Genomic DNA, 111,744 nt, shown 5'->3' with positions numbered 1-111,744 from the left:
ATGGGTCAGGAAGCTGTGATTGACCAACCACGCATTACTGTCCTGATCCTGCGGCGAGAGCCAGCGCTCATCGACCAGGCCTACTTCGACCCGAGACCAATCCAGCGGACGGTGCGCCAGCGATTCGTAGACCGGCGCCGGCGTGGTGCCGCCGGAGAGCAGCATGCGTGCCTGCCCGCGGCGCGAAATCTCCTGTTCCAGCAGATCGGCCATTTCGCCGGCCACTGCTTCGGTCCACTCGGCCGGGTCTTCGTAGCGCATCAGGACGATGCGCGGGTTGTCCTGCAGGTTCATCGCTGCTCTCCCGGATGCTGACGCTGCGCATCCACCGCATACGCGGCGGCGCCCAGCAGGCCGGCATGCGGATGCATGACCGCCAGGGAAGGCACGCGCGACATGATCGCGGAGAACCGGCCCTTGTGCTCGAAGCGCTGGCGAAACCCCGAATGCTGCAGCGAATCCAGCACCTTGGGCACCAGCCCGCCAGTGAGGAACACGCCATCCCACGCGCCCTGCATCAACACCATGTCGCCGGCGATCGCACCGAAGATGGCGCAGAACAGGTCGATGGTGCGTGCCGAGCGCGGGTCGCCGGCCGCAGCGCGTGCGGTGATGTCTTTGGGTTCCAGCGGGCCCGGATCGACGCCGGCAATCTCACTCAATGCGCGATGGATGTTGACCAGGCCGGGGCCACAGATCAGCCGCTCGTTGGACACACGGCCGAACTGCTCGGAGAGGATTTCCAGCACGCGGATTTCTTCCGGCGTGCCGGGCGGAAAGCTGACGTGGCCACCTTCGGTTTCCAATGGAAAACAGCGCCCGTTACGGATGATCAGCCCACCCACGCCCAGCCCGGTGCCCGGGCCGATCACGCCGTAGTTGCGCGGCTGATCGATCGGCGCCGGGCGCCAGCTGGCCCCGCCGACCTGCACGACGTCCTGCGGACGCAGCAAGCTGATCGCCATGGCCTGCGCGGCAAAATCGTTGATCAGATGCAGGGTGCTGAAGCCGAGCATGCTGGCGGTGCGCGTGCGCGAGATCACCCATGGATGATTGGTGATGCGCGCTTCGTCGCCGTCAACCCGGCCGGCCACTGCGAACACGCCCTGAGTGGCCTGCACACCGATCTGGTCGAGGTAATACCGCGCGGCTTCGCCGAGCGAAGCGAACTCCACCACCGCGAACTCGCGCGAGGTGTCATCCAGCAGCGGCACCGAGGCGTCGACATCGGCCAGCGCGAATCGCGCGTTGGTTCCGCCGATATCGGCAACCAGCACCGGCTTGGAAGGAGCGGTCATGCGTTGTTTCCCTGTGCGTCGGTGGCAGGAGGCAGGAACGGTGCGGCGCTGTCCGGACCCCAACTCCCGGCGGGGTAGGGTTGCAACGGCAATTGCGACGCGGCCCAGGCATCGCTGACGCTGTCGATCCAGGACCAGGCTGCCTTGACCTCGTCGTCGCGTACGAACAGCGCCGGGTTGCCGTTGAAGGCATCCACGAACAGTCGCTCATAAGCGATGCGACGGTGCAGGCCGGTCGGCACCGACAATTCCAGTTCCAGCGGCTGCAGCTCGATCGCGCCCCATTCCGGGCCGGCCAGGCTGCTCATCAGGCCGAGTTCGATGTTTTCCTGCGGCTGCAGCTGGAAGGTCAGGCGGTTGGGCACCGCGTTCTGGCGATCAGGGCGCTCGAACAACCAATGCGTTACCGGCTTGAGCGTCACCACGATGCGGGTGGAGCGCTCGGCCAGGCGCTTGCCGGTGCATAGATGGAACGGCACGCCGGCCCAGCGCCAGTTGTCGATATGCGCGGTCACCGCGACGAAGGTTTCCACGTCGCTGCCTTCCGGCGGGTGGTAGGCCTGCGCCGGCTGGCCGTTGATGGTGCCGGCGGTATAGCGGCCGCGCACGCTGTCATGCGCGGCATGTTCGGCGGTCATCGGACGCAGCGCACGCAGCACCTTGACCTTCTCATCGCGGATGCGGTCGGCTTCCAGCGACGCCGGCGGCTCCATCGCCACCAGGCACAGCAGCTGCAGGATATGGCTCTGCACCATGTCGCGCAGCGCGCCGGAGCGGGCGTAGTAGGCATCGCGCCCATCCACGCCTTCGCTTTCGGCGACCAGGATCTGCACCGACTCGATGTAGGTACGGTTCCAGACCGCCTCGAGCAGGGTGTTGCCGAAGCGCAACGCGATCAGGTTCTGCACCGCTGCCTTGCCAAGGTAATGGTCCAGGCGGAACACGCGGTCTTCGTCGATCAGCGCGCCGATTGACTGCAGGATCTCGCGAGCACTGTCCGAGTCGTGGCCGATCGGCTTTTCCAGCATCAGCCGGTGTGGCGCGGCCAGGGCGCCGCCCAGGGCCAGACCCTGGCAGGTGCTGATGTACAGCCCCGGCGGAATCGCCAAGTAGCTGACAATCTGGCGGCTCGCAAGCTCGCGGACCGCATCGGCCACCGACTCGGCATTGCGCAGGTCCACCGAGCGGTAGTCCACGCGCTGCAGCAGCGTCTGGATCTGCTCCGGGGTGGCAATCGGCAGTGCTTCGGTCAGACGCGGTCGCAGCACTTCACGGAAGGCCTCGGTATCGTGCGGTGACAGGGCCAACGCACGGATACGGAAGTCCTCCGGCAGCAGGCCGTCGACGAACAGGCGCAACAAGGAGGGAAACAGATAGCGCTGGGCGAGGTCGCCGGTGGCGCCGAACAGGATCAGGGTGTTGTGCATGGACCGAGTTTCAGATTCAGGGGACATCGTTATCAGCGGCTTCGCGGAAAGGCGCCGGACACCCGGCGGTCGGTACGGCTGTTCCTGAGCGACACTTGCGTGCGCGCAGCGGTGCATGGACGCTGACGCCCAATCCCCGATTGTTGCAGCAACTGGTGGCCAGCGGTTAGCGCCTGGGCGGCATACCTGCACATGCGTGGCGGCATGGCCACCGGCGCGATACAGGTAACGTTGCCGGAAACAGCGGCGTGGGTTGGTAGCGGCATGGTCCCTCCCGAGATCGATGTTGCCATGTGAAAACGATTACATGTCAGAATAAACCAATGCATTCGTTTGCAGGGAATTTCCTCGCAAACGGGTCGGTCGTCATTGCCGTCGGGAGGGCCGAAGGCAGGGCGCATACAAAATGTTGAGGCCGAACGATGGCGAAAGTGCAGTTGGAAGGTGTCCGCAAGGTCTATGAAAATGGCCAGGTGGCGGTGCAGGGCGCAAGTTTCGAGGTGGCCGATGGCGAACTGATGGTGCTGGTCGGGCCGTCTGGTTGCGGCAAGTCGACCTTGCTACGCATGATCGCCGGTCTCGAAGACATCAGCGCCGGCACGCTCAAGATCGGCGAGCGCGTGGTCAACGACGTGGCGCCGAAGGATCGCGACATCGCCATGGTGTTCCAGAGCTACGCGCTGTACCCGCATATGACCGTGGCAGAAAATCTGGCGTTTGGGCTCAAGTTGCGCGGTCACCCGAAGCAGGTCATCGCCGAGCGCGTCAACAACGCCGCCGAGTTGCTGGGCCTGACCCCGATGCTCGACAAGTTGCCCAAGGCGATGTCCGGCGGCCAGCGTCAGCGTGTGGCGCTCGGGCGGGCGATGGTGCGCGAATCGTCGGTGTTCCTGCTCGACGAACCACTGTCTAACCTGGATGCCAAGTTGCGCCACAGCGTGCGTACCGAGATCGCACAGCTGCATCGCAAGCTCGGTACCACCATGATCTATGTCACCCACGATCAGGTCGAGGCGATGACCCTCGGTCAGCGCATCGTGGTGCTCAAGGATGGCGTGATCCAGCAGATCGACAGCCCGATGGCGCTATACGACCGTCCGGCCAATCTGTTCGTGGCTGGCTTCCTGGGCAGCCCGGCGATGAATGTGTTGCAGGGGCGGCTGGACGAGCAGGACGGCCTGCATCTGGTGATGGCCGATGGGTGGCGGGTACCGTTGGGCGCCGCACGGGTCGATCGCCGCTGGTTCGGCCAGGACGTGATCGTCGGCGTGCGCCCGGAGCATCTGCAGCCGTCCGGCGATGCGCGGCTGGGCTTCGATGCGCAGGTGGAGGTCATCGAGCCGGTCGGCAACGAGATCTTCCTCAACCTTGATCGCGGTGACCAGCCGCTGGTGATCCGCGTGGCCCCGCAGGCACTGCCGGCGGTGGGCCAGCCGTTACGCCTGGCATTGCGCAGCGATGCCTTGCATTTCTTCGACCCGGCAACCGGGCAGCGCCTGGAACCGGCTTAACGCTCCAACCCGGGAGCGATGGCAAGCCGGCGTGCGGCGTGCGTGCCGGCTTGCAGTTTGCTGGCGTCCACCGTCAGTTCCAATGGCAACACCGCTAGCGCCAGATCGCCGGCAACGCTGACCACCGTGCCGATGGCGGCGCCATCCAGTTCGACGCTATCGCCAGCCTGGACCGCAGCTTCGGTCTCCAGCAGCTGCAATGCGCGCTTGGCCTTGCCCAGGAAGTGCGTGCGCGCCACGATTTCCTGGCCCGGGTAGCAGCCCTTTTTGACGCTGAAAGCTTGCAAGCGGTCCAGCGCTAGTTGCTGCGGGGTCCACTGCTCGCGCTGCGCATCCGGCAGGCGGACCAGGCCGAGGTGCAGATCCGCACGGCGCCATTGCGCGTCCATGTTGGGCAATTCGATAGGCGCTGCCAATGCGTCTGCGCTGAAGATTAAGAGAGTGCGCGGTACAGCAGCACTTCCCATATCCAGCGCAATACGCTGCGTTCCGATATCGGCATGCGCCCCCTTCGCAAGATCAGGCGCCTGGAAGCCGCCATACGCGGAAAGCCTGGTAGCGTTGATTTTCAGCTTGCGCCGGAACACAAACCGGCCGAGCTGTGCGGCGATCTCATCAGCCTTGCCATCCGGCAACAGCATCAGCACCTGGGTGTCGTCCTCACGCAGGAGTGCGAAGATGGCGATCACGCGCCCCTTCGCCGTCAGCCACGCATTCCACTGCCACTGCCCGATCTCCAGCGCCTGAACGTCGTTGGCAAATTGTGCATGCGCGAACGCCACTGCATCCGTGCCGACCAATCGGACGTACTGCATGTCGTGCAGGGATCCAAAACCCTGTGGAATAAGATTCAGGTTGTCAGCCATGGAAGGGGAGGACTAAAATCGCAATGTTGTGAGACCACTATGATAGGCCATCCAACCCCCACGCCATCGCAGGATTCCGAGACGCAGTCTTCCCCTCAGGAGCACATTCCCGAGAAGAAGCCACTGCCCAAAGAGATCGGTGGGCGCGACGGCCCTGAGCCAACGCGCTACGGCGACTGGGAAAAAAATGGACGCTGCATCGATTTTTGAGCAGCTTTTAGCCACAGCGGCCTAGTGCCGCCCAGCCGAGATAACGAGCCCAGCGAATGGCGATCCGCGAACGTCCTCTTTCCCCGCATCTGCAGGTCTACCGCTGGCAGATCCAGATGGTGACCTCGATTCTCAATCGAGCCACCGGCATTGTTTTGTCGTTCGGCGCCCTGGCAATTGCTGCCGCCTTGCTGACCTTGATGCTTGGCCCCGAGCATTGGGACTGCCTCCGCCAACATGCCGCCGCCTGGTACGGACAGGTGTTTCTGTTCGGCTGGACCTGGTGTTTTGCCTTCCACCTGTTCGGCGGTTTGCGCCACATCATGCAGGACTTCGGCCAAGGATACGCCGTGCGCTCGTTCGTCAGTCTGGGCTGGCTGTCGGTCGTGCTGAGCCTGGTATTGACGGCTGCCATCTGGGCCTACGTCTTGTTGTCTGGAGGTGCCGTATGAGCCGCTACCGTACCCCTCTGAAAAATGTGCGTGGTTTGGGTGCCGCTAAAACCGGCACGGAACATTTCGTGGTTCAGCGCCTGACCGCCACCGCATTGGTGCCCCTGTCGATCTGGTTCCTGATCTTCGTGCTGAGCTTGATCGGTGCAGATCACGCTGCCGCAAGCGCGGCAGTGGCCAAACCATGGAACGCGATTCTGCTGGTCGGCTTCCTCATCGCATCTTTCTGGCATGCGCAGCTCGGCATGCAGGTGGTGCTAGAAGATTACGTGCACAACTCGCTGCTCGCACTTGCGGCGCAGACCATCGTGCGCTTTGTCGCCGTACTGGGCGCCATCGTCAGCGTCTTTGCCGTGGCGCGTATCGCGCTGGGCATGAGCTGAGCCGTCAGCGACCAAACAGGAATCCATAATTCGATGTCCGCTTACAAAATTACAGAACACAAGTACGACATGGTCGTGGTGGGTGCCGGCGGCGCCGGCCTGCGTGCCACGTTCGGCTTGGCCCAGAAAGGCCTGCAGACGGTGTGCCTGACCAAGGTCTTCCCGACCCGGTCGCACACCGTGGCGGCGCAGGGCGGCATTTCCGCCGCGCTCGGCAACATGGGCGAAGACGATTGGCGTTATCACTTCTACGACACCATCAAGGGCTCGGATTGGCTGGGCGACCAGGACGCGATCGAGTACATGTGTCGCGAAGCGATTCCGGCCATCATCGAGCTGGAACACTACGGCGTGCCGTTCTCGCGTACCGAAGAGGGCAAGATCTATCAGCGCCCGTTCGGTGGCATGACCACCAAGTACGGCGAAGGCCCGTCGGCGCAGCGCACCTGCGCGGCAGCCGACCGTACCGGCCACGCCATGCTGCATACGCTGTATCAGCAGTCGCTGGCGCATAACGCGCGCTTCATGATCGAGTACTTCGCGCTGGACCTGATCTTCGACGAAGAAGGTGTCTGCCGTGGCGTGCTTGCGCTGGACATGGCTGAAGGCTCGTTGCATCTGTTCCGCGCCCACGGCGTAGTGCTGGCCACCGGCGGCTACGGCCGCGCCTACTTCAGTGCTACCTCCGCTCATACATGTACCGGTGACGGCGGCGGCCTGGTGATGCGTGCCGGCTTGCCGGTGCAGGACATGGAGTTCGTGCAGTTCCACCCGACCGGTATCTACGGTGCGGGCTGCCTGATCACCGAAGGCGTGCGCGGCGAAGGTGGCATTCTGCGCAACAGCAACGGCGAGCGCTTCATGGAGCGCTATGCACCGCATTACAAGGATCTGGCCTCGCGCGACGTTGTCTCGCGTTCGATGACCGTGGAAATTCGCGAAGGCCGCGGCGTCGGCGAGCACAAGGATCACATCCTGCTCGACCTGACCCACCTCGGCCCGGAAGTCATCAATGAAAAGCTTCCCGGCATCGCCGAAAGCGCCCACATCTTTGCCGGTGTGGACGTGACCAAGCAGCCGATTCCGGTACTGCCGACCGTGCACTACAACATGGGCGGCATTCCGACCAATTTCTACGGCGAAGTCGTGCGCAAGCAGGGCGACGACCCGGATGCGGTTGTTCCCGGTCTGTACGCGATCGGCGAAGCCGCCTGCGTGTCGGTGCATGGTGCCAACCGTCTGGGTTCCAACTCGTTGCTGGATCTGGTGGTGTTCGGCCGTGCGGTGGCAAACCGCTGCGCCGAAACGGTCAAGCCGAACCAGCCGCACAAGACGTTGCCGTCGGATGCCTGCGACAAGGCGCTCGGTCTGCTGGACAAGTTACGCTACGCCAACAGCTCTACGCCGACCTCGGTGATTCGCGACAACATGCAGCGCACCATGCAGTCCGACGCTGCGGTGTTCCGTACCAGCAAGACGCTCAAGGAAGGCGTGGACAAGATGGCCGAGATCTTCGCTACTTTCGAAGACGTCAAGGTGTCCGACCGCTCGCTGGTCTGGAACTCGGATCTGATCGAGACGTACGAATTGAACAACCTGCTGCTCAACGCGGTGGCGACGATCAATTCGGCCGAGCAGCGAAAGGAAAGCCGTGGCGCGCATTCGCACGAAGACTTCCCGGACCGCGACGACGTCAATTGGCAGAAACACACGCTAGTCACCGTCGACGACAAGGGCAAGTGCGAGTTCGAATATCGTCCGGTGCACATGTACACGCTGAGCAAGGACGTGGACGTCGTCCCGCCGAAGCCGCGCGTTTACTGATCGATGCGGATGCAACGCGCCCTCGCTGCATTGAGCCCGGTCGCCGGGTTGTCCCGGCACAGCGGCAATCGCTTGCAGCGGTTGGGGCGTTTCATCACGCAGGGGCAGCACCGGCACCACGCCGGTCGCCGCACCGCCGCTTCGGTGGCGGGATCCATCGTCTTTACCTTCATGCGCACGGTGCGGCTGTCGTTCGCACCGCGCATCGCCTGAGCCAACGAGAGCAGCTATGGCAGAGTTCACCCTCCCCAAGAATTCAAAGATCGGCAAGGGTAAGCATTACCCTGCGCAGGGCGCCAAGAACACGCGCACCTTCAAGGTCTACCGCTGGGATCCGGATGGCGACGCCAACCCGCGCACCGACAGCTATGAGATCGATCTCGACAAGTGCGGCCCGATGGTCTTGGACGCGCTGATCAAGATCAAGAACGAGATCGACCCGACGTTGGCGTTCCGTCGTTCGTGCCGTGAGGGCATCTGCGGCTCGTGCGCGATGAATATCGACGGCACCAATACCCTGGCCTGCACCAAAGCGATCGATGCCTGCGGCAAGTCCGAGGTGCCGATCTATCCGTTGCCGCACATGGATGTGATCAAGGATCTGGTCCCCGATCTGACCCACTTCTATGCGCAGTACGCGTCGATCAAGCCGTGGATCCGCACCCAGACGCCGCCGCCGCCGGATCGCGAACGCCTGCAGTCGCCGGAAGACCGCCGCAAGCTCGATGGGTTGTACGAATGCATCCTGTGCGCGTGCTGCTCGACCAGCTGCCCGAGCTACTGGTGGAATGGCGAGCGTTATCTGGGTCCGGCCATCCTGCTGCAGGCGTACCGCTGGATCATCGACTCGCGCGATGAGGACACCGGTGCGCGCCTGGACGATCTGGAAGACCCGTTCAAGTTGTATCGCTGCCACACCATCATGAACTGCGCACGGACCTGCCCGAAGGGCCTGAATCCGGCGCTGGCGATCGCCGAGATCAAGAAGTTGATGATGGCGCGTCGCGCCTGATCGCAAGGCACTGAGGTCTCGCCTTGGCGGGATGTGGTTCGCAGCGGCACCGGCCTGATGGTCAGGTGCCGCTGTCGTTTTCGCTCCCGCCGCAGGGCGGGGTGGAGAAAGGGATGGACGAAGAAACCTTGTTGAAAAAGCTGCGCTGGCGTTGCCGGCGCGGCATGCGCGAACTGGATCAGCTGTTCGGGCGCTTCCTGGACCAACGCTGGGCGCACGCTTCCGAGGGAGAGCGCGCGGTTTTCCTACAGCTGCTGGATTGCGAAGACGATAAGTTGTGGCGCTGGTTTATGGGTTACGAGGCTTGCCCGGATGTCGCCAACGCTGCACTCATCGCCGATATCCGCGCCTTGCCGGCTTGAGTGGCGACCTTCGCGCTGGCTTGTTTGCGCACTGAGCGTTCTCGCGGTGCTGGCGCTGTGTGCCATCTGGGGCAGCGGCGTACCGGCTTGGTTGGCGGTCATGCTGTCTGTCGTTGTGCCGGCCTCGCTCGGGAGAGCGCTCTGGCTGTTGTTGCGTTCGCCGCCGCGACAACTGGTTGTGTCCTGGGGCGATAGCCCCGCCAGCATTGACGGCGCGCAGGTGCAAAATCTGCAGGTTGTCTGGCGCGGGCCGATTGCGGTGGTGTCGTGGACGAGGCTGGATGCACGTCGCGAACGCCTGCATTTCTGGCCGGATACCCTGCCTGCAATGCAACGACGTGAACTGCGTCTGGCCGCTCAGGCACACGCGATTTCGTCCGGGCGCCCGCAAGTGGCACCATAGCGTCCCTTTCCTGGTTGAACCGCATGTTCAAACCTATCCCGGTTGCCATCGGCTTGCGCTACCTGCGTGCCAAGCGGCGCAATGGCTTCATCTCCTTTATCTCGATGGCATCGATCCTCGGCATCGCCCTGGGCGTCACCGTGTTGATCACCACGCTGGCGGTCATGAGCGGTTTTCAGAAGGAAATCCGCGACCGTCTATTGCAGATGGCCGCGCACGCCACCGTCAGCGCCGAAGGTGCGCCGATGCGCGACTGGCAGCATGCGGTCGAGGTCGCCATGGCGGACCCGCGTGTTGCCGGCGCTGCACCCTATATCGAAACCGAATCGCTGCTGCAGGGCCCGCGCAAGCAGCCGGCCATCGTGCGTGGCATCGTTCCGGCCGAAGAGAACAAGGTGTCGGTACTGGCCAAAAAGATGCAGCAGGGCTCGGTCGACAGCCTGACGCCGGGCTCCTACAACATCGTCATCGGCAAGGAGCTGGCGCTCTGGCTGGGCGTGGATGTAGGCGACAGCGTCGTCGTGTTGCTCAGCGATACCCAGGCCACGCCGTTGGGCGCGATGCCGCGGCTCAAGCGCTTCACCGTCAGCGGGATTTTCGAAGCCGGCTACAACGAGATCGATCGCGGCCTGGCTGTGGTCAACATGCAGGACCTTGCGCGGGTCTTGCGGATGGATGGCGTGACCGGCGTGCGTCTGCGGCTGCACGACATGGATCAAGCCTGGAACGTCGCGCGCGATCTGGCGCTGAAGTTGCACGGCCCGTATCGGGTGAGCGACTGGACCCAGGAGAACGCCAATCTCTATCACTCGCTGAAGATGGAAAAGACCGTGATGGGCATCCTGCTATCGCTGATCGTGGCGATGGGCGCGTTCAATCTGGTGTCTTCGCAGGTGATGCTGGTCACCGACAAGCAGGCCGACATCGCGATCCTGCGCACGCTGGGCTTGTCGCCTGGCGGAGTGATGCAGGTCTTCATGGTGCAGGGCTCGCTGATCGGCTTCATGGGCACGATCATGGGGGTGATCGGCGGCATCGTGCTGACGCTCAACCTGGAGCGCATCCTCGGCCTGATTGAGACGATTTTCAGCGTCAAACTGCTTCCGGAAGACGTGTACTACATCACCGGCCTGCCCACCGACATGCAGACCCAGGATGTGGTGGTGATCACCGTGGTGGCATTGGTGATGAGTTTTCTGGCGACCTTGTACCCGGCGTGGCGCGCCTCGCGTACCCAGCCGGCGGAGGCGCTGCGTTATGAATGAGACCCTGAAATCGGGACACGGGCATCGGGAATCGGTCGTGCAAAAGCCAAACCAAGCAGAGACAGTGATTCGGGCCGAGGGTCTGGGCAAGACCTATGCCGAAGGCAAGATGCGCACGCCGGTATTCGATGGTCTGGACCTGTCGGTGGCAACCGGCGAAACCGTGGCGATCGTCGGCGCATCGGGCGCAGGCAAAAGCACGTTGTTGCATCTGCTGGGCGGCCTGGATATTCCGACCGCGGGTGAGGTGTATGTAGCCGGTGAGCGGATGTCGGCGCTTTCCGATGGTCAGCGCGGCAAGTTGCGCAACCAGGCGCTCGGCTTCGTTTATCAGTTTCATCACCTGCTGCCGGAGTTCACCGCGCTTGAGAACGTGATGATGCCTGTGTTGTTGTCGGGCAAAGATGTCTCGGTAGCGCGCGGGCAGGCGTTGCAGCTGCTGGAATCGGTTGGCCTTGGACACCGCATCGAGCACAAGCCCAGCGAGTTGTCGGGCGGCGAGCGTCAGCGCTGTGCGGTGGCGCGTGCGTTGGTGAACAAGCCGGGATGCGTGCTGGGCGATGAGCCCACCGGTAATCTCGACGACAAGACCGCTGGCACCGTGTTCGAGCTGATGCTGGAACTCAACCGCGCGCAGCGCACCAGCCTGGTGTTGGTCACCCATGACCGTAGCCTGGCGCGTCGCCTGGATCGCGTACTGGAGCTGCATCAAGGCAAGCTGCGCGAACTGGCACCTTCGGCAGTGTAAGTGCTGGCGACGCGATCGGGTTTCGGTCGCGTCGCAGACTACAGGCGGACGCGTCTTTCACGACAGATCGCTACGTGCGGGTTCCGCAGCACGGCCGTCTGGGTGCGTCAGAGCGTAGCTCCAGGAGCGGCTAGCAACCCGTAGCGAGCAATTTTCAGCTGGTGTAGACGGCGCGCGCTTTGAACCGGGGTGCGCGAGTAGTACATGCCGCACCGAGAGGGTGCGCCCACTTGGTGGTGAGATCGGCGGGTTATTCGCTGACCTAAAGTCCTGGGTTCCATGATATTCACACCGCTGCAGGCCATTGCGACCTGCAGCGATGCCGTGGCATCGATCAGGGGATGATGCGTAGTGCCCGCAAGCGGGTAAACAGCTCGAAGAACGAGGCGCGGCTGTCGTAGAAGTCCAAAAAGCCCAACTCACGGCTCTTGGTCATGTCGTTCACGCACTCGATCTCGCGGCCCAGGTCGGCATCGGTGTGCCACCACGAGGCCAGACGATTGACGTCCGATTCGACCAGATTGTGCTGCGCAGCCAGCTCGGCCCACAGCGCCGGTGCGGTCTCGGTCAAGCGCGCTTCCAATGGCTGCGGCGTGTCGGGGCAGGGCGCTGGATCGAGTTCGAAGAACTTCGCGATCTCGCCCCACATCCAGCGCCAGCGAAATACATCGCCATTGACGGTGTTGAAGGCCTGGTTGCGCGCTGCCGGGCTGAGACCTGCCCAGGCCAGCTGGCGGCCAAGCAGGCCGGCGTCGGTCAGGTCGGTAAGGCTGTTCCACTGCGCCTGCGAGCCCGGGAACACGAAAGGCTGCCCGGTGTGTTTGCACAGCGAGGCGTAGATGGCCAGCGTCACGCCCATGTTCATTGCATTGCTGCCATTGGCCATGCCGATCATGGTGTGCGAGCGATGCACGCTCCACCCGAAGCCATGCCGCTCGGCGTGTGCGAACAGCAGGTCTTCGAGCGTGTAGTAAAAGTTTTCGCCCGGCTGGCGCGGTTCGCTTTCGCGGAACGGCGTTTCGGCCTTGCCGCTACCGTAGTTTTCGAACGCGCCCAGATAATGCTTGGTGCCGGTCACCAATGCCATGTGCTGCAGCGGTGCGTCGCTCAACGCATCGCACAGGTGCCGCATCATTGCGCCATTGGCCTCGACGTTCTCGCGTTCGGTGTCGCGACGCGTCCAGGTGCAGAAAAATACGTGGGTGATCGGCAGACCGCGCAGCGCGTTGTCGGTGCTGGCGGCGTCCAGCAGATCGGCGGCGACAGGAATGACGCCGTCGTGTTGCAGCGGGCGGCGCGCCAGGCCGTAAACGGTCCAGCCGTCGGCCACCAGCACGTTGGCCAGGTTGTAGCCGGAGATGCCGGTCACGCCGACAATCAGTGCAATGCCTTTACGCATGTGGGGGAACTCCTAAAAAACAGCTTCGAACATAGCCCGTTGCTAATGAAATCGAGGCGAATGCAAGGTCATATGACCTGCCGGGCGCCTTAGGAGCTTCGCGTCGACCATGCTCACGGAGCTACGCGCTCTTACTTTGCTCGCTCAGCTGAACGTATGCGCGGCGTCGGTCGGTCAGACCGTGAAATTCATCCCTGCCGGTCTCTGCCGTGTACACGCCTCACCGTTTTTTTACCTGCGCACGAATAGCGCCATGTCGGCAGCGCGCTACAGCAGATCCGGTCTCTTCTGACTGTCTGGCGCGCAGATCGCCGCTGTTGCCAACGCACCTGTTGGCTTAGCGTTGCTTCTGGATCAGGATGATCAGAAGTGAGCTGCACCATGGAAGTGTCAGACCACGCAACGCCATTGCCGCGCCTTTCGTCGGCAGTGCCGGTCGCCGTCGCGTTGCTGCTGGGCGTGGTCGTGTGTGCATGGTCGCCGGTACTCCTGCCGCCAGCGCTGTATGCCGCCTGCCTGTTCGCGGGCGTGATGGGCATCGCGCTTACCCTGTGGCTGCGTCCGTGGCGCGCCGTGTGGATGCTGGGGCTTGCAACCACCGCGGTGGGCTTTGGGATGACTGGCTGGCAGGTGGCGGGCACATTGCAGTCGCAATTGCTGCCGCGTGACGAAGCGGGCGAGATCAGCGTGCGTGGCCGCATTGTCGGGCTGCCAGTGTCCGAGCAACGACGTACGCGTTTTCAGTTACGCGTCGATCTAGACCGGACGCAGCCGGCAGCTCTGCGCGGCAAACTGCTGCAATTGGCGTGGTACGACCCGTTTGGCGCCGAGCAGATCGGGCCGCGTGCCACGCTGCGGGCCGGGGCACATTGGCAATTGCCGCTCAAGCTGCGCGCACCGCGGGGTCTCCGTAACCCGGGTGGGTTCGATGCAGAACGTCAGGCGCTGGCGCAGCGTATTGCGGCAACCGGCTATGTGCGTGACCTTGGTGCTACCCGCGAGGTTGCTGCGCCGCGTGGCGTAGATGCCTGGCGCGACCGGATGTCGCTGCGGATTGCCGAACAGGTCACCGGCGCTTCGGCACCTTACCTGCGCGCGCTTGCATTGGGCGACACGCGCGGGCCGGACGATGCGGCTTGGGCGACCCTGCGCGCGACCGGGCTGAGCCATCTGATTGCCATCTCCGGATTTCATGTCGGTCTGGTTGCCGCGTTCTTTGCGTTGGCGGTGGCCGGCGTGTGGCGATGGCAGCCGGGTCTGGGCCTGGTGATGCCGCGCCTACACGCCGCGGCCATTGCCGCGCTGCTTGGTGCAGCTGCGTACGCGGTGTTGGCAGGATTAGCGCTTCCCACGGTACGCACCGTGCTGATGATTGCCGTCGTCGCGCTGGCACGGGTCGCGCGGCGACGTGCCACAACCGCGCAAGTGCTCGCGCTGGCATTGCTTGCAGTGCTGGCGTGGGATCCGTTGAGCGTGCTGGTGGCAGGCTTCTGGCTCAGTTTTGCCGGCGTCGCCTGGCTGGTGTGGTGCCTGCCCACGGATGACCGGAGCATTCTGCGTGGGTTCCTGTCCGCACAGATGGTTGCCACCGTGGGCTTGCTGCCGCTGACCGTCAGTTTGTTCGGGCAGGCATCGCTGGTGGGGCCGCTGGCCAATCTTGTTGCCATTCCCTGGTGGACTTTCGTCGTCGTGCCGCTCTGTCTGCTAGGGACGGCGCTTGAAGCGCTGCATGCCGGGGCAGGCGTCTGGGCATGGCAACTGGCCGGCTGGTGCTTCGAGCTGACCTGGCCAGTGTTCGTCTGGCTTGGGCAGACCACGGTGGCCTTGTGGTGGGTTCCCGAATCCGACGGGATTGCACTGATTGCAGCATTGCTGGGCGCGTTCTGGCTACTGCTACCGCGAGGCACCCCAGGCAAGGCCGTGGCGATGCTGCTCTGGCTGCCGCTTTTGTGGCCGGATCGCACCTTGCCCGGCGCTGGCGAAGCCGACCTGCAGGTACTGGATGTGGGCCAGGGTCTGGCCGTGCTGGTGCGCACGCAACGGCACGCGCTGCTGTTCGATACCGGCCCCGCAGTGCGCGATGGCTTCGATGCCGGTGAACGCGTGGTGCTGCCCGCTCTGCGCGCGCTCGGAGTACGTCATCTAGATGCACTGGTGCTCAGTCATGCCGATGCCGACCATGCCGGCGGCTACGCGGCAGTGCGTGAAGGACTGCCGGTCGCTATGACGGCTGCCCCACCGGGCGCGCCCCTGGACGTGAGCACGCGGTGCCAGGCCGGGCAACAATGGGAGTGGGACGGCGTACGCTTCCGCTTTCTGCATCCAGGTGCGGATTTTCCATACCTGCGCAATCAATCCAGTTGTGTGCTGCGGGTCGAGACACGGCATGCCAGCGCGTTATTGCCAGGCGATATCGACGAACTCATCGAGCATCGCTTGATGCGCGAGCAGTTGGCAGGGCTGCGCGCCGAGGTCGTCGTGGTGCCCCACCACGGCAGCGCAGATGGCTCGCACGTGGGCTTCATTGCCGCGACGGGCGCGCGGCTGGCACTGGTGTCTTCCGGGCATGGCAACCGATTTGGCCATCCCCGCGCGCAGGTGGTCCAGCGCTGGCAGGGCAGTGGCGCCGAACTGCTCGACACTGCACGATCCGGTGCGATCAGGGTATGGCTGGGCGCGGATGGCCTGCAGGTCCGCGAGCGACGACGTTGGCAGCCGCGTCTGTGGGATGCTGCGGAACGACGGCGGTCGACTGCTATCCTATCGGCCAGCGAATAGGCGGCCGCGTTGCCGGAGGAATCGAATCGTGTTGGAGCTGGTCAAGGCGGGCGGTTGGCCGATGGTGCCGTTGCTGTTGCTGGGTGTGATCGCCCTGGCGATCGTGCTGGAACGTCTGTGGACCCTGCGCCGCAACGAGGTGACGCCCCCGGGGCTGGGCGAGGAAGTCCGTAACTGGGCTGCACGCGGCAAGCTGGATCCCACTCATATCGAGTCGCTGCGGCGTAATTCGCCACTGGGTGCGCTGCTGGCGGCGGCACTGGATGTGCGCGGCCGTCCGCGCGATCTGATCCGCGAACGCATCGAGGACACCGGTCGCCACGTGGTGCATCGCATGGAGCGCTATCTGAACGCGCTGGGCACCATTGCGTCGGCCGGCCCGCTGTTGGGGCTGCTCGGTACGGTCGTCGGCATGATTCAGATGTTCCTGGGCATCCTCGATCACGGCGTGGGCGATGTGAACCAGCTGGCCGGTGGCATCGGCAAGGCGCTAGTGTGTACCGCTACCGGCATGATCATCGCCGTGCCTGCGCTGATGGCGCATCGCTTCTTCAAGGGGCGCATCGCCGGCTACATCATCGAGATGGAGCAGGAAGCCACGCTGTTGCTGGACACCATGGATGGCCGCGGAACTCCTGTGGCCGCAGCGCCTGCGGTGGCGGGCAGCAAGCCTGTCATGGCAAAGGGCTGACGGATGCGCATCGGCAGCGACCGAAGCCAGGACGAGCCGCATATCGACCTGGTGCCATTGATTGACGTCATTCTCGTCCTCATCATCTTCTTCGTGGTGACCACGACCTTCGACGCACGCTCCACGTTGCAGCTGCAATTGCCGACCGCCAGCGACCAGAACACCAGCGCGCCGCCGCGCTCGCTCAGCGTCCTGGTCAATGCCGATGGGCATTACTTCATCAACGACCAGGAAGTGCTGCGCGCGGACGTGGAGTCGCTGAAGCAGACCATCGCCCAGATCGCCGGCGGCGACCGCGAGCAGACGGTACTGATGCGCGCAGATGCGCGCACGCCGTATCAGGCCGTTGTCACCGCGCAGGATGCGCTGGGCCAACTCGGCTTCCGGCGCATCGCCATCGCGACGGCGCCCCAGACCGGCACTGCCGGCAAGACAAGCAAGAACGGAACCCGCCAGTGACCACCACCAACGACCGCCCGGCGCCAGTGTCGTCCTGGCGCACGTACCGTCGCCTGCTGGCCTTCGCCAAGCCCTATCGGCTGTTGTTGATCGCCGCGCTGATTGCCGCGTTGGTCGAAGCGGCAGGCACTACCGGTTTTCTGGCATTGATGAAGCCGATCACCGACGAAACCTTCATCTACAAGAACCCGGAGGTCAGCCGCTGGCTGCCGGTGCAGATCATCCTGCTGTTCGTGGTGCGCGGCGTTGCCGGCTATATCACCGACATGGCGATGGGCAAATCCGCACGCAGCATTGCGCGCGATTTGCGCGTCAAGGTGATGTCCAAGTATCTGCGTCTGCCGGGTTCGCGCTTCGATTCCGAGCCGGTGCCGTCAATGCTGATCCGCCTGGGCTCGGACTCCGACCAGGTCGCACAGGCGGCGGTGGATGCGGTCAAGGTGATGATCCAGCAGTCGCTGCAGGTCATCGGCGCCCTGGCGCTGATGCTGTGGCATAGCTGGCAGGTCACGCTCACCATCGTGGTGCTGGCGCCGGTGCTGGCCTGGGTGATGGACAAGGTGGCGCGGCGGTATCGGCGCATCAGTCACAGCATCCAGGAGAGCGGCGCGCATCTGTTGCAGGCCGCCGACCAGACCTTGTCCAGCCACCAGGAGGTCAAGATCTACGGTGCCCAACAGACCGAGATGGAGCGCTATGGCGCGCTGGCCGATCGCAATCTGCGGCTGGCGATGAAGGTGGAATCCACCCGCGGCATTTCCACAGCCACCGTGCAGATGATCGGTGCGATCGGGCTGTCGGCACTGCTGTTCGTGGCAGGTGCGCAGGCCTTGGCCGGGCGCCTGACTGCTGGCGACTTCGTGGTGTTGATGACCTCGATGCTGACGATCATCCCGGGCCTCAAGCAGCTCACCAATGTGCAGAACATGGTGCAGCGCGGCCTGGCGTCGGCCGAGCGCCTGTTCTCGGTGCTCGATAGCCCGGACGAGCCGGATCAGGGCGCATTGCCGTTGACGCGTGCGAAGGGTTTGATCGAGTTCCGCGATGTCACCGCGCGCTACCCGGGGCAGATGAATCCGGCGCTGGCCGATGTCAGCTTTGTCGCGCAGCCCGGTACGGTGACAGCGATCGTTGGCCGCTCCGGTAGCGGTAAATCCAGCCTGATCAAGCTGATTCCGCGTTTTTACGAAGCCGAGGCCGGCGAGATCCTGCTGGACGGGCACCCGGTGCAGGCGTACTCGTTGGCCGACCTGCGTCGTCAGATCGCGCTGGTCGGCCAGCAGGTGATGCTGTTCGACGGCAGCATCGCCGACAACGTGGCCTACGGCGAAATGCGCACTGCAGATGCTGGGCAACTGGAGCGTGCGATCCTTGGCGCCAACGCCATGGAGTTCGTGGCGCAGCTGCCGGAAGGCCTGCAATCGCATGTCGGTACCAAGGGCGGGCGGTTGTCCGGCGGGCAGCGGCAGCGCCTGGCGATTGCACGTGCAATGCTCAAGGATGCGCCGATCCTGATCCTGGACGAAGCCACCGCAGCGCTGGACAACGAGTCGGAGCGACTGGTGCAGGACGCCCTGCACAAACTGATGCCTGACCGCACCACGCTGGTGATCGCACACCGGCTGTCCACCATCGAGCATGCCGATCAGGTGCTGGTGATGGATCAGGGCCGCATCGTCGAGCGCGGCACACATCGCGAGTTGCTGGAGCAGGGCGGGCTGTATTCGCATCTGCACGGCATGCAATTTCGCGAACGGCAGGCATGAGCAAGCGCGGCACCCGCACCCCGGGCTACTGGTACGACAATGCGCCGATCCCGCTACCGGCGCGCCTGCTGGCACCCATCTACGGCGCTGCAATCGCGCTGCGGCGCGATCTCTACCGCCGCGGCTGGCGTAAGCGGCATGGCGTGCCGGTGCCGGTGATCGTGGTCGGCAACGTCACGGCCGGTGGCACCGGTAAGACACCGCTGACCATTGCGTTGGTCTCCAAGCTGCAGGAAGCCGGCTGGACCCCTGGCGTCGCCAGCCGCGGCTATGGCCGCGATGACTCCGGCACCGCGCGGTGGGTCGATGCAGACACGGCGGTGGCACTCGGCGGCGACGAGCCGGTGTTAATCGCCTGGAAGACTGGTGCTCGCGTGCGCGTTGATCGCGATCGCGTCGCGGCTGCGCGAGCACTGGTCGAGGCGGGTTGCGACATCATCGTCTGCGATGACGGGTTGCAGCATTACCGGCTGGCACGCGATGTGGAAATCGAAGTGGTCGACGGACAGCGCCGCTATGGCAATGGCCGCCTGCTGCCTGCCGGACCGCTACGCGAACCGGCCGCGCGCGCGCGCGATTGCGATTTCCGTGTGGTCAACCTCGGGCAGGCCAGCGCTACTGCCGCTCCGCCGCAGGCAACGGACGATGCCGGCTTCGGCGAATGGCAGATGCGCCTGAGCATCGACAGTGTGCAGCCGATGGACGGAAAGCGGGCGCAACCGCTAAGCATGCTTGCCGGGCAGCGCGTGCATGCGGTGGCAGGTATCGCGCACCCGGAGCGTTTTTTTGCCATGTTGCGCGCGCGTGGCATCGGCGTCGTGCCGCATGCCTTCCCCGATCATCACGTGTATCGCGCCGCCGATTTCAGTTTCGGCAGCCGCCTGCCGGTGCTGATGACCGAAAAGGACGCGGTGAAGTGCCGGCCGTTCGCCGATGAGTGGCTGTACAGCGTGCCGCTCAAGGCGGAGTTGCCGGCTGCATTCTGGGTGAGCCTGCTGGATCGGCTGGATAAATTGGCCAGCCGGCAGGGCGTTTGATCGTGGCGGTTTGTCGCGAATGCATGCGCTGATCATGCATGCGCGGGTTGCACGTCGTGTTTGAGGCTAGCTCAATGCCGGTCGGGGCTGGGGCCGCGATCAGCTTGCTGAGACACTCCGCAGGCCCGCTTCGCGCGGATGCCTCCACGACCGCAGCGTCCTCTTGCAACCGCGCCAGCGACAGCCGCTACACGACACAGGCGCCATGCTGTGCCGCTGCAGCCGTAGCGATCCGTCGCAGTGTCGCGATCGGCACGCGACGCCGCCGATGCAGGAGCGCGATACACGCTCGACCATCCCGCCGCTCCAATACCCTTGCTGCAGAGAACGCGACTACATGACCAACACACAGTCTGCCGATTTCGTCGTCGCCATTCCGGCGCGTTACGCATCCACCCGCCTGCCGGGCAAGCCGCTGCAATTGATCGGCGACCGTCCGATGATTCAGCACGTGGCCGAGCGGGCATTGTCGGCCGGCGCGCGCGAGGTGTGGGTGGCAACCGATGACGTGCGGATTGCCGACGCAATCGATGGCTTGCCTGGCGTGCACGTGGCGATGACCGGCAGCGAACACGTCTCCGGCACCGATCGGCTGGCCGAATGTGCGCGTATCGCCGGTTGGGACACCGACACCTGCGTGGTAAATCTGCAAGGCGACGAACCGTTTGCGCCGGCGGCCGGTATTCGCGCGGTCGCCGAGTTACTGCTGCACTCCGGCGCGGAAATGGCCACGCTGGCCGCGCTGGTGGAAAGCGCACATGACCTGTTCGATCCCAATGTGGTCAAGCTGGTGCGCAGCGCAGGCGGGCAGGCGCTGTATTTCAGCCGCGCGCCGATTCCCTGGCACCGCGACAGCTTCGCCAGCCAGCGCGACCGTTTACCCGAGGATGGCCAATGGCTGCGCCATATCGGCATCTATGCCTATCGCGCCGGGTTTCTGCAGCAATTCGCGGCGATGCCGCCCGGCTTGCTGGAGCGCATCGAATCGCTGGAGCAGCTGCGCGCGATGGAAGCCGGTCATCGCATAGCCGTTGCGCTGACGCCCGAACAGTTTCCGCCGGGAATCGATACGCCGGACGATCTGGCGCGTGCGCAAGCGCGCGTGGCAGCGGCATGAAGGTCTTGATCGTGTGCCTGGGCAATATCTGCCGCTCACCGATGGGCGAAGGCGCCCTGCGGGCACGGCTGGACGAGGCACGCTTGTCGCGCCGCATCGAGGTCGATTCGGCCGGTACCGGCGACTGGCACGCAGGCGATCCGCCCGACCCGCGTGCCATCCGTTGCGCGCGCGGCCACGGCGTGGATATCTCCGGCCTGCGCGCGCGGCAGGTGCACGACGAGGATTTCGAACACTTCGACTGGTTGCTGTGCGCCGACGGCAACAACCTGCGCGATCTGCAGCGCCTGGCGCCGGCAGCGGCACGCGACAAGCTCGCGCTGTGGCTGCCCTGGGCCGGTGTGGATGCGCGCGACGACATCCCGGATCCGTACACCGGCGGCAGCAAGGATTTCGAGGACGTCTGGCAACTGGTCGATACCGCGGCGCGACAGACGGTCGCCAGACTCACCCGCGGCGAATCACGCTTGGGCATAATTACCCGATGACCGCCCAGCTCACCCAGGAATTGCCGGAATTTCCCACCTGGCTCAATGCCAGGCCATCCACCTTGCAGGAGCATCGCGGCCGCGCGTTGGTGCTGGCATTCGTCAATGCCAGCTCGGTGTGGTGCGCTGAGCGTCTTGCCGAGCTTGCGCAGTGGCAGGCACGCAGCCCCGGGCGGCTGCAGGTGATCGTGGTGCAGGTGCCGCGGTTCGATAGCGAGCGCCTGCCACAACGCTCGCTCAAGCAGCTGCGCGGGCACGGCGTCAGCGCGCCGATCCTGCTCGACAAGGACTGGGAAACCTGGCGGCGCTTCGGTATCGAATCCTGGCCCACGCTGGTCTTGCTAGATGCCTATGGCCGCGAGCGCCAGCGCCTGGTGGGCGTCACCGGTGACCTGGACAAGGCCCTGGCCGCGTTGTGCGAAGGCCAGCAGCCGCCCTCCGATGCCGACCTGCAAGGCATCGCAGAACGCGAACCCGAGCCGCGCCTGGCGCTGCGCTTTCCGACCGGTCTGGCCGCGACCGAAGACCGTCTGTACATCGCCGATACCGGGCACCACCGAGTGCTCGAATGCACGCATGGCGGTCGGGTACTGCGGCAATTCGGCCACGGCAACGCCGACCTCATTGATGGCGGTACCGGCGAGGCGGCCTTCCGTCGCCCGCAGGGTTTGGCGCTGGAGCGCGATCAGCTGTACGTCGCCGACACCGGCAATCACGCATTGCGTCGCATCAACCTGCGCAACGGGCAGGTGGACACCTTGTGCGGCACCGGTCGCTCCGGCGAGCCAGTCGAGGGGCCGCTGGCGTTCGCTGGTGCGTCTGCCTTGAACTATCCGCAAGGTCTGGCCATTGCCGACAACCAGGTGTTGATCGCCATGGCCGGCGACAACCGTATCTGGAGTTACGACCTGGGCCGCGCCGCACTGAGCGCACGTGCCGGTACCGGCTCCCTCGAACTCCGCGACGGCAGCGGCCACCTCGCGGCATTCGCCCAGCCCGCTGGGTTGGCAGCCGTGCAGCAGGTCGCCTATGTCTGCGATGGGTTGGGTTCCTCGATCCGTACCATGCAGCTACGCGGCGATCTGGTGCAGACCTTGGTAGGCGGGCAGGGCATCTGGCAGTTCGGTGAGGAAGACGGGCCACGCGGCACCGCACGCCTGCAGTTCCCGCAGGCCATCGCGCTGGCCGCCGATTCGCCGATGCTGTGGATTGCCGATACCGGCAATGGTCGGCTGCGTTGCCTGCGTCTGGGTGGCGGCGAACTCACCACGGTCGAGCTGCCGCGCCGGTTGCACGGCCCGGCCGGGTTGGCGGTGGCTGCCGGCGCAGTCTGGATTGCCGAAACCGATGCCCACGCCGTCTTGCGTTACGACCTTGCAAGCGGCGCACTGAGCGATGTTGCGATAGACGAATGAGCGCAAGGCCCCAAGCCGACTTCGATGGAAAAGCGTTTGCTGCGCAACTGAGCACCGCACCCGGCGTTTACCGCATGTATGCGGCCGACGACACGTTGCTCTACGTCGGCAAGGCCGGCGCATTGCGCAAGCGCGTGGGCAGCTATTTCAACGGCACGCCGAAGAATGCGCGGCTGACCTCGATGCTGTCGCAGGTCGCGCGGATGGACGTCACAGTGACCCGCAGCGAGGCCGAGGCGTTGCTGCTGGAAAACCAGCTGATCAAATCCCTGTCGCCCCGCTACAACGTGTCGCTGCGCGACGACAAGAGTTACCCGTATGTACTGCTCACGCGCGAAGACTGGCCGCGCATCGCGTTGCACCGCGGCCCGCGCGCGGTGCAGGGGCGCTATTTCGGCCCGTACACCGGCGTGACCGGCGTGCGCGAAACGCTGAGCCTGATGCACAAGCTGTTCAAGCTGCGCAGTTGCGAAGACAGCGTGTTCCGCAACCGCTCGCGGCCGTGCCTGCAATACCAGATCGGCCGATGCAGCGGCCCGTGCGTGGATCTGGTGGCCGCCCCCGATTACGCCGAATCGGTACGCCGCGCGACCATGTTTCTGGAAGGCAAGAGCGATCAGCTCGGCGAAGAGATCATGCAGTCGATGCAGCAGGCCAGCGAAGCACTCGAATTCGAGCGTGCCGCGCGTCTGCGCGATCTGCTGTCGTCGCTGCGCGGTATGCAGAACCGCCAGTACGTCGATGGCCGTGCCGCCGACCTGGATGTGCTGGCCTGCGCCACGCAGGCCACCCAGGCCTGCGTGTTGCTGCTCAGTTTCCGAGACGGCCGCAATCTGGGCACGCGCTCGTTCTTTCCCAAGACCAACGGCGAAGACAGTGCCGACGAAATCCTGGCGGCTTTTGTGTCGCAGTATTACGCCGAACATGCGCCGCCGCGCGAGATCTTGCTGGATCGCGAAATCCCCGAGGCGGAACTGATCGAAGCCGCGCTCAGCGCTGCCGCCGAGCACAAGGTGGCGTTGAAGTGGAACGTACGCGGCGAACGCGCAGGCTACCTGCTGCTGGCCACCCGCAATGCGCAGCTGACCCTGGTCACCGAACTGACCAGCCAGAGCGCGCAGCACGCACGCAGCGAAGCCTTGCGCGAAATGCTGGGCCTGGCCGAGCAGGTCAAGCGCGTGGAGTGCTTCGATATCAGTCACACCATGGGCGAAGCCACTGTGGCGTCATGCGTCGTGTTCGACGCCAGCGGCCCGGTGCGTGGCCAGTATCGCCGCTTCAATATTTCCGGCATCACCCCGGGCGACGATTACGCAGCGATGCGCCAGGCGATCGAACGGCGCTTCCGGCGTGCAGTGGAAGAGAACGGCGTCCTCCCCGACGTGCTGCTGATCGACGGCGGTGCCGGCCAGCTGGCGCAGGCGCAGGCCGCGCTAGCCGACCTGGGTGTGGAGAACGTCGTGCTGGTCGGCGTGGCCAAGGGCGAGGAGCGCAGGGCAGGTCACGAGGCGCTAATCATGGCCGACGGCCGCGAACTGCGGCCAGGCGCGGCATCGCCGGCACTGCAATTCATCCAGCAAGTACGTGACGAAGCGCACCGCTTTGCAATCACCGGCCATCGTGGGCGCCGCCAAAAAGCGCGCATGACCAGCAAGCTTGAGGACATCCCCGGTATCGGCCCGCGGCGCCGCGCGAGCCTGCTCAAGCATTTCGGCGGCTTGGTCGGTCTCAAGGCCGCCGGCGAAGCCGAGATTGCGCGGGTGGAGGGGGTCAATGCCGCACTTGCCGCGCGAATCTACGCTAACCTGCACGGGCTGGCGCTTCCCGATGCGGCAGGCGAGTCGAGTCCGTAATGAAGTTGACCATCCCCACGTGGCTGACACTGCTGAGGATCCTGATGATCCCGGTGTTGGTCGTGGTGTTCTACCTGCCATACACCTGGACAAACTTCGCCTCGGCCGGTGTGTTCGCGCTGGCCGCCATCACCGACTGGCTGGATGGCTGGGTCGCGCGGCGGTATCACCAGTATTCCGCGTTCGGCGCGTTCCTCGATCCGGTCGCCGACAAGTTGATGGTCGCCGTGGCGTTGTTCCTCATCGTGCAGGGCCACCCCACGCCGTGGATGGCATTCTGGGCGGCCGTCATCGTGGGCCGCGAGATCGCGGTGTCCGCATTGCGTGAATGGATGGCAGAGATCGGCCAGCGCGCCAAGGTGCGCGTTGCAGCGATCGGCAAGATCAAGACCACTGCGCAGATGATCGCGCTGCTTTGTCTGCTGTACTCGGTCACCCCCGGCCAGATGCCTACGCATGAAATCTGGCTGGGCAATGCGATCTTCCGTGCCGGCTATTGGACATTGGCGATCGCTGCACTGCTGACGTTGTGGTCCGGTTTTCAGTATCTGCAGGCGGCGTGGCCAAGCCTGCGCGCGGACGAAAAAGCGGCGATCAGCAACAAGCCGAAAAAAATCGAAAGCAACAGTTGACAGCTATCCTGTTCGCTGTAGAATTTCGCCTCCCAAGCGGGAATAGCTCAGTTGGTAGAGCGCAACCTTGCCAAGGTTGAGGTCGCGAGTTCGAGTCTCGTTTCCCGCTCCAGATGTAGACAAGGCCCCCTGTCCGAGGTCTCGTTGTTTCAAGGCAGGATGCCTTGGGTTTGATGTTTCGGCCTGGTGGTAGAGTGGTTATGCAGCGGACTGCAAATCCGCGTACGCCGGTTCAATTCCGGCCCAGGCCTCCATATGCAGGCGCTTTTCTCGCATCGGAAACGATAGCGGGGCTAGCGCAACGAAGTGACAAGCTGTACAATTAGTTTCACGCGGGAATAGCTCAGTTGGTAGAGCGCAACCTTGCCAAGGTTGAGGTCGCGAGTTCGAGTCTCGTTTCCCGCTCCAAATACGAACCCCGGATATCTCGCGATATCCGGGGTTTTTGTTCTTCTCATAAAAAGCTTTCTCCAGCGAGCATGCTGGAGTCGAATGTGGGCTGCGTCAGAGCCGATTGTGTCCCTGCGGTTTCCCAAAGCTTGGTCGCCTCGCTGCGGTGTCTGCCACGCAATCGATTAGACGCGCGCCGTAGCCCGGCGCTACGTTGATGCACGTGCAATAGCGATCGGGCAAGCGGGGCCGCGCATCGAAATCCTGAGACCCACAGAGTCCTCATTTGGCCGCAACTGGTCATGAAGCAGCGGAGCTAATCGCTCCGCAGCCAATCCCATGGGCTAGAACGCAGTCGGCTTTTTCCTTCCTGTCCAGGATCGAAGTCCCATGTGTCGACTGGAGTGTCATAAGACGCCTGCAAGAGAACGCCGCAGGCAAGCACCGTGGTGGGAAGACGCGGAGACGTTTCAGCCCCTAAAGCATGCGCCACCGTTTGCCCGCGCATTGCACGATGCATGCGTGCAGGTGGTGGTGTTTCCGGAGCTGACCCGCGCGGCAGGCAAGCCTCATCAAAAACGCAGTGTCGTCGCATCTGGCAGCAGATTTTCTTGCTAATGCGTGCCCGGGGCGGGGGTCGAACCCGCATAGCCTTTCAGCTGAGGGATTTTAAGTCCCTTGCGTCTACCAATTTCGCCACCCGGGCATTGCGATAGGGTGCCTGATTACGCGGCGATTGTGAATCTCCAAGCGACGATTCTTCCCACGGCCGGGACCGGCCGCTTGCGCTATGCTGCCGCCGCACGGCTGCGTGGTCACTGCCGCGCACGATCCCAAGGAACCGCATGTCCGGCAACACGCTTCTCCCATCGCTGCAGGCACGCATTGCCATCATCGGGCTCGGCTACGTGGGCCTGCCGTTGGCGGTGGCGTTTGGCGAGCGCCGCGACACCCTGGGCTTCGACATCGATGCGCAGCGGGTCGCGCAACTGCGCGAGGGTCACGATGCCACGTTGGAGCTGGACGACGCCGAGTTGGCCGCAGCAACGCAATTGCGCTACAGCGCAACCGCCACTGATTTGGCGAGCTGCAGCATCTTCATCGTGACCGTGCCGACACCCATCGACAGTTTCGAGCAGCCTGATCTGGAGCCATTGCGCAGCGCCACGACCTTGATTGCCGCGGCGCTCAAGCCGGGCGATCTGGTCATTTACGAATCCACTGTGTATCCGGGCACCACCGAAGAAGTCTGCGTGCCGCTGCTCGAAGCCGCCTCCGGTTTGCGTTTCAACGAAGACTTTTTCTGCGGCTATAGCCCCGAGCGCGTCAATCCGGGCGACCGCCAGCGGCGCTTGCGCGACATTCGCAAGATCACCTCCGGCTCGACGCCGCAGGCTGCCGAAACAGTCGATGCGCTGTACACCAGCATCATCACCGCTGGCACGTGGCGGGCATCCTCAATGCGCGTGGCCGAAGCAGCCAAGGTGGTGGAAAACATTCAGCGCGACGTCAATATCGCGCTGGTCAACGAGTTGGCGCTGATCTTCGACAAGCTCGGAATCGATACGCTCGATGTGCTCGAAGCGGCCGGGACCAAGTGGAATTTCCTGCCGTTTCGTCCCGGCCTGGTTGGCGGCCACTGCATCGGGGTGGACCCGTATTACCTGATGCACAAATCCGAGAGCGTGGGCTACCACCCGGACCTGATCCACACCGCGCGCCAGGTCAATAACCGCGTCGGTCGGCATGTCGCCGAGCGCGTGTGCGGCATGTTGGCGCTGCGCGGTGTGACGCTGGCGCAGGCGCGTGTGCTGGTGCTGGGTGCCACCTTCAAGGAAAACTGCCCGGACCTGCGCAATAGCCGTGCGCTGGAATTGGTGCAGCTGCTGCAGGCGGCCGGCGTGCATGTCGATACCTGCGACCCATGGGCCGACCCGGCAGAAGCCTTGCAGCACGGCGGCGTGCAACTCTGCGAGGTGCCGGACGAGGGCAGCTACGATGCGGTCGTATTGGCAGTGGCGCATGCGCAGTATCGCGACTACGACGTGGAGCGCATCGCCGCGCTCGGCAAGCCGGGCGCGGTGGTATATGACGTCAAGTCGGTGTGGCCGCGCGCGGCTGTCAGCGATCGGCTGTAACGCGATCGTGGCGGTGTTGCAGCCAATCGAGGGCGCCGAGCGCGGCACGTCGGCCGCTGGCAAAACATGCGGTTAGTAGATAGCCGCCGGTTGGCGCTTCCCAGTCGAGCATTTCGCCGGCACAGAACACGCCAGGTTGCGCGAGCGCCATCAGCTGCGCGTCGAGCGCTTCCAGACGCACGCCACCGGCTGAACTGATGGCCTCGGCCAACGGGCGAGGCCTCAGCAAGCGCAGCGGCAGGTGCTTGAGCGTCCGTGCAACCAGCGCAAGATCGTCGCCGGCCTGTTTGCCCAGGTGTTCGTAAAGCAGCGCGGCCTTGACGCCTTCGATGCCGACCTGGCGACGCAAGTGCTCGCTGAGAGTGCGCCCCTTGCGCGGCAGGGCCAACTCGGCGCTCACCCGTTCCAACGTGCGTCCCGGCAAGAGGTCCAGGCCGAGCTCCGCGTGGCCGTATACATCGATCTGGTTGCGCAACTCTGCAGCGATCGCATAGATCAAGCTGCCTTCGATTCCGGTTTCGGTCGCGACGCATTCGCCTTGCAATGCGTGTTGCACGCCGGCGTCATCGCGCCAGTGTGCGACGACCGGCTTGAGCGGCGCACCTGCATGCCGTTGCACAAAATGTGCGCTCCAGTCGATATCGAAACCGCAGTTGGCGGGCACCAGTGGCGCAACTGCGATGCCGCGCTGCTGTAGCGGCGCCTGCCATCGCCCATCCGAGCCAAGTTGCGGCCAGCTGCCGCCACCCAGCGCCAGCACCACTGCATCGGCATGGCATGCGATATCGCCGGCAGCCGTTGCGAACTGCAGCGCGCCGTCGTCGCTCCAGCCGAGCCAGCGATGCTGTACATGGAAGGTGACACCCTGATCCTTGAGGCGGCGTACCCAGCCGCGCAGCAGCGGCGCTGCCTTGCGATCGATCGGGAACACGCGCCCCGAACTGCCGACATAGGTGTCTACACCCAGATCGCGTGCCCATGTGCGCAAGGCGTCCGCATCGAAGTCCTGCAGCCACGATGCGACTGCCGAGGTGCGCTCGCGGTAGCGTTGCGCAAACAGCGGCATCGGGTCGGAGTGGGTGAGATTCAGCCCGCCCTTGCCGGCAATCAAAAACTTGCGCCCCACCGAGCCCTTGGCCTCGTACAGATCGACCGCCATTCCGGCGGCGCACGCCACTTCAGCGGCCATCAACCCCGCAGGCCCGCCGCCAATGACCGCTAGGCGCGGCCTGTTCGCCTCCATCATTGCTCAGGCGCTCAACGTGGCTGCACGCCGAGCAGCTCCACATCGAACACCAGCGATGCGCCCGGCGGAATCACGCCACCCGCACCGTTGTCGCCATAGCCGTAGTCCGGCGGAATCATCAAGGTACGCTTGCCGCCCACGCGCATGCCGTCAACGCCATCGTCCCAACCGCGGATCACCTGATGACCGCCCAGCACGAACTGGAAGGGTTCTGCGCGATCGAGCGAGCTGTCGAATTTCTTGCCGTGCTTGTCGGCGGCTTTTTCGTCGTACAGCCAGCCGGTGTAGTGCACGGTGACCATCGCGCCCGGGGTGGCTTCCGCGCCGGTACCGACCGTGCGGTCGATCCGCTCGAAGCTGGCGATGGTGCCGCCGGACGGCGGCAGGGCAGGTGCGCAGCTGGCAAGCAGCAGCGCGGCACAGAGCGTCAACAGAAGGCGCATGGGGTGATCCACGAAGGAAGGCCGCCATTATCGCACCTGGCTCCCGTTATCATCGCGCCATGGCCAAGCTGCTGCTCAATCTGCGTAACGTTCCCGACGACGAGGCCGACGAGGTGCGGGCACTGCTGCGCGAGCACCTGGTGCAGATCTACGAAACCAGGCCCAGCAATTGGGGCATTTCTGCTGGCGGCATCTGGCTCAGCGACGATGCCGACTACCCGCGCGCCAAGGCGGTGCTGGATACGTATCAAGCCGAGCGTGGCGCGTTGGCGCGGGCGCAACGGCAGGAAGCGATTGCTGCGGGCACTGCAGAAACGTTCGGGGCATTGCTGCGCAAGCGACCGGTGTTCGTGATCGTCACGCTGCTGGGGATGCTCATCGTTGCGTCCTTGGTGTTGCTGCCGTTTCTGTTGCTGCGCGCCTGATGGGTGCATCGCCGTGGCCGGCGCTGATGGCGGCCGAATACCTCCGCCGCGCGCAAGTAGGTTGAATCGGCTTGGTGTGCTCCCACTGCCTGTTAGGCGATGGATTCTCCGGCCGGCGCTCGCTACCCGGGATCGGGCACCTTAAAATGCCCGCATGATCACCAATACCGCGGCTTATCAATTCGTCACCATCCAGGACCCGCAGCAGCTGGCGGACAGCGTGCTGCTGCACGCAGAACAGCACCTGCTGAAGGGCTCTGTGCTGGTGGCCGAAGAGGGCATCAACCTCTTTCTGGCGGGTAACGCCGAGCAGATCGGCGCGTTTTACCGCTGGCTGCAGGCCGACCCGCGCTTTGCGCAGATGCGCATCAAATACAGCCAGAGCACGCAGCAGCCGTTTGCGCGGCTCAAGGTCAAGGTCAAGCCGGAGATCATCAGCTTCCGTCGCGACGATGCATCGCCGCTGCAAGGCCGCGCGCCGACGGTGACGCCTGGGGTATTGCGCGAGTGGATACGCAATGGGCGAGATGACCAAGGGCGCCCGCTGGTGCTGCTGGATACGCGCAACGCGCAGGAAGTGACCTATGGCACGTTCCAAGGCGCGCTGACCTTGCCGATCGACAAGTTCACCGAGCTGCCCGCAGCACTTGAATCGCATCGTGCAGCATTGGCCGACGCCACGGTGGTGAGCTTTTGCACCGGCGGTATCCGTTGCGAGAAGGCGGCGCTGTGGATGCAGGCCGAGGACATGGACAACGTACTGCAGCTGGAGGGCGGCATCCTGGGCTATTTCGAAGAAGTCGGTGGCGAAGGCTATGACGGCCGCTGTTTCGTGTTCGATGAGCGCGTAGCGCTCGATCCCGCATTGCGCCCTCTGGTAGATGGTGCGCGGACCGATGAACCGGGAAAAGTCTGACCGGGCGCGACTGCATTGCCCGATGCTGCAGGCCTTGCAGGCGCTTGCATCATGCGAACACACTGCAGCGACACATCACGCAGTGACATCAAATGCAAAAGAGCGCACGCGCTCTAACTTGCACGTAATACGTCGCATCGAGCTTGCCCTGAATTATTCACGGAGCTAGGCTGCACCAGCCAGCCGCACAGCGAGGACAACAAGGATGACCATCAGAGTTTTTCTGATCGACGATCATGCACTCGTGCGTACCGGCATGAAGATGATCCTGTCCAAGGAAGTGGACGTTGATGTCGTGGGTGAGGCAGAGAGTGGCGAAGCCGCATTGCCGCAGATTCGTCAGCTCAAGCCGGAGATCGTCTTGTGCGATCTGCATTTGCCCGGCGTCAGTGGTTTGGAAATCACCGAGCGTATCGTCAAGGGCGACTACGGAACGCGCGTGATCATCGTGTCGGTGTTAGAGGATGGCCCGCTGCCGAAACGTCTGCTCGAAGCGGGCGCATCCGGGTATGTCGGCAAGGGGGGCGACGCGCATGAGCTACTACGCGCGGTACGCGAAGTCGCATTGGGGCGGCGCTACCTGGGCAATACGATTGCGCAGAATCTTGCGCTTTCCAACCTGGAAGGCGGTAGCTCGCCATTCGATGCATTGTCGCCACGCGAACTTGAAGTCGCTTTGTTGCTGACGCAAGGCCTGCGACAGGAAGACATCGCCAAGCGCCTGAATCTCAGCGCCAAGACGATCAACACGCACAAGGCGCGCTTGTTCGAAAAGGTCGGTATCCAGGACAACATCGCACTGGCGCGCCTGGCCAACCAATACGGCCTGACCGACCCTGCTCGCACGATGTAGCGTGTTTCACTCGCTGCTTGTGCGCTTGCGTGTCGCTTGAGCGTCGTTGAGCGAGTCGCTGGGACTCACTCCCTACGACTTCCATGTTCATGCATGGCGTGCGGCTAACGAGCCATGGCGAGCAGTCATCACCCCGCTGAGATACACGGGACGGGGTTGGTGGGCGAATGGTGTGCGCGGCCTCACCGGAGCCAGCGTGCCGCGCCTGTGGCCCGGATAAGCGCTTGAAACGCGCTGGACCGAACGCTCTATCGCAGCCGCCTGCCCAAATGCGCGCTTGCAGCGTCTCCTGATCGACATGCAGCACGCCGACCCTTTCGCCGCGCTGCATGTCAATCCTGCGCGTGTCTGGCTGCTGCGCAGTGTTTACTAAAGCGCCATCTGCAGTCATCACTAGCGTTGACGATCGGCGACATTTCTTGATCGCCTGTATGCGGTGCCGCTTTTGCAGCCGCAGGATTAAGCCAAGGCTCCCGCCTTTGAACTGGTCTATTCACAAGGGCAGGGGATCAAGCTGTTCCGACCTCTAGAATGGCAAGGCATCTCGGCTGTTGTCAGCACCAGTCGATTGATCGATGCCGATATCTAAATGCGAACGACATACTCTAAGCGACTCGGCGTAGCGCCTGAACGCTGTCGTAGCGAATCGCGCACAAAAACAAAGCGGCCCGAAGGCCGCCGTGTTTGACGCGGATCTGGCCCGAACAATCCGGGCTAGATCGAACATGCGTTGCAGAGATCAGTGATCGCTGCGCGGCTTGTCGGCGTCATCTTCCTGTACTGATGCACCATCGATGTCAACGGACGGCGCTGCAGGCTTGGCCGCTTCGGAGACGACCACAGTCGGCTTAGGCTTGTCGGCTGCCTGTTCCTGCACAGGGGCAGGTGCCTGCGGTACTGCTGGCGGCGACTGCTCCGGCGATACAGGCGTGGCAGCCGCTGACGGAGCAGCTGCGTCGGCATTGGGAGCCAGCGCATCCAGCATGGTCGTCTGCACCGGTGCATACGGCTTGCGAACCGGAGCGGCCGGCGCATCCTCGGACGCTGCGGCGGCACTCTGCGGCACCGTTGCGGTGGATGTCACAGCAACGTCTACCGAAGGCTTGACCGCATTGGCCGGTTCGCTATGTGGCGCATTGGCGGTGACCACGGCGGCCCGTGCTGCCGGCTGTGCCGTTGCTACAGGCGTTTGCGACCCAGCGGGCGCCGCTGCTGCCGGCTTCACGGGCTCCGATTGCACTGCAGGTGTTGCACTGGCAGCCGGAACCGCACGCGCTTGCGCATCGGCCGACGGTGCTGCAGTCGTAGTGTCGGTCGGTGCTTTCGGTACCGGCTTGGGCTGTGCGTCGGCGGTTGCTTCGGCCGTCGATGCATTCGGTGCAGAAGGCTCGACAGGCTTGCTGACCGCAACCGGTGCAGTTGATGCCGCATCTGCAACCGGGGTTGCAGCAGGTGGCGCAGCAGCAACCGTGTGGTCAGCAGGAGTCGAGGCAGTCGCAGTCTGTGTGACGCTTCGCGTTGCGTCAGCGACCGGAGCTTGCGTGGCGGCCCGCGCAGCTGCCGAAGTTGCAGTGTCGGCTACCGACGCAGCTTGGGGCGAGGCCACTGCCGGGGCAGAAACGGTCGGCTTGGCTGCCGAGGTAGCTGCCACGCTGGCATCACCGCGTTTCTGATCGGCTGCTCCGGCAACAGGTGCAGAGACCTGCTGCTCGAACGACGGAGTGGCGTTGGAGACCGGCGCCGTCGTTGACGTCGTGTCGCTGTCCGATTGCGTTTCCGCACGTTCCTTGGGAACCGGACGCGGCTTCAGCGCTGCCGCTGCATTGGCTTCGGGCTTGGTACGAACGGACGGGGCCGGGGCATCGTCGTCAAAATCGAACTCCGGCTGACCTGCACGCGGAGCGGCGGATGCCGCGTTCTGCGTACCGGCATCGTCGCCCTCGTTGTCGGCATCGAGATCGCTGTCGGAATCACCATCGAGATCATCTGTATCCAGACCATCGACGCTGCTGCCGCCTTCACCATTTGCACCGGCGCCACGACGACGACGACGACCGCCACGACGACCGCGGCGACGACGGCTTCCACCTTCGCCATTGGCCGCATCGTCGCCCGACGCGTCCTGGGTCTGGCCATCCGCACTCGCGTCGGTGCCGCGATCGGCAGTCGACTCGCTCACGACGACCTCGACCGGGTGGGCCTGGTTGGCTTCGTTCGCGGTGGTTGGCTTATTGGTCTCTGCAGCGGTCTCGGCAATGGCGGCGACCACAGTCGACGTGGTTGCAGTTGCGGCGGTCGTGGTCAGGGTCTGCGCCGAAGCGGTGCCCTCATCCTGACGGGCCGGACGCGGCTGACGCTCGGACGGCACACCGTCCTGCTGCGCAGGCGCACGTGGCGGACGCGGCGTCTGGTTCTGCTGCTTGGGCTTCTGCTGCTGTTGTTGTTGCTGTTGCTTCGGCGCCTGCGCTTCGTTACGCGGCGGCTTGGGTACCTGCACCTGCTGCTGGGCCTGGGCACCGGCTTGGGCAGCCTGGCCGTTTTGGCCGTTCGCCGGCTGGCGGCGCTCGTCACGACGCTCCTTGTTGGCACCGTTGCCACTGCCGCGCTGCTGATTGCCACCGTTGCCGTTGCGGGCATCGCGGCCGTCGCGACGTTGACCGCCACGCTCGTTACGATTGTTGCGGCCTGCATCGTTCTGACGCGGACGCGGGAGCGACTCGGCTGCAGGAGCGACCGGCTCGACACCACCGAAGATGCGCTTCAACCATCCAACCACGCCGGTTACCGGTGCCGGAATCGGCACGGTGACAACCGGGGCTGGCGCCGGTGTCGGCGCGACCGGGGCAGGGGCCTCTTCACGCACCGGGGCCGGCTGGCTCGGTTTGATCGAGGTCACCGCAGGCGCTGCCGGAATGTTCAACTGCGCCTTGGTCAGCGCATGCACCGGCAACTTGCGCGGGGTGCCGCGCTGATAGCTCGGCTTGCCGCTGTCTTCGCCCAACTCGTTCTCGCGCAGGCGCGTGACTTCGTAATGCGGCGTGTGCAGTTGCTCGTCGGCGACGATGATGATCGGCGAGGCGTGGCGATTTTCGATCTCGCGCAGCGCGCTGCGCTTTTCGTTGAGCAGGTAGTTGGCGATCTCCACCGGGGCCTGGACCAGCACCTGTCCGGTGTTTTCCTTCATCGCGTGTTCTTCGGCCACGCGGATGATCGACAGCGACAGCGATTCGACACTGCGCATGCGGCCATGGCCATCGCAACGCGGGCATACGATCTGGCTGGATTCACCCAGGCTCGGACGCAGACGCTGGCGGCTCATTTCCATCAGGCCGAAGCGCGAGATGCGACCCAGCTGCACGCGCGCACGGTCGTACTTGAGCGCATTCTGCAGCTTGTTTTCGACTTCGCGCTGGTGCTTGGACGAAGCCATATCAATGAAGTCGATGACCACCAGGCCGCCGAGGTCGCGCAGGCGCAGCTGGCGCGCGACTTCTTCGGCCGCTTCCAGGTTGGTCTGGAACGCGGTTTCTTCGATGTCGCTGCCCTTGGTGGCGCGCGAGGAGTTCACGTCGACCGCCGTCAACGCTTCGGTCTGATCGACCACGATCGAGCCGCCCGACGGCAGGCGCACGTTGCGCTCGTAGGCGCCTTCGATCTGCGATTCGATCTGGAAGCGGTTGAACAGCGGAATGTCGTCGGTGTAGTGCTTGAGCTTGCGCAGGCTCTGCGGCATCACCTGCTTCATGAATTCCTGGGCGTCGGCATACAGCTCCGGCGTATCGACCAGGATTTCGCCGACGTCGGCGCGCAGGTAGTCACGCAGTGCGCGAATGATCAGGCGCGATTCCTGATAGATCAGGAACGCAGCCGGCTTGCTCAGCGCAGCCTCGGCGATCGCCTTCCAGGTCTGCAGCAGGTAATCCAGATCCCACTGCAGTTCTTCGGCGTCACGACCGACACCGGCGGTGCGGATGATCACGCCCATGTCGTCGGGGATATCAAGCTTGTCCAGCGCTTCCTTCAACGCGGCGCGGTCTTCGCCTTCGATCCGGCGCGAAACGCCACCGGCGCTCGGCGAATTGGGCATCAGCACCATGTAGCGGCCGGCAAGCGAAATAAACGTGGTCAGGGCAGCGCCCTTGTTGCCGCGTTCTTCCTTGTCGACCTGCACCACGATTTCCTGGCCTTCGCGTAGCAGCTCGCGAATGGTCGACTTGTTATGGTCGACGCCGGCCTGGAAGTAATCGCGGGAAATTTCCTTCAACGGCAGGAAGCCATGGCGCTCGGCACCATAGTCCACGAACGCCGCTTCCAGAGAGGGCTCGAGCCGGGTAATACGGCCCTTGTAGATGTTGGACTTCTTTTGTTCCTTGGACGGCTGTTCGATGTCGATGTCGTACAGGGTCTGGCCGTCCACAATCGCCACGCGCAGTTCTTCTGCCTGCGTTGCGTTGATCAGCATTCGCTTCATTGTTGCGTTCCTCACGCGCTCTACCGCGCGGAACGCCGTGACGTTTCGCCTCTGGAACAGCTTGTCGGCCCTTCGCGCAACGCGCGGACAGGCCTGACCAGGGTTTCCAGCGCTGCAACACCACGGCAGGCCGCGGGAGCGCTTGTCTTTAAGTTTTATAGGTGTTTCAGGGCCGGCAGCCGCGTCCGGACGGACCGGGGCAGCGCACGGGACATGTTCAGCGCAACGGTCAAAAACCGCCGGCGATGGCCGGGTAGGCCGGTGAGCCGCTAACATGGCCGCCCCTGGGGCGGTGGTCGCGCACTGTGCCGGAATCATCGGAAGTCAGGCTTCTGGCCTATCAACTTCCAACGAAATCAAACCCTTATCTCGCTCGCCGAGTGTAACAGAATAAAGAGCCGGATGACCGACCCCCAGCCCCCCAAGCCGCCTGCCGACCGTGTGGGCGCGCGCATTCTCAAAGTTCCGGAAGACCGCGCTGGGCAGCGGCTGGACAATTTTCTACTGGGCCAGCTCAAAGGTGCACCGCGCAGCCTGATCTACAAGCTGGTGCGCAGCGGCCAGGTGCGGGTGAATGGCGGGCGGGCCAAGGCCGAGCGCAAGCTCGAAGGTGGCGAGGAGGTACGTATTCCACCAGTACGCGTCACCGAAGAAGGCGACAAGGCAGCGCCGCCGTCCTCGTTCCTGGCGCGGCTGGAAGCAGCGATCGTGTTCGAGGACGCGCGTTTGCTGGCGCTCAACAAACCGTCTGGTGTGGCCAGTCATGGCGGTAGCGGGATCAGCTTTGGTGCGATCGAGACCTTGCGCGCGCTCCGCCCGAACCAGACCCTGGAACTGGTGCATCGGCTCGATCGCGATACATCGGGCCTATTGATCGTGGCCAAGAAGCGCTCGGCGTTGACCGAATTACAGGCGCTGATGCGGGAGGACGACCGCGTTGAAGGGCGCGGCATCACCAAGCGCTACCTGACCTTACTGGTGGGGCGGATGCCGGACGGCGTGATGACCGTCGACGCGCCACTGCATATCGGCCTGCGCCAGGGTGGCGAGCGGCACGTGCAGGTGAATGCGATCGGCAAGCCGTCGCTGAGCCACTTCAAATTGCTGGAACGGCGCGGCGGCCACTCGTATTGCGAAGTTCGCATCGAAACTGGCCGCACCCACCAGATTCGCGTGCACGCCCAGCACTTGGGGCACCCGGTGGCCGGCGACGATAAATATGGCGAGGCCGAGGTCAACAAGCGGCTGCGCGACCAGCTTGGCTTGAAGCGGCTATTCCTGCATGCGGCCTCGCTGGAATTCGCTTTGGACGCCGGCAAAACGCCGTATGTGCTGAGTGCGCCGCTGGCCCCCGAGCTGGCCGAGGCGCTGGATCGGCTGGGGCGCTGACGCAGTCGGCTCAGGCTGCGCGCTTCTCGCTTCTCAAGTACCTGGTACCTGATGCCTGGCGATCACGGGGCTTAGGCGGTGCTACTGCCCTACCATGGTTAGCCCCCAAGGGCAGCGGCCGTCATCGCCAGCCACTGCACCGCAGGTCTGAGCAGTGAAGCTTAGCTGTCGCGATGGTGGTCACGATGCTGCGGTGCCTGCGCATGCGTGGGCGGTCGCTGCGCATGCATGTCTGTCGGATGGGCGGGAGCCGGGCGCGGGGCTGCGAAGGACACCATGCGCTGCGGATGCTGTGCCGGCTGGGTCTGCGTGATTGGCCGAGGCTCCTGGCGCGGCGGCAGTGGCTGCGCACGTTCCATCCGTTGCGGTGGCGCCAAGGCGGCTTGTTGACGTGCTGCATCCCGTTGCTGGTCGTGGATCTGTAGTGGCTGGAATTGCGTTGCTGCCGGCACATGACGCGTACCATCGTATGGGTCACGGCTGGCAAACGCATCTTGTGCAGTGGGTGCTGGACGTGCTTGAGGGGTTGCATTGAGTGCAGGCCCGCGGGCCGCAGCGTCGGCCTGATGCAGTTGCTGCACGTGCGCGATGCGCTGTTGCGCAACCGGTGGCGCAGAGGTGCGCATGGCCGGACGCGCGTGCGGGGCGAGCATCGGGGCGGAGATGGTCGGTGCGCGTAACGTTGCCTGCGCCTGCGACCCCAGATTTGCCGACATCGGCGCTGCAACACGCGTTGGCACAGGACGACCTGGCTGCAGCATCTGCCGGTCAAAATGCGGTGCAGACAGATGTGCATAATCGGGCCGACGCGCAGCGTTGGCGGGCGAGGGCGCTATGCCATTAGGGCGTTGCAGGTTGTTGAGCAACTGCGCACCTGCTGCCGGGGCGATCGGCAAGGCCGCAGGGTTGACAGTCGGCCCTGTCGGCACCAGTCCGGGAACCGACGCAGATGCCGCAGTGCCATCGCGCCTATCTCGCTGATCCTGCCGCACATATGAGCGGGCGTCGATATAGGTGCTGCGGTTGTTGTTGATGATAGTCGTGCGCGGTGCATAGACGTGGTTCTGGTACATCACGTAATGCGGTGCCGCCGGCGGCGCGTTCCAATCGACGTTCCAGCTGTTCCAACCCCAGTGGTGCCACGCCGGGGCAGGTGCGGCCCAGCCGAACCAGCCGCGGTGGTGTTCGAGCGCGCTGCCAACCAGCACACCGACGCCAAACGACACCACGCCGGTAGTCACCACATCGCCCTGGTCGTACCACCGCACCGGGCGATAGCGATAGTCGCGATAGACATCGACCGGCGTGCCGTAGACCACGCCCGGGTCGTAGCGCGGCACATACACCACCTCTGGGTGTGCCGGTTCGATGGTGATGATTTGCGACGGCGGCGGAACACGTTCGCCATCCAGAACCGGTGTCACCACCACATGTCGCGCCACCTGGACCTGCTGCTGCGGCGTACTGCGCAGATGACCGCTGGTTTGAGCACGCTGACGCATGATCTGCACCGCGTTGAGGACATCGTTGGGGTCATGCGCGTACGCATCACCCAGGGCGCGGGTCCAATCGAGATTGCCGGCCAGTTGGTCCACCACATCGGGGAAGGCGGTCAATGCCTTGATGCTGGGATCCCACGGTTGCGACACGGTGGCCTGCGCGCGGTCGGTGGCCGTCAAGTTGCGATTGCCGTGCAGCCAATCCTGCGCAGTAAGGAGCTGATCCGGGTAGACCGACGCCGCCAGGGTCTGGGCTAACAGCTTGTCGGGAAACAGGGCAATCGGTGCGACCAGTCGATACAGCTGATCGGCCGTCGGCGGTGTGTAGGCCGGTGCGATGGAGGCGGGTGATTCGACAGGAGGAACGGCGGTTGCCTGCGGTGCGGTGCGTTGGCAGCCGACAAGCGCCAGCGCGCCGCCGGATGCGATTGCCAGCGCCCATCCAAGGCGCCCCTGTGACCATGTGCGTTGCATACGGCACCTCGTCGTGTGCACGTGGATGACGCGCGTACGATGCGCCGCATTTGATGTCTGGGAGCTTGCTGAGATGGTGCCGGTCATGGCCTGGCACCGCAGCGTTCAGGGTGACTGCGCGCTGACGAATCACAGGGCTGCAGCGCGTGCGGAAAGCCGCTTTGCGTCAAAACGTCAGGGCAGTATTTGATGGCATGCGCACACGTTGCCTGGCAGCAGCGTCAGCTTGAAAGATGCTTGAATTCGGAAAGCCTCAGCCCTCACACAAAACAACACCGGGCGTGGCACGCCATGAGCGCGCCACGCGTCAAGGCGCTGCAAAGCGGAACAACACCAGGCTGATCGCCAGCGTGCCCATGCCCGAGACCAGCCCATAAACCGTCTCATGGCCTTGTGCATAGCGTTTTGCCGCCGGCAACAGTTCATCCAACGCCAGGAACACCATCACGCCAGAGATCAGCCCGAACACTGTGCCGAATACCGCTTCGGACAAGACGTTGGACAGCGCCAGGTAGCCGATGCCGGCGCCGATTGGTTCGGCCAAACCGCTCAGCAGGCTGGCACCGAAGGCATAGAACTTGTTGCGCGTGGCGAAGTACACCGGCACCGCTATCGCGATGCCTTCGGGAATGTTGTGGATGGCGATGGCGAACGCTAGGGGCATACCCACTGCCGGGCTCTCCAGCGTGGCGAAGAATGTCGCCAGCCCTTCGGGAAAGTTATGCGCGGTGATTGCGATGGCGGTCATCAGTCCGACACGTCGGATATAGGCGCGGTTGTCATCGTGGAACTGCGGGTCGTCGATAGACAGGCTCTGGTGCGGGTTAGGCACCAAGCGGTCAATCACCATGATCAACAGCATGCCGCCTAGAAAAGTCAGCGTGCCGAAGGTGAAGCCCAGCTTGTCGTTGTAGGCGTTGGAAAACGCAGCGATCGACTTGTTGAGGATCTCCGACAACGACACGTACACCATCGCACCACCAGCAAATGCCAGCCCGAATGCCAACAGGCGCGGATTGGGCTTCTTGGCGAACACCACCATGAGGCTGCCCAGGCCGGTAGCAAGTCCCGCGGCCAGGGTGACCGCCAGCGCGGTCCAGACATTGTGTGATGACACCTCAAGCATGCGACGCGACGACCTCGTGGGGTGGGAAGCAATCCTGCAGTCGTTGGATCAATCTGCGACCACTGGCGGCGGCAGGATGACTATGCGTGGATGACGAGGGCGTGGTGCCAAAGGCGACCGCATGTTCATGCGCAGACACCGGCCAATACCACCGGTGTCGATGAGCGATGCAGCGCCGCTGCGAACATTTTATCCGCAGCCGCTCAGGGCGGCTGCAGCACGCTAAGGGCAGCGCTCAATTGCCGCGGCGCGCGCGTTCTTCAATGGCGAAGCATTCGTCCGGACGTGGCACCGGCGGTTTGAAAGCGACCGGCACCTGGATGGTTTGCGGGACAGCCTGACCATTGCGGGTGGCCGCCTTGAACTTCCATTCGCGCACGCGCTTCTGCGCGGCCTCGTCCAGCACTGGCTGACCGCTGCTCTGGGTCACCGCGACATCGGTCGGTGTGCCCTCGGTGCCGACGACGACCTTGAGCACAGTGGTGCCACCGACCCCGGCGCAAGCCAGCTCCGGTGCGTATTCCGGCGGCGGTGTCTTCAACGCGGCAAGTTCGGTGGGGGCGACCGCCGGCGCAGGTGCCTGTTGCGGCGACTTGCCGCAGCCGCTGAGGCCGGCCGCCAGACACAGGCCGGCGAGGGCGGCGCGAGAAATTGTCATGCAGTGACTCCCTGATCGTAGAGTTGCGCGGTCTTGGCCGCGCAGATGAAGTCGTTTTCGCTCAGCCCGCCTACGTCGTGGGTGGAATAACGCACCACCACCCGATCGTAGTGCACGCCCAGATCGGGGTGGTGGTCCTCACGATGTGCGATCCAGGCCAGCGCGTTGACGAAGGCGAGGGTGCGGTAATAGTCCGCAAAGCGGAACGTGCGCGTGATGGCGGTACCGGCCTCGGCCAGCTCCCAGCCAGGTACCTGCGGTAGCAGTTCGGCCAGGCGGGCCTCGCCAAGCTTGTGGTCGCTGCCCTTACGCGGAAGGCAATGGGCCTGCTCCAGGGGTATCAGATCGGTCATGACGGTCTCGCAGGGGTGGCGGACGGCGCCCCTACCAAGATCACGCTGTTCCATGAGCGAGGGCGCTTTGAGCGGTAGAATAACCCGCATGATCCAGATATCCGACAAAGCCCAGACCTATTTCCGCAAGCTCATCGAACGCGAAGGCGTGCCCGGCATGGGCGTGCGCCTGAGCGCGGTGGACCCGGGCACCCCCCGCGCAGATGCCAGGCTTGAGTTCGCAGAGCCTGCGGACCTGAGCGGCGACGAGTGGGCCATCGACTGCGACGGCTTCACGTTATATGTGTCTGCCGCCAGCGTACCGTGGGTAGATGGTGCCGAGATCGACTACGTCACCCAGTCCACCGGCAACCAGCAGCTGACCATCAAGGCGCCCAAGATCAAGGGCGAAGCGCCGGCCGACTCGGCGTCCATGGTGGAGCGCGTGCGCTGGGTGGTGGAAAACGAGATCAACCCGCAGCTGGCATCGCACGGTGGACGTGTGGCCGTGCAGGAAGTCTCGGCCGATGGCGTGGTGCTGCTGCGCTTTGGCGGTGGTTGTCACGGCTGCGGCATGGCCGATGTCACGCTGAAGCAGGGCATTGAAAAGACCTTGATGGGACGGGTGCCCGGCGTGATCGCAGTGCGCGACGCCACCGACCACGCCACCGGCGACGCACCGTACATTCCGCGCGACAGCGCGGCCTGATTCCGCACCACCGGTGACAACGGCTGCCGATCTGCTGCTGGCATTGCGCGCGCGCATGCCGGCCAAGCTCATTCTGGATCGGCGCACCGGGCTGCCGTACGGCTGGGCGATCTGGATGCGCAGCCTTGGCGATGCAGCGGCGCCATTCAGCGACGACCAGGTGATGGATGTGCTGCTGGCGCGTCCATCGACTGCGGATGGCACTGGCGCTGCGCGGCTGCTGACGCCGTTCCAGGCGTTCCGCAGCCTGTGGTGGCAACACTGGGATCCACGCCCGCGCGATCAGCGCACGCAGCACTGGTTCGCCTTGCTCGGCAGCTTGCTGATCCACATCGGCTTTGTCGCCTTGCTGATCTGGGTCGTCACCGTGCGCTGGGCGCAGGAGGAGACCACCCAAGGCGCGGAGTCGCGGGTGCGGATGACCCTCATCGGCGATGGCGCGGCCGAGCAGGGGGGCGGGCAGGGGGGCGGGCAGGGGGAACCGTCCGCTGCTGCCTCGCCTGCGACCGGCGAGGCGGTCACGGCGAAGAACGCCAGCGCAGCAAGCGGGAATCCGGCCGGCGCGACTACGCAACCCACGATTCCGCCGCAAGCAACCGATCCCACGGAGTCAGCCAGCACGGCGCAAGCAATGGATACCGCACCCGAACCGGTTGTCGCTGCTACCAGCGAACCGGTGGCGCCTGATGTGCCGCAAGTGACGGTGCAGGTGCCGCCGGTCACGATCGAATCGCCACTCCAGGTAACCGAAACACCGATCGCCACGACCGATTTCGTGGTGCCGCCACGGCCAAGCATCACCGTGGCGCCACGTCCCGTGGCGCCGTCGGCACCGCAGATCGAGGTGCGTCAGCGCGACATTCAGACCGTGACCGAGCGGCCGGCTCTGCGCGAGCTGCAAGGCCCCGCGCCTGAAGTGGCGGTGCGCGCAGCAACGGCACCGGAGGTGCGCGAGCGCGAGATCGTCGTGCCCGACCGACCCCAGCTGACCGCGCCGTCGATCCGGCCGCGCGAGATTGCGCCCAGCGTGCGCATGCCTGAGGTTGCGGTGCGTGCCACCGAGCTGCCCAGCGTCCCCGAACCAGCGCTGGTACCGCCCGCGCCGCCAGCTCAACCGGCACCGGCCAAGCCGGCAACCTCGTCGGCGACGGCCAGCCCACCTGCTGCGCAGGCTTCGCCAGCCAGCTCGGCACCACAAACCACGCAGGCCAAATCGGCCACACCGGCGCAAGCCGACAAGGCGGCAGCCTCTTCCGCTGCCACGCTTGCCGCCAGCAGCAAGGCCGGCCCGCAAGCGGCCGACCGTAGCGGCGGCTGGGATGTCGCGGCCAATGCCGACGACTGGAGTAAGTCCGACCGCAACCGGCGCGGCGACAGCAGCGGTGCGAACGGCCAACGCGATGGTGTCTTCAACAGCGACGGCAGTGTGCGGGTGGCCGGCAGCGGCGATACCGGCAGCGGCGCGGGCGATCGTGGGCCGCCGGGCAGCGAAACCGACACCTGGACCCGCGATCAGATCGCCCAGGGCGGCACCTGGCTCAAGCGGCCGCCGTATGGCTACACGCCGACCTCGCTGGACAAGTACTGGATGCCGAACCAGTCGCTATTGCAGGAATGGGTGCGCCGCGGATTGAAGAAGATCGAGATTCCGATTCCCGGCACTACCACCAAGATAAGCTGCGTGGTGTCGCTGCTGCAATTTGGTGGCGGCTGCGGTCTCAGCGACCCCAACCTCAACGATCAGCCGGCCACTGCCAGACCGCCGCCGGATGTGCCGTTCAAGCGCGAGTTGCAGGAAGACAACGGAGCGGTGCGGTGATGGCGAATGATCCTGCGGCTCAGTGACCAATGCCAGCGACGCCACGGGCGAAATTGGCGCCTGCGTCCTAGAACGACCGGCAGAAAACAGCCGGAACCCGAGCCACAAAGCGAGATGCATCGGTGACCAGCGGTGGACGCGAATTCCTGAAGTGGTTAGCTGCCGCCTGCATGACAGGCGATCACGCCTTGAAAATTCTTGCGATCGGATACGTGCCAGTCGTAACAGAATTAGGGCGGGTGGCATTTCCGCTGTTTGCGCTGGTGCTCGCCTATAACCTTGCCCAACCCAAAGCGGATGTCGAGAAGTCAGTAAAGCGGCTGTTTCTCTGGGGTCTTATCGCCACGCCGGTTGCAGCCATCGCGTTTCAGCGCGTGTTTCCGCTCAACGTTCTGCTGTCTTTTGCATTGGCGGCAGTGTGCATTCTGGCGATCGAGCGCAGCCGCTGGGTGTTCTTTGCTTTATGCGCGCTATTGGCGCCAGCGGCGGTTGACTATCGATGGAGTGGACTGGCGATCGTACTGTGCGCTTGGGTGTTCTGGCGTAACCCATGGCAATGGCGCCTGTCCAGAGGCGTCCTGGCGCTGGTCCTGATAGTGCTGCCGGTGGGGCTGCTGTGCTTGGTCAACGACACCCCCTGGGGATTGCTGGCGCTGCCGTTGCTGTTACTTGCCAAAGTGCGAATACCGGTTCCGCGCTCGCGCCGGGCGTTCTATTTTTACTACATGGGGCATCTATTGGTATTGAGCCTGCTGTCATACGCCTTACTCTGACACCTGGCGGCCCTTGCTCCGTGTAGCCTAGTCAGCCAACGTAGGCCGATGATGTCGAGACAGGCATTCCAACCGTGTGCTCGTAGATCCGTAGCGAGCGGCCTAGGATGGCTTCCAGGGTCTGCGTGGCGCCGTCATCCGCCGGCATGCCGATGGTCTGGATGCCGGCCAGCATCAGGCGCAGGTCGCAGGCTGAGAGCGATCCAGCCAATGGGAAGTACACACTGGCGGCCGATGCATTGGAAGACGGCGAGCAGTGGCTGCAGGCGTCACGCGCGATCAATGTCTGCAACTGTTGCAGCCCACCGACGTGGGCTTATGTCGAGCAGTTGGTGGGTGAGGTGTCCTAGCTAACTCTGGATGAGCTTCTGACATAATATACATTATGCGAAATCGGTTATTGGCGCGGCATCGGCTCGGCTACGCTGGATCTGGCTTTGGATCAAAACTTGCCTGCCGAACCGTTCCCCTCGCGAAACGGAACTCGCCGCATGACTGATACCTACGACCTAGACCAACGCCCGCCGTGCTGGCCTGTCGGGACGCAATGCCCAAACAGTTGCGCAGAGGATCTGCACCGCCGCGTCGTCCGGAACCACGTGGAACTCACAGGCCCTTGGGCTGGATGGAGATTGGCGGGTCGAGATCTTGTTGCGCCTACTGGTGAACGCATCCCAGAACTTCGCCTGCGCGGCTTGCTCTGGCATGCCAATGCCTGCGACATCCGAGATTCGGCACGCAATAGGAACGCAAAACGCAAGGCGGTTCAGCAGTCCATGATCAAGGTGGTCGTAGTGGACCTAGCGGACTGGCGGGAACGCCACTTCGGTCGCGCTGGCTGAGACAAGCGTCACCGTAGGGGGCTGATGCCCCCTACACCCCCGGGGCTACAATGCGCCCACAAACAGGGGGAAGCATGGAACGCCAAGAACCGACACTGGGAAAGCCCGCAGGACTCGAAGAAGTCGAATTCCGCCCTCGCACCTATCGTGGCCCGACACGCCCCGCGACCAATGAATCGGATTTCTGGCTCAAGGCAACCGTATGTCTTGTTGCGCTGGTTGTCGTGGCCGTTGGTCTCATCGAATGGAACGCTCGCAGACAAGCCGCAGCCATGACAGCCGAGCTGATGCGCCCAATGACACCAGCAGAGAAGCGGGAACTTGATCGCCAGGTGGCTCAGATCGATGCAGAGGACGCTAGGGATCTGGCCAACTTACGGAGGCAGATCTGGCAGGAAGCGCCGCAAACCGAGCCCTACGTTCCCTCACCACTGAAGGCCGGGGAGCGCTGCATCGAAGGACGCAGGCTGAAACGCGTGTCTAATGGCTGGACCCAGGTTAGAGAGCCGTGCTAGCTACTACATTTCGAGCGTCGTGGCTGGCGTATACGTGCTTGGATGACTCCCCGGCGATTCGGGGAACGTGCCCTGCACCCGCACGCCTTTGCTGACCACCGTTCCAGCTGGCGCTTCCTGCTGCTTTGCAGGCTTCTCGGGCTGCTCATCCTTACCCTGCTCCGTCCTGGCGTACTCGCGACGCTCCTGCGGGGGTTTATACGGGTTGTAAGGCTCGCCCCAACGCGCCACATCGCGGCAGACATCATCGCGGACCACCACGCGTGTGTTCTGCTCGGTGACGCAACGGCAGCTGTTGTCACTGCTCATGCAGAACATGTGCGGATCTGCACGGAACTCGCGTCCCGCAAAGCCTGGCGCTGACCACGGCACGTCCTGCACCAACGGTGTGATTTCGCGCATGTAGTCCTCACCGCTTGCGATGGCTCGCCTGGCGGTGCTACCCGATGGCGCTCCGGCGGACGCCTGGCCCGGCTGCGCCGAAGGCGCAGTCTTGGCCAGCTCGTCCGCCTCCGCTTTTCCATGGATGCCCTTCCAGAACAGCCACCCGAAAACGCTGAGGCCTAAAATGATGGCAATCGGCCCGGTGATGAGGACCTTCTTCAGCAGAGACGGCATGCGGTACTTGACCGTGTGCAACTCCGCACTCTTGTAGTACTTGAAATATTTCTCCGGCAGCTTCCACAGCTGATAGTCGTACAAGCCTTTGATGCGCTTAAGGCCCAGCCGCACCTCATCCATCACCTGATGATTGCGAAAGATGAAGGTCTGATCCTTACCCGACTGCCGCAACAGATGTTCGTGGAAGCCCACCAGGCCCCGCAGGTGCGTGTCGAGGTAGTTAGGCTGCTGCGTTGCCAGCACCAGGCGCACACCCAAATGACGGATCGTCTCCATCGCGCTGATGTACTCAGGCGGCTCACCGCCACGCCGCGCGCGGAAATACTGCTGCGCCTCATCAACGAAGAGCACTGCGCCGGCAGGCAGATCGCGCCACTTCGTTGGATCTTCCCACGGCGTGACGCCGGGCACGCTGATCCCATTGATGTTGCACGTGTAGACGTGCGCACCCTGCTCCACCAACTCCACAATGCGCTGGGTCATCCGTAGCGACTTGCCAGACCCAGGCAAACCGGTCAACAGGGAAATAGAGGCGGTATCACCGATCATTCGTCGCGAGCCTGATTTGCACGGGTGAGGAACACGCGCTGCACGCCCTGGATGCCGTAAGCGCTGAGGATGATTGAAATAGCAGTGTCGAGGCCGAGCGCATGCACCCAATTGGCGGCCAGAGGGGGCACCAGCTGCCAGGCACTGACGGCCTGGTCAATCAGCGGGTCGTACACGAACGCTTTGCCTGCAAAGCCTAAACCGAGCGCGCCTAGCGCCTTGGCGGTCCACAGCGCCAGCTTGAGCTTCATCAGCTTGTTGAGCAGTCCGCCGAGCGCGCCGAGCCACGGAACATCGAACGAGAACCAAGACATTAGGACCTCCAAAGAATCACGAACGCGGCCACCATCGCGGACGCAATGACAATTTTCTTGATGATCGAGAGAGCGTCGTAGAACTGCGCGTTCAGCGTGAACGGCGTGCCCATGATGTCGATGTTGCCACCGAGCAAATCACCGCCGCCGATGCTCAAGCGCGTTTGGTCGAAATGGGGACCAGGCTTGCCGTCTGATGCCCACAGCTTTGCCACCTCGCCCTTTTCGTCATCGCCAGCTGCATCTGCTGATCCACGATCGGAATCGGCCTTCGCTGCGTCACGCTCTTTTTCGAGACCGCACCGCGTGCGCCAGGCCTGCAACACCTGGGAATACTCCGCAGATTTGCAACTCTTGCCAGCACACACGGGCACGTCGCCATCGCTGCAAGTGACACCAGCCGTCACTTCGCCGCGATCGGTATTGCATTGAATCTTCCACGTGAATTTCAGCTGCAAGCACTTCAAGGTGTCACCGACGCAGATAGGCGACGCGTTGCAGTTACCACTATCGGTCGCGCTGTCCTTGCTGTCCTTGTCGCCCTGTTTATCGTTGCCCGGCTTCGTCCCGTTGCCAGAGGTATTGCCGCTGCCATCAACAGTGTTATCGCCGGTACCGTTGTTAGAACTACCGCTAGGGACCTTGACGTAGTTCGTCACGTTATACGTGGTGCACGTGTTGTTGACGCATGTGGTCTGTTGGTGCCCATCCGTGCGTTGCCACTCACCATCGGGCGGCGGGATCGGTGGAGGCGTCACAGGATCACCCTTAGGCGTTTTACCCTGGCTGTCATCGCCGTCTGTTTTCTTCCCGGTCTCGCTGGGCTTCCAGCAGAACGTCTTGCCAGTGGATGCCGTAGCGCAGTAGTCGCCGTTTTGCTTCATGCACCCGGTTTGCCCGCTGCCGAGGCCAACACACTCAGGCGGCTTCTCTTTAGTCTGTTCCTGCACTTCCTGCTTCGCGTCAATCGGCGCGTTGCTGTTGTTCTGGGTAGAGCACACGTCGCCCGTGTAGTACCGGTTGACCATGCCATAGGTCGTAACACCACCGGCTTGCCCAGATATGGGCGTGCCTGCAACCTTGCAGCCCCCGTAGCACGTGCTAGGAGCTTGCGCGAGGTTGGCACCACTGTCACCTAGCGGAGCGGATGCATTGAGGCTCTCGCACGTCTGACCCTCATCCCAGACCCATTGTCCGTAGGTTGTTTCTGCCCATCCGTCAGAAAAGTTGCGCTCAATGTGCCCCTCAAAGACACGTCTGCCGCTAAGCGGAACGCATCGAGGATTGCGCCACTGATTGGGCGAGCCGGCGACCATTTTTGCGCCGTCGGCGTTGCACAAGTAATTTGCTTCACCCTGATTAACAGCGGCATGCGCGCTGCCACTGCACAATTGCAGCAGCAGCCCAAAACATGCAGCCACGACGACATAGGCAACTCGCCTCACCACCGCGCGTGCGAAATACTGGCCGAGTCCGCGCATCACCGCAGGCCGTCCGCGATGACCTTGGCGGCCATCATGTACCAGATGAGTAGAACTGTTCCGGTCATATAAAAAAGGGCGGGTTTCCCCGCCCTGCCCTGTTCAAAAGAGGCTTACTTGCCGCCGATCAGGCCGAAGGCCTTCAAGGTCCACTTGCCCACTGCGTAGGCGGTGTAAAGCAGCACCGCTGATGCAACCATCGCGGCGACAGCTGCAATGGCGGTTGTGGGATCGAAGGCGCCAGCAGACTGCGCGAACGCAGCCGGCGCGGTCAGAGCAGCAGCACCACCGAAGGCAAACGCCTTGGCCTTGTTGCCGAGCGTGGACAGGTGTGCGCGCAGGGCGCGGATATTCTTGTGGTTCATTCTTCTTCTCCTTTGCTTGGGATGATTAGCCGTAAGGCTGCGATTATTGCGAGGCCAAAAACCATTGCTGGCCCCACGGTATTGGCCTGTTCTACCGTGGGCAGCATGTCCACCCAGCTGGGTTGATCCAGCCAAGCAGTTTGGGAACACGTGCCGTCCTGCGCGGGCACTGCATCGATACAGGTGAGGACACGTGTCATGAGGCTATTTCCGGGTTGCGCCATACCACGCTGCCGCTACCGTCAACGCGCCCAGCACGAAGCCGGTGCCGAGAACGATGTAGGGGTGCGTGGTGTAGATCAGAACGGCCATGGATTACGCCGCAGCACGTGCATGTTTGGCTGCGCGCAACACATGGAACTTGCTGTAATTGATGGCACCCTTGTTGACGGTCACCATGGCTTCCAGATCAAGCTCATATTCCCCGGGCTGATAGGCGGCTTGGCCCTTCTCCAAACGTACGTCCAGCGGGTACGCGAAGCCGCCAGCTTCGAGCTTGGCTTTCTGCTTGCGGGTGGTGTATTCCCGGTCCTTGCCCTCGTCGTCCTTGAACGTGCCGCCACGCTCATCGACTTCGGCACTCAACACGGTGACTTTGATTGCGCTCATGGTGTTACCCCTTCTAAGGTTTGATTGATGCCCGCGATTTCGGGCCATTGATTGGCTACGTCTGCTGTTGCCCACGCCGGTAGCCGATGCGACGTGCAGGTGCTGATGACGGCATGCAACGCGTCAGGCGTTGGGCAGTGCCGCACGATGAAATTGAGGGTTGCGCCGTACTGACGTTTGATGTGGCGGCGTGCGCTCTTCCACGTGGCATCCACCGCAGCCTTGGTGATGTCCATGCGGAGCGCCACGCAGTTGAGGAAGTTCAGCACCGGATAGGCGCCGAGCAGATAGCCGGCCGGGTCACGCAAGATGTCTAGCGACAGGTCTTTGCGGTTGGACGCCTTAAATTGAGCCTCGTAGCGCACCCACGGCGATTCCTTGTCTCCCTGTTCCCTGCCCTTCTCATACACGCGCAGCTGCTTTTCTGATTTCTTGGTGCCGACATACAGCGTCTTGCCGTCGCCGCTGTCGTAGTCATCAATCAGCTGTGCCTTGGGACGCTGACCACGGTTGTCAAACTCACCATCGGAATACCAGGTCTGCGCGAGCTTCAACGGGTACTTGCCCAGCAGATCGTCGGCCGCAGTGTCCACACGGGTTAACCGTCCAGCGCAGCTTTCGAGCTTCGCTCGAAGCTCCAGCCACCGCTTCGCATGGCCGCAGCGCGCTGCGCTCACCATTGCGCACCCGGCACCGGTCAACTCGATACGCGCCGTGTAGGTGCCATCCTTGCGGCGACACTCTTCACCGCCGAACTCGATGATGCCCACGTGCTTGCCGTCGCGGTCGAGGACACGGACGCGCCAGGTGTAGAAGCTGCCGGGGCCTGCCTGCTTGTCCAATTCCATGCCGAGGCCGGCGAAAAAGAACGTAAACAGATTGATCGCAATGACCATGGCGTTTTCGGCGCATGCGTCCGACCACTGGCGGACCTCTTCGGCGTCGTCGCGGTCGAGGTAGCCGACCTGGCGCAGAACAGCGAACAAATCTACAGAGGCAGAAAACCAATCGATGATCACCGTCAGGGTGCCATCACTGTTCCTGAATTCACTGACTCCCCTGTTAGACGAGGGGAGTCCCGACACCGCGACCTCGCCGGCCATCAGCGGCCACCCTTGCGAGCAGCAGAAACGAACAGCGGCGCAACCAGCACACACACCGCGAAAACGATGAAGGCCACACGCCCGAAAAGCGCAAAAAGGCAGACGGCAGCACCGACCAACACAACGAGATAGAAGGCAGCGCGGAATAGATCAACCACGGCGTACCTGCCGTTTGGCATTGGCGACCAGAGCGGCAGCGCGATAGCTAGAATCGAGGGCTTGGAACACGCGGAGGCGCGCGTAGCGCACATAGCCCAGGGCGGCGCGCAGAAACAGGCACACGACCAGAACAACCAGAATGGCGAAGTTAACGTGATGCGTCACGGATGTTGCCCCCTCCCCTGCCCCTTGACGCGGACCCCGGAGGGGAGCCGGGGGCGCGGTGTATCGAGTCTCGAGACACGGGACGAAGTAAAGTGGGTCGAGACAATAATGTCAAGAGGGTCGATACATGCAAAGCGTGGCGGAACTGCTGGACGCGATCAAAGAGCGGAGAAATCTGACGACTGACAGCGCGTTGGCAGCGGCGTTAGGAGTGAGCCGGCAGACCGTGAACAATTGGCGTCAGGGCAGAAATACGCCCGATCCAGTTGCATGCGCGACGATTGCCGGGCTGACAGGAGAGCCACTGGCACTGGTGATGGGTATCGCTGGAGAGCAACGCGCCATAAGCCGCGAGGAGAAGGCCGTATGGCGCAAGTTGGCCGCTACTGCCATGACCCTGGCGATAGGGGTCTCACTCGCCCTGCCCGTGCGCGCGGAGGCCGTCAGACACGGGTTCGAAGCGTCACCCACTATACATTATGCGAAGTCGGCCGTGTCCCCGAACGGGGGCGCGGCCGGCCATCTGTCCACCAGCTCCGTGACCAGGCCGAGCGCTTCCGCACCGCCAGGCTGATGCTGCAGCTCACGGTCCAGGCATGCGCCGACCTGCTGCGTGTCAGCGTCCGGACTGTCTCCAACTGGGAAGCTGCCAGGTCACAGATCCCGTACACCGCCTACAAGCTCATGCGGGTCCTGCGTGGCACCAAACTGCTTGGACCGACCTGGTCGGGTTTCCAGATCCGCGGCGGCGTTCTGATCACGCCTGAGGGCCGTGAGCTGCGATCGACGGACCTGGCCTGGTGGTCGCTCCTGGTCCTTCAGGCGCAGGAGTTCCAGAACGAGCGTGCTAGGCTCCGCGACGCTAAGCCCGTGCACCTGGCCACAGCGATGGCCTCTCACTGCCGCGCACCCAAGTGGTTGCTTAAGCCCTCTGTGTCTACCAAGTGTCGTCAGAGTGTCGACACATCCGGGACCTTTTCACCGGCTGGACCGGTCAATAAGACCTCCGTTGTCCTCGATCGCCGCCACACCTTCGCAGCTGCAGCCGGCCGATCGTCGGTTGGCCCGAGCAGTAACACGTGCCAAAAGTCAGAGCGGAGGCACGCATGAAGGTCGAGATCCTCACCGGTGCCCGCAAGACGGCCCCTAATGTCCGCTTGGTCGAGCCGCTCAAGAGCGAAGCCTCCACCAAAGCCAAGACCCTTGGCATCTCGCTCAACGCCCTTGTTTCGATAGCTGTTAGGCAGTACCTCGATGGCCAAATGCCTCAGCAGGCTGCCAAGCAGCATGATCCAGTCCCTCAGCTGGTTGTGTCGTCGCCAGGTATGCGCAAGGCACTCGATAACAGCCGGCCAGCTGTGGCGTCGCGACCGGCCCCTGGAGGTACGATCGGGTCCGGGCGCGACGCCCCCCTGCCCCGACGCACCACCAGCAAGCCTCACGCCGGTGAGCGTGCGAAGTTCTCCTTTACTCCTCACGGATCTGAGCTGAAATCTACCGGGCTGCCTAGTGAGGCCCTTGCTTTGTTCCTGTTCTGCCCGCACCGAACCGTCCCTGCTGGGATCCTCGGTGCCAGCTATCACCACGAATACGTCATGGCAGGTAAGCACTCCGAGACGCTATGGCAGCGCACTCGCTCACAAGGCGAGTTCTAGTTTCGTAACGCGTCACCAAATACAGGGGGAACTATGCATCCGCGCACCCGATTTCGCGCTCGTTGTCATCGCCGCTTACGCAACTATCGCTATGGTGTTTTGGGCTTCTACGGCTCAGTCACGTTCCCTATCAGGAAGCCCTACTGCTGGGCCATGTTCAAGTTCATTGAGATCTTCATTTTCTTCTACAAGACCATTGACCGACCAGATCTTGCCCTCTGCTTCGGTCGTATCTGGCCAGCCAAGCTAGAGATGTGCATCAACTCGCTCAACGAGTCTGGCGATCGACGTGTAGTATTTTTCTGACGCGTCACGAAATTATCTGGTCTGGGGTGCGGGGTTCCCCCGCGCAAAACAGGTTTAAATCTCAATGTCCGCCTCGGCAACGACGCGGGCATTTTCTTGGGCGAAGCAGTGGCAAAAAGCCGCACCCTGCAAACGTATTTTAATTACGTGACGCGTCACGATAATGGGCATTAAGTGACGCGTCACGAAATTATTTAGTCGGAAGATTTTGCATGTGTCGACACTTTGATTCACTCTCAGGCCCGCCAAGGGGATTAACCAATGCGACCTATAACGTCTCGATATACATTATGCGCAATGGCGTGTTGACGCTCCTGTGCGCCCTGGCGGTCTATCAATGGTTGTCCCTCCACAGGAAGCGGACCGGACAATGCAGCTAGACACCTGGACAACGCACTCTCGCATGCTCCTGCGCAACACTCCCAATGCTTTTCCTACGCACTCATAAGTGATCGTCATCTGCAGCCGCACCATCGAGTGCCAAATTTTCCTGGTCCCGCATTCTCGAGTGCCCACTTTTACTGTTAACGCGGAGAGTTCGTCCGCATGGCCTGCGTGCCTCCTAGGTGGAAAGCGCACTCTTGGATGCTCTTACGCAGCACTCCTGGTGCTTTTCCCACTCACTCAATGGTGATCTTCATCAGCGGGCTTCACGGCGGCTTCGATCGCTGCGTGCGTGCGTGCCATCACTTGGCAGTGCGAACCTGCCGCTTCTCTCTTCCCACGGTTCTACTTGCGATGGTTAGCTAAGGTGTGCGCTCACTCGTTTAATAGCATTAACACCCCATGCGGGACACGGCACGCGACCGGTAGAGACATGCCATGCCACTCGCAATGCCTCTGCATCGACCAAGGCATGGTGTCGTCTGGCCCTAGCTGCAGCATGAGCCTCAAAGTAGGCGTCCACCAATGCCGCCGTCGGCCTGTCGTGAATGATCTGCACATCCACAGCCCGAGGTATCGGGCCACATGCAGAGACCTGGGTATCGGGTAGATCGAAGCCCGCGAGCACGTAGCGCAGGAGCTGAAGATCGTTGGCGTAGTCCGCAAAGATCATTGGAGCACTTGCGGAGTTGAGAAAACCGCGTACGCGCTTAGTCATCGCCTGATCCGACAGGACCGACCTGTCCCGATCCAGCAGTGGATAGACGACGCTGCGAACGAAGTCAGTCGGACGCGCCGGCAAGATCTCTCGCTCGGCGTATAGGAAGTCAGTGCCGTTCTCAGCCACCAGAGCGATGCTAACGAGCTCAGATCCTATGGTGTCGGCCCATTCGGTATCGAGAAAGAAGCGCATCAATTAGGTGCTCGGCGGAAGCAAGCCAGGTTTCAATGCATCACCTTCGGCAACGCGAAAAGATGATGCCCCTGGCCGGGCTCGAACCGGCACTTGCCGCTTATCTGGCGCTGACGGGATATAAATCCGCTGCTCTACCAATTGAGCTACAGGGGCGTGATCGTTGCGATCACGCCGGTATTCGAAAGCCGGGCTCGTAGCAGTGGTAGGCATTCATGGCCTGAGCATACCATGCGTTTGTTGTCTAACGCGCGGCGCGGCTTGCGTGCCGCCGGTGCGGTCAACTTCTGGCGTGACTTGGGCCTCGCTGAGACGGTGCGTTGTAACTCTGCTGCCAGGGTGTCGGCTCGAGCTCGCTCGACGGCAGCTTCTCGTAGCGCCTCAGCTAACGCCTGACGGGTACTGTCTTCTTGCTGGCGAGCGTGCTGTTCAAATGTCTGACGCTCCCGTTGTGCGCTCGCAAGTTGCTTTAGAAGTGCCTGAGCTTCCTGCCGTGCCCGATCGATCTCTGCGTGCGCCCTATCTTCAATTGCACGCACATGTTCGGCCTGACGATTGCGCTCGATGGTGATCACTGCCTCACGCTCGCTGTAGCGGCCCTGCAGCGCACCAAGCTCTTGTTCCATCTGGGTGCAGCGGTCACGCAAGTCCTCACGTTGCGTGGTCAGGTCGGCAATCTGAGTAAGCTGTTGATCGCACAAGCGCTGGAGATCGGCCAGCCGCTGTTCGGCGACAACCAGCGACTGCCGAGCTTGGTTGGCAGCAACGGAATACTGTTGAATCTGCGCTTGCCAAGCGGCCTCCCGATTGCTCAAGTCATCTTGTAGTGCGACAAGGTCGGCACGCTGTTGAGCCAGGTTGGCGTCAGCGTGGCGCTGTGCTGCGGCCAGCGCATGCTCCCACCACTGTGAGGCCAAGGTCGCCAGCTCTGCTGGTGCGTTCGGCAGCTCAAGTTTTGCCTGTTGCGCGGTCAGCCGCTCACCCAATCTTCCCCACCAGGTTTCCAGCCAGCGAACCACGGTGTTTGGCGAGCCAGTGCCAAGATGAGCACGGATGCGTTCCACGGTCGGACGTTCGCCCAGCGCGACAAGCGCATCAGCGGCGGCGTGAACATCTGATTCTGTGATGCCTCTGGCCATCGAAGTACCTCCCGAATTGGCGCCCTGCCCCGCATTTGACGTACTCACGATAAGTGATGATTATCGTGGCTACGCCTACTTATTCGTGGCGCACATTACATACTATGAGTGCTAATTCCACTAGTGTCGCCCTCGTCCAGACCGTCCACCAGCTGGTACTGCCCGAACAGCTGGCGCAACAGGCGGCGGACGCGGTGCGCGAGCTGCTGGCCGAAGCAGCGGCCGAGAACACCACCCGCAGCTACACCAGTGCCCTGCGCTACTGGGCCGGCTGGCATGCAACACGCTACGGTATCGAGCTGGCATTGCCCGTGCCCGAGGCCACCGTGCTGCAGTTCGTGGTCGATCATGTGCAACGCCGCTCGGTCGAAGGCGAGCTGGCCTGGGAGCTGCCGGCGGCCGTGGATCTGGCCTTGGTGGCAGCTGGCCTGAAGGCCAAGCTGGGCCCTTGGACATTGGCGACCGTGAGACACCGCGTGGCAGTACTGTCCACTGCGCACCGACTCAAACAAGTCGCCAATCCCTGCGAGCAGCCGGTCATTCGGGCCGTGCTCAGCCGCGCCGCGCGGGCCGCGGTCAAACGCGGCGAGCGCCCACGCAAGAAGACCGCCATCACCCTGCCCGAGCTTGAAGCCATGCTGGCCACCTGTGACGACGGCCTGGAAGGCGTTCGTGACCGTGCCCTGCTCTGCTTCGGGTTTGCCAGTGGCGGCCGCCGGCGCAGCGAGATCGCCGCGGCCAACCTGCGCGATCTGCGTCGAATTGGCGTCCAAGGCTATATCTATCGGTTGGAGCACAGTAAGACCCAGCAGGCGGGTGTCACGGCCACCTCGACGCCGGACAAACCGGTGCTCGATCGGGCGGCGTTAGCACTGCAGGACTGGTTGGAGGCCTCAGGCATAACCGAGGGGGCCATCTTCCGGCGGCTATGGAAACAACGGGTTGGCCCTGCCCTGTCCCCGGCGGCCGTGGGCGAGATCGTGCAACGGCGGGCGCGTTTGGCCGGGTTGGAGGGAGATTTTGGCGGGCATAGCCTGCGGTCGGGATTCGTGACCGAGGCCAGTCGCCAGGGGGTGTCGCTGCCGGCGATCATGCAGTTGACCGAGCATAGGTCGGTGTCGAGTGTTGTGGGCTATTTCCAGACGGGAGGCGCAACAGCGAATCCCGCTGCTCGTCTTCTGGAGGGCTGATCGGTCCTGAATTCTCGATTTCGGTGCATATCGGTTAGAAGCAGCCATCTATACCAGATAAGCACGGTACCTTTGTATCAAGGGAAGCCTTCATATACGACAGGGGCAAGGGGAAATCTGTGTATCTGGCACAACTCGAAATTGTCAATTTCAGGAAGCTCAAAAAGGCCGAATTGCACTTCCAGAGTGGCTTGAACGTCCTTGTAGGGGCCAACAACGCGGGCAAGACCGCTGTGGTGGACGCTCTGCGCGCCCTGCTCGCCGGTCACGACGATCCCTACCCCCGTCTGGACTCCGAAGATCTCCACCGACCGAAAGAGAGGGTCGGTAGGGATTTGTGTAAAAAACAGCCAAAAGTGAGCTAACCCTCTGTCAGCAAAGGGCTTTTACACGAATCCCTGCCGACCCTCGACATCGTTGGGCGTGAGCAACTGTTTGGCGGCGATCAGGCGAGTTTTCGGCAACAGCAAGCCGGCAGTACCGATGCCCGACAGGGTGAGGAAGTACGACGGTCCACTGTAGTTATCTATCGCATGGCGCGCGGCGATGCGATGCCGGACACAGGGCGGCCGTGGAACATCGCGCCGCAGTGCGCGCAGCGGCAGCGCCCGCATTGATTCAGATACCTATGTCCCATTTGGACACTTCTGCGTTGCGGCACATCGAAACGTCAACCGCCGTAGCAGAACCGAGCACGACCACTAGCGAGCGCAAACCGGTTCCCGCAGGCTGCGCGAGTCGCGGCTTGCGCCACGCCGGGTCAAGGGCGGCAAGCAGCCACTTTCATGCAGTACACCAGGGACATCCGATGAACCTCTCTCTTTGCACCATCGTGGCGATCGCCATTGCCGCCTGCGTGCCGCCGTGCACGGCCGTGTCCGCCGACTGGTACGTCGCACCCACCGGCAACGACGGCAATCCCGGCACCCGCGCCGCCCCCTTTGCCAGCGTGATGGCTGCGCAGGCCGCCGCGTCCAGTGGCGATACCGTTTACCTGCGCGGCGGCACCTATCGCCTGACCAACGCCAACATCAGCGTGGTGCGGCAGCCCTACGCCGTGGTCAACGAGATCACCAAGCCCGGCATCGCCTATGTCAACGTCGCCAACGAGCGGCCGGTGTTCGACTTCTCTGCGGTGACGCCCACCGGCCTGCGCGTGGCCGCATTCCGGGTGGCCAGCAACAACTGCGTCTTTCGCGGATTCGAGGTGGTGGGTGTGCGGATCACCATTGCAGACCGCCTGACCCAGTCCGAAGCATTCCGCGTTGACCGCGGCAACGGCAACCTGTTCGAGAATCTGGCGATCCACGACGGCCAGGCGATCGGCTGGTACCTGGTTTCGGGCAGCGACAACCGGGTAGACAACGTCGATGCCTATAACAACCGTGGACTAAATGCCTTCTCCGATGGAAATGTCGACGGTTTCGGCGTGCACCCGACGCTTGCCGGAAGCACCGGAAACCTCATCGAAGGCAGCCGCGCATGGTTCAACAGCGACGATGGCTTCGACCTGATCAATGCCGCTGCCGCAGTCACCCTGCAACGCAACTGGTCGTTCTACAACGGGTACGACAGCGCATTCACCCCGCTGGGCAATGGCGCAGGCTTCAAGGCAGGCGGCTACGGGCGAAACGGAAGCGATTATCCCAAGCCGGTGCCGCGCCATATCGTGCGGTTCAATCTGGCAGTGGGCAATCGATCCAACGGCCTTTACGCCAATCACCACATCGGTGGGCAGGAGTGGATCAGCAACACATCGATCAAGAACGGCCGCGCCAACTACGACATGCAATCCACCTTGAGCGACAACCTCACCGACGTGCCTGGATACGACCACTATCTGGCCAATAACCTGGGATTCGGAACGCGCATCGAAATGATCAACCTGGGGTCTGCGAGCGAGAACGATATCGGCCGCAATTCGTTCAATCTTCCCCTTGTCGTCAGTGCAGGAGATTTCGTCAGCCTGGACGAGCGCCAGCTCATGCGTCCGCGCCAGGCCAACGGCGACCTACCCATCATCACCTTCGCCATCCTGGCACCGGGCAGCGCGTTGATCGACGCCGGCGCCGATACCGGTGAGGCCTTCAACGGACGTGCACCGGACCTGGGGGCATTCGAGGCGCGTTGATCCGGACGATGGCGCCAGCCGCCTGGCCGTCAGTCAGTGCCATCGTGTGTGCGATTAATATTACTACGTAACGACGCATTTTTTTTCACACCGTTTAATTAATTACCCAAACTAAAATAGGTATTTATGAAAATAAATTTTCTAGCGGCGACGATCTTTCTGGGGCTGAGCTGCGCTAGCACCTCCATGGTATTTGCAGCTGACCAATGGCTCTCATTTTCAAGTGAACAGAAGAGTAGGATCACTTCAACGGAAAGGCTAACCCCGATCAGAATCATCGAATCGCAAGCCTATGATAATGCGGCTGCCGGTGGACTTTGGTTACCGCTGCCAGACGGTCGACGCATCTATGCAAGAACTATTTCGCAGAACTCCCAGGACAATGATCATTGGACCTTTGTCGGCAGCATCCCCGAACGAAAGCAAAGTGTAGTGATCACCTTCGGCCGCAATGCAGTATTCGGATCAATTCCGGTCGGCGATAACACATCGGTTCGTATCGTTACCCAGGCCGGCAAGCTGTATATTGCAGAACGTCTACCAAAAAACATTGCTCTTGACCGCCTCAAGAGCAATGATAGTGTCATGGCACCCGACTACCTGATTCCGCCGAAGCCACCGTTAAGCGAGCAAGATTTACAACATAACCTTGCACTAGTGAGGCAGGCGGCCAGCGCAACAACCCCGGCGGTGGTCGACGTGCTCGTAGGTTATACCCCTGGCTTGGTCCGCGAGCTAGGATCGGTAGATGCCGTTAATACCCGCATCAACTATCTGGTTGCCGTTACCAACCGTGCCTACTCGGATAGCCAAGTGAATGGACGCCTGCGCCTGATCGGTACGCAGCAGGTTAATTACACCGACTCCACTACAGATGATGCTGCACTTAAGGACCTGACCGAAGCTTCAGGCACCTCTTCATTAGCGACACTGCACAGCACGCGCGACACCCAGGGTGCCGATCTTGTCGCCTTGCTACGCCCTTACCGCGCAAATCAAGGCGCTTGTGGCGTGGCGTGGCTGAACGGTTATGGGCTTCAATCGTACAATGTCAATATGCAGGGAACGGGGTACGCCGCAGTCAGTGATGGTACCGACGAAGAAGCCGGAAATTACTGCGAAGACATTACCTTCGCTCATGAAATCGGCCATAACCTTGGTCTGGCTCACGACAAAGCCGATTCCGGTCCTGGCGCGTTCACTTATGCTTACGGATGGCGGCAAACATTGGATGAGGGCAGTTTCAATACCATCATGGCGTATACCGCCGACGATCAGCAGAGGGTTCCCTACTTCGCCAATCCACGTATCACGTTATGCAATGGCAACCCGTGCGGGGATGTAAACGAAGCCGACCAGACCAGAGCATTAAATATCACCATGCCCATCGCGGCCAACTTTAGGCCGACCAAGCGATGAGTCACCCATAAGTACAGCTACTAGCGGAGCCGTGACAGCGCATGGCGTGCGCTAACGCCATGCGCTGTCACAGAGTGACACTTGGCTGTTTTGTACAGGAATTTGAGGGTCGGCAGGGATTGGGGTTTAGCCGACATACGTGTAAAAATGACTCACAGAATCCGATTTCTTTTCTGAAAACATGAAGTTGCCAGATATAATGGCGCTTCCATCGGCTCATCCACTACCTCGTCCCTTTCGAGGTTCGGCACGCTGCAACTGTCTTGCGGCGAGTGTCCGAGTGACCTGACGCTGGTAATCTGACGCCAGAAGTGGAATTTTCTCGTACCCTTTTCCGAGGAGGTTCCATGAAGACATCCCGTTTCACCGACAGCCAGATCATCGCCGTACTCAAGCAGGCCGAGGCTGGCACGCCGGTGCCGCAGTTGTGCCGCGAGCACGGCATTAGCTCGGCAACGTTCTATAAGTGGCGCAGCAAGTTTGGCGGCATGGATGCGTCGCTGATGTCCCAGCTCAAGGAGGTGCAGGACGAGAACCGGCGCCTGAAGAAGATGTACGCCGACGCCCAGCTCAGTGCCGACCTGCTGAAGGAGGCGATGGCAAAAAAATGGTGAGGCCATCTCAACGTCGGGAGATGGCCCGAACAGCGGTCAAGGTCGGACGCGCGAACATCCAGTACGCCTGCCAGACCTTCCAGGTGAGTGAGACCTGCTATCGGTACCAGGCCAAGGCATCGGACGAGAACGGCCGGATCGCGGACTGGCTGGTGCGATTGACGACGACGTATCGCGACTGGGGCTTCGGCCTTTGCTTCCTGTACCTGCGCAACGTGAAGGGCTTTGGCTGGAACCACAAACGGGTGTACCGGATCTACCGGGAGTTGGAGTTGAACCTGCGGATCAAACCGAAGAAGCGACTTGTGCGCGAGAAGCCCGAACCGCTGGCGGTACCGGAATCGATCAACGCGGTTGGTCGATGGACTTCATGCATGACCAGTTGGCCGATGGTCGCAGCTTCCGGTTGTTCAACGTCCTGGATGACTTCAATCGCGAGGGGCTGGCAATCGAGGTTGACCTGTCGCTGCCATCTGCCCGGGTGATCCGATCGTTGGAGCAGATCATCCAGTGGCGCGGCAAGCCACGCATCATTCGCTGCGATAACGGGCCCGAATACATCAGCGGAGCACTGCTGGCGTGGGCGCAACGCAACGGCATCGGCACCGAGCACATCCAGCCGGGCAAGCCACAACAGAACGCCTACGTTGAACGTTACAACCGCACGGTGCGCTACGCCTGGCTGGCCCGCACCCTGTTCGACACCATCGAGCAGGTGCAGGACCAGGCCACGCGCTGGCTATGGACTTACAATCATGAGCGCCCAAACATGGCGCTAGGCGGCATCACGCCAGCGATGAAGCTGGCGATGGCTGCATAACTCCACTTCTGGAGCCGCTAAAAGCGGGGGGATTCCCCTTAGGCGCTACTCTTCTCCTGCATTTGTGTCGTGTAAAATTTTGGAGGAATTGAAGATTTTTATTCCTTCCATAATTTCTTCAGCACTAAAATTCAACAAACTCATTTCGCGGATATGACTTCCTGTTTCATCTCTATTATAAGTGCAAAGCGAAACGCCTCGACGCAATGATCGGCAAATCTCATCAGCAATAAATCTCCTTTCTTGGACGGTCACTGATGAAACCCTTTCAAGCGTTGATTTCCTGTCTAGTGCGGCTTGTGGTCCAAGCCATGATAGCTGGCGCTCGATAAAATCTGCGACCATTTGACTCCTGTGTCCGTCATCCTCGATTTCTTGCGCTATTGACAACATCTCCAAATTAAATTCAATCAGGGTAGCGACCGCCAAGGAGCGAGATTCGCCGACGGCTATAGCTTAGTTCAAACTTAGTACAATATTCGTTATGCCGCAAAGTACTAGCAGGTTTTCTTGATTGCAACATCATCTGGTGTTCAGTCAATTCTTCAATTGAGTGAGCAAAAGCGGGGAAAATCCTATCTGGATCATGCTTTATAAAGGGAGTGAGATTACTTTCAATCAATCCCAATTTTTCTGCGTGGCTGAGCGATCTGCTTGTTTTTTCATAGTCGGGATTGAAAGCGTTATTCGACTTGAAAGAATGCACGTCACCAAACCCATTTCGAGACGAAAGATAGTCTGATTCGTTAACGAGGCTGCCTTGGCCATATACGACTGATGGGAGGCCTCTGTATTTTTGTTTGTTCTTTGGCCTGGGGACTTCAGATATCAGATTCATCCGAACTTCCTTTTTTATAAGGGAAGCAGGCGTCATGACAATGTCATGTAGCGTGGATTTATTGCAAATCGTATCAACCTCTCTTTTGACTGGTGTCTTTCCTTCCGCGCCAATTTTACCATGCACCTCTCCTGGACTTGAGAATCGTAAGGATCGAATCATTAAAGGCTTTCCTTTCCCATACTCTTCAGCAGCATCAGAATTTCTTTTTAGTAGCAATTGCTTGACTGAAGATTTATCAATGAGCTCTTCAAGTTCGACTCTATTCTTGATGTTGGCCATTCCTCTTTGCAGCTGCGCCAAATTTTGAACTAATAATTTATTTTGATGGACTCGCTTTAACGATGAAGTGTGAAAAGTAGCTATATTCTCTTTTATTTTTCTAGGCGCTTTTTTCAAATCTTGTAAATCGAGCGATGGCTTCACGAGCTCCGATGCTGCAAAATTATCCTTCTTATTATTAAAATCTTCTTCGCGTGAGTTTAAATATGTTTTCGAACTGTGATTAATCTTCATTTCTAATGCTTAGTCTATTAAATTATAATTTATATTCGCCAAGGGAGCCGCCAGCGCATCGCGCACAAGCTCGGTTTCCATCGACACCGCACTTACGATTTATGCGTTATGGTCGAGCCATTCGGACCATAAAAATGGCTGGCCCTTTGGGTTTTGCTTGGCATACTCGTAAAATAGAGGAAGAAACTCGGACCGTTCATTACGAAACTCTGAGCGCCCCTTGTCGGAAACATCTTTATTATAATCTAAGCTCCGCCCTGGATTTAAAGCGCGTTGCCGATGAATAATGTCCTCGAACGATAAAGTTGCAGCATTTCTTAGGATGTCATGCATGACAATGAAAATTGTCGTACGGCCTAGACCCATACCACAGTGCACGTGCAGCCTCTAATGAGGGGCCATTTCTCGCTCCATATGAATGAACGCATCAATGTCGTCGGCACGCGGCGAAAGGTGATCTGTCACCGTCAAACGTACATATTTGGCACCTGCAGCTCTCACAAGCTCTTCTTCACTAAAAATTGGCGGTTTGCTTAAGGTCGCCCCGCGTGGGTTGCGGACTTCGTTCTTCACATCTTTGCGATGAAATATCTGCACCGTTTCCTGCGCGTTAAGCGCTTGAATCCTCTGATGCTCGTCTGCCAAAGCTTCGGCACGTGATTTGCCAGCATTGCCCCAGTTGTTTGGGGTACGCCAAGTACCCGGATAACCACCAACAATGGCATGTGATTCTTCACGAGCATCCAGAACGACCACTGGGTGCTCCTTGGACGGCCTCAGCCTAGTAATCTGCCCAATGGACGCGATACTGCCGCTACCTGAAACGTGGAGGTCTTTCCAACCAGTCGGATTAGAACCTTCGGGGAGGTCAAATTCGTCCGAAGAGCGGAAATTATCGAATGATTCTAGATCTCTGTCGTAAGCTAGAACAGGATGTGACGTGGGCGGCGGCGGGAGAGACAAGGGATTTCTGAATTTCTGGATCACTTGACGAAGTGCTGTTTCCGACCGGTGTGCTGGTCCGTTTGGCGAATCAGCGAGATGTGACGCAGTGCGCAAACCTCGCTTTGGCAAATCAGCGAGTTCTGCGGGAACCGCTTGATCAACGTGGTTTGATACAACTTCTGCTTTAACGTTCTCAGCGGAGTCGGTACCTGTCATTTCGTTGTGGCTGGAAGATGGTGCAATTGAACTAGAGGTTTTCTTCAGCATTTGCGCTCACTACAAATTATTGTAGGATCCTGACTTTAATTGCTGAGCGAACTAGTTTGCTGTAGTGGCAGGAAATTATGTCGTTAACAGCGATGCTGAAGTGCTGGCTGCAGTTTGATCCACCAGCTTGCTTAGAAACCACACGCTTAGCTGGGTTTCTTGGGCGCACATATCGACGCCTACGCAAGGGGCTTCTATGTCAGCTCCGGCAAGCGGCGACGCCCACCTGTCGTCGGACTGTGTGAAGTGGCCTCTACTTGTTCGCCAACGGGCCGCAGTGGTCGCAGCTCTTCCAGCAACTGTTCCAGCGTGCTCAGTCGTACCGTGGCCCGCAAGGTGTCCGCCTCGGCGTGTTCCCGGCGCTGGCGCTCTTCGACCAGCTCGGTCCGCGCTGCAGCCAGTTCGGCGCGCACGCCTTCCAGCGCTTGGACATCTTGGGTCCAGCGCACCTGCAGGGCTTGGTGCTCGGCGGCCGTCAGGCGCAGCGCGTCGCGTTTGCGTTGCTGGGTGTCGGCCCGCTGGCGTGCCTGCGCCAGTTCCCGTTCCAGGCGGGTCTGGCGTTCCACCCACTGGCCATTGTCGCGGTTGAGCTGCATCAGGTCGTGGTTCTTGACGGTCAAGGCCTCGTTGGCCTGCCGCAGGGCGACCTGCAGCTCTTGCACTTGGTGCGCGTGCCGACGCTGCTCCTGCTCGCGCTGGTCTCTGACGGAGGTCCGATAGTGCTCCAGGGCTTCCCTGGCATGCTCGTGCTTGTGCTCCAGCGACTGGGCATGACGTTCGTGCTCGGCCAATCGCGCCGTGAGGCCCGCGATCCGCTCCTGCAGTTGGGCCAGTTCGGTGGTGCGGCTGGCCACCTCGCTCCTGGCGGCGTCGCCCGCCTCGCGTTCGGCTTGCAGTAGGGTCTCGCAGCGCTGCAGGTGCGTCCTGAGCGAGTCAGCCTCGTGTCGGGCCTGCTCCAGCGCTTGAGTGCGCTCCTGGAGCTGTGCCTGGAACCGCGCCTGCGCCTGCGCTACGACCGTGTCGGCCTCGGCGTGCAACCGCTCGGCCAGGCGGCTGACCAGATCCTGCAGCGCATCGCCGATGGCGACCTTGGCGCCGGGACGCTGTCCTTCCTCCTCTTCCAGCTCCTTCAGATAGCGGTGGATGGTGGTCTTGGACCCCGTATTGCCCAGCGCCACCCGGACCGCGTCCACGGACGGAACCGTGAAGAATCTCGCCCAGGCGGCAATCCTTCGGGACCACAGAAGGGATTTCCTCGGCGCGTACAACTGGCGGCTACCTGCATCGTCGGTCTGCTGGCCGATCCGCCGCAGGGACTGGTCGCCAGGATCACCCAGCCTGCGCGCTATCCCGACGATCGGCCGCTGCGCCGGCTCGTCTGGGCGTTCACCCGAAACCTGGATTCGGGCCTGCCGCCGGCCGCGTTGCCCGGAGATACGCACTGGCACCCTCAGCTGCTGGAAAGGACGAGAGCGTTGCTGGCAGTGATTAAGCGGGATCATGGACTGGCGAGTACAGGCAATCTCGGCAACAAATTGGCCAGGAGAGGCTTGACCAATGCTCCGTTGATCGACGCCGTGGACCTCGCTGCCGAAAATGATCAGCCGCGCATGCGCGTGGATACGGTTCATCAGGCGAAAGGAGAAAGCCTGGATGCGGTGCTGTACCTTGCAAACCGCGAGCACGTGAACGCCCTGCTCGCCGGTGTGGACACCGAAGTGGGGCGCATTGGCTATGTCGCCGTGACCCGCGCACGCAACCTCCTGTGGCTCGGCGTGCCCGCGAACGCACTGGAGGAACTGCGTCCTGCGCTGCTTGCCTGCGGCTTCCAGGAAGCCGGAGCCGCCGCACCCGTGTGAGAAAGGCGCCGCCGGGCCTTCGCAGAACGCGCCAATTAGCGAAGATGGACTGCAGAAGCCCGGCTGCGCCTGAGATGCGGGTTGTCAGCAGCCAAGAGCTAGTCGTCTCAATGGATGATCAGTTGCTCTATCGCTCGGCGACTGCTATCCAAGCTCGGGGATTCTTGCAAATATAACTGCACACTCTGTTCCCGAGCCACTTGCCTCAACAGCTTGTCCATCTCGCTGGAAAGCATCATCAGCGCCGTGGATTTCTCGGCCGTTTCAAGAATGCACCGCGAGCCATCGGGCGTCATCAACGCTTGGGCCTGGGGCGGATTTCGGTAGCACCAGTCCAGGTGCCGTTGCGCCTCCGCGAGTATGCCCAACTCCCACTGCGCGCCGGATCGCCAGGCGGTCAGATCCGCGTGATAGAGCACATAGCTGGACAAGGCGATGGTCGTGCCCTCGTCCTCCGCGTCGGCTTTCACGTTCTTGCACAACCGTATGGCTTTGCGGAGGCTCCCAAGCGCCGCGGCGTCCCGGTCCGCCACCCGTTTGATATGGAGAAACGGCAGGTTATCGATCGTTGCGTGGTCGAACTTGTGATATATCGAAACGCCGCGATCATGCTCAAGCCCAGTGAATTGGTACTGCTCCGTGTCCCACCAGACCGCAGGCACGACATCGACTGGACGAGGCAACGAGCCACCAGTGAGTTTGATGGCCTTGGCATTAGTGGTGTCCACGTGCACTGCCGGGAAGGCCGTGCGAAGGGAGGTTTCGCTGGTACGGCGCAGATCGCGCAGAAACGAAGTGGTATCCCGTGCCGGCGGCGAGTAACCACCCCGTTGGGCATGCACGCCCGCCGGCGCATAAAACAGCGACCCGAGTCCGATCGTAAGCAGGTCCACATCACTGACGCCGCGAATATGCACATTCAGCGGCACCGACCCCTGCAAGCGATACGTGGTGTTCAAACCCTCGGCCGAAAGTCGGCGCTGCAGCTGGTTTTCGACCCGGGTAGCGGTCTCGATACTGATGCGGGTGTAGTCAGGGTCAACTTCCTGCATCGCACCCAACGCATACCGGGTAAACGGCTTGCCCATGGCCCGCCGCTCGTAGGCTTCGCCCAACAGCTGCTCGCGCAGGATCTCGATCTGCTGATCCATTGCGACCGCGATAGCTCGGTCAGCGCCCGAACGCCTGGCACGCAGCTTCTGAAGCCGTTGATCGATTGTGGTCATGGCTGGCGCCTCCAATGCATGCGACCGTAGGTGGATCTTCCCCGACCATTGAAGTAGTCCCCTTCGGCCCGCTGTTGGTCCGCGCTCACCGTCATGTCGCAGAAGCCTACGTGATTATCCAGGTCGTGCTGATCGATGCGTGCATCATTTCGGTAGTTGTAGAACAGGCGATAGCCGCCTGCTTCATCGTGCATCAGTGCCGCGACCACGCTGTCGGAGCCAGATTGCTCGGTGGTCAGGCGGATGCGCAACCGGTCCCAGCTCTGTGCGACGGACACGGTACCGCTCCAGCTTCGAGCCGACACTTCACCTGCGCCGTTGTAAGAGGTGCCCTCGCAAGACCATTGTCCCTGCAGATCGGGCACTTTCAGAAATCGCCCCATCCAAGGCTGGCGCCAAAGATGACGATCAAACAGCCAGTACAAGATTAGGTACACCGTACCCGCGCCAATAAGCGACATCAGCGACGGGGTCAAGTGGGCAGGCAAGCCGTACCTTTCAGCCAGATCAATCGCCCGCAATACCACATACACTGTACCTGCCGAAATGGTGGCGGCCGCGGTTCCCAAGTAGCGGCCGATCTTGGCCCGGCTGATCCCATCCAGCAGTACGTACTCGTGACTTCTCATCCCTCTCCTTCCCGCTTCTGACACGTTGAGCAAACTGCGACGCCCGGAAAATCATATTTTCCGCCGGGTCGTCATGGCGACTATAAGGCCGCGTTGTCGCAAAAGCAGAGACGAATTGGCGCCCGGCTGCGCCCCGCTCGCGGGCCAATTGCCGATAGTACCGTCCAGACGGGCTCCACTCCCCAGGTCGTCCAGCGCGCCTAGCAGGTAGCCTGATACGTCCGACAACATCGCGGTTGACGGTGGACAGATCCCGGTCCAATGAGGCGGCTACCGCGCGCATAGACCTCCCGGCAACCATGTCACGGGATACGTCCCGCCGCTCAGCCAAGTTCAGTGCCCGTGTCTAACGTCGTCGCGACGCGGGGGGCGGATGCCGTCGGACTCCGAGAGGATTCCGCGGACCGAGCTGTGGTGTCGATCGAATAGCGCTGCAATCTGATGCTGGCATGCCTCTTTCCGCCAAAGTCGATCTACCGGTAGATACTGCGAGGCAGCCGGCTTGACTGTACGATCATGATTATTAGTGACAAAGACGTCGGAATAGCCTCCCTCTTCGAGGCACAACGGCGCCCATGGTGAGAATCGAAGAAGGAACGCGGGAGCTCATGACCTCAATCATATGTTGGAACAACAAACACGACGAGTGGTTCTCGGGCCTCTGGGCTGTTGCGGATTCTAGAGTTTCAAGCAACGCAGGGCCAATGACGGATAGTTTGCAAAAGCTGTTTGTCCTACCTGTAAATATATATCCACATGAGAGCGCTTTAACTACCCAGCAACCTAGCAAGGTGTTGAGCGTTTGTTATGGATTTGCAGGAAGTACACTTATCGGCACAAGCGTGAAATATATCCTGGCATTGTGCCTGGATAATGTTTCAGAACTGGCCTACTACGACAAATACGGCGATGTATCCAGGTCACTCGAAGAGCGAATGCCGAGCGTTGAGGAGATTGCCAAGTTAGCTCAGAAAATAGCACGGAAATATTTGCTGGCCTTGGGCACCCTTCATCCAAATCGGGCTCATTGCGAAATAGTGATTTTTGGATTCTGTAAAAAGATGAGTGATACGAAAGTTTTCGTTCTAAGGAACTCTCCAGAACGCCCGGCCGAGATAAGCCTTGAAGAGAGAGACATTTCTGGTGGAGGGTACGTAATTTTGGGGGATAGGAAGCAGGATATCCTCAAGGAGATTGAACGTAAGAATACAACGTGCGCCGATATAACCCACTGGAAAGGCAGAGCCCCGGTTATCGCCCTCCAACAAATAATCAAAGTTTCTTCGCTATCAACTATTGGAGGGCATGTCCAGATTTGCGTGGCCAGTAGGTTAATCTCGCGCACCATCTATACTTCCGACATCGCCAGTCAAAGCTTGTCGGTACTAGGGTTTGATTTGCTTACTGAGCTAGGACAGTTAGGGGGATTTTCAATTTCGTTCAATCCATCGCTAAGAATCGAGATGCGCTTGATCGACTAAATTCTGATCCATCCGCAGGCGATATGCTGCTCCCAATCGCTACCCCGCTCAGAGGGACGCGACAGACCCAATGGCATCCTGCCATGGAGAGAGAGTTTCGGCCGGCAGAAGACTTTCACATAGTTCTATTCAGCGGCAGTCGCAGGCTGTCCGCTGGAATGACAGGCCAATAAAAAAGTGCCAGTACTTGCGTGCTGGCACTTGATAGCCAGTAACAACCGGACTTTAGGCGAGACGAATCGCCAAGAGCGGCTAAATGGCTTGTATCAGTCCTTTTGGACTCTGCCGGCACTATGCAGGGCGCCTCGGACCTGCGTAATCGGATCCCCGTCCCAGCCCATCTCTTCCAGACGCTCTGCTGTGAATACATCCGGCTGATCGTAGATTATTGCTAACGCCATAATAAAGCCTGGGGAGACTTCCCATCGGTAGCCGACTCTATCACCGTAGACACTTTTCATGAATGCTTCGAGCTCATCGGAGTAACGAGCGATGACCTGTTCGCCCTCTGATACCGTGGAGATGCCGGCGGCAGCCATACACGCTGCTACCTGCTCCAGCTTGTACGATGGGTCGCGCTGTTCGTGCCAGAACCCGACCTTGATCGCTTTGGCGTAGAGATCATTGACGGGATCAGATGCTTCGATATCAGAGATCAGCTTCTTCTTTTCTTCCAGGTTCATGCGTGGCGAGTCCTATCGCGAATACTGCATCAGGGGTGACTTCATTTCGAAACCGGATGGCTTACCCATCTCAGCCCTGAAACCTAGCCTAACCAGGACCGTTACGCGTGAAAGTGGCGTGGCCCGAATCAATACTTCGGAGATGCTCGTCCTGCAGAAGTTCATGCAGCATGCGCGTCCTCACACGCCTCATCGCTCTGAAGCCTTAGCTCTAAATGGCTCATATCAAATTCGGAATCATTCATCGCCAATCGCCGGAGTTGGATCGAAAGCCAAGGTCTAAGGCATGGGAGGATTCGGCTATATCCCATTTTTTTAATCTCCAGAGTGCCTAACCAAGTGCACCGGGGAAGGACTTAGCAAAATTCTTGCCAATATAGTCCACAAGATCTGCCGCTTGCGACCCTTGGTGAGCCTGGCGATGCGCTACGAAGTCTCTTGTCGGGATCATATGAATGAGCTGATCTGACGCATAGCCCGAAATAACCTTGTGAGGATCGATGGTCGCAGTACGCGTTTTCGTGATCGCTGCCATTGCGTCAATCGCCATCCCGATCATCACATCGGCAAGTTGGACAGCAGGGCTGTTCTTGGAGTCGACTTGAATTACAGAAGTCAGCTTAAGTGGAAATGACATTGATGCAACATCCGACTGGCGGAAAGTTGCGACTTCCTTATGTCCGATGAATGATTGCAGTAAGTCATGGTAGGTCTGGAGATTATTCGACTGATCGTGCTCAATGCAGTACGGACCCTCAGCCATGGCCTCCATGCGGCTGATCAATGCCTGCAGAACGATGAATGCGGCATCAGTTGTAACGCCTGGGGTGGCGATCGCTTCGAGACACTCCGGGCTCGCATCCCGACCGAGCGGACCTAGGATTTCTGGCAACTGTCTCCAATCAGACGCGCGCACCGCCTCCACTAGCCGCGAGCCCGTGCTTGGAGTCTTTTCCTTGACGGCATCCTGAAAGCAAATAAGGATTCGCTCGAACGCTTCCTTCCCAAGCAGTGGCCGCCCGGTGTAATAAAGCAAAGAGGCTAGCGCTAGGTCGCGACCATCAGCGTACAGATTGGTTCCTCGCTCGTAGCACCAAGGCTCTTTCGCGTAGCTCAAGAACAACATGATGAGCAGATATCGCTTGTCGCAGAGCAAAGTTACACATTTGTAGTGGGTGAGGAGATCCGCATGAAGCGCGAGCAACCGAGTGTAGCTATTCTCGCGACGGATTAGCCTCCGATACTTAAGTTCTTCAGCCTTCATCCTTGGAAAGTGTTCTTTGATGAGTCGCTGAGCATCATCCTCCTCGATGGCAATAGCGCATGCTCCTTGGAAGGGCTGCTCAACGTTGAGAAGCCTGAATCCTGTGTAGCCACTTTCATCTATCCGAAAGGTTTCCATCGCTCTGCTCCGTGTTAGCTTTGCCTTCCTGCGCGCAAATGTACGCATAAGTAGGGCTTGAGCCACCCCTGATAACTCGGACACCTGAAAGCGAGGACAATCCTCGCAGGGAGGTGTTCGATGCAGAAGCGGCAGCGGTTTACAGCGGAGTTCAAGCGGGAAGCAGTGCGGTTGCTCAAGGCGGGAGATCGGCCAGCGGCCATGATCGCGCGGGAGTTAGCCATCCCGCGCAACCGGCTCTACAAGTGGGCCACGGATCTCGATGCGAAGGGCGCTGGCGCCTTTGGCGGCAGTGGCCGGCCCAAGGCCAACCCGGATGAACTGGCCAAGCTGCAGCGCGAGAACGAGCGGCTGCGCCAAGAGAACGAGATCCTAAAAAAAGCGGCGGCGTACTTTGCGCGGGAGCTACCGTGAAGTACGCCTGGATCCGAGATCAGCGGGGTTACCGGGTGCGTTGGCTCTGCCATGCGTTGGGCGTGTCGCCCAGCGGCTATTACGCGTGGTGCGCTCGCCGTCCGGGGCCACGCGCACAGGAGAATGCCCGGCTATTGCAGCGGATCGAGCAGTTGCACGCACAAACCCGCCAGGCGTATGGCAGCGAGCGCCTGTGGCGCGCGTTGCGTCAGCAAGGTGAGACATGCGGCCGGCATCGGGTGCGGCGCCTGCGGCAGGCACATGCGATCCGCACCAAACGGCGACAACGCTATCTGCGCACGCGCAGCACATACCAGCGTGCGGCGGTAGCGCCTAACCGGCTGGCATGGCCGTTCGTCAGTCCGGGGCCAGATCGGGTGTGGGTGGCGGACATCACCTTCATCCCGACCCGGATGGGCTGGTTGTACCTGGCGGCAGTTCTAGACATGCACAGCCGGCAGATCGCGGGCTGGGCGATGGGCCAGCGGGCCGATCAGGCGTTGGCCAGCGCTGCGCTGGCCATGGCGCTGCACCGCCGACGGCCAGCGCAGGGCGCAATCCACCATAGTGACCAGGGCACGCAATACACCAGCGGTGCATATCAGCGGCAGTTGCAAGAAGCTGGGCTGGTCGCAAGCATGAGCCGCAAGGGCATGCCTTACGACAATGCGGTGATGGAGAGCTTCTTCAGTTCGCTCAAACAGGAACTGACGCACCACGAGCGCTTCGCCAGTCTCGACGAAGCGCGCGGGAAAGTGTTCGAGTACATCGAAGTGTTCTACAACCGGCAGCGGTTGCACAGTGCGCTGGGCTATCGCTCGCCGGCCGAGTTCGAGAAGATGGCTGTTGTTCCCTAATTAACCTGTCCGAGAAATCGGGGGTGGCTCAGCTAGACCCCCTTTGTGAGCCCAAGTGACATCGAAGTTCCGCAGATCTTTTTACCTTGTCCGATCTGATGACCTGAGGCAGTCCCTTTGCAGGGCAAGCCAGTCCAGCGCCTTAGATACGTCCTGACGTGAGATGGGCGCGCTCGCCTTCGATGGTAAGAGCCTCGTGGATGCGTGAGACGACGCGATCTGCCCGATACCCTGACGCTTCGGCTAACAGTACCGAGTACCATCCCCGCGAGTGCGATCCTGTCCCCCCACCAGTACCACTGCCGCCATGACCCGCGAGTTGTTGGCTCAGAGCGGACGTTGAAGTTCGGTCAGGCTTTCTGCGCCGGTCTGGCTGAGCAACATCGCTTATGGCCGCAAGCCGACAGTGTTGTTGCGATTTCGCTGGGGCCAGGCCATGTGTCCGCTATCGGCCACTAGCGATCCTCTGCCCTACCCCGATAACCCTCCCTAATCCTAATCTGTTTGCTTGGGCCAGCCTACCCTTGATAAATCTTCCTAATCCCCCTTCTCGACCTTGATGATCACGGAAAAGTGAGCCTGGAGCCGTTATTCCTTTTAACCGTTATTCTTTTCGGAATAGCGAACCAGCGGTGCGTACACGGCATCGACGATGCTGAGGGTGTTGCAGCTGAAAAAGGTTCCGCCGCGACGGCCATCTCCAGTTGACGTATTTTCCGGAATGCGGAGCGTTTGTCGTCCGAGGTCAGGCGGTCACTCGCGTTGAGAAATTGCCAAGCTTCGGAGAGGGTGGCCATGCCGAACTCGATCCCACGCGCGCTTCTGTGCAGCGGCTAGGTGCTTTGCAGCAGGTCCGGATAGGCGAACACCAGGCAGTTGTGCCGTTCCAGTTCTTCCAGCTGACCTCCGATTCAGGCGCGGCCCCGTACCAAGTTCCGCCGCGATCCAGTCAGCGTACTCCCGTCTCTTGGCTCGAACCAACCGTGCCGGAGTGGGCACCCGCAGGCCAATCACCAGAACCCGTGGAACCGAGCGTGATGCGACCCTAGCCGGTAGCGGCCATGATCGCAAACAGGTCCGCAAAGGTCAGCGGCACCGCAGCCGCGACACCGACGGGCCATCCCATGCTGAGCAAGTACATGCAGCCAAGCAATTGGACGCTGACACCAAATAAACTGGACGAAGCTATCAGTCAAACTGGACGGCGGCGTCATTTAGGATGGATGGTTGTGAATTGGCAAAGTCAGCGCGGCCTTGCAAGGAGGATGCAACTCGCACAGCGCCGCTGGCCTGCTGCTGGTCAGGGGCAGCGCTTACAGAGCGGCCAGCGGGCCTGCAGGAGGGCTGGCCGGCCGTGATGCTGCTAGCGAGGGATTCTCACAGAGTCTATGGGCGATCGCCGGCAGCCGTTGGTGACCTGGTCGTAGGTCTGTACGGCGGTGGCCACCGCCGCGCTTAGTGAGCATTGCCTGCGCCAGGGATGTACGGCTGCTGTCATTGCGCAGCGCTGCGACTGGCACAAAGTGACCGCAACTCAACTGGCAGGCAAGCGCGTTGCCTGTTAGCAGCGCGCTTGGCCTGTGAACTGAGACACCCTCGCCGAGCAGTTCGCTTGCCGTTTCGGGTGGCAGATGATTCTTCAGCAGCTTGTTGCTGCGAAGTTCAGTCTGCTCGAATAACATCCAAACCGCCCACATCCGTACTGCTGGTGAAGACTTCTCCAGGACGATTCAGAATGCCTACGCGATCTGGCTTTGATAAATCTTCAGGCGGGGATGAGTCTCGTTCTCTTCAATCCGTGTTACCTGAAAGCGGGTGCCAGGAGGAAAGAGAACTTCCTGCTCATTCGGGCTCTCTGAAAACATGGAGATGCGCTTCCCATTTACTGAATTGCTTTCCCACTCGACTGCCATTCCTTGCCAGGATGCATCCTTGGTTTCTGAGGTCGCGAAGAATCGGCGGTCCGTGGTGATGCTTCCTTTTCGATATCGCTCCGACACCCAATCCGGGAACTGATCTTCGCCAGTGAAGACAGTCCCTTGATATGAATATTCTTCGGGAAGCGAGTGCAAGGCGGAAATGATGCATTTTGCAAATGCAAGGCCATGAGCAGTGGGCGTCGCTTCTTTCTCCAGAACATCCTGTACTACCCCATAGTCGTCCGTCGTCCATGCCTGCAGCGCCACGAGATCCTCGGTTGCAATGTGTTCGAGTTCTGGGTGGTTCCTCTTCATCCGTGCCATTCTTTGCATCATTCCATTCCACCGCTGCTGCCTCTCTGGTCGCGATCGTTCACCCCAAAGAGTTATGAGCGCAGTCTTGAACTGCTTCCGCTCTTCAGGTGTGGTTCGGAACTGCGACCCATCGTGTTGGATCCGCTGCCAAAGTCGATTTTTTTGTTTTACCAGATCGCTGGTGTTCAACTCCACCAGTGGACTTAATGGACGACGGCTCGAGCTCGCTCTGGGAGAGCCGAGTGACGCCAAGCCATACAGGCTGGGTGACATGGACGCCTCGGGAGATGAAGGCGTAGAGGGCGTGGCCTGCGCTGTGGCGTGGGCTGCATAATGCTCAGGTGAGCCTGCCACGCTCGGTTTTGAAACGCATAGACCCATGTTGATCTCCTGCAGTGACTGTAGGAGTAAGTTTGGCGAGAAGCTCTCCGATTCGCGTAGGCTCAGCGAAGTCATAGCTGGGACGACGAAGCATTGACGCGCGGGATTCTTGAGCCTCGCCGGCCCGTCAAACATGCCGCAGTATGCCAAGGCGTTCTCGTGCAAGCCGGGCGATGCGATGGTGCGCTCCGAGCAGGAGCGCGCACAGGTCTGGTGAGGCAACCAGATCACCGATGACTTTTCAGAAAAATCGTCCCAGCTCCACCTCTGGATGTGCTCAGCCCCGGCTTGCTAGAAAGACGTATTGCGGCGAGGTAAGCTTGCAGAAGAGGACGCGCAACGTTGCTTGCGAACAACCAGGCGCGCGATAGCAACCGGTCCGGCAAGGCGTGATTCTGCTTTAACCAGCGCACGAAGTGCGGGAGTATGGCTTTCGCTCCCTGCTCGGACACTGGGGCGGTGAAGCACTCTTTAACTCAAACGCAGAAGACGCGGAGCTCGGCCCCGTTTTTAAATCCATGGGAAGCCCTGCGCTGGTTGAAGCATTAGTGCCCGTGGCATTTCTTTCCACACCGAATAGCCTGGCAACAGCCGTAGCACTTGATTTGATCACCAAGGCATCAGGTCAAGTGAGCATCCGGACAAGTTCGAGAACTACTCCACACACAACATAGATGGCTCCATGGTGCGTCGCGTTGTGCTCCATCCTGGCAGCGAGTTCCTTGAGCTCACCCAGTGCCAGCAATGGTATGAGCCGTTGACCTAGGACCAAGGCTTGATCATCAGCCCCTTGGCCACCATCGAAGTCGTGCCAATGCCGACGGCAAAGATAAGGTGATCGAGCACCTGGCAGTAGGTGCGGAGATGGATCCTGACTGCGGCCGGACCGCGCTCCCTGACCGTTTCGTGGGCCGCTGCCAGGACGCGCCGCTGGATCACGTCTTCTCTTCGATCTGGTACGCCTTGTCGGACGGCCCCTATTGGGTGCGCTAGATATTGACCAGGACTCAAGACTTTAGGCCCATCCCTACCCCCGATAAACATCCCTAATTCTAATTTTGGATAGCAGTTCCCCTACCCTATCGAGAAGCCCGTAGCGGAGCATCGATCGGCCCACCGAGCGCTCGCAGACGCTCCATTGCTTGGTCGTCGCCGGTACGGCGCGAACCAACATCTGATCGGCAAGGGCCCGGACGGGGCGATGCCGCCTGGGCACTGGCGTTACCTGCTGGTCGGCGAGAAGTTCTGAGCTCCGCGCGTCTTTCGCCACTGGATCCACGCGATCGCGGCGACGAGGAAGACGCTGCACAGGTAACTGCCTTCCGGCCCTTGCGCGCCACCGGTCAGGGTGTCGAGGCCTTGCGGGCGCAGCGGCACCAGCAGCGCCGGCAAGTGCGCATCCATGCCGGTGACGGGCAGTTCGAAGCCGGTTGCGAGCAACCAGTTCCACCCCGCGTGCCAGCCCATCACGCCCCAGATATTGCCGGTCCGCAGCGCCCAGGCGCAGGCGAGCAGCGAGAACAGGAACGTGCCGAGCATGACCCGGGGCGGCTGGTGCGGACTGAAATGCAGGAAGCAGAATGCGAGCGACACCAGCAGCACTGCCACCGCGACATTGGTCTTGCGCGCCACCACCGACAGCATCCAGCCGCGGAAGATGACTTCCTCCACGCTCGCCTGGGACATGAAACTCAATAGCAGCAGACCGATGTGCAGCAGACTGACGGGCGACCGCCAGGCCTGCCCCAATCCCGTCGCCTGCATGCCGCCAGCCATCCAGATCGCGACGACGACCAGCGCGACCGTGCCGAATCCAACGGCCAGTCCGCGCAGGAAGATTTTTAGTGGCGCCGGAGCGGTCAGCCCGATACTCGCCAGCGAGCGCCCTTCGACGAAGCGTACCCAGGCGAGCACGGCCGCCAGCGTCGGCGCGAAGCCGATCCACAGCAGCGCATACAAGCCAGCGAGGCCGATCGGATCGCCGCGCGGCGTCGACCAATGCTGCGACTGCATTCACCCGTCCAGCGCGAGCACAGGTACCGCGTTGAACAGGATCATCAGGATCGGCGTCAGCCAGGCCCAGGGCAGCCAGCCGCGGGCCGGATCGGGCGAATACAGGGCAACGGGGGTCATGCGGTGCTCCAGGTCGACGTGATCGCCGCTGCAAGTTGCTATCCGCGCGGGGGCGTGGCAACCCGTTTGCGACCAAGCCACAGAAGTCGCCGATGAATCACCCGGATCGCCGACGAAATGGCGCTGAGTCGTCGCCCGTGTTGCCTTGGCCCCGCTCTTGCTGCAAGAGCGTCTGCACCTCTATCACGGCATCGGCGCGTGCGCGATCGCAGCAGAACTCGCCTACGCCCCTGCAAGCCCCTCATGCGCATCGGCAAAGCATAACGTCTTAAATCAGCCCTGATCGGCCTCGGAAAGGAGCCAATTGCGAAAAGCAGCCAGCCTTGGCAGATCCGCGCACTCTTGGCGATAGACGACGAAATAAGCCAGCGACGATGCGAGGCTGATGTTGGGGAACAGGCGGACCAGGCGACCGCTCGCCAGATCATCCCGTGCCATGACGCTGCGAGCCAGAGCAACGCCGTGTCCCTCGATCGCCGTCTGCAGGACGGCGGCGGAGTTGTTTATCTGCAGGCTACGCGTATGGGGTGCGTCAAGCACACCAGCAGCGTCCATCCACGTTTGCCACGTGGGGAAGCCTGAGTGGCCGTCCATCGACAGGTCATGGATCAAGGTCTCGCGGACAAGGTCGCTCGGCTTGCGCAGGTGCCGGTGCTCGCGCAGCAGTTCTGGTGAGCACACCGGATAAACCTCTTCATCCATCAGCTTGTCTGCCTTCAAGCCAGGCCAGCTTCCCGTCCCGTACCGCACGCCGATATCGATGCGCTGAGCCACGAAATCGACCGACTTATGGTTGGTGTCCAGGCGCACGCTCGTTTCCGGGCAGGCCGCATGGAAATGGTCAAGGCGCGGAAGCAGCCATTTGGCGGCAAAGGCCGGGCTGACGGTCACGGTGAGCACACCGCTGGTGGAGCCGTCGCGTAGCCGCTCCATCCCCAACGCCAGGCGATCAAAGCCGGCGCGGATATCCGGCAATGCCCGCTCGGCTGTTTCCGTGGGTTCAATGCGCACCCGCCCACCGGGGCTGCGCACGAACAGCGGAGCACCCAGCCAATCTTCCAGCGTGCGCACGAGCTGGCCTACGGCTGCCGGCGTGACGTTCAGTTCGTCGGCTGCTGCGGAAAAGCTCTGGTGTCGGGCACTGGCCTCGAATGCACGCAGCGCGTTGAGGTGAACAGGGGCCTTCATATCGATAAATTTTTTCTTTAGATGATAACTACTTTATCTCGTTTGCGACCGGATGCAATTGGGCAAAGAATTCCTCCACGCCAAGGAATTAAGCAAGGACGTCTGGACAAGTTCGAGAGGTAGCGCTGAGTGGAGCAATAGATTTTCTGCCACCGACATGATGCGGTGACCCCGTGGGCAGGGAGCGCAGCCTGCTGAACGAAAGGGTGATCCCTGGCCCGAGCCAGGCCCGCCGTGCGGCCTTCAACCATCCATGTCCTGCCGAGCGGCAGGCGAACAGAGAGGCTTTCAAGATGAGCAACCAATTCAAGGGCAAGAAATTGCTGGTCGTCGGTGGCACCAGCGGCATGGGCATGCAGTCGGCGCGTATGGTGCTTGCCGAAGGTGGCAGCGCCGTCATTGTCGGCAACCGGCCGGAGAAGACCGAAGAAGCCCGCAAGGAGCTGGCCGAGCTGGGTCAGGTCGGGGCACTGGCGGCCAACCTTTCCAGCGACGAAGGCCTTGCTGCACTGCTGAAGGTCATCGATGAACAGCATCCGGACATCGACCTGCTGGTCAATGCCGCCGGCGTGTTCTTCCCCAAGCCGTTCCTGGACCACACCGACGCCGACTACGATCAGTATATGAAGCTGAACAAGGCGTTCTTCTTCATTACGCAGAAGGTCGCCGCCAACCTGGTCGCCAATGACCATCCGGGCGCGATCGTGAACATCGGCTCGATGTGGGCCAAGCAGGCCATCGCAGCGACCCCGTCGTCTGCGTACTCGATGGCAAAAGCAGGTCTGCACTCGCTGACCCAGCATCTGGCCATGGAGCTTGCGCCCAAGCACATCCGCGTCAACGCGGTCTCGCCGGCGGTCGTGCAGACCCCGATCTACGAAGGCTTCATCCCGAAGGCTGAAGTGCACAGTGCGCTGCAGGGCTTCAACAGCTTCCACCCGATCGGTCGTGTGGGCACGCCGCAAGACGTCGCGGAAGTCGTGGCGTTCCTGCTTTCGGAGAAGGCGGGCTGGGTCACTGGCGCCATCTGGGACGTCGATGGCGGCGTCATGGCCGGCCGCAACTGATACGCGTCGGGCAGGGTCTTGTCCCTGCCCGCGCTGATTCATGCACCGCGCAGGAAGAACTGCAAATGGTCCATCTGCAATCACCCTCAAGATCGCGGACGCAAACCGCGCCACCCCGCACTGGGATTTACCAGAACTAAAAGGGCCGTTCCTGGACACCGTCAAGGGTGCGAAGTCCAAGGAAATGCTGGTGCGGAATGAAGACATCCAGTCCTGCACGGCTTGGATACCTCCGAAAACGCGAACGCGTACCTGCAGAGCGAGCTGTTCACCGCAGATGTGGTCGGTGGCCTCACGCCGCTGCTCGACGTAGCTCCGTACATGCGCGTCTATCAACCCGCCTGATCCCTCATCCCCGGGCGCCTTCAAGCGTCCGGCAGCCAACACTCAATAAGAGTAGATCGCCATGATGCAAGATTGGAACGCCTACCGGGATGACCTGCTCGCGCGAGTAGGCGATTACGCCAAGCAGAGCCCTGACGTGATGCGCGGCCTGATGACGATCGACAATGCCGCCGTCAAGACGGGCCATCTGCAACCGAAGATGCACGAACTGATCGCCCTGGCGGTCGCTGTCACCACGCGTTGCGACGGCTGCATTTCCGTGCACACCCAGAAGGCTGTGGAAGCAGGCGCCACGCTGGAGGAAATCTCCGAGGCATTGGGCGTGGCCATCGCCCTGAACGCTGGTGCCGCGCTGACCTATTCGGCACGCGTCATCGAGACCTACCAGCAGCTGCCGAACAAGTAAGTCGCAACAAAGTGCCGCAGTTGCCCATCGGGCGCCAGCGGCACACCCGTTCAAGCTTGGAAGACGCACATGCGCATCAATGCCGACTTTTCCCGCCGTGCCATCGTCGAGTCCCAGCAGCACCAGTGGGCCGCATCGCCCCAGGGGGGAGTTGAGGGCGTGATGCTGGACCGTGTGGGCGGTGAGAAAGCCCGCGCCACCAGCATCGTGCGGTATGCACCCGATTCCCATTTCCCCCGCCATCTGCACCCAGGCGGTGAGGAAATCCTGGTGCTGGCAGGTAAGTTCTCCGAAGGAAACAAGCATTTTCCGGCCGGCTCTTACCTGCGCAATCCGCCCGGTTCAAGCCACCGGCCCTCCAGCAAGGAGGGAGCCGTAATTTTCGTGAAGCTCCAGCAGATGCCCGAGAGCGAGCGCGCCCACGTGCGCATCGACACAAACGATCAGACTGCATGGCGCACGCAAGGCGGTCGCACGATCTGTCCCCTCTTCGAGTCAGCGGCGGAACAGGTCTGTCTGCGGCGGCTCGGGGCTGGAGAAACTCTGCAGAATGAGTCTGTGAAAGGCGCTGAACTTCTGGTGTTGGCCGGCGAAGTCATGATGGAAGGCCGTTGTTATGACGTTGGCAGCCGGATTCGCATGCCTGCTGGCGAACTCCTGGCAGCTGCCGGTGGCGTGAACGGCGCAACCGGCAGCTGAAGACTGGCCACCTGGCCAAGGTCGCGGTTGAGGCATAGCCTTGCATTCCACCCGTGTCGCTCTCTTGATTCGTTAAATGAAGTACTTAGAACCATCCTGAAGACATGGGCGCGTGCTTCCGAGCAAGCGGCGCAGGCCTGCGATATCCGACGCCGTGAAGCTTGAATCGCGTCGACAGTGGCGAAGCAGCCCGTTAGAAGATGGAACGTGGCCGTGTCTTCTGGCATGGTGCTGCCCGTCGACCGCCCGATACCATCGTGTGCCCACGACACAATTGTTCGGCATGCCTCACCCTGATCAATCGACGCCTGCAGCTCGCAACAGTTTTTGCACCTTCAGCCACCCGCTCACTAGGCTTGTGACGATCTGCGCGATCATGGCACTCGCCCACTTTTCCTGGCTGCCCCTTCCTTGGCGGATGCCGGTCGTCGGTTTGATAGGGGTTGTCTGGGTGTGGCTGGAAACTCGCGATTGGCGCGCGTGCGGCCTGATATGGCGAGGGTTGGGTCCCACGCTTGGTTGGGCAGCGCTGCTGGTGCTCGTCGTCACTGCGATTATCACACCGCTTCTCCAGCCGCTGCTCGACGACCTCACAGGCACCAAGACCGACTACAGCGCCTACGGCGCGCTGCGCAATAACGCTCCGGCAGCGATGCACCTGATCGGATATGCATGGATCAGCGCCGCCTTTGGGGAAGAGCTGGTGTTCCGGGCTTTTCTGATGCACCAGCTCGAAGCACTGTTCGACCGCATCGGCCTGGGTCGCGTCAGTGCGGCCGTCGCGGGCGGAGTCTTGTTTGGTGTCATGCATGCCAATCAAGGCATTTCCGGGGTTCTACTGACGGGGTTTGTTGGCGCAGGATTCGGCTACGCATACCTGCGCTCAAACCGAAACTTGGGGGCGCTCATCGTGGCGCACGGATTGGTAGATACGTGGGGCGTCACGACGCTCTACCTTGGATGGTATTGAACACGCTCAAAATTTTTAGAAAAAGCGGCGCTGTCGCCCGGAAACTATGAGTGTCTGATGCGACGCTGCGCGTTTGCGCAGCGCCGCCCGGCTCAGCCAGCGATGGTAAACACAGAGCCCGAATCTACGCGCACGCCGGCCCCGTTGATGAAGCTGGCGCGCTCGGAGCACAGGAACGCGACCACCGACGCCACTTCCTCTGGCCGGCCACGTCGCTTGAGCACCATGCCGGGTCGCTCCTCGTCCAAGAACGAAGAGATCGCTTCTTCGACACTGGTTCCGTTTTCCTGCGCGCGTTTTTGCATCATCTTGTCTGTCATTGGCGTTGCGATGAAGGCAGGCGACACGGTGTTTACCAACACATTGTCAGCGCCATAAGCTTTAGAGAGCCCCTTGGCCAAGCTGAGGATGCCGGCCTTGGAAGCGCAGTAGGCCAGCTCATCGACGTACGGCTGCACCGCATCTTCGGATGCGAACAACACGATCCGCCCCCACTGTTTGCGACGCATGGCGGGAATGGCCTGGCGGCACATGCGCACCGCGCCCATCAGGTTGATGTCCAGCGTTTCGAGCCAGCCGGCATCGCTGACCTCGAGGAAATCGCCGGTGGCGCCAGTGACGCCGGCTGCATTGATGTAGATGTCCGGCTCACCCAGTTGTTCGCGCACCTGCGCCCAGATGGCGTTGACATCCTGTCCGCGCGTCACGTCGCCTTCGATGGCGATGATCTCACCCAAGTCGGATAACTCAGCCAGTGCCTGGTCGAGTGTGCCGTCGGGAAGATCGGTGATCGCCACGCGGACGCCTGCTTCGAGTAGCTGGCGTGCGGTCTCCTTGCCCATGCCTGAGTCGCCGCCGCTGATGAGGGCAATGCGCTGGTTGATTCCGAGATCCATATTGAGCTCCTGGTGGTTGAATAACGTGGCGGCGCAGCTACCGCTAGCGCGCGAGAAAACGTTCTGCGGCACGCAGGCCGAGCGCCATCTGCGTCAGCGCCGGATTCGCCGCCAGTGCACTGGGGAACACCGAGTTGTCGCAGATGTAGAGGTTCGGCACATCGAAGGCACGGCCATCAGGATCGACGACGGCCCGTTCGGGGTCAGTGCCCATTCGGCAGGTACCGAGCGTGTGTGCCGAACGCGCAGCCGCAAAGATATTGTGGGCGCCAGCGGCTCGCCAGATCGCCTGCAGCAGTGCACGCGCATGCGCGTCGATGGCCTGTTCGTTCGGTCCGTAACTGAAATCGATACGCGCCTTGCGCTGCCCGAAAGCGTCCCGTTCGTCCGACAAAATCAGACGATTGGCAGCGTGCGGCAGGCACTCTCCATTGATGCCGATACCGGCCAGACGGTTATAACGCAACATAGTGGACACGAGTTCCCTGCCCCACAGGCCAGCACCGCGCGCCAGCGTATTGGCCAGCGTGATCGGCTGCACCCCTAGGCTTTGCACCAGATAACCGCCAACGAAGTCGGCATCGGCCGGGCGCACCATGTCCTCTGTGATGAGCGAGGATGGGTAGCCGCGATTCATGCGTATGTCTGCGTCGAACTCGCCCCACACCTGAGTGGCCACGTGCGCCATGAAATTGCGCCCCACTTGACCGCTGGAGTTGGCCAGCCCCAGATTGAGCAACAAGCGCGGCGTTTCCACCCCGCCCGCGCACAGGAACACGTTGCCGCACCGCTGGCGGTACTCATGCCCATGCTGGCTGTAGATCACTGCGGTCAGCGCACCGCGGCCATCGCGTTCAAGATCGATTACCCGGCTGTCGGTCCGCAGCTGCGCACCATGCGCCCTTGCCAGAGGAAGCCATGTGGTATCCACACTCACCTTGGCGGCATTGCTGCAGCCCTGGTGACATGCACCGCAGTTGTTGCACGCTGCGCGTTGGCCCCAATGCGGCTGCTGATGGGGCCTGGTGACCAACGCCGCCGGTGCATCGGTGGCCCGGATGCCGAGGGCACGGCAACCGCGCTCCATGGCTGCGGCCGAGGCATTGCGTTGGGGTGGCGGATACGCATAGCTGCGCTCGGGGTCCCAGGGATAATGCGCAGGGCCGGAAACGCCAATAAAAGTCTCCACACGACGAATGTAAGACAGCAACTCCTCATAAGGGATGGGCCAATCGGCGCCATGGCCGGTTTGGGTCAGAAGGCTGAGATCGCGCTTGTCCGGCCGCGGGCAGAAGGCGCCCCAATGCAGCGTGGAACCGCCAAGCCCCGAGCCCGAATTGTTCGGCCCAAACGCGGTAGGCGTTTGCCCACCGCTCAGACGCTCGTCCATCCAGTAGATGCCGGTGCTGAGCTCATCGGGAATGTGAGACTCCGGCGTAAATGCTGCGCCCGCTTCGAGCACCACCACCGAGACGCCGGCTTGCGCAAGCCGAGCCGCAAGAGGCCCGCCCCCCGCTCCGCTGCCGACCACCACCACATCGACATCGTCCCGGTTGCCAGCGACGGTCATCGCACAGCCCCAGGGGCACGCAGCTGCCAGTGCTCATGCCGATCTGCCGCCGTTTCTGCATAGCCCAGGCGACCAGTGCCGGCGTCGTTGCCGACAGCGAAACCGTCGTAGCCCAGCGCGGCCATGGTGGCGGGCAGGCTGGTCCAGGTGCGCACCGCGTCGGCGCCCACGTCCTCGAACCAATGCGCCAGCTGTGTGGCATCCAGGCCATGCGCTGAGGTGTTGCCCACTCTTGCGTGCGCGATGTCCTGCAGCCAGCGGTCCTGGCGGTCCGCGGATTGTTCGGCAAAGCCGCCGGCCAGCGCATCGAGCGCATCCAGCCCCAGCGGTAGCGCCAGGTGATCTTCCGGCAAGTCAGCGTGCCGCCAGCCATCTCCTGTGCCTTCTGCGAGCGCCAGGTCGATCCGTCGTGCAATCTGCTGTGCATCTCCCGCGCCATCCAGCACGCGTGCGACCACGGCGGCGAGCACGTCCAACTGGCGCCGGCTCAACACGCCCTCGCCCACAGCGGGCGGGCCCACGTGCCGCGCAAGTAGCGTCATCCGCATGCGCGGCGCCACGCGCTCTGAGTTCAGCAAGGCAATGAAGTCCTCAGGCAGGCAATGCTCCCTGCAGCGGTCTACATGTGCGGCGATCAACCTTGCCAGTTCCTGCGACTGCTCGTAGGGAATCAGATGCGCGGCATCGGTCACGATGGCGAGCTGCGCTTGCGCATAATGCGGTGCATTCAAGCGCCGTTGCGCAGCCTCGCCCAGATCGCCATCCTGGCGACCGGCCACGATCATTGCCGGTACGCCGATGCGCCCGACCTGCGTGGTGCAGTCTTCGCGGCTGCCGCGCGTGAGCCATGCATTCCATGCACTGGGGGCGGTACGCAGGACGTCATTGATCGCAGCATTCCTGCAGTCGTCCGGCAGCACAGAGGCGCAGTTGGCATCCACGAACTGCCCCGCCTCGGCGCGCGTAGGCTGCCCTGTTTGGAACCAGGCAAGCATCGTGCGCCGTCGCGACTCTTTCATGGGTTCGGGTGCCGGTGGCGATGCGGCAACGAGCACCACGCCCGCCAGACCGGCAAGTCCTGCCACACCATCGCGCGCCCGCGCTGCCGTCAACGTGGCGATCTTTCCACCCATGCTGTGCCCGATTGCAAACCAACAGGCTGGCTGCCGAGCGACGACTTCAGCGCTAAACCAGTCAACCAGCGCTGCCGTGCCAACGTGCTCCAGCGGAGCCGCATCGCCGAATCCGGGGATGTCCAGGGCAACACAGTCGAAGCGATCATCGAACTGCGCGACGACGCGGCTCCACGCATGCCGGCTGCCTCCGAGGGCATGCAGGAAAAACAGCATTGGCTTGGCCATGTCACACCTTGGTCTACGAGTCGGGCATGCTGCCGCACGCTTCGTCCACGCCTCGTGCAGATGAGCTCGAAAGTCAGCCGGTGACAATGGCGTGCCATGCCAGGCCGTCGCCCTACGCGCGGAAAGGGGCGCAGATGCGCATTAACCCAGCTGCCTGGCCCAGATTTGGGGCAGCGATGGCGGCGCTAGTGAATTCGGCTCGAAAAACAATCGCTGCGAAAGCAGTGCGGCAACAGGCGCCGGTATCGACCACACCGTTTTCAAGCTGACGCCACCGCAGGACGACAGTAGCTATGCAGGCATATAAGGCAAGACTTCTAGCTGCTTTAAAAAATCCGAGAAGCCGCCAAGTGCGCGTGCATGTCTGCGGGCACTGGTCTGCACCACCGAGCGTGGCGACCACGCGATCGATGCCTTGATCGCCTGTAGCGCGTGCACCAACGCGACATCCTCGCTGCAGGTCAATGCAGAGAATCCGCCACATTGTTGATACAGATGGGTGCTCACCCCTAGATTGGCGCCGTGAATGCGTTGGTGGCCTTCGCCGATTGCCTGGGTCTGCGCGAACCTGCGCTGCACCTCATCCGAATAGTCCAGCCAATCATCGACCTCCACGATGCCGCAGAACACTTCGGTGCCTGCACGGCGTTGTTCCAGCAGCCAATCGGCGGGAACGCGTGAGTCGGCATCAGTGACGGCCAGCCAGTCAGCACCCATCGCAATGGCGTGGGATGCGGCTGCGGCGCGCGCAGTGCCTACACCCCCAGGTGAGGGGACTTTGACCACGCGCGCGCCAAGCGCCAGTGCCAGTTCGGCGGTGGCATCCGTGCAGCGGTCCGCCGCGACGATCACTTCTACCGCCTCATGCAGCTCGGGATGCGATGCAGCGCGGAAAACCGATCTGAGACACGCGGCGATGCACTCGGCTTCGTTATGTGCCGGGATGATGACCGCAATCATCGCAAGCCTTCCTGTTGTGCCACCGAGAGCGATTGCGCTGTCCACGCTTCAAGCAAAAAATCGCTGTCTTCGTAGCGATAACTCAGCGGCAAGGTGAGCAATCCGGCAATGCAGGCATGGACCGCGACGCCATCCTGCTGCGCCTGATCAAATGGATGCTTCCAATGACAGGCCACCAGCAGTCCGTCCGGCGTGAGCGCTGCCTGCAGACGCACGATCAGGTCATCAAGTTCGGCGGCAGCAAGGTAGTAACCGATCTCGCTCAGCACGATCAGATCGAAATTACCGGCCGGCCATTGCTGTGGATGGCAAGCCTGCACGATATCGACGTTGCTGCGCTCTCCTACACGCTGTTTGGCTTGTTCCACGGCAGCGGCAGACATGTCGGTCGCCAGCAGGTGATCACAGCGGGCTGCCAGCCCGCGCGTCGCCTCACCGTTGGAACATCCCAGTTCCCAACCGCGTGCGAAGCCCATGCGAGGCAAGGTTGCCAGCAGGATGTCGCGTTTGCGTGTCTCGTACCACCGCGTTCCATAGCCAAAGGGATCCTGCTGCTGGTAGATGCTATCGAAGTACTCGGCGTTGGCCTGGGCGTTCATGGCAAATAGACCTCAAAGTGGCGCCGAAAGCGTGCAAGTGCCCAGTCGGGGAGGATGGGATTACGCAGCGCGGGCGTGACATGGCCGGTCTGCGTCTTGAATGCTGCCATGGCCCGCATCTTTGCGGCGTGGGCAAGGGGCGGAAGCGCAAGACGTACGGCCAATGCGAGCATCTGGCTGTGATCTGGGTCGTCCCAGTGCCACGCCCACACCGGAAACTGGAGTAAACGCGCGCCGCAGTGGGCAGCGGCATTGAGCGCGGCATCGGCACATGCTTCGTGGTCGGGGTGGCCATCGCGTGCGTATGTCACCAGCACTGCGTCGGTCGGCTGCAGCAGTTCAGAAAGCCGCGCGCTCAGTGCGCCCACGCCCGCGCGGACCTGGCCATCGCCCGCGTCCAGCCTGACCACATGGGCGGGATCGATTCCCAGGCATGCCAACGCATCGCGCAATTCACCACGACGCGCGGCGGCCAGACGTGCCGGGGGCCACGCGTCTTCCTGCGGATAGGCCGCTTCGCCGTCGGTGACCGAGACGATCAGCACCGGTCGTCCCGAGGCCACTGCCATCGCAAGCAGCCCGCCACACCCCAGTACCTCGTCATCAGGATGCGGAGAGACCACGACCACACGGGTAGTGTTTCCGAGGAGTTGCTCGACGCTGGTAATGGGCAGCTCAGTCAATTGCCGCGACGTGCTCCAGCGCGACTCAGTGACGCCCTGCCCGTCGATGTGCTCGCCTCTCAGAGCACCCATGGATTGACCTCGCTCACATGCAGTTGTTCACCCAGCCATTGCTCGTCCTTTTCGCCATGGGATTGGCGAATGAAGGCAGCCAGGTCTGCACATCGCTGCGCATGCTCGGCATCGCAGCACAGCGAGACAGGTCCCAACGCCAATGCAGCGCGTTCGAGCACATCCCGGCAGACGCGGTCCATCATGCTGCGCAACCGAATAACGGCGAGCTGATGGCTTTCGGCTGGCGCATTGTCGATCGCATCTGCCAGGTGATGCAGCATCAGCCGCGCACCCGTCAGCTGTTCATCGATGGCACCGAGGTGCGCTGCAGAAAATGGGTTGTGCGCCACTCTTGGCGAACGGCGCACCTGCTCAGCAATGGCCGTGGCGGCCCCATACCAACAGGCGGCAATGCCTGCTCCACCATGCCAAAAGCCCGGACGCTCTAGATAGAACGTAGGCTTACCTAGCAAGACTGCGGGAGCACGCATGAAATGGCCGCTACCGGTGGGAATACCGGCCATGCCAGGGCCGTGCCACTGACTTGCGTCGAGCGTAAAGTGGTCCTGTGTGAGTGTCACTATGGCAAGCGGAGTCTGATCGCCGCTGCTGACAGTCACCAGTGCGTGCGTCACGACGTCCAACGCAGCGCTGCACCACGGTTTGAGACCAGACACAGTGCATGAGTCCGGTTCGTACGTAGCGGTGTCGTGTGGCCCCCCCGCTGCCCAGACTGCCCAGACAGCGTCATTGGACGGCAAAGGCTGGCCGGCTTCGGAAAAGATGGACAACGCGTCGTAATGCGCTTCCAGCACCTTGGCCAGTGGCAAGCTCTCAGCGCCCAGCTTGCTCAGCGCCTGCCAACGTGCACTCGTGTGTCCTTTGCCAGGATTTGGAAGCTGCGGCGTCACGCGCAAGTACTCACGCGCGCGTTGCGCCAGCGCTGGATTTGATGGTGTCGAAGACGTGCGGGGCAGATTATCCCGGGAGAAGGCTGATTGGTGCATAGACCAACTTAGGCGATGGCTCGTCAACCTCAAGTGAGCCAGACGCCCGTTCCCCCCATGCAGAGCACGTTGCATCGAGCGTGTAAGCCACGTACACCGCTGCCTTCCGCAATCAGGACGGTCAAACGGTCTGCTGCTGCGGAGGCGTTTACGGTAATCGCTTGGTGCCATACACAGCACGCGCAGGAAGGCACGACGCAGGATCTGTTCCTCGCACAGACCGGTCAGCGGCGCAATGCGCTTGATCGACGACGTGCCGGACTTCAGCACCGTCCAGGCTCGCCATCACCAAGGAGATGACCTGCAGCCCGGCGCTGGTGGTCACCAGACCGCCGTGCGCTGGGCGACGGAAATCGCATAGCGCAGTCTCCTCGGAGCACATTGGTCTGGTCGTGGGCGAGCAGCACGACGTGACGCAATGAGAAGAATCGGGCATGCCGAGCGTCGCTGCTGCTCTGACGTGCTGGCTGGTGTCGCCTGACCCAGCTTGCCGTCCAAGACGCATGGCGGAGGCACGCGGTACGACGTGTGCACATGCATCCCCCGATCGAGTCATCGGACCCTGCCCCAACGCGGTGTTCTGGATTGGAGGCCAGGCGTCCAGCATGGACGTCACCGCTGGCGTCGCTCGACGCCATGACCCAGCGAGTCCCCATCCAGAGAGATCGCGTCCATGACGATGTCTGATTTGTCGGGCCTGCGCCACGCGCTTGCCGGCAGTGCACTCCCCTGGCCCCGCGACCGGGTAGGTTGGCTGGCAGTGGCCCGTGGACGGCATGCGCCGCCGACCTATGCGCACCGCGCTTCACAACAGTGGGGCGCACCATGAAGCCTTATTTGCTCTCGCTTGGCGCCGGGCTGCTGGTCGGTGTGATCTACAGCCTGCTCAATGTGCGCTCGCCGGCGCCGCCGGTCATTGCGTTGGTCGGTTTGCTTGGCATCCTGGTCGGTGAGCAACTGCCGCCACTTGTGCGCCAGCTGACAACGCGCAGCCACACCGAGGCCTCGTGGATCGGCCACCAGGTCAAGCCGCATATGTTCGGGCAGTTGCCCGAGGGAAAACGCGCTCCGACCAAGCCGCCGCATGCGCCAGCACCGCCATCTGCGCGAACCGAAGAAGGCGATGCGTAGGCGCGCCCGCGCATCCAAACTGATGGTGCATGCCGCCTGCGCGAGGCGGAGAAAGTCGCCGGCCAGCGCCCTGGCAAGACGGCTGGTCGATCAGACGAGTTGTCTCCGTGGCAATGCATCGCTCCAAAACGGATCGCTCGCTCGATCAAGAACCCTGACAAAAAAAGCTTGAAGCGGAAGGCGCCATCTGCCGACCGGCCTGCACGAACGCTTCGCGTCCATCTCTCCCCGTCGCAACGGCGGCGCTGCCCATCGCCGGTGCTGCCATCGCTGCCCTCTTTCCTGAAGGAACGTCCATGCGTCCGCTATTTTCTCTGAGCCTGTCCGCCGCACTGATGCTGAGCGCGGCCCTGCCGGTCCTTGCCGATGCCGCAGCAGCGGTGTCGGTCGGCCCGCAGTACGACACCACGCACGTCTATGTGGCACCAGCCGACGTGGATGCGTTTGCCCAAAGCTTCGCTGCGACCTTCGGCGGACAAAGCACGCGTCAGGTCATCGCCACGGTGACGCCAACGCCCAGCAGTACCAACTCGCAACTGGTGCAGACGCCGGCGGGCACGGTGTCGCTGTTCGGATTCCGCACGCCGGTGCCCCACCCATTCGGTAGCGAACGTACCGGCTATCTGGTGACCGACATGCAGCAGGCAATCGCCGCCGCGCGTGCTGCCGGGGCGGAGGTGCTGGTTGCGCCGTTCAAGGATCCGATCGGCATGGATGCGGTCATCGCCTGGCCGGGCGGCGTCAACATGCAGCTGTACTGGCACGACACCGCGCCGCACTATGCACCCCTTGCGACGATTCCGGAGAACCGCGTCTACGTCTCGCCCGATCGCGCCGATGCGTTTGTCAAAGCCTGGCTAAAGTTTTCGCACGGCAAGGTGCTGCACGACGACCGCCATGCGGACGCAACGCTGATCGGCCGGCCTGGAGCAACCTACCGCAGCGTCGCCATCAGCTCCGGCTTCGGTGCACTGCAGGTGCTGGTGACTGACGGCCACCTGCCCTATCCGTACGGGCACGAGCTCACCGGATACGCAGTGGACGACCTGGCGGCAACGCTTGCACGCGCCACCGCATCCGGCGCAAAAGTGTTGGTGCCTGCGGTGGCTGCGTCGGGTCGACAGTCGGCGATGGTGGAATTCCCCGGTGGCTATGTCGCCGAGCTGCACGCCGATCTCCACTCCTGATCGCACATGTCGTTACGCCTTGCGCTGCCCTTGATGTTGCTCCTGTGCCCGTGTGCCGATGCATCGGCACAGTCTTCGACCGATGCCGCTGTCGCGACACCAGTACGCCCTGCCGTCAAGTCGAACCGCTGGCAGGAAGACTGGTCGCCGCTTGCTGACCCGGCGCTACGCACGCACCCGTTCGATCGCCTGAAGTATGTGCCGCTGGGCGACGCGGGCTATGCATCGTTCGGCATCAACCTGCGCGAACGCTTCGAAAGCAACCACACGCCTGCGCTGGGTATCGGCCGCGAGAGCGATAGCTATCTGTTGCATCGGCTGCAGGCGCATCTGGACGTGCGGATTGGCGAGCACTTGCAGCTCTTTACCCAACTGGAAGACGTACGCGCAGTGGACAAACGCCGCGTCGGCCCGGCCGATGCCAATCGCGCCGACCTGCGCATGGCCTTCGTCGCCTACACCACGCCACTGGCCGCTGGCGAGATGAAACTGCGCGTGGGCCGGCAGGAGTTTGCCTTCGACCTGCAGCGATTCGTCTCGCTGCGCGATGGCCCGAATGTGCGCCAATCGTTCGACGCTGTATGGGTCAACTACGAGACCGGCCCGTGGCGCTGGATTGCGTTTGTCAGCCAGCCGGTGCAGTACGCCGATGTACGCAGCTTCGACGACGTCTCCAACCGACACCTGCGCCTTGATACCGTGCGCGTCGAACGCCACGTGCTGGGCAGCGACGAACTGTCGCTGTATTACGCACGCTATCGGCAGGATGACGCTAGCTTTCTCGATGCGGCCGGCAACGAGCGACGCGATATTATCGATGCCCGCTTCGCAGGTGTGCGCACTGCCTTCGACTGGGACATCGAGGCGATGGGGCAACGTGGAAAGGTCGGCAACAGCCGCGCGCGCGCCTGGGCGTTGGGCCTCAAGGCCGGCTACACCTTGCAGGACATTTCGCTGATGCCGCGTCTGGGGCTGCAGATCGATACCGCCTCCGGGGATCGACATCCAGACGACGGACAGCTTGAAACCTTCAATCCACTGTTCCCGAACGGTGCGTACATCAATTTGGCCGGCTACACCGGTTACAGCAACTTGCTGCAAGTCAAACCGATGCTCACCCTGAGGCCCACCACGCATCTGAGCGTCACTGCCTCGCTTGGCCTGTTATGGCGGCAGAGCACCGCCGACGCTGTTTATGCGCAGCCGGACATTCCGTTGGCAGGCACCGCGGGCACCGGCAGTCACTGGACCGGCCGCTATCTGCAGCTCCGCGGTGACTGGAAGCTCACCACCTCCCTGCAGACCGCCATCGAAGCAGTCCATTACCAGGCCGGCGACACTGTGCGTGCCGCCGGCGGTCACGACAGCAACTACGTTGGCTGTGAAATGAAGTTCATGTGGTAAGTGGCCTCGCATCGGCGGCAGCAGCGATGAACTTGCTGATGACAGGGATGCATGGCGAACGAATGCGCGCATGCTAGGGAACCCCCTTTGCGTTGATTGACAGATGAATGCATACGCGGAGCGCTCCGAATAAGTTGATGCCCGCATGCCGATAGCGCCGTGCCTTGCGCGGCAGAGTTTTAGCAGCGTGTCGGCCGCATGATTGGCCGGTGATATAGCGCGGCCAGCAGAATGCAGCGAGCAGTCATGAGCGCGCAGCAGGCAAACGCATGAGCCGTGGTGCAGGCGAATCGACACTTGATCAAGCAGAGGCGATGCGCCGCCTTTGCACCCATGCCGGCTTCCACCTGAGCGGTCACGATGGTAACGGACCCGCCGGATGGATTGGTCCCTCCGACACCAGCACCAGCATCCGGCAACGGGCTGTGTGATCTAGCCAGACACGCGCGCATTGATGCGTGATCCTGACGCCCGTTGCTGCCAAATGTACTCCGAGCAGGGAGTTGGGCTCCAGGCTGGCTCAAGACCCAAAATCGCAGGATGTCGCGTCATCGGAGCATTGAACGCCACTGGATATTGATGAAGCATCTGCATGAGCCCATCCAATCCGCGGATACTAATCCGCCTGCATTTCTGGGCTAACGTTGGGAATGGACTCGGCGATGGTGTCGCCGTGTCGGTCTGTTCATCGGAGAAAGCGCATGAGTAATGGTATCCAAGGCAAAGTTGTCGTTATCACCGGCGCGTCCAGCGGCATTGGTGAGGCCACCGCGCGTCATCTGGCTGCGCAGGGCGCCAAGGTGGTTCTCGGGGCGCGGCGGGCGGAACGCCTCAACTCCCTTGTCGCCGAGATCGTCGGTGCCGGCGGTGATGCGGTCGCAATCGCAACGGACGTCACTCGCGCCGAAGATGTAACCCGCTTGGTCGACACCGCTGCCGAAAAATTCGGCCGGGTCGACGTGTTGATCAACAACGCAGGTGTCATGCCGCTCTCGAACCTCGAAAGTCTCAAGGTGGCAGAGTGGGATCAGATGATTAATGTGAATATCAAGGGCGTACTGCATGGCATTGCGGCAGCACTTCCACATATGAAGCGGCAGAAGTCGGGTCAGATCATCACCACCGCCTCGGTTGCCGGGCATCTTGTGTTCCCCGCGTCTTCTGTCTATTCCGGAACGAAGTTTGCCGTGCGTGCGATTTGCGAGGGCCTACGACAGGAAGTGAAGGCCTACAACATCCGCACCACGATCCTGAGTCCAGGTGCGGTGAAGACCGAACTGCTCGACCATATCTCGGACGAAGCGGTCAAATCCGCCAACAGCGATTATGTCGCGCAGGTCGGCATTCCGGCTGACAGTTATGCGCGCATGGCGACGTTTGCCATCGGCCAGCCGGATGATGTCGACGTCAATGAAATCATCTTCCGTCCCACTGCCCAAACACTTTGAGTGAGCGGTCGCACGCCTCCCGCGCGACATGCCTCAGGTAGTCGACTGTTGCACCTGGAGAGGCAGTGGCAAGCCGGCCGGCTTGCCACGAAGCGCCAATCGTTGGACGCAACGCTGGCTGCGCATGAGAGACTAGGCAAGTGGCACGTTTGCCATTGGGGGCCTGTTGGCGTTAGCCGCGACAGCGTTCCTGACGATCCTGACCAAAGCCCTTCCGGCAGCCCTGGCAATTGCGGCACATTTGCGCGTCGCGCAAATTGCAGACTGACGATGCACCAATGCAGCGCGACAAGGCAGCCCAAGCCGATTACCGGGTGCTGCAATGTCTTGCGTGCTTGCATCGCGCACCCAGCGCCTCTGCAAAACCGAGAACGCATCGTTGAACCCGATAGTCCAGATCGTGTTGTCGATGCGAATTGCCGCGCGCATGACCGCCTCTTCCATGACGACCGAGGCTCTGGCCTATCTTTATCACTACCCCCACCCTACGTAGCGTGCTCCGATTGCAACCAGCGGGCAGAAATCGCGACCGCACACATGGCGGCAGCAACCAGCATCAGCGCGCCGGTCAGTCCCCAGCCTTGAGCGGCGAAGCCGATCAAGGCTGGGCCGGCCAGGACACCTGCGTAACCCAGCGTTGTCATTGCGGTGATGGCCATGCCCTCGGGCATGGCGCGCTGTTGTCCGGCCATCGAAAACAACGCCGGGGCGATGTTGGCGCATCCCAGCCCGATCAGCGCATAGCCCAGTAGCGAGAACTGCCACCACGGCGTCAGCACTGCAATCAGGAAGCCCGCGCAGGCGCCCAGTCCACCGAGCATGATGGATCGGATGCGGCCCATGCGTTCCACCAGCGCGTCGCCAAACAGCCGCGTGGCGGTCATGGTCAAGGCAAAGATCACATAGCCTGCGCCCGCCTTGGTGGCATCGGCACTGCGAACCTGCGTCAGGAAGACCGCGCTCCAGTCCAGGATGGTGCCTTCGGCGAGAAACACGACGAACGCCAGAATGCCGATAAACAACACACTGCCCCGCGGCCAGGCCAGCAGCGGCCCTTGCTGCGCGCCCTGCTCCGCTCTCCAATGCGGGGCGGCCAGCGCGGCGACGATCAGACCGGTGAGCGCCCCGAACGTCGAAGCGGTTGTCGGTGCGATGCCGAGGCTGAGCAGGACCGTCATCAGCAAGGCGCCGGCAAAGCCGCCGATGCTGTAGAAGGCGTGGAAGCCGGACATCATCACCTTTCCACTGTCGCGTTCGACCGCCACCGCCTGCATGTTCATCGTGCAGTCCATTGCGCCAACGCCAGCACCGAACACGAACAACATCGCACCCAACGCCAATGCCGATTGCATTGCGCTCAAACACGGCAATGCCACACACATCAGGGCAACGGTGGCCAACATCACGCGCCTGAAGCCCGCACGTGATGCCCATGCCCCGGCGACAGGCATTGCCATCAGTGACCCGGCACCCAAGCACAGCAGTACCAGTCCAAGCCTCGCCTCATCCAACGCCGATTGTTGCTTGGCGAAGGGAACCAGCGGCGCCCAGATCGATACGGCGAATCCGGGAATGAAGAACGCGGCGCGGGTTGCGTGCTGTTCCGCGCGGGGTGATGTACGAGATGTCATCGATGATCCAACTGCAAATCCATCGCCCGCTGGGCGACAGCCGGCACAAAGGGCGGCTCCAAACACAGAGGCGCTAGCCATGCGAGCATGGGCTGCACACTCAGCAACTCAGTATAGGCACGGCATCTGTCGCAGAGACCGTCGAGCACCGGCCACGCCCCGTTTTACGGTGAGCGCAGCCGTTTTTGGCTGCGCTATGCCATCAGGAAAGATCGTGCAGATCCTTGCCTAGCACTGGGCCCAACGTCCAGTCGGAAAAGTGAACCTTCAAGCCCTCGCGTTCTGGCGTGCAGGTCATCGGGCCTACCAGATACGTGGTGGCCAGCGGGAATGGGCACAGCCGCACCAGCGGCCAATACCTGCCGTCCTTGGACACCTGCAAGCGCAGTACGCCCTTGTCGACGGTGGCGCGGATCCAGAAGTCCGATGGATCGGCTTCGTACGGACCGGTAGCCCAATCCGATTTGCCATCGGTAAGCACGCTGCTGAGCATCGCCCGACCGTCGCTGAGCTCGATGCCCGCCTTGACCCACTGGCGCTCGTTGACGCGAATCATGAGACCAGCCTGATCGTAGAGCTGCTCGAACTTGGCGCGGACGCGCAGCTGGCAGGTAAACGCTGCCGGCGCCGCGATGCCGAGAAAATGCCCACTATCGCGGGTAAAGCCGTAGTGGGTCTCGCGCCAGAAGTCGGTGCCCTTGTCGGTCACGACCTCCAACACATCGCCGCCCACGATGCGGTGCGATCTGGGCTCGTTCAGCCATTTGCCCTGTTGCCAGTTGCCTGATGGCGTGGCGCCTGCACCGGTTGCCATGACCACGCCGCCAGCGGCCAGACCGCCCAGCGTCGCCCTGCGGCCGACGTCGACCTGGTGTTTTTCGGAATCCGTCATACCTAGTCCTCGTGACAAAAAGCGATGCTTCTCGCTGCCTTTTTGCGGCCGGCGCAAAGCTGATTGCGTCAATTTGTACATCTGTACCAATTGGCAAGTCAACTCTGGATTACCATCGCTCCGGTCGACACGTGCGCGAAGACAGATGAGCGGCAGGACTTGGCAGCAAGACCCACATCGAAAAGAACATATCGAGCAGGCCACCTTGCAGGTGGTTCTCGACCACGGCGTGGCGGGGACGACCTTTCGCAAGGTGGCCGAACAGGCGCAGGTATCGCTGAGCGCGACCACGTACTACTTCGGCTCCATGCATGAGTTGCTGATCGCGGCATTCACCCGCTTCTCGCAGGATGTCTCGAAGAATTTCGCCGCCGAGATCCGCGCAGCGAAGACCCGCGACCAGGCGTGCGATGCTGTGGTGAACATCATCTTTGCCGACAGCACCGCCTCGCCGCGGATCCTGCTGCTGAGCTACGAGCTGTACGCGTTTGCCCGGCGCCACCCGGAGATGACGGCGATCATGGAACAGTGGATGGCACGCAGCCGCGCGGCGCTGGAGTTGCATTTTTCCAAACCCGCTGCCAGTGCCATCGATGCCTTGATCGAAGGCATGACGATCCATCGCTCGGTGGTGCGGATGACCAAGAAACACGTACGCAATGCGGTGGGGCAGCTGGCCTTGCTGTAACGCATGCCAGGCAATGCGCGATTCGCGACACGTATACCGCGCATCCACTGCTCGACGAGGGATTGATGGCTGCAAACCACGTGATCGGGCGCGATTTTGCGGATGTCGTTCTTGTACTTACCCCAACGCATGTGTGAGTCGAAGGCAAGCATCTTGCGCTGGAACCGAGAGCGGCTGACAGAACGTAGCGAGCAGTCGCCAGGTGGGTGTGGGCGGCGCGGAGGAACCGGAGTGGACGAGTGGTACAAGAGGATTCCGCGCACCGACCGCGCCCGCCTCACGGCTGCGCAGTAGGTTTGTTAGTCGCTCTTAAGACGTCATGACCACCCCTGGGCTGCCTTTGACCTATCTCTCGCTGTTCGCGCTGTCGTTGATTGCCGCTACCCTGCTCCCTGCGCAGTCGGAGGCGGCATTGGTGGCGTTGTTGCTGGATGGCGGTTCGGTAGCGGGGCTGGTGGTCGCTGCGAGCTTGGGAAACGTGCTGGGCTCGCTGATCAATTGGTGGATCGGGCACGAGCTGGTGCGCTTCCAGGGACGGCACTGGTTTCCGGTAAGGCCGCAGGCCTTGGCGCGTGCGCAGGTCTGGTACGGCAGCTACGGCAAATGGTCGCTGCTCTTGAGTTGGATGCCGATCATTGGCGACCCGCTGACGCTGGCGGCCGGGGTCATGCGGGAGCCGCTGCGGGTCTTCCTGCCGTTGGTGGCGATTGCCAAGGTCACGCGCTACGGCGTGCTTGCATGGGCAACACTGGCGCTTGCCCGGTAACGTGGGGCGTGGAACCTGCGGGACCTGGAGTGCGCATGACACAGCGCACCAATGACGCAGGTGACCGCGCACGGCTTCTTAACGTGGCATGCCTATGCTGTCGGCGCGCTGCAGCCTGCCTGCGGCGCATCCAGGGACATTGCACAATGGACATTGCAAAGGAGATCGTATGAAGACGCTGCACAGCATGCTGCTCGCCGGATGCCTGCTCGGCCTGAGCACCCAGGCCTGGGCTGAAGTGGCCAACCTGACCAACAGCGCCGATGGCGCCAACCGGGAAGCCGGTATTGCGGCGGTGAAGAAGAAGCTTCAGGACGCCTGCACCTCACGTCAGGGCAAGGTGGACATGGCTTCGTTCGAAGTGGTGTTCGAAAAGACCAGCACCAATCCCGACGTTCCCAAGCCGTATTACGTGGACGGCAAGATCAAGTGCGATCTGCCGTGATCACGGCACCGGCGTAGCGGCCTGCATTGGCGACGCCGCATGGATGACAGCAAGGCCCCGCAGACGCGGGGCTTTGCATTTATGGCGGTGGCGCATTGCAGTCGCCGTCGTCGATGGATCGGCTCGTCGCCGTGCAGCCACCATCAGCGCCGCGCTACACATGCGGCAGGGCATAGAGTTGCGCGCGCAAGACAGGTACGCTGCCGGTCTAGCAATTACAGGATGTTGTCATGGGTCTGATCCAGGCAGTGGCGGGTGCGGTCAGCGGCGTAGTGGCCGACCAGTGGAAGGATTTCTACACCGTACCGGCGCAACTGCCGGCCACGGCGGCGCTGTTTGCGGCGGTTCCGCGCGGTAGCAACGCCGGGCGCGGCGCCAACACCAACGCGTCATCCAACATCATCAGCAACTGCTCGAAGATCGTGGTCCCCGAAGGCTACGGATTGTTGCTCTTGCAGGATGGGGCGATCACCGGGTTTGTCGCCGAAACGGGCGGCTACGAATGGCGCTCGGACGATGCGAATGCGCAATCGTTGTTTGCGGGCGACGGGCTGGTGGCGCCGTTGATCCGGCAGAGCTGGGAGCGCTTCAAGTTCGGCGGTCAGCCCGGATCTCAACAGGCGGCGTTTTTTGTTTCGCTGAAGGAACTGCCGGATAACCGCTTCGGCACCCAATCGGAAATCTATTGGGATGACGGCTTCCTGGGCACGCAGGTCGGCGCGATCACGCGCGGCACGTACACCTTGCAGGTCGTCGACCCCATCGTGTTCGTGAAGAATTTTGTGCCGGCGCGCTATCTGCAGCCAGGAGAAATCTTCGACTTCACCGACCTGGATAATGCTGCGGCCAGTCAGCTGTTCAACGAAGTGGTGGGCTCGCTCGCGCCTGCTTTCAGCCTGTATACGAACGACCCGGCCAAGGGCAATCGCATCACCAAATTGCAGCAGGATTCGCTGGGGTTTGCGCGCAGCCTGTCCGATGCGGTCGAGCAGGCGTATCAGTGGAAATCCGAGCGCGGCCTGGCGATCGTCAAGACCGCCATCGTGTCGATCGAGTACGACGCCAACACGCGCGACCTACTCAAGACCGTGCAGCGCGCTGATGCGCTGGCCGGTGCGCGCGGCAACTCCAATCTGCAGGCCAGCGTTGCGCAGGGCCTGCAATCGGCAGGCGAACAGGGCGGAGCGGCGGGCCTGGTGGGTGTGGGCATGGCGACAGGCCTGGCAGGCGGTGTGGGTACGCTACAGCAGCCTGTTGCAGCCGCGACGCCTGCGGCGGACGATCCGGTGGCCAAGTTGAAAAAGGCCAAGGAGATGCTGGATCTGGGCTTGATCACGCAAGCCGATTACGACGCTGCGAAGGCCAGGGCCCTGGGCCTGTAAGCGCGCTCGCCATCATGTCCGACCCCCGCTTTCCGCCACCGCTGCCGCCCGTGCAGCCGCCGCCCCTTCCGCCCTTGGGTGCGACATCGCCCACCGGCCCGGGCTCGCCGCAGGACGTGCCGCCGTTGCCGGGCAGTCTGTCGCTCGACCCGGCTACCCTGCCCGGCCCGATCCGCGACGAAGTGCTGGCTCCCGATCCGCTGGCGATCGACACCGCCGCTGCCGAGCTCAAGGATGGCCTCAACCGCTGCCCGGCGTGCGGCTCCAGCGATATCCGCCCCAAGCTCGGCACCGATCTTCTGGTCTGTCAGTACTGCCGCGCCGAGTGGCCCGGGGTGCGGGTCGAAGAGGCATTCGGCTTTGGGCAAGGCATCGGTGAGTTACGCGGTACGGTCGTCGCCTCCGGCGCGCAAGACATCGCTGCGGATGCGGCCAGCCTGATGAGCTTCAAGTGCGCCGGTTGCGGGGCCGAGGTCACCATCAATACGCAAAGCACCATGACGGCGCGCTGCCATTGGTGCCGGCATGTGTTCGGCGTCAACGAACAGGTGGCCAATGGCGCGGTTCCCGACGCGGTGCTGCCCTTCCATATCGACAAGCAGGATGCGGTGGCGCGCATCCGTCAGTTCGTGGACAAGCGCCGGTTGTTTGCGTTGAAGGCGTTCAAGCAGCAGTTCACGCCCGAGAACGTGGTGGGTGTGTATCTGCCATACATGATCGTCGACGGCAATGTGAGCGCCAGCGTGTCGGGCATGGGCGAGGTCAAGCTGCGGCAGTACACGCGCGGCACCGAAAAGAACAAGCAGACCTACTACGACGCCGACGTGTATCAAGTGCGTCGGCAAATCGAATTCACGGTGGACGACCTGCCGCTGGAGTCGTCGGCGGCGCGCGGCAATCTCGATAGCCGGGTCAATACCAACAACATCATCAATGCGATCCTGCCGTTCGATATCAAGAACGCGGTGCGCTGGAACGCCTCGTACCTGGCCGGTTTCAGCTCGGAAAAGCGCGACCGCGATATCGCGCAGCTGCGTCCTCGGCTGGAGGACCAATTGCTATCGATCGCACGTGCCCAGGTCGCGCCCTCGGTCAGGCGCTATGGCCGTGGGGTGCGCTGGGAGTCGGAGCGCCTGGACGTGCACGGCACGCGTTGGGTGTCGATGTATCTGCCGGTGTGGCTGTATTCCTATCATCAGCCAGGTCGCGGCGGCGGCATGCTGCACTACATCGCGGTCAACGGCCGCACCGGCGAAACCATGGGCAGCGTGCCGGTCCAGCAGTGGAAACTGTTGCTGGCTGCGTTGACCGCCGGCAGCGCGATCGAAGCGGCGGTTCTGTTTTTTCTGGCAGGTGTTTCATGAGCGATGAGGGGATACTGTTTCTGTTACTTGCCGGCCCGGCCGGCGGCTCGGCGCTGTACTGGATGTTGTATCGGTACTACCGCAATACCGATCAATCGCATGCGTTCGAGCGCGAAACCAAGGTCGATGCCAAACCGGTCACCGGTACCGACATCAAGGTCGATACCATCATCGGCACGCGCGCCACGCAGATCGCCGGCGACAACGTGTCTGCGTACCGCACACGGGTGCGACGCGAGGGCGATTGACTGCTGGCATTCGCGTTGCCCAAGGTTGCTTGGAACGCAGACCGTCCGATTGACACGATGCCGCTGTGTTCTGGGGGGCAGCGCAAGCATCGGGACCCTGGCGACATATGCTGTATCGGCTTCGCAGTCGCGGCCAAGGGCACGCGTTTCAAGCCGACGCGGCGCTGGCCGCCTTAGCCGCTGCCTGCAGCTGCGCGCGCGCCAGGTCCAGCGTTGTCATGATCTGCACCACTTCGTCGAGCGGATGCAGTGGCGACTCGCGACGGCCTTCTCCGATGTAGCGCGCGGCGGCGTTGGCCTGCCATGACAGCCCTTCGTAGCCCTGAATGCCGGTCGGGTCCGTCCAGTCGACCGGTGTGCTGGCGTAATCGTTGCTGCCGATCCGCAGCGTGGTCGGATTGTGGAAGTCGCCGGCCAGGTCGATACGGCCTTCGGTGCCGCTGATGTAGGCCCTTGAACTGCTGCGCGCGACGATGGAGCTGATCAAGGTGGATTGCGCCTGCGCGCGATGCGACAGCACGACGGTAGAAAAGGCATCCACGCCAGTGTCGGTGAGTCCGCCGACGGCGGTGACCGCGGTCGGCGCGGACAGGATCATCGAGGAAAACTGCACGGCATAGACGCCCAGGTCCAGCAGCGCACCACCGCCAAGTTCGGGCCGGCGTTGCCGATGTGCGGGGTCGCTTGGTCCACGCTGGCTCAGGTCGGCAAAGACATGGCGCACCTCACCAAGCGCACCATCGGCAAGCAGTTTGCGGATCACCGAGGTATGCGGCAGGTAGCGACTCCACATCGCTTCCATCAAAAACAGGCCGCGCGCACGTGCTTCTTGGACCAGCACGCGCGCATCGTCGGCGCAGGTGGTGATGGGCTTTTCGATCAGCACATGCTTGCCGGCGCGTAATGCCAACAGCCCGTGTTCCAGATGCTCGCTATGCGGCGTGGCGATGTAGACGATGTCGACGTTTGGGTCGTCGACCAGTGCCTGATAGCTATCGTACGCACGCTCGATCGCCCACGCCTTTGCGAATGCGTCCGCACGCTCCCCGCTGCGCGAGGCGACGGCCACCGGGCGCTGGCGGGTGTTGCTGCGTAACGCGCGCACGAATGCGGAAGCAATCACGCCAGGCCCCAACACGCCCCAGCGTAGGGATGGCTCGCCTTGACCAGGCGCGAACAGATCGGGCTCGGGAATGTGGAGCATTGGCATGGGGTCGCTGCGTTGTCGTGGAGCGATCGATGCTAGCAAAGCACGCGTATTGATCGCCTTGGCATGGCTGCTTTGGCGCAGGACTGCAACAGCGCGAAGCGGACGCGGCCAGTGCACGTGCTGCATGGCCTGCACCTCGTGCTTGGCCCGCTGCCCCCTTGCTCCGCCTAGCGCGCTGCGCGCCGCCAACCGGCATTGAGCGCATCCTGGGCCGAGCAGAAATAGCGTTCGCCCTTCTCGGCCGAGATGCGGGTGCGTGCGTAATCGCGTTGACCAGGCATGTGGAAGATCTTGCTGCCCTTGCCCGAAATATTGCCCTTGATGGCGCACGTGCCCGGCGCTACCGACGGCGCAGTTGCGGGCGCATGCGCTGCAAGCTGATGGCGCTTATTGCGTCGGTAGTCGGCGGGCTGCTGGAAGGTTCCCTGCCAGAGATTGCGTTTTTGCTGCTGCGCGATGCGCTCGTCGGCAATAAACGCAGTGGCGTACTGGCGATACGCCACCGCCCAACCATTGCGCACCATCCAGCCGTTGACCGATTGCCCCTGAACAAAACAGTCGGCAACGAGGCGCCCATAACGGTCGGTATCCTTTTGCTGACAACGCACGGTCTTGTCCATGAGATACCCGTCCAGCGCGGCCGCGGAGCGACGACCACAGGGCCACGGACGACCATCAGCGCTGTTGCACAGCTGTGCGCTTTCCGGCGCGTCGATCCCCCACAAGCGGATGCGTTTCTGCGCCAAGGTGATGGTATCGCCATCCGTCACCGCAGCCCGGCCGACAAGCTCTGCCGCGTTGGCAGGCAAAACGATCACGACACCAATAATCCCCAACAACCATCTGAACAACATCGACAACAGCGTCCCTTGACGATGGGTAGACGTCGTCCCTGCGTTCTTCCCGTGTGTGCACTCTCAGCCGGATGGCAGTGTCCGGCGCTGTCCTGATGCCCGACTTCCACGCGGCAGTGCCGACGCAGGGCCGGCACTGTATGCCAATGCGATGGGGATGGCTATCTCTTATAGCTTCTGCATGAAGAACAGCGGGCGCCTGATGCAGTTGGGCGACATGCAAGCCATTGCGATACGGGATGGCATCACGTGCATTCTCCGCACCGCGTTGCTGCATCTGCCCTGCTCTACATGCGCCTTGCCGAGTCGCTGGCTGACCGGCCGTCTCGTGTAATCAGAACGGCAAAAGAAAGCCCGCCCGGCGCATCATGCAACCGGGCGGGCTCTTCAGCCGCTGCTTACTGCGGCGCCACCGGAGCCGCAGCTGCGGGCGCTCCTGCAGCAGCCTGTGGCGTTACGCGCCAGATGATGTTGGCCAGGTCGTCGGCCACGATCAACGCTCCGCGCGGGTCGACAGTGACGCCCACCGGGCGGCCGCGCGTCTTGCCGTCATCCCCATGGAAGCCGGACACGAAGTCGATGGGCTGACCTGCCGGGCGACCGTCGCGGAACGGCACGAACACCACCTTGTAGCCCACTGGCGGGTCGCGGTTCCAGCTGCCGTGCTCGCCGACAAATGCGCCTTCGGCAAACTTCGCGCCCATCACCGGCGACGAGAACGCCACGCCCAGCGCGGCAACATGCGAGCCCAGCGCATAGTCGGGCGTGATGGCAGAAGCCACTTTCTGTGGATCTTGCGGCATCACACGTTCATCGACATTTTTGCCCCAATAGCTATAAGGCCAGCCGTAGAAGCCGCCCTCGCGTACCGAGGTCAGATAGTCGGGCACCAGGTTCGGGCCAATTTCGTCGCGCTCGTTGACCACGGCCCACAGCGCACCGGTTCCTGGCTGAATCGCCAGTGCGGTGGGATTACGCAGACCGGTGGCATATGGCCTGTGTGCGCCGGTTGCCGCGTCTACTTGCCAGACTTGGGCGCGATCGACCTCTGCCACCATGCCGCGCTCGGTGATGTTGCTGTTGGAGCCGATCGCCACATACAGATAGCGGCCATCCGCGCTGGCGGTGAGCGCCTTGGTCCAATGGTGATTGATGGCCGACGGTAGGTCGGTCACCTTATTCGGCGCGCCGCTGGCCTTGGTCTGGCCGTCGCGGTAGTCGAAACGTACCAGTGCATCCTGGTTGGCGACATAGAGCGCATTGCCGATCAGCGCAAGCCCGTAGGGCGCATTGAGTTTGTCGGCGAACACCGTCTTCATTTCATAGGTGCCATCGCCATCGGCATCGCGTAACAGGGTGAGGCGATTGCCGCTCTTGGCCTTGGATGTGCCCTTGGCCTTGATCGGGCCGGCGATGATGTCCTTGGGCTTGAGGTTGGGCGCAGACCCGCCGCGGCCCTCGGCGACCAGGATGTCGCCATTCGGCAGTAACAGCGTCTGGCGCGGAATGCCGAGGTCGGTCGCAATGGCGGTGATGCGATAACCCGCCGGCACCGTCGGGGTGCGCTTGCCCCATGCGGTCGGTTCGGCGATCGTCATGTCGGGCAGCACCCCGCGATCCGGGGCCGGCAGTTCCGGCATGGCGCCGTGCTGGTCGAGCTCGGGGGCCTTGCCGCAGGCGGCCAGCGCAGCCGCGAGAACGGAGACGGCAAGCACATGTATGTAGCGGCTCATCGTGCACCTCCCATGCGCAGACCCGACAGCCCAGACCAGGTGGCGACCAAGGCGAACAGCGTGGCGATTGCCGACAGCGTCAGTGCTGCGGGCATGATGGCCCAGGCATCGCGTGCGTGATGCAGCGCGTCGAAGAACCCGACGATCCAGGTTGCCACCAATGCGATCACATAGATGACGTTGCGGCTGCCGCGCACCAGCCCGACGATGGCGGCCACAAGCGCGAGGGTGGTCACGATCATGGCGCCGACCAGCAGCCAGGACGCGAAGTTGCTCCATTGGATCTGGTAGCTGCTCCAATAGGCGTAGTCGCTCAACAGCGCGCCAAGGAACAAGGGCCACACACCGCCGAGCACGGCTGCATGGAATGGATGGATGGCCCAGCGACGGGGCGGAACGACGGCTGTATTCATGGCGGACTCATTGGGGACAATGGCGAAACGTGCCCCGATGCTGCCAGCTGGCGTGTGATGAGCAAGACGATATCGGATGCGGTGTTTCTGCCCATGCCATGAACGCATTGTTGCAGGCGCCCGCCGTGCACGGGTGCGCTTGGCGATGCTGCAAGGCCGCCTGGCACCGCCGTGCGGTTGGCATCCATCCGTCCTCGCCAGCGCAGTTCGACCAGACACCTCGCCGCTGATCCCGCCACACGACCACTGGGCCGGCACACCGACCACAAGTCATAGAGTGCTGAGTGCAGATGGCAGCTGCGATTGAGAACAACAGCCTAGTGTGCACCTGCCAGGCAGGCACGGCCGGTGCTCGGTGTGGCGTGGACCACTCGAACACACCGGTTCTGATTACACCGCCCGCATCCAGCTGAGGACTGCTCGCAAGGATCTGTTAACCGCTCTTCCGTGATCTCACCGCATCACGCCTTCAACGCCACGCGGTAATGAGCGCATCTCATAACTGCATGCAGCGCACGCGGATGGAACGACGATACCGATACCGCATGCTGGCGCCATGCCTTGGCGCGCCTCGCAGCGTGTGTCCATGGCGCATCGCGCAGCCGCGCAGGCCTGCGGCTATCGCATGACCATGAGGAGATGACGCTTGGATTTCAGCACAGCGATCCCTAAATCTGAATGTAAGAGAGCGATGACGTCGGTGCAGCGGCCCTCGTTGCTCGCTCGTTTGATGGCCTACGCTCTCGGCGCGGTCGTTGTTTGTTTGGTTGCCCCCTCCCCCGCGGCAACACCTTCCCCGGAGTCCATCGGTATGCCCATCTCAGAAAGTCTGTCGCCCCGGCAGCAAGCCATCGCCCCGATTGCCGCGTTTGCGGCGACTGGCGATATCGACCGTTTGAACACTGCATTGGAGGCAGGTCTGGAGGCCGGGCTGACCATCAACGAATGCAAGGAGGTGTTGGTGCAGGTCTACGCCTATGCCGGCTTTCCGCGCAGCCTCAACGCACTGGCGGCACTAATGCAGGTCGTGCAGGCGCGGCAGCAGCGCGGCCTTGCCGACGCGCAGGGCACGCTGCCAGGCCCAGTGCCGACCGGGCAGGATCTGCTTGCATTGGGCACCGCCAATCAGACGCAGCTGGTGGGTGCAGCGGTGTCGGGTCCCCTGTTCGAGTTCGCACCGGCCATCGATACCTATTTGAAGACGCATCTGTGCGGCGACATTTTCGCGCGCGACAACCTCGATTGGGTGAGCCGCGAACTGGCAACGGTGAGCATGCTCGCAGCGCTGGAAGGTGTGGATTCGCAGTTGCAGTCGCATCTGAAGATCAGCATGAACATTGGCGTGAGCAGCGCGCAGCTCAACGCGCTGGCGCAGGTGCTGGATACGCGGGTCGGTGCAGCTGCCGGCACCCGCGCCAAGGCCGCCCTGGCCAAGACGCAGTGAGGGTGCTACCCACGTGATGCAGCCGCTGGCTGACGCAGCCGCCAAGCAGGCGATTGGCCCGATGTGCCGTCGCGTGGCCGAGAGCGACCTGCACGCAGGCGGCACGGCGCGCGGCACAGGAATGACGGCGCTCTGATTCCTTGGCCGATGTGTCGCTCGGTCGGGTTGCTGCCGATCTGCGCCGCGCTCCGCACTGCCACGATTGCAGGCGCTCGCCAGCGCCTGCGGTTGCCCGCTCGCCTGCGGCAACCTCAACATACTCCGCAGATCAGCGAGTTGGCAGGCAAGCGGCGAGGCGCCGCCTGGCGGCGCCATCCATCGCCATCGGCTGCTGGCAGGCTGCGGTACGCATCTGCCCTGGAAACAGCGACGGCCACCGCGCACGGCCAGAGCGCAGCTTGAACCGGGGATCCGACGCTGCGTGGCTTGCGCTGCGAACGCGTCGCTTATCGCGATGCGCCACCGCCCGCCGCGCCAGGTCACTCCACGCGCCATTCGGGCGCCTCTGCGGGCTTCCTTGTGCATGTGGCCGTCTCCCTTTGGAGCCCGTGCGCGTGGTGGATCGATCTTGCGAGTGTTCCGGTGCCCTCCAGATACCCTGCGACGCACTACCCAGCTGCCGCCGGGATCGGCCACGGCCGCGCGTACAGGTCGTGCAAACATGGATCCGGTCTCCAGTCCGCACGGCCTTGCCTGAGCAAATCGCTCAAACGTTCACAGCCGTGGCTCGGCCGTCTGTCGCGGTACGGCCGAAGCGGAGTTCCCTGGCGTCGGCACCAAGCGGGCTGAACCTTTGCAGGCTTTAAATGCGGGAATGTCGATCGCTTGCCCAGGAAAGTCATCGCTATTGCGTTCGTGCCGAAAACCAACCGGATTATTGAAATTCGATCATTAAATAATAGCCAGCCCACACCGATCGCCGGGAAAAATATTTAAAAACCACTCCAAAAATAAACGGAATTGTTCAAATTATTCAGTTTTAATGCAACCGATTGCGAAATCGATGCGCTTTAGACAGCGAATTTTGCACAATCGAACCAGACTGGCCGGCTCGACTTTCCGACACTTTTATCGCGACGACGGCAGGCTATAACTGTCATCTAGACGCTTTGAACCATCGCTGCGAGCGACATTATTCAACATCTTCCCGCGTACGGCCGCGTCCGTTAGAGTGACTAACTTGCGGTTGAATTCGCTACACGATGTGGGGAACTCACCCACATCTTTGACATGATTCCCCGATTACCTGCGTTCTTCATCGCATTTAGGATTGCCGCCCGCTGCGAAATGCGACGCTGTATTGTCGAGTTCGGTCCGACAGTTTTCTGCATTCCGATCTGCTAGCCGGGTCTTTATCCGGTTCTGCTATGAATTAAATCGGCGCCGCCTATCGCACGCGTTTTTCTCTGAATAGCAACTGTCCATTCAGATTTTAGAGTGAATGGATAGCGCCGTTAAACAAACCGCAAGCACACGGCGAATGCATCAGCGGAGTTGCCGAGTGCTTTGCCAGCGCAACTCCGAGGGGACGGACCGCTGCTGTTTGAAGTGAATAACACGTGAAATTAAACGCCTTCGTTGGTGACCACCAGCGCTGGGACCTTCTGCGCCAAATTCCAGAATCAGCAGTAGCGGCGCGCCTCCAACGGAATCGACCCATCTTATGAATCGCTCGCTACTTGCAACCACCATCGCCTCCTGTCTCGTCCTGACCGCATGTGGCGGCGGCGGTGGCGGCGGCAACGTCCGCAATGATCCGCCGCAGAGCACCGTGATTGCGCCGGCACCCACGCCGACCGCACCCACCACCCCCACCACTCCAGGCACCACCTCCGACCCGCTGCCCAAGACCGCGCCGGTTCCGACGCCTGCGCCTACCCGCTATCAAGGCGTTGGCAGCAATCTGCTGGTGCCGATCAATGCCGATCTGGCGCAACAGGCCGGTGCCCGCGGCCAGGGCGTGAAGCTGGCGGTGCTGGACGACAACCTGGTGCCGAGTTACGCGCCGATTGCCGGCAAGGTCGATGGCTTCACCGACTACACCGCCAGCCCGGGCACGCCCGAGTCCTCGTCCAATGCGCTGCGCGGCCATGGCACGATCGTCTCGGCGCTGGTGCTGGGCTCGGCGCAGGACGGCTTTGCCGGTGGTGTGGCTCCGGATGCGGACCTGTTCTATGCACGTATCTGCGCCGAGAATTCCTGCGGCACCCAGCAGGCCCGCCGCGCTGCGGTGGATCTGGCCGCCTCCGGCGTCCGCATCGCCAACCTGTCGCTGGGGGCCTCGTATGCCGACGCCGCCGGCAGCGCGAACGCGGCAGCGGCCTGGCGGTTTGCGCTGACACCGCTGGTGCAGGCAGACGCGCTGATCGTCGCCTCGACAGGCAACGAGGGCGCCGCCGAAGCCTCGTACCCGGCGGCAACGCCGGTGCAGGAAGCCAGTGTGCGCAACAACTGGCTGGCGGTGGGCGCGATCAATATCGACAGCGCCGGCAATCCGGCCGGCCTGACCAGCTATTCCAATCATTGCGGCGCCGCTGCGCAATGGTGCCTGGTGGCACCGGGCAGCTTCACCGCGCCGGCGCTGGCCGGCACCGAATTGCAGGGCCAGGTCGCCGGCACCTCGTTCTCCACCGCTGCGGTCAGCGGCGTCGCGGCGCAGGTATTGGGCGTGTATCCGTGGATGAGCGCCTCCAACCTGCAGCAGACCCTGTTGACCACCGCTACCGACCTGGGCGACCCGGGCGTGGATGCGCTGTATGGCTGGGGCCTGGTCAACGCGGCCAAGGCGATCAAGGGTCCGGGCCAGTTCGCCAGCAACTGGGCGGCCAATGTGGGTGCGGGCTACGACAGCACCTTCAGCAACGATATTTCCGGCAGCGGCAGCCTGACCAAGAACGGCAGCGGCAAACTCACCCTGAGCGGGAACAATAGCTATACCGGCGGCACCACTGTCGCTGATGGTGTGCTCGCGCTGTCCGGCAGCCTGCGCTCGGATCTTCTGGTCGCCAACTCGGCCACCTTCGAGTCGCGCGGCGGCGTGATCAACGGCGGCTACAGCCTGGTCAACACCACCGGCACCACCGCCATCGAGTTGGGCAAGGGCCTGACCGTCACCGGTGTGGCCAGCCTGAAAGGCAATCTGCTGTTGCTGCCGGAAGCGGCGGGCTACACCGTGGGCAGTAGCGAGAGGATCGTCAACGCCGGGGTCCTGCAAGGCACGTTCGACCGTGTGCAGTACGCCAACAATTTCTTCTGGACCGCGTCGCTTGCCTACGATCCGACCACCGTCACCGCAACCCTGACCCGCAATGCGGCAGCCGCCAGCGCGCAAGCCGCCGGTGCGCCGCAGGCCGTGGTCAACGGTGCCGCGCAGGCCGATGCGCTGGTCAAGGTGCTGGACACCCGCGTGGCCTCCGGCGACACCGCAAACCTGGGTGGTCTGATCAGCGCCACCGGCTCGCTGCTGGCGGCATCCAACGCACA

General features: G+C 62.1%; 108 protein-coding genes, 5 tRNA genes, 3 other RNA genes and 2 pseudogenes (2 of these 118 running past the window's edge). 63 read left to right on the top strand and 55 right to left on the bottom strand.

Features of this window, described 5'->3' with window-relative positions; genetic code table 11:
• The 3 genes in view from pgl to zwf are tightly spaced (each overlapping or abutting the next) and all read right to left on the bottom strand, a layout consistent with a single transcriptional unit that may run on beyond the window.
• Window positions 1-294 carry the start of a 6-phosphogluconolactonase gene (gene pgl, locus BJD12_RS02240; RefSeq protein ID WP_005995645.1) on the bottom strand. 426 nt of this gene lie to the left of the window's left edge, so only the first 294 of its 720 coding nucleotides appear in the window; its start codon is at window positions 292-294; its stop codon lies beyond the left edge, outside the window.
• On the bottom strand, window positions 291-1,298 hold the full coding sequence (gene glk / locus BJD12_RS02235) for a glucokinase (RefSeq protein ID WP_005995646.1): 1,008 nt from the start codon (window positions 1,296-1,298) through the stop codon (window positions 291-293). Before glk ends, pgl begins: the two co-directional genes overlap by 4 nt.
• Window positions 1,295-2,725 carry a glucose-6-phosphate dehydrogenase gene (gene zwf / locus BJD12_RS02230; RefSeq protein ID WP_005995647.1) on the bottom strand — a complete coding sequence of 477 codons (1,431 nt, stop codon included), beginning with the start codon at window positions 2,723-2,725 and terminating at the stop codon, window positions 1,295-1,297. The genes glk and zwf overlap by 4 nt, the downstream gene beginning before the upstream one ends.
• Window positions 2,726-3,147: 422 nt before the next feature.
• Between zwf and BJD12_RS02225 the strand changes: the two genes are divergently transcribed.
• Entirely contained in the window at window positions 3,148-4,236 is a 1,089-nt protein-coding gene (locus tag BJD12_RS02225) for an ABC transporter ATP-binding protein (protein ID WP_005995648.1), read from the top strand.
• On the opposite strand, the gene ygfZ is transcribed toward BJD12_RS02225, so the two are convergent.
• Window positions 4,233-5,102: a CAF17-like 4Fe-4S cluster assembly/insertion protein YgfZ gene (gene ygfZ, locus BJD12_RS02220; protein WP_005995649.1), complete on the bottom strand. Its 870-nt coding sequence runs from the start codon at window positions 5,100-5,102 to the stop codon at window positions 4,233-4,235. The genes BJD12_RS02225 and ygfZ overlap by 4 nt on opposite strands.
• Here ygfZ and BJD12_RS25175 point away from each other — a divergent pair.
• The 10 genes from BJD12_RS25175 (at window position 5,004) to lolD (ending at window position 11,761) form a co-directional block, all read left to right on the top strand.
• The gene (locus BJD12_RS25175; protein ID WP_324250466.1) at window positions 5,004-5,312 is read left to right on the top strand and encodes a DUF1674 domain-containing protein; all 309 of its coding nucleotides are present in this window, start codon (window positions 5,004-5,006) and stop codon (window positions 5,310-5,312) included. The two genes, ygfZ and BJD12_RS25175, sit on opposite strands and share 99 nt — an antisense overlap.
• A 56-nt stretch (window positions 5,313-5,368) precedes the next feature.
• Complete coding sequence (gene sdhC / locus BJD12_RS02210; RefSeq protein WP_005995650.1) at window positions 5,369-5,764, top strand: succinate dehydrogenase, cytochrome b556 subunit; 396 nt, start codon at window positions 5,369-5,371, stop codon at window positions 5,762-5,764.
• Window positions 5,761-6,147: a succinate dehydrogenase, hydrophobic membrane anchor protein gene (gene sdhD, locus BJD12_RS02205; RefSeq protein WP_005995651.1), complete on the top strand. Its 387-nt coding sequence runs from the start codon at window positions 5,761-5,763 to the stop codon at window positions 6,145-6,147. Before sdhC ends, sdhD begins: the two co-directional genes overlap by 4 nt.
• A 33-nt stretch (window positions 6,148-6,180) precedes the next feature.
• A complete protein-coding gene (gene sdhA, locus BJD12_RS02200; protein WP_074059298.1) occupies window positions 6,181-7,971 on the top strand; it encodes a succinate dehydrogenase flavoprotein subunit in 1,791 nt (596 codons plus the stop codon).
• A 9-nt stretch (window positions 7,972-7,980) separates the two neighbouring features.
• Window positions 7,981-8,184: a hypothetical protein gene (locus tag BJD12_RS02195; protein WP_039420718.1), complete on the top strand. Its 204-nt coding sequence runs from the start codon at window positions 7,981-7,983 to the stop codon at window positions 8,182-8,184.
• Between the two features lie 16 nt (window positions 8,185-8,200).
• Window positions 8,201-8,983 carry a succinate dehydrogenase iron-sulfur subunit gene (locus tag BJD12_RS02190; protein ID WP_005995655.1) on the top strand — a complete coding sequence of 261 codons (783 nt, stop codon included), beginning with the start codon at window positions 8,201-8,203 and terminating at the stop codon, window positions 8,981-8,983.
• A 113-nt stretch (window positions 8,984-9,096) separates the two neighbouring features.
• Window positions 9,097-9,345, top strand: a complete 249-nt coding sequence (locus BJD12_RS02185; RefSeq protein ID WP_042828400.1) for an FAD assembly factor SdhE — start codon at window positions 9,097-9,099, stop codon at window positions 9,343-9,345.
• A complete protein-coding gene (locus BJD12_RS02180; protein WP_042828396.1) occupies window positions 9,296-9,748 on the top strand; it encodes a YgfX family protein in 453 nt (150 codons plus the stop codon). The genes BJD12_RS02185 and BJD12_RS02180 overlap by 50 nt, the downstream gene beginning before the upstream one ends.
• A 23-nt stretch (window positions 9,749-9,771) precedes the next feature.
• Window positions 9,772-11,013: a lipoprotein-releasing ABC transporter permease subunit gene (locus BJD12_RS02175; protein ID WP_005995659.1), complete on the top strand. Its 1,242-nt coding sequence runs from the start codon at window positions 9,772-9,774 to the stop codon at window positions 11,011-11,013.
• 37 nt (window positions 11,014-11,050) lie between these two features.
• Window positions 11,051-11,761, top strand: coding sequence for a lipoprotein-releasing ABC transporter ATP-binding protein LolD (gene lolD, locus BJD12_RS02170; protein ID WP_484621470.1), 711 nt, complete (start codon window positions 11,051-11,053; stop codon window positions 11,759-11,761).
• A 128-nt stretch (window positions 11,762-11,889) separates the two neighbouring features.
• Here lolD and BJD12_RS02165 read toward each other — a convergent pair.
• Window positions 11,890-11,967, bottom strand: a non-coding RNA gene (locus tag BJD12_RS02165) — sX9 sRNA.
• A 128-nt stretch (window positions 11,968-12,095) separates the two neighbouring features.
• Complete coding sequence (locus BJD12_RS02160; RefSeq protein ID WP_005995663.1) at window positions 12,096-13,160, bottom strand: SDR family oxidoreductase; 1,065 nt, start codon at window positions 13,158-13,160, stop codon at window positions 12,096-12,098.
• 381 nt (window positions 13,161-13,541) lie between these two features.
• On the opposite strand from BJD12_RS02160, the pseudogene BJD12_RS02155 reads away from it, so the two are divergent.
• The 13 genes and pseudogenes from BJD12_RS02155 to BJD12_RS02095 all read left to right on the top strand — a co-directional run.
• Window positions 13,542-16,073: pseudogene (locus tag BJD12_RS02155) on the top strand (DNA internalization-related competence protein ComEC/Rec2); the annotation flags it as partial.
• The gene (locus BJD12_RS02150; RefSeq protein WP_042828399.1) at window positions 15,967-16,629 is read left to right on the top strand and encodes a MotA/TolQ/ExbB proton channel family protein; all 663 of its coding nucleotides are present in this window, start codon (window positions 15,967-15,969) and stop codon (window positions 16,627-16,629) included. The pseudogene BJD12_RS02155 and the gene BJD12_RS02150, both read left to right, overlap by 107 nt.
• A 3-nt stretch (window positions 16,630-16,632) precedes the next feature.
• On the top strand, window positions 16,633-17,088 hold the full coding sequence (locus tag BJD12_RS02145) for an ExbD/TolR family protein (RefSeq protein WP_005995669.1): 456 nt from the start codon (window positions 16,633-16,635) through the stop codon (window positions 17,086-17,088).
• Window positions 17,085-18,854: a lipid A export permease/ATP-binding protein MsbA gene (gene msbA / locus BJD12_RS02140; protein WP_005995671.1), complete on the top strand. Its 1,770-nt coding sequence runs from the start codon at window positions 17,085-17,087 to the stop codon at window positions 18,852-18,854. Before BJD12_RS02145 ends, msbA begins: the two co-directional genes overlap by 4 nt.
• Window positions 18,851-19,891 carry a tetraacyldisaccharide 4'-kinase gene (gene lpxK, locus BJD12_RS02135; protein WP_005995673.1) on the top strand — a complete coding sequence of 347 codons (1,041 nt, stop codon included), beginning with the start codon at window positions 18,851-18,853 and terminating at the stop codon, window positions 19,889-19,891. The genes msbA and lpxK overlap by 4 nt, the downstream gene beginning before the upstream one ends.
• Window positions 19,892-20,228: 337 nt before the next feature.
• Window positions 20,229-21,008, top strand: coding sequence for a 3-deoxy-manno-octulosonate cytidylyltransferase (gene kdsB / locus BJD12_RS02130; RefSeq protein WP_039420703.1), 780 nt, complete (start codon window positions 20,229-20,231; stop codon window positions 21,006-21,008).
• The gene (locus BJD12_RS02125; protein WP_005995676.1) at window positions 21,005-21,496 is read left to right on the top strand and encodes a low molecular weight protein-tyrosine-phosphatase; all 492 of its coding nucleotides are present in this window, start codon (window positions 21,005-21,007) and stop codon (window positions 21,494-21,496) included. Before kdsB ends, BJD12_RS02125 begins: the two co-directional genes overlap by 4 nt.
• Window positions 21,493-22,911, top strand: coding sequence for a hypothetical protein (locus BJD12_RS02120; RefSeq protein ID WP_005995678.1), 1,419 nt, complete (start codon window positions 21,493-21,495; stop codon window positions 22,909-22,911). The genes BJD12_RS02125 and BJD12_RS02120 overlap by 4 nt, the downstream gene beginning before the upstream one ends.
• Window positions 22,908-24,764 (top strand): excinuclease ABC subunit UvrC, encoded by a 1,857-nt coding sequence (uvrC, locus tag BJD12_RS02115; protein ID WP_005995679.1) that lies wholly within the window; start codon window positions 22,908-22,910, stop codon window positions 24,762-24,764. The genes BJD12_RS02120 and uvrC overlap by 4 nt, the downstream gene beginning before the upstream one ends.
• Entirely contained in the window at window positions 24,764-25,396 is a 633-nt protein-coding gene (pgsA, locus tag BJD12_RS02110; RefSeq protein WP_005995682.1) for a CDP-diacylglycerol--glycerol-3-phosphate 3-phosphatidyltransferase, read from the top strand. Before uvrC ends, pgsA begins: the two co-directional genes overlap by 1 nt.
• A gap of 36 nt (window positions 25,397-25,432) precedes the next feature.
• Window positions 25,433-25,508: transfer RNA gene (locus BJD12_RS02105), tRNA-Gly, on the top strand.
• Window positions 25,509-25,576: 68 nt separating this feature from the next.
• A tRNA-Cys gene (locus BJD12_RS02100) sits at window positions 25,577-25,650 on the top strand.
• Window positions 25,651-25,728: 78 nt separating this feature from the next.
• A tRNA-Gly gene (locus tag BJD12_RS02095) sits at window positions 25,729-25,804 on the top strand.
• Window positions 25,805-26,408: 604 nt separating this feature from the next.
• Here BJD12_RS02095 and BJD12_RS02090 read toward each other — a convergent pair.
• Window positions 26,409-26,492 (bottom strand) — tRNA-Leu (locus BJD12_RS02090).
• Between the two features lie 139 nt (window positions 26,493-26,631).
• Here BJD12_RS02090 and BJD12_RS02085 point away from each other — a divergent pair.
• A complete protein-coding gene (locus BJD12_RS02085) occupies window positions 26,632-27,924 on the top strand; it encodes a nucleotide sugar dehydrogenase (RefSeq protein WP_039420691.1) in 1,293 nt (430 codons plus the stop codon).
• On the opposite strand, the gene BJD12_RS02080 is transcribed toward BJD12_RS02085, so the two are convergent.
• Window positions 27,908-29,170: a TIGR03862 family flavoprotein gene (locus BJD12_RS02080; protein WP_005997705.1), complete on the bottom strand. Its 1,263-nt coding sequence runs from the start codon at window positions 29,168-29,170 to the stop codon at window positions 27,908-27,910. The genes BJD12_RS02085 and BJD12_RS02080 overlap by 17 nt on opposite strands.
• 11 nt (window positions 29,171-29,181) lie before the next feature.
• Window positions 29,182-29,613: an FKBP-type peptidyl-prolyl cis-trans isomerase gene (locus tag BJD12_RS02075; RefSeq protein ID WP_005997707.1), complete on the bottom strand. Its 432-nt coding sequence runs from the start codon at window positions 29,611-29,613 to the stop codon at window positions 29,182-29,184.
• A gap of 59 nt (window positions 29,614-29,672) precedes the next feature.
• Between BJD12_RS02075 and BJD12_RS02070 the strand changes: the two genes are divergently transcribed.
• From BJD12_RS02070 to BJD12_RS02060, 3 genes are all read left to right on the top strand, one after another.
• Window positions 29,673-30,038, top strand: coding sequence for a DUF6164 family protein (locus BJD12_RS02070; protein ID WP_005997709.1), 366 nt, complete (start codon window positions 29,673-29,675; stop codon window positions 30,036-30,038).
• 154 nt (window positions 30,039-30,192) lie between these two features.
• Window positions 30,193-30,954 (top strand): sulfurtransferase, encoded by a 762-nt coding sequence (locus BJD12_RS02065; protein ID WP_005997711.1) that lies wholly within the window; start codon window positions 30,193-30,195, stop codon window positions 30,952-30,954.
• Between the two features lie 205 nt (window positions 30,955-31,159).
• Window positions 31,160-31,807, top strand: coding sequence for a response regulator (locus BJD12_RS02060; protein WP_005997713.1), 648 nt, complete (start codon window positions 31,160-31,162; stop codon window positions 31,805-31,807).
• A gap of 739 nt (window positions 31,808-32,546) precedes the next feature.
• Here BJD12_RS02060 and BJD12_RS02055 read toward each other — a convergent pair.
• Complete coding sequence (locus BJD12_RS02055; protein ID WP_042828710.1) at window positions 32,547-36,269, bottom strand: Rne/Rng family ribonuclease; 3,723 nt, start codon at window positions 36,267-36,269, stop codon at window positions 32,547-32,549.
• 411 nt (window positions 36,270-36,680) lie between these two features.
• Between BJD12_RS02055 and BJD12_RS02050 the strand changes: the two genes are divergently transcribed.
• On the top strand, window positions 36,681-37,667 hold the full coding sequence (locus BJD12_RS02050) for an RluA family pseudouridine synthase (protein ID WP_005997718.1): 987 nt from the start codon (window positions 36,681-36,683) through the stop codon (window positions 37,665-37,667).
• A 161-nt stretch (window positions 37,668-37,828) separates the two neighbouring features.
• Here BJD12_RS02050 and BJD12_RS02045 read toward each other — a convergent pair whose 3' ends face one another.
• From BJD12_RS02045 to BJD12_RS02030, 4 genes are all read right to left on the bottom strand, one after another.
• A complete protein-coding gene (locus BJD12_RS02045; RefSeq protein ID WP_042828712.1) occupies window positions 37,829-39,640 on the bottom strand; it encodes a DUF3300 domain-containing protein in 1,812 nt (603 codons plus the stop codon).
• Between the two features lie 307 nt (window positions 39,641-39,947).
• Window positions 39,948-40,766 carry a zinc transporter ZupT gene (gene zupT, locus BJD12_RS02040; RefSeq protein WP_005997722.1) on the bottom strand — a complete coding sequence of 273 codons (819 nt, stop codon included), beginning with the start codon at window positions 40,764-40,766 and terminating at the stop codon, window positions 39,948-39,950.
• 235 nt (window positions 40,767-41,001) lie between these two features.
• Window positions 41,002-41,424: an energy transducer TonB gene (locus BJD12_RS02035; RefSeq protein WP_005997723.1), complete on the bottom strand. Its 423-nt coding sequence runs from the start codon at window positions 41,422-41,424 to the stop codon at window positions 41,002-41,004.
• Window positions 41,421-41,777 carry a 4a-hydroxytetrahydrobiopterin dehydratase gene (locus BJD12_RS02030; protein WP_042828715.1) on the bottom strand — a complete coding sequence of 119 codons (357 nt, stop codon included), beginning with the start codon at window positions 41,775-41,777 and terminating at the stop codon, window positions 41,421-41,423. Before BJD12_RS02030 ends, BJD12_RS02035 begins: the two co-directional genes overlap by 4 nt.
• 88 nt (window positions 41,778-41,865) lie before the next feature.
• On the opposite strand from BJD12_RS02030, the gene BJD12_RS02025 reads away from it, so the two are divergent.
• The 3 genes from BJD12_RS02025 (at window position 41,866) to BJD12_RS02015 (ending at window position 45,057) form a co-directional block, all read left to right on the top strand.
• Window positions 41,866-42,465, top strand: coding sequence for an NfuA family Fe-S biogenesis protein (locus BJD12_RS02025; protein ID WP_005997725.1), 600 nt, complete (start codon window positions 41,866-41,868; stop codon window positions 42,463-42,465).
• A 13-nt stretch (window positions 42,466-42,478) separates the two neighbouring features.
• Window positions 42,479-44,284 carry a hypothetical protein gene (locus BJD12_RS02020; protein WP_042828717.1) on the top strand — a complete coding sequence of 602 codons (1,806 nt, stop codon included), beginning with the start codon at window positions 42,479-42,481 and terminating at the stop codon, window positions 44,282-44,284.
• A gap of 122 nt (window positions 44,285-44,406) precedes the next feature.
• The gene (locus tag BJD12_RS02015; RefSeq protein WP_039420672.1) at window positions 44,407-45,057 is read left to right on the top strand and encodes a TraX family protein; all 651 of its coding nucleotides are present in this window, start codon (window positions 44,407-44,409) and stop codon (window positions 45,055-45,057) included.
• A 31-nt stretch (window positions 45,058-45,088) separates the two neighbouring features.
• On the opposite strand, the gene BJD12_RS24045 is transcribed toward BJD12_RS02015, so the two are convergent.
• A complete protein-coding gene (locus tag BJD12_RS24045; RefSeq protein ID WP_126936666.1) occupies window positions 45,089-45,349 on the bottom strand; it encodes a hypothetical protein in 261 nt (86 codons plus the stop codon).
• Between the two features lie 624 nt (window positions 45,350-45,973).
• On the opposite strand from BJD12_RS24045, the gene BJD12_RS02000 reads away from it, so the two are divergent.
• A complete protein-coding gene (locus tag BJD12_RS02000) occupies window positions 45,974-46,414 on the top strand; it encodes a hypothetical protein (protein ID WP_228861017.1) in 441 nt (146 codons plus the stop codon).
• Between the two features lie 3 nt (window positions 46,415-46,417).
• Here the strand turns inward: BJD12_RS02000 and BJD12_RS01995 are convergent, their stop codons facing one another.
• The 9 genes from BJD12_RS01995 to BJD12_RS24035 all read right to left on the bottom strand — a co-directional run bounded on the left by BJD12_RS01995 (window position 46,418) and on the right by BJD12_RS24035 (window position 51,780).
• Window positions 46,418-47,584: a zonular occludens toxin domain-containing protein gene (locus BJD12_RS01995; RefSeq protein ID WP_005997731.1), complete on the bottom strand. Its 1,167-nt coding sequence runs from the start codon at window positions 47,582-47,584 to the stop codon at window positions 46,418-46,420.
• Window positions 47,581-47,898 carry a DUF2523 family protein gene (locus BJD12_RS01990; protein WP_005997732.1) on the bottom strand — a complete coding sequence of 106 codons (318 nt, stop codon included), beginning with the start codon at window positions 47,896-47,898 and terminating at the stop codon, window positions 47,581-47,583. The genes BJD12_RS01995 and BJD12_RS01990 overlap by 4 nt, the downstream gene beginning before the upstream one ends.
• Window positions 47,898-49,379, bottom strand: a complete 1,482-nt coding sequence (locus BJD12_RS01985) for a hypothetical protein (protein WP_042828727.1) — start codon at window positions 49,377-49,379, stop codon at window positions 47,898-47,900. Before BJD12_RS01985 ends, BJD12_RS01990 begins: the two co-directional genes overlap by 1 nt.
• 113 nt (window positions 49,380-49,492) lie before the next feature.
• Window positions 49,493-49,744: a hypothetical protein gene (locus tag BJD12_RS01980; protein WP_005991718.1), complete on the bottom strand. Its 252-nt coding sequence runs from the start codon at window positions 49,742-49,744 to the stop codon at window positions 49,493-49,495.
• Window positions 49,741-49,944 (bottom strand): hypothetical protein, encoded by a 204-nt coding sequence (locus tag BJD12_RS01975; RefSeq protein WP_126936665.1) that lies wholly within the window; start codon window positions 49,942-49,944, stop codon window positions 49,741-49,743. Before BJD12_RS01975 ends, BJD12_RS01980 begins: the two co-directional genes overlap by 4 nt.
• Window positions 49,945-50,059: 115 nt before the next feature.
• Entirely contained in the window at window positions 50,060-50,353 is a 294-nt protein-coding gene (locus BJD12_RS01970; RefSeq protein ID WP_005991720.1) for a single-stranded DNA-binding protein, read from the bottom strand.
• The gene (locus BJD12_RS01965) at window positions 50,350-51,456 is read right to left on the bottom strand and encodes a replication initiation factor domain-containing protein (protein ID WP_005991721.1); all 1,107 of its coding nucleotides are present in this window, start codon (window positions 51,454-51,456) and stop codon (window positions 50,350-50,352) included. The genes BJD12_RS01970 and BJD12_RS01965 overlap by 4 nt, the downstream gene beginning before the upstream one ends.
• A complete protein-coding gene (locus tag BJD12_RS24040) occupies window positions 51,456-51,614 on the bottom strand; it encodes a hypothetical protein (protein WP_155616207.1) in 159 nt (52 codons plus the stop codon). The genes BJD12_RS01965 and BJD12_RS24040 overlap by 1 nt, the downstream gene beginning before the upstream one ends.
• Window positions 51,607-51,780 carry a hypothetical protein gene (locus tag BJD12_RS24035; RefSeq protein ID WP_155616208.1) on the bottom strand — a complete coding sequence of 58 codons (174 nt, stop codon included), beginning with the start codon at window positions 51,778-51,780 and terminating at the stop codon, window positions 51,607-51,609. The genes BJD12_RS24040 and BJD12_RS24035 overlap by 8 nt, the downstream gene beginning before the upstream one ends.
• A gap of 127 nt (window positions 51,781-51,907) precedes the next feature.
• Here BJD12_RS24035 and BJD12_RS25300 point away from each other — a divergent pair, with 127 nt between their 5' ends.
• Genes BJD12_RS25300 through BJD12_RS01950 form a run of 3 tightly spaced genes read left to right on the top strand, consistent with a single transcriptional unit; the run spans window position 51,908 to window position 53,435 of the window.
• Window positions 51,908-52,354, top strand: a complete 447-nt coding sequence (locus tag BJD12_RS25300; RefSeq protein WP_005991724.1) for a DUF3693 domain-containing protein — start codon at window positions 51,908-51,910, stop codon at window positions 52,352-52,354.
• Entirely contained in the window at window positions 52,354-52,890 is a 537-nt protein-coding gene (locus BJD12_RS25295) for a VC1465 family Xer recombination activation factor (RefSeq protein WP_005991725.1), read from the top strand. Before BJD12_RS25300 ends, BJD12_RS25295 begins: the two co-directional genes overlap by 1 nt.
• Window positions 52,887-53,435, top strand: a complete 549-nt coding sequence (locus BJD12_RS01950; RefSeq protein WP_005991727.1) for a hypothetical protein — start codon at window positions 52,887-52,889, stop codon at window positions 53,433-53,435. Before BJD12_RS25295 ends, BJD12_RS01950 begins: the two co-directional genes overlap by 4 nt.
• A gap of 1,048 nt (window positions 53,436-54,483) precedes the next feature.
• Here the strand turns inward: BJD12_RS01950 and BJD12_RS01940 are convergent.
• From BJD12_RS01940 to BJD12_RS01930, 3 genes are all read right to left on the bottom strand, one after another.
• Window positions 54,484-55,038, bottom strand: coding sequence for a 3'-5' exoribonuclease (locus tag BJD12_RS01940; RefSeq protein WP_005991732.1), 555 nt, complete (start codon window positions 55,036-55,038; stop codon window positions 54,484-54,486).
• Between the two features lie 66 nt (window positions 55,039-55,104).
• Window positions 55,105-55,194: transfer RNA gene (locus BJD12_RS01935), tRNA-Ile, on the bottom strand.
• On the bottom strand, window positions 55,185-56,177 hold the full coding sequence (locus tag BJD12_RS01930; protein WP_074059297.1) for a DNA-binding protein: 993 nt from the start codon (window positions 56,175-56,177) through the stop codon (window positions 55,185-55,187). The genes BJD12_RS01935 and BJD12_RS01930 overlap by 10 nt, the downstream gene beginning before the upstream one ends.
• A gap of 104 nt (window positions 56,178-56,281) precedes the next feature.
• Here BJD12_RS01930 and BJD12_RS01925 point away from each other — a divergent pair, with 104 nt between their 5' ends.
• Together BJD12_RS01925 and BJD12_RS01920 are read left to right on the top strand one after the other, a co-directional pair.
• Window positions 56,282-57,367 (top strand): site-specific integrase, encoded by a 1,086-nt coding sequence (locus tag BJD12_RS01925; protein WP_005991734.1) that lies wholly within the window; start codon window positions 56,282-56,284, stop codon window positions 57,365-57,367.
• 119 nt (window positions 57,368-57,486) lie between these two features.
• On the top strand, window positions 57,487-57,732 hold the full coding sequence (locus tag BJD12_RS01920; RefSeq protein ID WP_228861016.1) for an ATP-dependent nuclease: 246 nt from the start codon (window positions 57,487-57,489) through the stop codon (window positions 57,730-57,732).
• A 21-nt stretch (window positions 57,733-57,753) separates the two neighbouring features.
• Here the strand turns inward: BJD12_RS01920 and BJD12_RS01915 are convergent, their stop codons facing one another.
• The gene (locus BJD12_RS01915; RefSeq protein WP_005991738.1) at window positions 57,754-57,981 is read right to left on the bottom strand and encodes a hypothetical protein; all 228 of its coding nucleotides are present in this window, start codon (window positions 57,979-57,981) and stop codon (window positions 57,754-57,756) included.
• A gap of 194 nt (window positions 57,982-58,175) precedes the next feature.
• On the opposite strand from BJD12_RS01915, the gene BJD12_RS01910 reads away from it, so the two are divergent.
• The 3 genes and pseudogenes from BJD12_RS01910 (at window position 58,176) to BJD12_RS01895 (ending at window position 62,351) form a co-directional block, all read left to right on the top strand.
• Window positions 58,176-59,498 carry a right-handed parallel beta-helix repeat-containing protein gene (locus BJD12_RS01910; protein ID WP_005991739.1) on the top strand — a complete coding sequence of 441 codons (1,323 nt, stop codon included), beginning with the start codon at window positions 58,176-58,178 and terminating at the stop codon, window positions 59,496-59,498.
• A 126-nt stretch (window positions 59,499-59,624) separates the two neighbouring features.
• Window positions 59,625-60,917: a reprolysin-like metallopeptidase gene (locus BJD12_RS01905; RefSeq protein WP_005991741.1), complete on the top strand. Its 1,293-nt coding sequence runs from the start codon at window positions 59,625-59,627 to the stop codon at window positions 60,915-60,917.
• A gap of 347 nt (window positions 60,918-61,264) precedes the next feature.
• Window positions 61,265-62,351: pseudogene (locus BJD12_RS01895) on the top strand (IS3 family transposase).
• Window positions 62,352-62,396: 45 nt separating this feature from the next.
• Here BJD12_RS01895 and BJD12_RS24865 read toward each other — a convergent pair.
• The 5 genes from BJD12_RS24865 to BJD12_RS01880 form a co-directional block, all read right to left on the bottom strand.
• A complete protein-coding gene (locus tag BJD12_RS24865) occupies window positions 62,397-62,696 on the bottom strand; it encodes a hypothetical protein (protein WP_229003595.1) in 300 nt (99 codons plus the stop codon).
• 61 nt (window positions 62,697-62,757) lie between these two features.
• Window positions 62,758-63,705, bottom strand: a complete 948-nt coding sequence (gene avrBs1 / locus BJD12_RS01890) for an AvrBs1/Avra family type III secretion system effector (RefSeq protein ID WP_229003588.1) — start codon at window positions 63,703-63,705, stop codon at window positions 62,758-62,760.
• 99 nt (window positions 63,706-63,804) lie between these two features.
• Window positions 63,805-64,071 (bottom strand): protein-tyrosine phosphatase family protein, encoded by a 267-nt coding sequence (locus tag BJD12_RS25165; RefSeq protein ID WP_341865700.1) that lies wholly within the window; start codon window positions 64,069-64,071, stop codon window positions 63,805-63,807.
• 21 nt (window positions 64,072-64,092) lie between these two features.
• Window positions 64,093-64,917 (bottom strand): protein-tyrosine phosphatase family protein, encoded by an 825-nt coding sequence (locus tag BJD12_RS24735; RefSeq protein WP_229003586.1) that lies wholly within the window; start codon window positions 64,915-64,917, stop codon window positions 64,093-64,095.
• Between the two features lie 194 nt (window positions 64,918-65,111).
• Entirely contained in the window at window positions 65,112-66,161 is a 1,050-nt protein-coding gene (locus BJD12_RS01880) for a DNA-binding protein (protein ID WP_052318561.1), read from the bottom strand.
• Window positions 66,162-66,467: 306 nt separating this feature from the next.
• Between BJD12_RS01880 and BJD12_RS24730 the strand changes: the two genes are divergently transcribed.
• The gene (locus BJD12_RS24730; protein ID WP_039426895.1) at window positions 66,468-66,776 is read left to right on the top strand and encodes a hypothetical protein; all 309 of its coding nucleotides are present in this window, start codon (window positions 66,468-66,470) and stop codon (window positions 66,774-66,776) included.
• Between the two features lie 107 nt (window positions 66,777-66,883).
• On the opposite strand, the gene BJD12_RS01870 is transcribed toward BJD12_RS24730, so the two are convergent.
• Together BJD12_RS01870 and BJD12_RS01865 are read right to left on the bottom strand one after the other, a co-directional pair.
• The gene (locus BJD12_RS01870; RefSeq protein ID WP_005995611.1) at window positions 66,884-68,002 is read right to left on the bottom strand and encodes a nucleotidyltransferase family protein; all 1,119 of its coding nucleotides are present in this window, start codon (window positions 68,000-68,002) and stop codon (window positions 66,884-66,886) included.
• The gene (locus BJD12_RS01865; protein ID WP_005995609.1) at window positions 67,999-68,631 is read right to left on the bottom strand and encodes a Cap15 family cyclic dinucleotide receptor domain-containing protein; all 633 of its coding nucleotides are present in this window, start codon (window positions 68,629-68,631) and stop codon (window positions 67,999-68,001) included. Before BJD12_RS01865 ends, BJD12_RS01870 begins: the two co-directional genes overlap by 4 nt.
• Before the next feature lie 575 nt (window positions 68,632-69,206).
• Here BJD12_RS01865 and BJD12_RS01860 point away from each other — a divergent pair.
• Window positions 69,207-70,112, top strand: a complete 906-nt coding sequence (locus BJD12_RS01860) for a hypothetical protein (RefSeq protein WP_005995606.1) — start codon at window positions 69,207-69,209, stop codon at window positions 70,110-70,112.
• Between the two features lie 266 nt (window positions 70,113-70,378).
• Here BJD12_RS01860 and BJD12_RS01855 read toward each other — a convergent pair whose 3' ends face one another.
• Together BJD12_RS01855 and BJD12_RS01850 are read right to left on the bottom strand one after the other, a co-directional pair.
• Window positions 70,379-70,795, bottom strand: coding sequence for a hypothetical protein (locus BJD12_RS01855; RefSeq protein WP_005995604.1), 417 nt, complete (start codon window positions 70,793-70,795; stop codon window positions 70,379-70,381).
• A 331-nt stretch (window positions 70,796-71,126) separates the two neighbouring features.
• Window positions 71,127-72,197, bottom strand: a complete 1,071-nt coding sequence (locus BJD12_RS01850; protein WP_042828390.1) for a DUF3800 domain-containing protein — start codon at window positions 72,195-72,197, stop codon at window positions 71,127-71,129.
• 120 nt (window positions 72,198-72,317) lie between these two features.
• Between BJD12_RS01850 and BJD12_RS01845 the strand changes: the two genes are divergently transcribed.
• Window positions 72,318-72,611, top strand: coding sequence for a transposase (locus tag BJD12_RS01845; RefSeq protein ID WP_039421683.1), 294 nt, complete (start codon window positions 72,318-72,320; stop codon window positions 72,609-72,611).
• Window positions 72,608-73,468, top strand: a complete 861-nt coding sequence (locus BJD12_RS01840) for an IS3 family transposase (RefSeq protein ID WP_005992929.1) — start codon at window positions 72,608-72,610, stop codon at window positions 73,466-73,468. Before BJD12_RS01845 ends, BJD12_RS01840 begins: the two co-directional genes overlap by 4 nt.
• Before the next feature lie 563 nt (window positions 73,469-74,031).
• On the opposite strand, the gene BJD12_RS24030 is transcribed toward BJD12_RS01840, so the two are convergent.
• From BJD12_RS24030 to gcvA, 4 genes are all read right to left on the bottom strand, one after another.
• The gene (locus BJD12_RS24030; protein ID WP_126936566.1) at window positions 74,032-74,265 is read right to left on the bottom strand and encodes a hypothetical protein; all 234 of its coding nucleotides are present in this window, start codon (window positions 74,263-74,265) and stop codon (window positions 74,032-74,034) included.
• 942 nt (window positions 74,266-75,207) lie between these two features.
• Window positions 75,208-76,083 (bottom strand): type III secretion system effector XopAI, encoded by an 876-nt coding sequence (xopAI, locus tag BJD12_RS01835; RefSeq protein WP_005997694.1) that lies wholly within the window; start codon window positions 76,081-76,083, stop codon window positions 75,208-75,210.
• Window positions 76,084-77,304: 1,221 nt separating this feature from the next.
• Entirely contained in the window at window positions 77,305-78,096 is a 792-nt protein-coding gene (locus BJD12_RS01825; protein WP_005997692.1) for a CPBP family intramembrane glutamic endopeptidase, read from the bottom strand.
• 393 nt (window positions 78,097-78,489) lie between these two features.
• Window positions 78,490-79,404, bottom strand: coding sequence for a transcriptional regulator GcvA (gene gcvA / locus BJD12_RS01820; protein WP_005997689.1), 915 nt, complete (start codon window positions 79,402-79,404; stop codon window positions 78,490-78,492).
• Between the two features lie 173 nt (window positions 79,405-79,577).
• On the opposite strand from gcvA, the gene BJD12_RS01815 reads away from it, so the two are divergent.
• The 5 genes from BJD12_RS01815 (at window position 79,578) to BJD12_RS01795 (ending at window position 82,891) form a co-directional block, all read left to right on the top strand.
• Complete coding sequence (locus BJD12_RS01815; RefSeq protein ID WP_005997687.1) at window positions 79,578-80,471, top strand: SDR family NAD(P)-dependent oxidoreductase; 894 nt, start codon at window positions 79,578-79,580, stop codon at window positions 80,469-80,471.
• Between the two features lie 222 nt (window positions 80,472-80,693).
• Window positions 80,694-80,816: a hypothetical protein gene (locus BJD12_RS25095; RefSeq protein WP_005997685.1), complete on the top strand. Its 123-nt coding sequence runs from the start codon at window positions 80,694-80,696 to the stop codon at window positions 80,814-80,816.
• A gap of 64 nt (window positions 80,817-80,880) precedes the next feature.
• The gene (locus BJD12_RS01805; protein WP_228861066.1) at window positions 80,881-81,222 is read left to right on the top strand and encodes a carboxymuconolactone decarboxylase family protein; all 342 of its coding nucleotides are present in this window, start codon (window positions 80,881-80,883) and stop codon (window positions 81,220-81,222) included.
• 69 nt (window positions 81,223-81,291) lie between these two features.
• Entirely contained in the window at window positions 81,292-81,921 is a 630-nt protein-coding gene (locus BJD12_RS01800) for a cupin domain-containing protein (RefSeq protein WP_005997681.1), read from the top strand.
• 418 nt (window positions 81,922-82,339) lie between these two features.
• Window positions 82,340-82,891, top strand: a complete 552-nt coding sequence (locus BJD12_RS01795; RefSeq protein ID WP_042828704.1) for a CPBP family intramembrane glutamic endopeptidase — start codon at window positions 82,340-82,342, stop codon at window positions 82,889-82,891.
• Between the two features lie 92 nt (window positions 82,892-82,983).
• Here BJD12_RS01795 and BJD12_RS01790 read toward each other — a convergent pair whose 3' ends face one another.
• The 7 genes from BJD12_RS01790 to BJD12_RS23655 form a co-directional block, all read right to left on the bottom strand.
• On the bottom strand, window positions 82,984-83,787 hold the full coding sequence (locus BJD12_RS01790; protein WP_039420357.1) for an SDR family NAD(P)-dependent oxidoreductase: 804 nt from the start codon (window positions 83,785-83,787) through the stop codon (window positions 82,984-82,986).
• A 43-nt stretch (window positions 83,788-83,830) separates the two neighbouring features.
• Window positions 83,831-85,357, bottom strand: coding sequence for a GMC family oxidoreductase (locus BJD12_RS01785; protein WP_005997677.1), 1,527 nt, complete (start codon window positions 85,355-85,357; stop codon window positions 83,831-83,833).
• Entirely contained in the window at window positions 85,354-86,718 is a 1,365-nt protein-coding gene (locus BJD12_RS01780) for an alpha/beta hydrolase (protein WP_005997676.1), read from the bottom strand. Before BJD12_RS01780 ends, BJD12_RS01785 begins: the two co-directional genes overlap by 4 nt.
• A gap of 291 nt (window positions 86,719-87,009) precedes the next feature.
• Window positions 87,010-87,678, bottom strand: a complete 669-nt coding sequence (locus tag BJD12_RS01775) for a glycosyltransferase family 2 protein (RefSeq protein ID WP_005997675.1) — start codon at window positions 87,676-87,678, stop codon at window positions 87,010-87,012.
• Window positions 87,675-88,277 (bottom strand): class I SAM-dependent DNA methyltransferase, encoded by a 603-nt coding sequence (locus BJD12_RS01770; protein ID WP_005997672.1) that lies wholly within the window; start codon window positions 88,275-88,277, stop codon window positions 87,675-87,677. Before BJD12_RS01770 ends, BJD12_RS01775 begins: the two co-directional genes overlap by 4 nt.
• Window positions 88,274-89,032 carry a PIG-L deacetylase family protein gene (locus BJD12_RS01765; protein ID WP_005997670.1) on the bottom strand — a complete coding sequence of 253 codons (759 nt, stop codon included), beginning with the start codon at window positions 89,030-89,032 and terminating at the stop codon, window positions 88,274-88,276. The genes BJD12_RS01770 and BJD12_RS01765 overlap by 4 nt, the downstream gene beginning before the upstream one ends.
• A complete protein-coding gene (locus BJD12_RS23655) occupies window positions 89,020-89,538 on the bottom strand; it encodes an acyl-CoA dehydrogenase family protein (RefSeq protein ID WP_039420384.1) in 519 nt (172 codons plus the stop codon). The genes BJD12_RS01765 and BJD12_RS23655 overlap by 13 nt, the downstream gene beginning before the upstream one ends.
• Before the next feature lie 1,308 nt (window positions 89,539-90,846).
• Here BJD12_RS23655 and BJD12_RS01755 point away from each other — a divergent pair.
• From BJD12_RS01755 to BJD12_RS01740, 4 genes are all read left to right on the top strand, one after another.
• A complete protein-coding gene (locus tag BJD12_RS01755) occupies window positions 90,847-91,152 on the top strand; it encodes a XapX domain-containing protein (protein ID WP_005997665.1) in 306 nt (101 codons plus the stop codon).
• A 296-nt stretch (window positions 91,153-91,448) separates the two neighbouring features.
• Complete coding sequence (locus tag BJD12_RS01750) at window positions 91,449-92,339, top strand: hypothetical protein (RefSeq protein ID WP_005997663.1); 891 nt, start codon at window positions 91,449-91,451, stop codon at window positions 92,337-92,339.
• Window positions 92,340-92,345: 6 nt separating this feature from the next.
• On the top strand, window positions 92,346-93,743 hold the full coding sequence (locus BJD12_RS01745; protein WP_081375326.1) for an alginate export family protein: 1,398 nt from the start codon (window positions 92,346-92,348) through the stop codon (window positions 93,741-93,743).
• A 701-nt stretch (window positions 93,744-94,444) separates the two neighbouring features.
• Window positions 94,445-95,191 (top strand): SDR family oxidoreductase, encoded by a 747-nt coding sequence (locus BJD12_RS01740; protein WP_005993798.1) that lies wholly within the window; start codon window positions 94,445-94,447, stop codon window positions 95,189-95,191.
• Between the two features lie 485 nt (window positions 95,192-95,676).
• Here the strand turns inward: BJD12_RS01740 and BJD12_RS01735 are convergent, their stop codons facing one another.
• Together BJD12_RS01735 and BJD12_RS01730 are read right to left on the bottom strand one after the other, a co-directional pair.
• Complete coding sequence (locus tag BJD12_RS01735) at window positions 95,677-96,822, bottom strand: MFS transporter (protein ID WP_005991107.1); 1,146 nt, start codon at window positions 96,820-96,822, stop codon at window positions 95,677-95,679.
• A 202-nt stretch (window positions 96,823-97,024) separates the two neighbouring features.
• Window positions 97,025-97,636 (bottom strand): DUF1349 domain-containing protein, encoded by a 612-nt coding sequence (locus BJD12_RS01730; protein WP_228862735.1) that lies wholly within the window; start codon window positions 97,634-97,636, stop codon window positions 97,025-97,027.
• A 223-nt stretch (window positions 97,637-97,859) separates the two neighbouring features.
• Here BJD12_RS01730 and BJD12_RS01725 point away from each other — a divergent pair, with 223 nt between their 5' ends.
• A complete protein-coding gene (locus tag BJD12_RS01725; RefSeq protein ID WP_005991103.1) occupies window positions 97,860-98,402 on the top strand; it encodes a TetR/AcrR family transcriptional regulator in 543 nt (180 codons plus the stop codon).
• 172 nt (window positions 98,403-98,574) lie between these two features.
• Here BJD12_RS01725 and BJD12_RS01720 read toward each other — a convergent pair.
• A non-coding RNA gene (locus tag BJD12_RS01720) (sX9 sRNA) lies at window positions 98,575-98,650 on the bottom strand.
• Window positions 98,651-98,742: 92 nt separating this feature from the next.
• Between BJD12_RS01720 and BJD12_RS01715 the strand changes: the two genes are divergently transcribed.
• From BJD12_RS01715 to BJD12_RS01695, 5 genes are all read left to right on the top strand, one after another.
• A complete protein-coding gene (locus BJD12_RS01715) occupies window positions 98,743-99,168 on the top strand; it encodes a YqaA family protein (protein WP_042827856.1) in 426 nt (141 codons plus the stop codon).
• A gap of 169 nt (window positions 99,169-99,337) precedes the next feature.
• Window positions 99,338-99,613 (top strand): hypothetical protein, encoded by a 276-nt coding sequence (locus tag BJD12_RS01710; protein WP_005991098.1) that lies wholly within the window; start codon window positions 99,338-99,340, stop codon window positions 99,611-99,613.
• A 230-nt stretch (window positions 99,614-99,843) separates the two neighbouring features.
• Window positions 99,844-100,995 (top strand): SPFH domain-containing protein, encoded by a 1,152-nt coding sequence (locus BJD12_RS01705; RefSeq protein ID WP_005991096.1) that lies wholly within the window; start codon window positions 99,844-99,846, stop codon window positions 100,993-100,995.
• Between the two features lie 14 nt (window positions 100,996-101,009).
• Window positions 101,010-102,359, top strand: a complete 1,350-nt coding sequence (locus BJD12_RS01700; RefSeq protein ID WP_042827855.1) for a TFIIB-type zinc ribbon-containing protein — start codon at window positions 101,010-101,012, stop codon at window positions 102,357-102,359.
• Entirely contained in the window at window positions 102,356-102,607 is a 252-nt protein-coding gene (locus BJD12_RS01695; RefSeq protein ID WP_005991093.1) for a hypothetical protein, read from the top strand. Before BJD12_RS01700 ends, BJD12_RS01695 begins: the two co-directional genes overlap by 4 nt.
• A 148-nt stretch (window positions 102,608-102,755) precedes the next feature.
• On the opposite strand, the gene BJD12_RS01690 is transcribed toward BJD12_RS01695, so the two are convergent.
• The 4 genes from BJD12_RS01690 to BJD12_RS01670 all read right to left on the bottom strand — a co-directional run bounded on the left by BJD12_RS01690 (window position 102,756) and on the right by BJD12_RS01670 (window position 106,817).
• On the bottom strand, window positions 102,756-103,817 hold the full coding sequence (locus tag BJD12_RS01690; protein ID WP_039420386.1) for a Gfo/Idh/MocA family protein: 1,062 nt from the start codon (window positions 103,815-103,817) through the stop codon (window positions 102,756-102,758).
• A 167-nt stretch (window positions 103,818-103,984) separates the two neighbouring features.
• Window positions 103,985-104,671: a thermonuclease family protein gene (locus BJD12_RS01685; protein WP_005991089.1), complete on the bottom strand. Its 687-nt coding sequence runs from the start codon at window positions 104,669-104,671 to the stop codon at window positions 103,985-103,987.
• 398 nt (window positions 104,672-105,069) lie between these two features.
• Window positions 105,070-106,404, bottom strand: coding sequence for a PQQ-dependent sugar dehydrogenase (locus BJD12_RS01675; protein WP_005991085.1), 1,335 nt, complete (start codon window positions 106,402-106,404; stop codon window positions 105,070-105,072).
• Window positions 106,401-106,817 carry a hypothetical protein gene (locus BJD12_RS01670; protein WP_005991083.1) on the bottom strand — a complete coding sequence of 139 codons (417 nt, stop codon included), beginning with the start codon at window positions 106,815-106,817 and terminating at the stop codon, window positions 106,401-106,403. The genes BJD12_RS01675 and BJD12_RS01670 overlap by 4 nt, the downstream gene beginning before the upstream one ends.
• A 362-nt stretch (window positions 106,818-107,179) precedes the next feature.
• Between BJD12_RS01670 and BJD12_RS01665 the strand changes: the two genes are divergently transcribed.
• From BJD12_RS01665 to BJD12_RS01655, 3 genes are all read left to right on the top strand, one after another.
• A non-coding RNA gene (locus BJD12_RS01665) (sX9 sRNA) lies at window positions 107,180-107,256 on the top strand.
• A gap of 372 nt (window positions 107,257-107,628) precedes the next feature.
• The gene (locus BJD12_RS01660; protein WP_039420380.1) at window positions 107,629-108,261 is read left to right on the top strand and encodes a carboxymuconolactone decarboxylase family protein; all 633 of its coding nucleotides are present in this window, start codon (window positions 107,629-107,631) and stop codon (window positions 108,259-108,261) included.
• 1,663 nt (window positions 108,262-109,924) lie between these two features.
• Window positions 109,925-111,744, top strand: the 5' portion of a protein-coding gene (locus tag BJD12_RS01655; RefSeq protein ID WP_005990966.1) for a S8 family peptidase. Its footprint extends 940 nt past the window's final position; only the first 1,820 of its 2,760 coding nucleotides appear in the window; the start codon lies at window positions 109,925-109,927; its stop codon lies off the right edge, out of view.

The sequence above is a fragment of the Xanthomonas vesicatoria ATCC 35937 genome (assembly GCF_001908725.1).
Classification (GTDB): domain Bacteria; phylum Pseudomonadota; class Gammaproteobacteria; order Xanthomonadales; family Xanthomonadaceae; genus Xanthomonas; species Xanthomonas vesicatoria.
This window is presented reverse-complemented; position numbering and strand designations above follow the sequence as displayed.

What these genes read in the sequence shown, in the direction of transcription:
- glk (WP_005995646.1), bottom strand. Translation starts at nt 1,298, where the DNA reads ATGACCGCTCCTTCCAAGCCGGTGCTGGTTGCCGATATCGGCGGAACC.
- zwf (WP_005995647.1), bottom strand. Translation starts at nt 2,725, where the DNA reads ATGCACAACACCCTGATCCTGTTCGGCGCCACCGGCGACCTCGCCCAG.
- BJD12_RS02225 (WP_005995648.1), top strand. Translation starts at nt 3,148, where the DNA reads ATGGCGAAAGTGCAGTTGGAAGGTGTCCGCAAGGTCTATGAAAATGGC.
- BJD12_RS25175 (WP_324250466.1), top strand. Translation starts at nt 5,004, where the DNA reads ATGCGCGAACGCCACTGCATCCGTGCCGACCAATCGGACGTACTGCAT.
- ygfZ (WP_005995649.1), bottom strand. Translation starts at nt 5,102, where the DNA reads ATGGCTGACAACCTGAATCTTATTCCACAGGGTTTTGGATCCCTGCAC.
- sdhC (WP_005995650.1), top strand. Translation starts at nt 5,369, where the DNA reads ATGGCGATCCGCGAACGTCCTCTTTCCCCGCATCTGCAGGTCTACCGC.
- sdhD (WP_005995651.1), top strand. Translation starts at nt 5,761, where the DNA reads ATGAGCCGCTACCGTACCCCTCTGAAAAATGTGCGTGGTTTGGGTGCC.
- sdhA (WP_074059298.1), top strand. Translation starts at nt 6,181, where the DNA reads ATGTCCGCTTACAAAATTACAGAACACAAGTACGACATGGTCGTGGTG.
- BJD12_RS02195 (WP_039420718.1), top strand. Translation starts at nt 7,981, where the DNA reads ATGCAACGCGCCCTCGCTGCATTGAGCCCGGTCGCCGGGTTGTCCCGG.
- BJD12_RS02190 (WP_005995655.1), top strand. Translation starts at nt 8,201, where the DNA reads ATGGCAGAGTTCACCCTCCCCAAGAATTCAAAGATCGGCAAGGGTAAG.
- BJD12_RS02185 (WP_042828400.1), top strand. Translation starts at nt 9,097, where the DNA reads ATGGACGAAGAAACCTTGTTGAAAAAGCTGCGCTGGCGTTGCCGGCGC.
- BJD12_RS02180 (WP_042828396.1), top strand. Translation starts at nt 9,296, where the DNA reads ATGTCGCCAACGCTGCACTCATCGCCGATATCCGCGCCTTGCCGGCTT.
- BJD12_RS02175 (WP_005995659.1), top strand. Translation starts at nt 9,772, where the DNA reads ATGTTCAAACCTATCCCGGTTGCCATCGGCTTGCGCTACCTGCGTGCC.
- BJD12_RS02160 (WP_005995663.1), bottom strand. Translation starts at nt 13,160, where the DNA reads ATGCGTAAAGGCATTGCACTGATTGTCGGCGTGACCGGCATCTCCGGC.
- BJD12_RS02145 (WP_005995669.1), top strand. Translation starts at nt 16,633, where the DNA reads ATGCGCATCGGCAGCGACCGAAGCCAGGACGAGCCGCATATCGACCTG.
- lpxK (WP_005995673.1), top strand. Translation starts at nt 18,851, where the DNA reads ATGAGCAAGCGCGGCACCCGCACCCCGGGCTACTGGTACGACAATGCG.
- kdsB (WP_039420703.1), top strand. Translation starts at nt 20,229, where the DNA reads ATGACCAACACACAGTCTGCCGATTTCGTCGTCGCCATTCCGGCGCGT.
- BJD12_RS02125 (WP_005995676.1), top strand. Translation starts at nt 21,005, where the DNA reads ATGAAGGTCTTGATCGTGTGCCTGGGCAATATCTGCCGCTCACCGATG.
- BJD12_RS02120 (WP_005995678.1), top strand. Translation starts at nt 21,493, where the DNA reads ATGACCGCCCAGCTCACCCAGGAATTGCCGGAATTTCCCACCTGGCTC.
- uvrC (WP_005995679.1), top strand. Translation starts at nt 22,908, where the DNA reads ATGAGCGCAAGGCCCCAAGCCGACTTCGATGGAAAAGCGTTTGCTGCG.
- pgsA (WP_005995682.1), top strand. Translation starts at nt 24,764, where the DNA reads ATGAAGTTGACCATCCCCACGTGGCTGACACTGCTGAGGATCCTGATG.
- BJD12_RS02085 (WP_039420691.1), top strand. Translation starts at nt 26,632, where the DNA reads ATGTCCGGCAACACGCTTCTCCCATCGCTGCAGGCACGCATTGCCATC.
- BJD12_RS02080 (WP_005997705.1), bottom strand. Translation starts at nt 29,170, where the DNA reads ATGATGGAGGCGAACAGGCCGCGCCTAGCGGTCATTGGCGGCGGGCCT.
- BJD12_RS02075 (WP_005997707.1), bottom strand. Translation starts at nt 29,613, where the DNA reads ATGCGCCTTCTGTTGACGCTCTGTGCCGCGCTGCTGCTTGCCAGCTGC.
- BJD12_RS02070 (WP_005997709.1), top strand. Translation starts at nt 29,673, where the DNA reads ATGGCCAAGCTGCTGCTCAATCTGCGTAACGTTCCCGACGACGAGGCC.
- BJD12_RS02065 (WP_005997711.1), top strand. Translation starts at nt 30,193, where the DNA reads ATGATCACCAATACCGCGGCTTATCAATTCGTCACCATCCAGGACCCG.
- BJD12_RS02060 (WP_005997713.1), top strand. Translation starts at nt 31,160, where the DNA reads ATGACCATCAGAGTTTTTCTGATCGACGATCATGCACTCGTGCGTACC.
- BJD12_RS02055 (WP_042828710.1), bottom strand. Translation starts at nt 36,269, where the DNA reads ATGCTGATCAACGCAACGCAGGCAGAAGAACTGCGCGTGGCGATTGTG.
- BJD12_RS02050 (WP_005997718.1), top strand. Translation starts at nt 36,681, where the DNA reads ATGACCGACCCCCAGCCCCCCAAGCCGCCTGCCGACCGTGTGGGCGCG.
- BJD12_RS02045 (WP_042828712.1), bottom strand. Translation starts at nt 39,640, where the DNA reads ATGCAACGCACATGGTCACAGGGGCGCCTTGGATGGGCGCTGGCAATC.
- zupT (WP_005997722.1), bottom strand. Translation starts at nt 40,766, where the DNA reads ATGCTTGAGGTGTCATCACACAATGTCTGGACCGCGCTGGCGGTCACC.
- BJD12_RS02035 (WP_005997723.1), bottom strand. Translation starts at nt 41,424, where the DNA reads ATGACAATTTCTCGCGCCGCCCTCGCCGGCCTGTGTCTGGCGGCCGGC.
- BJD12_RS02030 (WP_042828715.1), bottom strand. Translation starts at nt 41,777, where the DNA reads ATGACCGATCTGATACCCCTGGAGCAGGCCCATTGCCTTCCGCGTAAG.
- BJD12_RS02025 (WP_005997725.1), top strand. Translation starts at nt 41,866, where the DNA reads ATGATCCAGATATCCGACAAAGCCCAGACCTATTTCCGCAAGCTCATC.
- BJD12_RS02000 (WP_228861017.1), top strand. Translation starts at nt 45,974, where the DNA reads ATGGAACGCCAAGAACCGACACTGGGAAAGCCCGCAGGACTCGAAGAA.
- BJD12_RS01995 (WP_005997731.1), bottom strand. Translation starts at nt 47,584, where the DNA reads ATGATCGGTGATACCGCCTCTATTTCCCTGTTGACCGGTTTGCCTGGG.
- BJD12_RS01990 (WP_005997732.1), bottom strand. Translation starts at nt 47,898, where the DNA reads ATGTCTTGGTTCTCGTTCGATGTTCCGTGGCTCGGCGCGCTCGGCGGA.
- BJD12_RS01985 (WP_042828727.1), bottom strand. Translation starts at nt 49,379, where the DNA reads ATGCGCGGACTCGGCCAGTATTTCGCACGCGCGGTGGTGAGGCGAGTT.
- BJD12_RS01980 (WP_005991718.1), bottom strand. Translation starts at nt 49,744, where the DNA reads ATGAACCACAAGAATATCCGCGCCCTGCGCGCACACCTGTCCACGCTC.
- BJD12_RS01975 (WP_126936665.1), bottom strand. Translation starts at nt 49,944, where the DNA reads ATGACACGTGTCCTCACCTGTATCGATGCAGTGCCCGCGCAGGACGGC.
- BJD12_RS01970 (WP_005991720.1), bottom strand. Translation starts at nt 50,353, where the DNA reads ATGAGCGCAATCAAAGTCACCGTGTTGAGTGCCGAAGTCGATGAGCGT.
- BJD12_RS01965 (WP_005991721.1), bottom strand. Translation starts at nt 51,456, where the DNA reads ATGGCCGGCGAGGTCGCGGTGTCGGGACTCCCCTCGTCTAACAGGGGA.
- BJD12_RS25300 (WP_005991724.1), top strand. Translation starts at nt 51,908, where the DNA reads ATGCAAAGCGTGGCGGAACTGCTGGACGCGATCAAAGAGCGGAGAAAT.
- BJD12_RS25295 (WP_005991725.1), top strand. Translation starts at nt 52,354, where the DNA reads ATGCTGCAGCTCACGGTCCAGGCATGCGCCGACCTGCTGCGTGTCAGC.
- BJD12_RS01950 (WP_005991727.1), top strand. Translation starts at nt 52,887, where the DNA reads ATGAAGGTCGAGATCCTCACCGGTGCCCGCAAGACGGCCCCTAATGTC.
- BJD12_RS01940 (WP_005991732.1), bottom strand. Translation starts at nt 55,038, where the DNA reads ATGCGCTTCTTTCTCGATACCGAATGGGCCGACACCATAGGATCTGAG.
- BJD12_RS01930 (WP_074059297.1), bottom strand. Translation starts at nt 56,177, where the DNA reads ATGGCCAGAGGCATCACAGAATCAGATGTTCACGCCGCCGCTGATGCG.
- BJD12_RS01925 (WP_005991734.1), top strand. Translation starts at nt 56,282, where the DNA reads ATGAGTGCTAATTCCACTAGTGTCGCCCTCGTCCAGACCGTCCACCAG.
- BJD12_RS01915 (WP_005991738.1), bottom strand. Translation starts at nt 57,981, where the DNA reads ATGCGGGCGCTGCCGCTGCGCGCACTGCGGCGCGATGTTCCACGGCCG.
- BJD12_RS01910 (WP_005991739.1), top strand. Translation starts at nt 58,176, where the DNA reads ATGAACCTCTCTCTTTGCACCATCGTGGCGATCGCCATTGCCGCCTGC.
- BJD12_RS01905 (WP_005991741.1), top strand. Translation starts at nt 59,625, where the DNA reads ATGAAAATAAATTTTCTAGCGGCGACGATCTTTCTGGGGCTGAGCTGC.
- BJD12_RS24865 (WP_229003595.1), bottom strand. Translation starts at nt 62,696, where the DNA reads ATGGTCGCAGATTTTATCGAGCGCCAGCTATCATGGCTTGGACCACAA.
- avrBs1 (WP_229003588.1), bottom strand. Translation starts at nt 63,705, where the DNA reads ATGAAGATTAATCACAGTTCGAAAACATATTTAAACTCACGCGAAGAA.
- BJD12_RS25165 (WP_341865700.1), bottom strand. Translation starts at nt 64,071, where the DNA reads ATGGGTCTAGGCCGTACGACAATTTTCATTGTCATGCATGACATCCTA.
- BJD12_RS24735 (WP_229003586.1), bottom strand. Translation starts at nt 64,917, where the DNA reads ATGCTGAAGAAAACCTCTAGTTCAATTGCACCATCTTCCAGCCACAAC.
- BJD12_RS01870 (WP_005995611.1), bottom strand. Translation starts at nt 68,002, where the DNA reads ATGACCACAATCGATCAACGGCTTCAGAAGCTGCGTGCCAGGCGTTCG.
- BJD12_RS01865 (WP_005995609.1), bottom strand. Translation starts at nt 68,631, where the DNA reads ATGAGAAGTCACGAGTACGTACTGCTGGATGGGATCAGCCGGGCCAAG.
- BJD12_RS01860 (WP_005995606.1), top strand. Translation starts at nt 69,207, where the DNA reads ATGGTGAGAATCGAAGAAGGAACGCGGGAGCTCATGACCTCAATCATA.
- BJD12_RS01855 (WP_005995604.1), bottom strand. Translation starts at nt 70,795, where the DNA reads ATGAACCTGGAAGAAAAGAAGAAGCTGATCTCTGATATCGAAGCATCT.
- BJD12_RS01850 (WP_042828390.1), bottom strand. Translation starts at nt 72,197, where the DNA reads ATGGAAACCTTTCGGATAGATGAAAGTGGCTACACAGGATTCAGGCTT.
- BJD12_RS01845 (WP_039421683.1), top strand. Translation starts at nt 72,318, where the DNA reads ATGCAGAAGCGGCAGCGGTTTACAGCGGAGTTCAAGCGGGAAGCAGTG.
- BJD12_RS24030 (WP_126936566.1), bottom strand. Translation starts at nt 74,265, where the DNA reads ATGGCCACCCTCTCCGAAGCTTGGCAATTTCTCAACGCGAGTGACCGC.
- xopAI (WP_005997694.1), bottom strand. Translation starts at nt 76,083, where the DNA reads ATGGGTCTATGCGTTTCAAAACCGAGCGTGGCAGGCTCACCTGAGCAT.
- BJD12_RS01825 (WP_005997692.1), bottom strand. Translation starts at nt 78,096, where the DNA reads ATGCAGTCGCAGCATTGGTCGACGCCGCGCGGCGATCCGATCGGCCTC.
- gcvA (WP_005997689.1), bottom strand. Translation starts at nt 79,404, where the DNA reads ATGAAGGCCCCTGTTCACCTCAACGCGCTGCGTGCATTCGAGGCCAGT.
- BJD12_RS01805 (WP_228861066.1), top strand. Translation starts at nt 80,881, where the DNA reads ATGCAAGATTGGAACGCCTACCGGGATGACCTGCTCGCGCGAGTAGGC.
- BJD12_RS01800 (WP_005997681.1), top strand. Translation starts at nt 81,292, where the DNA reads ATGCGCATCAATGCCGACTTTTCCCGCCGTGCCATCGTCGAGTCCCAG.
- BJD12_RS01795 (WP_042828704.1), top strand. Translation starts at nt 82,340, where the DNA reads ATGCCGGTCGTCGGTTTGATAGGGGTTGTCTGGGTGTGGCTGGAAACT.
- BJD12_RS01790 (WP_039420357.1), bottom strand. Translation starts at nt 83,787, where the DNA reads ATGGATCTCGGAATCAACCAGCGCATTGCCCTCATCAGCGGCGGCGAC.
- BJD12_RS01785 (WP_005997677.1), bottom strand. Translation starts at nt 85,357, where the DNA reads ATGACCGTCGCTGGCAACCGGGACGATGTCGATGTGGTGGTGGTCGGC.
- BJD12_RS01780 (WP_005997676.1), bottom strand. Translation starts at nt 86,718, where the DNA reads ATGGCCAAGCCAATGCTGTTTTTCCTGCATGCCCTCGGAGGCAGCCGG.
- BJD12_RS01775 (WP_005997675.1), bottom strand. Translation starts at nt 87,678, where the DNA reads ATGATTGCGGTCATCATCCCGGCACATAACGAAGCCGAGTGCATCGCC.
- BJD12_RS01770 (WP_005997672.1), bottom strand. Translation starts at nt 88,277, where the DNA reads ATGAACGCCCAGGCCAACGCCGAGTACTTCGATAGCATCTACCAGCAG.
- BJD12_RS01765 (WP_005997670.1), bottom strand. Translation starts at nt 89,032, where the DNA reads ATGGGTGCTCTGAGAGGCGAGCACATCGACGGGCAGGGCGTCACTGAG.
- BJD12_RS23655 (WP_039420384.1), bottom strand. Translation starts at nt 89,538, where the DNA reads ATGGCCGGTATTCCCACCGGTAGCGGCCATTTCATGCGTGCTCCCGCA.
- BJD12_RS01755 (WP_005997665.1), top strand. Translation starts at nt 90,847, where the DNA reads ATGAAGCCTTATTTGCTCTCGCTTGGCGCCGGGCTGCTGGTCGGTGTG.
- BJD12_RS01750 (WP_005997663.1), top strand. Translation starts at nt 91,449, where the DNA reads ATGCGTCCGCTATTTTCTCTGAGCCTGTCCGCCGCACTGATGCTGAGC.
- BJD12_RS01745 (WP_081375326.1), top strand. Translation starts at nt 92,346, where the DNA reads ATGTCGTTACGCCTTGCGCTGCCCTTGATGTTGCTCCTGTGCCCGTGT.
- BJD12_RS01740 (WP_005993798.1), top strand. Translation starts at nt 94,445, where the DNA reads ATGAGTAATGGTATCCAAGGCAAAGTTGTCGTTATCACCGGCGCGTCC.
- BJD12_RS01735 (WP_005991107.1), bottom strand. Translation starts at nt 96,822, where the DNA reads ATGACATCTCGTACATCACCCCGCGCGGAACAGCACGCAACCCGCGCC.
- BJD12_RS01730 (WP_228862735.1), bottom strand. Translation starts at nt 97,636, where the DNA reads ATGGCAACCGGTGCAGGCGCCACGCCATCAGGCAACTGGCAACAGGGC.
- BJD12_RS01725 (WP_005991103.1), top strand. Translation starts at nt 97,860, where the DNA reads ATGAGCGGCAGGACTTGGCAGCAAGACCCACATCGAAAAGAACATATC.
- BJD12_RS01710 (WP_005991098.1), top strand. Translation starts at nt 99,338, where the DNA reads ATGAAGACGCTGCACAGCATGCTGCTCGCCGGATGCCTGCTCGGCCTG.
- BJD12_RS01705 (WP_005991096.1), top strand. Translation starts at nt 99,844, where the DNA reads ATGGGTCTGATCCAGGCAGTGGCGGGTGCGGTCAGCGGCGTAGTGGCC.
- BJD12_RS01700 (WP_042827855.1), top strand. Translation starts at nt 101,010, where the DNA reads ATGTCCGACCCCCGCTTTCCGCCACCGCTGCCGCCCGTGCAGCCGCCG.
- BJD12_RS01695 (WP_005991093.1), top strand. Translation starts at nt 102,356, where the DNA reads ATGAGCGATGAGGGGATACTGTTTCTGTTACTTGCCGGCCCGGCCGGC.
- BJD12_RS01690 (WP_039420386.1), bottom strand. Translation starts at nt 103,817, where the DNA reads ATGCCAATGCTCCACATTCCCGAGCCCGATCTGTTCGCGCCTGGTCAA.
- BJD12_RS01685 (WP_005991089.1), bottom strand. Translation starts at nt 104,671, where the DNA reads ATGTTGTTCAGATGGTTGTTGGGGATTATTGGTGTCGTGATCGTTTTG.
- BJD12_RS01675 (WP_005991085.1), bottom strand. Translation starts at nt 106,404, where the DNA reads ATGAGCCGCTACATACATGTGCTTGCCGTCTCCGTTCTCGCGGCTGCG.
- BJD12_RS01670 (WP_005991083.1), bottom strand. Translation starts at nt 106,817, where the DNA reads ATGAATACAGCCGTCGTTCCGCCCCGTCGCTGGGCCATCCATCCATTC.
- BJD12_RS01660 (WP_039420380.1), top strand. Translation starts at nt 107,629, where the DNA reads ATGCCCATCTCAGAAAGTCTGTCGCCCCGGCAGCAAGCCATCGCCCCG.